Source organism: Serratia sp. NFX21, from assembly GCF_048517035.1.
Taxonomy (GTDB): Bacteria; Pseudomonadota; Gammaproteobacteria; order Enterobacterales; family Enterobacteriaceae; genus Serratia; species Serratia quinivorans.
The window spans coordinates 1,716,066-1,831,408 of the sequence record NZ_CP183196.1 but is presented as its reverse complement, the minus strand read 5'-3'; the positions used below and the strand labels follow the sequence as shown (position 1 = coordinate 1,831,408).

Below are 115,343 nucleotides of genomic sequence, written 5' to 3'. Positions count from 1 at the left end.
CAAGAGATTCAAACCACCATCGACAACCAAAAAGCGCTGCTGCTGATCCGCTTCCCGGCCCAGTTCTCGCGTGATATCGCGAGCGGCAATACGGCCCCGCTGCAACTGTTGCTTGACGGACGCAACTCCAACAGCGCGCAAATCGCCGCCAACTACGTGCAGCAGATTGTGCAGGACTATCAGAATGAGCTGATCGGTAACCGTGCCAAACCCAACAACAGCGAACTGGTAATACGCAACTGGTATAACCCGAATCTGGATTACAAGTGGTTCGTGGTGCCGTCGCTGATCGCCATGATCACCACCATTGGCGTGCTGATTGTCACCTCGTTGTCGGTGGCGCGAGAACGTGAACAGGGCACGCTGGAGCAGTTGCTGGTGTCACCGCTGACCACCTGGCAGATTTTTATCGGCAAGGCGGTACCGGCGCTGATCGTCGCCACCTTCCAGGCCAGCATCGTGTTGCTGATCGGTATCTTTATCTATCAGATCCCGTTCGCCGGTTCGCTGTTGCTGTTCTACGGCACCATGCTGATTTATGGGCTGTCTTTGGTCGGGTTCGGCCTGCTGATTTCGTCGCTGTGCGCCACTCAGCAACAGGCGTTTATCGGCGTTTTCGTGTTTATGATGCCGGCGATCCTGCTTTCCGGCTATGTCTCGCCGGTAGAAAATATGCCGGTGTGGCTGCAAAACCTCACCTGGGTGAATCCCATCCGCCACTTTACCGACATCACCAAACAGATCTACCTGAAGGACGCCAGTTTCGGCATCATCTGGCACAGCCTGTGGCCGCTGCTGGCGATCACCGCCACCACCGGCAGCGCCGCCTATGCCATGTTCCGCCGTAAAATTGCATAAAAAAAGACTCTGCGATCGAGATCGCAGAGTCTTTTTGATCTCCGGATACCCTATGAATTTCACGCTGCAGCTAGGCGACCAGCCAGCTCATCCCCAGGCGCTTACTTGAGTAAGTAACTGGGGTGAGCTGGTGCAGGTAACAACGCTGCGGCTTGAAAGACGACGGGTATTATCTGCGGTTGCCGAAAATTCGCAGTAACATCAGGAACAGGTTGATGAAATCAAGGTACAGCGTCAGCGCGCCAACGATGGCGTACTTGCGGAAACTGTCTTTGTCATCGGCGTTCAACTGTTCGCCCATCGCTTTCAGTTTTTGGGTGTCGTACGCCGTCAGGCCAACAAACACCACCACCCCGATATAGGTAATCGCCCACATCAGCGCGGAGCTTTTCAGCCAGATGTTGACCAGCGAAGCCAGCACGATACCGATCAGCGCCATAAACAGCATGCTGCCGAAACCGCTCAGGTCACGCTTGGTGGTGTAGCCGTACAGGCTCATGGCACCGAACATGCCGGCGGTCACCACGAAGGTACTGGCGATCGAGCTATAGGTATAGGCGATGAAAATGCTGGAAAGCGTCAACCCGGTCAGCGCCGAATACAACATAAACAGCGAGGTGGCGACCGTGCCACTGAGACGATTGACCATACCGGAAATCACGAACACCAGACCCAGCTGCGCGATAATCAGGCCGAAGAAGGTGATCTGGCTGGAGAAGATAAAGTTAAGGATCGCGGGCGTGTTGGCCGCGTACCAGGATACAAACGCCGTCAACAGCATGCCGCAGGTCATCCAGCCGTATACCTGCGCCATATAAGCCTGAATGCCGCTGTTGGCACGTTCGACGATTGAACCATTAGAGCGTGGATATCGGTCCATGACGGTTACCTTTTGCGTGTGGAACAAGATTTGAGTCCCATTTTGCGAGACTCGGCCTGCTATAAGCGTATCACAGAAAATATAATGGCAAAGCGGCAAAGGTATTGATTTGTTTCTGCTGTTTACACCCGTCGCCTTTCAAACTGTAGCGTTGTTACCTGCACTCACTCACCCCAGTTACTTACTCAAGTAAGCGCCTGGGAATGAGTGAGCTGGCCGCCTAGCTACAGCTTGAAATTCATAGGGTGTACAGATCACTTAATGATTTTATGCCAGCGTTCCGCCGCCTGACGATCGCTGTCGCGCGCGTCAACCCAGCGGTCGCCCTGGCCAACGGCTTCGCGTTTCCAGAACGGGGCGCGGGTTTTCAGGTAGTCCATGATGAACTCGCTGGCTTCGAATGCCATGCTGCGGTGCGCGCTGGTCACGCCAACAAACACAATCTCATCGCCAGGAAACAGCTCGCCCACGCGGTGGATCACCGTCGCGCGCTGCAATGGCCAGCGGCTGCGTGCTTCGTCCACGATTTCCGCCAGCGCTTTTTCGGTCATGCCCGGGTAGTGTTCCAGCGTCAGCGCACTGACGTTATCGCCCAGATTATGGTTACGCACCTTGCCGGTAAAGGTCACCACGGCACCGTCATCGTCGCACTGCGCCAGCCACTGGTATTCTTCGCCAACGTTGAACGGGGCTTCCCCCACGCGGATACGGGTATTTTCCACCATTAACCCCCGGTTACCGGTGGAAAGAAAGCGACTTCATCACCGGCACGCAGCGGATGTTCCGCCGCCACCAGGGACTGGTTTACCGCCGTCAGCAACTTGCCTGACTCCAGTGCCAGCGCCCAGCGATCGCCGCGTTCGCACAGCGCCTTACGCAGCGCCTCTACCGTTGGATAATCCGCCGGCATTGACAGATCGCTGGTGCCAACCAGTTCACGCACCTGGGCAAAAAACAGAATGTTAATCATAGTTCCACCTTAAAATCACCGGATTTACCGCCGCTTTTCGCCAGCAGCCGCACCGGGCCGATCACCATGTCTTTTTGTACCGCCTTGCACATGTCGTAAATGGTCAATGCGGCCACCGAAGCGGCGGTCAAGGCTTCCATTTCGACGCCGGTCTTGCCGGTCAGCCGGCAGCAGGTTTCAATCCGCACCCGGCTGTGTTCCGGCTGCGCTTCCAATTGCACTTCGACCTTGCTCAGCATCAGCGGGTGACACAGCGGGATCAGCTCCCAGGTGCGTTTCGCCGCCTGAATGCCGGCAATGCGCGCCGTGGCAAACACATCACCCTTGTGATGGCTACCCTCGATAATCATCGCCAGCGTGGTCGGCAACATTTCAACAAAGGCCTCGGCGCGCGCCTCGCGCACCGTCTCTGCCTTGGCGGAAACGTCGACCATATGGGCTTCGCCCGCGGCGTTAATGTGAGTCAGCTGCGTCATAGTTTCTATTTCTTCAAATGTGGCAGGAAGTTGCACGGGCGGTGACGCGCGTCCAACTGCTCTTCAATAATGCGTTCCCAGGCGGTGCGGCAGGCACGAGTCGAGCCAGGTATGGCAAAAATCACCGTCTGATTGGCCATTCCGGCCAGTGCACGCGACTGAATAGTGGCGGTGCCAATCTCTTCATAGGACACCATACGGAACAGTTCGCCGAACCCTTCAACTTCACGATCGAACAGCGGCAGCAGCGCTTCCGGGGTGTTGTCCCTGGCGGTAAAACCGGTGCCCCCGGTGATCAGCACGGCCTGAACCTGCTCGTCGGCGATCCACGCGGAGATACGTGCGCGGATTTGATATTTATCGTCTTTGACGATGGCGCGATCCACCACCTGATGCCCAGCCTCAAGCGCCGCTTCCTGCAGATACTGGCCCGAGGTGTCTTCCGCTTCACCGCGACTGTCCGAAACGGTCAGAATAGCGATATGCGCCGGAATGAATTCACTGCTGGCATGACTCATTGCTTGCTCCCGTGCAATTGGAAAAATTTATCCGCCGATAAACGACAAATTCTGCGTGATGCCACTGTTGCCCTGGTGCAGAAAGTGGGTCTGCTTTTTGGTCCGCAGCCCGCCCTGAATGCGATCCTTCAACTCTTCAAGCTGGCCGTCATTCACCAGCAGATCGCGCAGGTTAATGCCCTGCTCACCGAACAGGCACAGGTGCAGATTACCGATGGCGGAAACCCGCAGCCGGTTGCAGCTGGCACAGAAATCTTTTTCGTACGGCATGATTAAACCCACTTCGCCCTGGTAATCCGGGTGGCTAAACACCTGCGCCGGGCCGTCGCTGCGGCCGCGCGGTTGCAGTTGCCAACCCTGCTGTTCCAGTTGCGAACGGATCACTTCGCCAGACACGTGGTGTTTGCGGAACAAGTCGCCACCCTCACCGGTTTCCATCAGCTCGATAAAACGCAGTTGGATCGGACGGTCTTTTATCCAGTGCAGGAAAGCGCCCAGTTGCTGATGGTTAACGTCACGCATCAGCACCGCGTTGACCTTGACCTTGCTGAACCCGGCGGTAAAGGCGGCGTCGATGCCCTCCATCACCTGGCGGAATTTGTCCTGGCCGGTAATGGCGTGAAATTGACGGGGGTCCAGACTGTCGACGCTGACGTTGATCGCCGTCAGGCCGGCGTCACGCCAGGCGGCAACGTCGCGCGCCAGGCGGTAGCCATTGGTGGTCACGGCAAGCTGGCGAACGGCCGGATTTTCACGCACGGCGGCAATGATCTCGGTAAAATCGCGACGCAGCGAAGGCTCACCGCCGGTCAGGCGCACCTTTTCAGTGCCCAGCTCGGCGAAGGCGCGGCTGACACGTCGGATCTCATCGAGCGACAAGAAGGTTTTCGGGCTGCCGTTAGGGCGATAGCCATCCGGCAAACAATAGGTGCAACGAAAGTTACACACGTCGGTGATCGACAGGCGCAAGTAATAGAATTTGCGCTCATAAGCATCAATGAGTTGCGGCACCATAACACCTTCCAAAGTCGGGAGATGCGAGCGTTTCCGCTCTGCACCCTGGTGGCTGACTTCGCCACGGCCCAAGCGCCATATCGTTCACAAGAACAACGTAGGCCCAGAGGCTAGGAGTTTTGGTTTCAGTTCCAGCAGACTGAGTAGCCGGAACGAAACCGTGGTTTTCTCCAGAATTCTAGCGCTAAACAAAGGCGATAGCCAACGCCCAATTTCGCTATATAATTGTGTATACAGCGTTTTTATGCGCTTGTGAATCGGGTAAACCATGATAAACGTCCTTTACGCAGACGAATTGACCGGAATCACGCAAATCACACTCTTTTTCGCGTTTTTACGCCAAATCCGCTACTTTATGCGGGCAGTTAAGCCCCTTTGTAAGGAAATTTATGCGTAATCGTACCCTGGCCGATCTCGATCGGGTGGTGGCATTAGGTGGTGGTCATGGTCTTGGCCGCGTGATGTCTTCCCTGTCGTCTTTAGGATCCCGTTTAACCGGTATTGTCACCACCACCGATAACGGCGGTTCCACTGGCCGTATTCGCCGCTCGGAAGGCGGCATTGCCTGGGGCGATACCCGTAACTGCCTGAATCAGTTGATCACCGAACCGAGCGTGGCCTCGGCGATGTTCGAGTACCGCTTTAGCGGCAATGGCGAACTTTCGGGGCATAACCTCGGTAACCTGATGTTGAAGGCGTTGGATCATCTCAGCGTGCGCCCACTGGAAGCGATCAATCTGGTACGCAGCTTGCTGAAGGTTGACGCGGCGCTGATCCCGATGTCTGAGCAGCCGGTGGATCTGATGGCACACGACCATGAAGGCAACCACGTTTACGGTGAAGTGAACGTCGATCAACTGACTGACATGCCGCAGGAACTGATGCTGTCACCGCGCGTCAATGCGACACGCGAAGCGCTGGATGCCATCGCACAGGCCGACGTGATCCTAATTGGGCCAGGCAGCTTCCTCACCAGCCTGATGCCGCTGCTGCTGCTCGATGACCTGACTCAAGCCTTGCGCCGCAGCAGTGCCAATATGATTTATATCGGCAATCTGGGGCGCGAACTGAGCGTCGCGGCAGCCGCCTTGACGCTGAAGAACAAGCTGGAGCTGATGGAAGAGAAAATTGGCCGCCGGATGATCGACGCGCTGATTGTTGGGCCGACGGTAGATGCCAGCGAAGTACAGGATCGGGTGGTGATTAAACAACCGCTGGAAGCGACGGATATCCCTTACCGCCACGACCGTCAGTTGCTGCGCCAGGCGCTGGATCAGGCTTTGATCGAGTTGGGTGCCCGCGGTTAAGGCTTTACTGGCCGCCGCGCAACCACGGGTTATCGCTGGCGGCCTTCTCGACCATATCGATATAAAGATCTTCCACCTGCTTGCGCGCCCACGGCGTGCGGCGCAGAAACTTCAGGCTGGATTTAATGCTGGGATCGCTGCTGAAGCAGTTGATGCGAATGCGTTCAGCCAGCCCTGACCAGCCGTAGCTCTCCACCAGTTTATTTAAAAGTTGTTCCAGAGTGACGCCGTGCATCGGGTCTTTGGACTGGTGTTCGGTCATGGTCTGCGGCTCGTAGTTGTCAATTGGCCGCACACCATAATCAGCTTTGGCGGAGGCGACAAGGATTTTATGTTTGGCAGCGCCACCCCTGGCGGCGCCCCAACCGGTCACGAAATAGCGATAAACTGCTCGCGCAGCTGGTGGATCTCATCACGCAAGCCTGCCGCCAACTCGAACTCCAGATTCTGTGCGTGGGTATACATCTGCGCTTCCAGCTCGCGGATTTTTTGATCCAGGGCTTTTGGCGTGAGGTGTTGATATTGCGCGGCGTTTTCCGCCGCCTTGCCCTTCCCTCTGCCCTTGCCGCGATTACCCGGTTTACCCAGCTGCAATACATCGGAAACTTTCTTGTTCAGGCCCTGCGGCACGATGCCATTTTCTTCGTTGAACGCCTGCTGTTTGGCGCGACGACGTTCGGTCTCGCTAATCGCCCTGGCCATCGAGTCGGTAATTCTGTCACCGTAGAGGATCGCTTTACCATTGAGGTTACGCGCCGCACGGCCAATGGTCTGGATTAACGAACGTTCGGAACGCAGGAAGCCTTCTTTATCTGCGTCCAGAATCGCCACCAGCGACACCTCAGGCATGTCCAGCCCCTCACGCAACAGGTTGATACCCACCAGCACGTCAAACTCACCCAGGCGCAGGTCACGAATGATTTCGACCCTTTCCACGGTATCGATGTCCGAGTGCAGATAGCGTACCCGCTCGCCGTGCTCTTCGAGATATTCGGTCAGGTCTTCCGCCATGCGTTTGGTCAGGGTGGTGACCAGTACGCGTTCGTTGATTGCCACCCGCTTGCGAATTTCAGACAGCAGGTCATCCACCTGGGTGGTCACCGGCCTGACTTCTATTAGAGGATCCAGCAACCCGGTAGGGCGCACCACCTGATCGATAATATCGTCGCCGGACTTCTCCAGCTCATATTTGCCCGGCGTGGCAGACACGTAGATCGTCTGTGGGGCCAGCGCTTCGAACTCTTCAAAACGCATCGGGCGGTTGTCCAGCGCCGACGGCAGGCGGAAACCGTATTCCACCAGCGTCTCTTTACGCGAACGGTCGCCCTTGTACATAGCGCCGATTTGCGGAATGGTGACGTGGGATTCATCGACCACCAACAGGCCATCCGCCGGTAAATAATCAAACAGCGTCGGCGGTGGCTCGCCCTCTTTACGTCCGGACAGGTAGCGCGAATAGTTTTCAATGCCGGAGCAGTAACCCAGTTCGTTCATCATCTCCAGATCAAACTGGGTGCGCTGCGTCAGGCGCTGCTCTTCCAGCAGCTTGTTATTGGCCAACAGCACCTTGCGCCGTTCGGCCAGATCCACTTTGATCTCTTCCATCGCCTGCAGGATCCGCTCACGCGGCGTCACGTAGTGCGACTTCGGATAAATGGTAAAACGCTGGACCACCTGTTCGATCTGGCCGGTCAAAGGATCAAACAGCGAAAGCCGCTCGACCTCCTCATCAAACAGTTCAATACGCAGCGCCAGCTCGTCCGACTCCGCCGGAAAGACGTCGATCACCTCGCCACGCACGCGGAAGGTCGCGCGCTGGAAGGCCTGATCGTTACGGGCATATTGCAGCTCCGCCAAACGACGCAGGATCGAACGCTGATCGATGATCATGCCCTTGGTCAGGTGCAACATCATCTTCAGATACAGATCAGGATCGCCCAGACCGTAGATCGCCGAGACCGATGCCACCACGATCACATCGCGGCGCTCCAGCAATGCTTTGGTCGCGGAAAGACGCATCTGCTCGATGTGTTCGTTCACCGCAGCGTCTTTTTCGATAAAGGTGTCGGAGCTGGGTACGTAGGCTTCCGGCTGATAGTAGTCGTAGTAAGAGACAAAATACTCGACCGCATTCTCGGGAAAGAACTCTTTCATCTCGCCGTACAGCTGCGCCGCCAGCGTTTTGTTAGGTGCCAGCACCATGGTGGGCCGGTTCAGATCGGCTATCACATTGGCGACGGTAAATGTCTTGCCCGACCCGGTAACGCCCAGCAGCGTCTGGTGTGCCAGGCCGTCTTCCAGGCCCTCTTCCAGCTTGCTGATGGCCTGCGGCTGATCGCCGGCCGGTTTGAATTCGGAATGCAGTTTGAAAACTTTACTCATGGACTCGGCTACCCTGTGGAGATGTGCGCGCTCAGGCGGCCATAGAGCTAATGCTCAATTGATGGCCTCTAATTATGGAAAGCCCCGGCGATTTTTGCCAGTGCCCATGATACTGGATATAAAACCAGCTTCAAGCGATTCGTCGCTTTAGCGTGCGTCAAATCAGGCTGAATGCACCGTCGGGGTTACAGCCGCGTGACATTTTTATTGTCAATAACAGATTTATCCCCAAAATCCGTCACGAATTAACTTATTGATAGCACTGCGGCCAAAAATCATACATAGAGACTTCATCAATACATTGGCCGCTTGATTTTAGTTAAAATATTGATAATTAATGACTTTACAAAAAAGACGAGATTGCGGACAAAGCGAACACAACCCGCGTCCGCTCTCGCTTTAAACCGGTTTTCTCAATCTAATGCACAAGGTTATCCACAGGAATGGTGGATAACTCTCACCACCCCGCCCCGGCTGGGAGTTGCAGAAAGAGCGCTTTTTGCCGTTTCTGTCCGCCAAGATGGCTTTTTTAGTTATTTTTTCACAATAATATCGCTTTGGTTATGCCGATTAATGCTAAAAAGCCCCATTGCCAAAAACGGATTTATCTCATTGTTGCCGTCACCCGATGCATCTTGCTACAACCGACGAAATAGTTTGCACCATAAGCATTCTTCGCAGCACTGGAAGAGTGCAAAAATCGTCCGCGTTAACTTTCCCCTCTATTTTCACTTGGTCCGCCAGCCCTGTCCTGGCGCGAAAAACCGTTAACAAGGCAATAACAATCCTGTTTTTAACGGTTTTATAAAGTTGGCCCAAGGGTTGCATTACCCTTGGGTGGCAAAAGTACGATCGGGATAAATATCCGGGATGTAATGGCGGAATTATCCGCTGTCATTTAGCGGACAGACGGAAGTAAAACAACCGCTCTTTACTTGATAAAGACCAAAGAGCACGGACAATCCGACAATAACTGCGATTTTTGCCTATGTATCACTTGTTTTACCAGAATTTAAACTGCCTGGTAAAAGGCAGTCATTCGGCACTTTATTCTGGACATTAAAGCACTCGGGAAAGAAACCGCTACTGTGAAAACGGTGGCAAGGAGTGGAATACGATTCTTTGAGGAGAATGCCGGATGTTGAGTTTAAGGTCAGTGAATCAGTTTTACGGGCAAACCCATACCCTGTGGGACATCAATCTGGAATTGCCGCGCGGCCAGTGCACGGTGCTTATCGGCCGTAACGGCGTGGGCAAGACCACGCTGGTGAACTGCATCATGGGCCATTTGCCGGTGGTCAGTGGCAGCATGACCTGGCAGTTGGCGGATGAACCGCCACAAAATCTGCTGCAGCAACCGGTGGAAACCCGCACCGCGCTGGGGATCAGCTATGTTCCGCAAGGACGACAAATCTTTTCGCAGCTCAGCGTAGAGGAAAACCTGCAGGTAGCGCTGATGGCCGGCCGCGATAAAAACCGCCGCATTCCGCCTTTGATTTATAACCTGTTCCCCAACCTGCGAGAAATGCGCAGCCGCAGAGCTGGAGATTTGTGCGACGGTGAGCAGCAGCAACTGGCGATTGGTCGCGCCCTGGTGCTGGAGCCAGAGTTGCTGATCCTCGATGAGCCCACCAGCGGTGTGCAGCCCACGATCGCGGCCGATATCGGCAACGTGATCCGCAAACTTAACCGCGAACTGGGTATGACTATCCTGCTGGTGGAGCACAAGCTGCCGTTTGTCCGTCGCGTGGCGGACCGTTTTTGCCTGATGGACCAGGGCCGCAGCGTCGCAGATGGCACGCTCGAACAGTTGGACGAGGAATTGATTAATGCCTATCTGGCAGTGTGAAGCCGTGAACTGGGGGAAATACTTCACCCAGTTCAGACTGCTGACAAAGTCCGTTATTAGCAACCGTCTTGAATTTCAAGCTGCCGACCAATTTGCCGGGAGCAAATTGGAACGACTTCCAGTCGGCCCGCAGGGTGGGACACACGGACGTGTCCCATAATGGCCCCTCGGTGCGCTAGGCCCGGGTATCTCGAGTTCAAAGACAACTGTTATAAAACGTTTAAATCCAGATAATGCCCCAGCGCCTGCCGTTCGGGTTCGGGCAAGTGTGGGATCTCACCGAGCAACGGTGCCGGTAACATACGGCGCAGCGTGGCCAGATATTCCTGATGACGGCGGCCCGGTGGGCTGACGTCATTGGCGATCCAGCCGACCAATGACAACCCTGCCTGCCCAATAGCCTGTGCAGTCAGCAGCGCATGGTTAATGCAACCCAGTTTGATGCCCACCACCAAAATCACCGGCAGTTGCTCCTGCTGTACCCAGTCGGCAAAGGTATGTTGCTCAGAAAGCGGCGTAAACCAGCCTCCGGCGCCTTCGACCAGCAGCCAGTCGGCCTTCTGTTCCAGGTGGCGTAATCCGGCGGAAAGTTGGGCCAGTTCGATCGGCCGCCCTTCATCGGCGCTGACAATATGCGGCGAGGTCGGTTCGGCGAAAACGTAAGGGTTTACTTCCTGGTAACTTAGCGCAACTGAACCGTTAGCCTGTAACGCCAACGCATCACCGTTACGCAAGCCTTCGGCGGTCATCTCACTGCCGGAGGCCACCGGTTTGTAACCGGCAGTGCGGTAACCCGCCAGATTCGCCGCCTGCAACAAGGCGCTGCTGGCCACGGTTTTGCCCACTTCGGTATCGGTGCCGGTGACAAACCAACGCTTAATCACGATAAATCACTCCATAAACCAGATGATAACTGAGCGGAAACTGCCCGCGCCGGCAGGGGTAAGCCGCCTGCAAGGCCGCAAGCCGTCGGCGCGACAGCAGCCCTGCATCACGCCCCTGGTGCAAATGGGTCGCCCCGATCCCCTTGAGCGATCGCATCAGCGCCATCACATCCGGGTAATTCAGGGTTTGCCACTCCACTTCCAACTGGTGCCGATAGTCGGCGCAGGCTGCTCTAATCTGCGCCAGCGGCAGAAAATCATTCACATGGCGTTCACCGTCCACCTGCTGCCAGGCGTCACCCAGTTCGCCCAGCGATCCTTGTGCCAGCGTAGAAAACAGGATCACACCGCCGGGGCGGGTAACCCGGTATAGCTCCGCCAAGGCGCGCGGCAGGTCACTACACCATTGCACTACCAGACTGCTGAAGCAGATATCCACGGCAGCGTCGGGCAAGGGCACATTTTCGATATCCCCCAGCAGATAATGATCCGCCGCCTGCTGCTGACGGGCAAACGCCAGCATGCCGGGTGCCAGATCCAGTGCAGTAACCTGTTTGCCGAGTTCGCGCCAGCGGCGGCTGAAATGGCCGGTGCCACAGCCCGCATCCAGCAGTTGTTCACCCCGGTGATCCCGTCCCATCCCCAGCAAGCGCTCACCAACATCACGCTGCAGCACCGCCGCCGCATCATAGCTACCCGCGGCACGGCTGAAGGCCGAGGCCACCGCCTGCTTATTGATCGGTTCAAACTCTGACGTCATGCAATACCTCCAGCAGACGATCGATATCCTGCGGTTGATGCGCCGCCGTCAGGGTAATACGCAAGCGCGCGCCGCCCGGTGGCACCGTTGGCGGGCGGATAGCACTCACCCACAGGCCCTGCTCGCGCAGGTTTTGCGCCAGATCGAGCGCTCGTTGGTTATCGCCCACCAGCAAAGGTTGAATGGCGGTCACCGACTCCGTCAGGGTCAGCGACAACTGGGCCGCTCCCTGGCGGAAACGCTGAATGTTATCCTGCAGCCGGGCACGTAATTCGTCGCCCTGCCGAATGCAATGCAACGCTGCCTGCAATGCGCTGGCCTGTGCCGGTGGCATCGCGGTGCTGTAAATCAAATGGCGGGCAAACTGCAGCAAATATTCGGCGGTGGGTTCATCGCACAATACCGCCGCACCGCTGAGGCCAAAGGCTTTGCCGAAAGTGACCACCAACAGTTCGGGCCGTACGCCCTGCTGCCAGCAACTGCCGCGCCCCTGCTCGCCGTGCACACCGATACCGTGTGCGTCGTCAACCATCAGCCAGGCCCCCGCCGCGCGAGTCAAACGGTGCAGCTCCGCCAGTGGCGCACTGTCGCCGTCCATGCTGAATACCCCTTCGGTCACCGCCAACATTTGGCCGTCGCAGGGTTTGGCGAGCAAATCAGCCAGCGCCTGGGGCTGATTATGACGAAAACGACGTAACTGGGCCGGTGAGTGGGCAGCCGCCTCCAGCAAAGAAGCATGGCTGAGCCGGTCGGCTAAAATGCGATCCTCGGCCTGCATCAGAGCCGCCAGCAGCGCCTGATTGGCGGCATAGCCAGAGATAAACAGCAACGCACGCGGGTAGCCAAGCCAGTCCGCCAGTTGCTGTTCCAGCACCTGATGTGCCGTAGAAAAACCGGTAACGTGGCCAGAGCCACCGCTGCCGACCCCATACTGCTGCGCGCCCTGCTGCCAGGCGGCGATCACCTGGGCATTCTGGCTCAGGCCAAGGTAGTCATTGCCGGAGAAATTCAGGTAATGCTCGCCATTAAGCTGAATATGGCGGCCATTGCCACCCTGATTCACCTGACGGCGGCGGTAAGCGGCGCTCTGTTGCCGCTCCTCCAGCGCTTGTTCAATGCGTTGTTGCCAGCTCATTACAGTGCCGCGTTGTAAAACTCAGCGGTATCCGCCTGCATCAACTGCGCAGCCAGCGCCTGCTGTTGCTGGTTGTCGCCGTGCTCGGTTTCGGTCTGCTGCGGGTTCAGGCCCAGTTTGCGGAACAACTGCAGGTCTTTGTCTTCTTCCGGGTTTGGCGTAGTCAGCAGTTTGCAGCCATAGAAGATCGAGTTGGCACCGGCCATAAAGCACATCGCCTGAGTTTGCTCGTTCATCTGCTCACGGCCGGCGGACAGGCGCACGTAAGAAGCCGGCATCATGATGCGTGCCACCGCAATGGTGCGGATGAAATCAAACGGATCGACGTCTTCGTTATCGGCCAGCGGCGTGCCTTTAACCTTCACCAGCATGTTGATCGGCACGCTCTCCGGCGGCGTCGGCAGATTGGCCAACTGCACCAGCAACCCGGCACGGTCACGCACCGTTTCACCCAGCCCGACAATGCCGCCGGAACAGACTTTAATGCCCGCGCCGCGCACTTTACCCAGGGTATCCAGACGTTCCTGATAGCTGCGAGTGGTGATGATATTGCCGTAGAATTCCGGCGAGGTGTCCAGGTTATGGTTGTAGTAATCCAGCCCGGCATCCGCCAGCCGTTCCGCCTGCGTACCATCAAGCGTGCCCAGCGTCATGCAGGTTTCCATGCCCATCGCCTTCACCCCTTGCACCATCTGCTGCAGGTAAGGCATATCGCGCTCGTGCGGGTTTTTCCACGCCGCCCCCATGCAGAAACGGGTCGATCCATTCGCCTTGGCCTTACGCGCCGACTCCAGTACCTGCTCAACCTGCATCAACCGCTCCGACTCCAGGCCGGTTTTATAGCGCGAGCTTTGCGGGCAGTACTTGCAGTCTTCCGGGCATGCGCCGGTCTTGATTGATAACAGCGTGCTCACCTGTACCTGACGCGGGTCAAAGTGCTGACGGTGAACCGTCTGGGCTTCAAATAACAATTCGAGCAAAGGTTTATCAAACAGGGTCTGGGCAAGACCCACTGTCCAGTGAATGCGATCGGCCATCACGGCGTCTCCAAAATGAAAAAAGTGTCGTCAGTTTAGATATTGTGGATATACTGTCAACCATTACGAATATGATTTGGTTTACAAGCATGTCTATCACTGCCTCTGACCTTGAGTTCGACCAACGCCATATCTGGCACCCGTACACCTCCATGAGCCACCCGCTCCCCTGTTACCCGGTAGAAGCCGCCAGCGGCGTTGAGCTGCAACTGGCCGACGGTCGGCGACTGATTGACGGCATGTCCTCCTGGTGGGCGGCAATTCACGGCTATAACCACCCGCAGCTGAACCAGGCCGCCACGCAACAGTTGGAAAAAATGTCGCACGTGATGTTCGGCGGCATTACCCATCCTGCGGCCATTGCCCTGTGCCGCCGTCTGGTGGCAATGACACCGGAGGCGTTGCAATGCGTGTTCCTGGCGGATTCCGGCTCGGTGGCGGTAGAGGTGTCGCTGAAGATGGCGCTGCAATACTGGCAGGCTCGCGGGGAAAGGCGACAACGCATTCTGACCCTGCGCCACGGTTATCACGGCGATACCTTCGGCGCGATGTCGGTGTGCGATCCGGACAATTCGATGCACAGCCTTTATCAGGGTTATCTGGCGCCGCACCTGTTCGCTACCGCGCCGCAGTGCGGTTTCGACCAGGTCTGGGATGAAAATGATATTGCGCCGTTCGCCGCGCTGCTGGAGCAGCATGCCGGAGAAGTGGCTGCGGTGATCCTGGAGCCGGTAGTCCAGGGCGCAGGCGGCATGCGCATCTACCACCCGACCTATCTCAAGCGGGTGCGTGAGCTGTGCGATCGTCATCAGGTGCTGCTGATCGCCGACGAGATCGCCACCGGTTTCGGTCGCACCGGCAAGCTGTTTGCCTGTGAACATGCCGACGTGGTGCCGGATATTCTGTGTCTGGGCAAGGCGCTGACCGGCGGCTATATGACGCTATCCGCCACACTGACCACGCGCCACGTGGCGGAAACCATCAGCAACGGGGCCGCCGGCTGCTTTATGCACGGACCAACCTTTATGGGCAACCCGCTGGCCTGTGCGGTGGCCAACGCCAGCCTGTCGCTGTTGGCGGAAAACCACTGGCAGCAGCAGGTCGCCGCTATCGAAAGCCAGCTGAAACAGCAGTTATTGCCGCTGAAGGCGCTGCCAAAAGTGGCGGATGTGAGAGTTCTGGGGGCGATTGGCGTAGTAGAAATGCGCGAATCGGTGGATGTGGCGCAGCTACAGCGTGGCTTTGTCGAGCGCGGCGTGTGGATCCGGCCCTTCGGCAAACTGATTTATTTGATGCCGCCGTATATTATTGAACCTGAACAGCTCAGCCGGTTGACCGCCGCCGTAGCGGCCGCAGTAGAGTAATTGCTTACCAATGCTGGTCCAGATAACGGGCCAGCCACACCAGGCACCCCACCCACAGCAAAATGATCATCACCGCCGCCATCCGGCCGGTTGGATTATCGATGCGCCGTTGCGCTTTCTCACGAAACTCCACCATCAGCGGTTTGGGGATCAGCCGCACCGCCAGCATGATGCCCAGCGGCACGATCACCACATCGTCCAGATAGCCCAATACCGGAACAAAATCCGGGATTAAATCTATCGGCGACACCGCATAACCCGCCACCAGCAGGGCGACCAATTTGGCATACCAGGGCGTGCGCCGGTCGCGGGCCGCCAGCCAGAGTGCATAAATATCGCGCTTGATACCCCTGGCCCAGCGGCGCAGCCAGCCAAACCACGGCGTGCGTTTTTTGAATGAAATCATGATTAGTTTATATCGAACTGTGAATGATAATTATCGCGAATGTAGCTTCACGGTTAATTATGGTAACCCATAGATAAGGCTACTGGCGAGATACAATGCTGCTTGTATTGTTGCGGCAAAACGGTCTAGCTTAGGGTTCTGCTTTTACCGACAACAGGGAGTCAGCATGACTTTTCGTTTGTACAGCAATGAGTTGCAGGACGGCGCAAAAATGCCGGAGCGTCAGGTGTTTAACGGCATGGGTTATCACGGCGATAATCTGTCACCGCATCTGGCCTGGGATGGCGTGCCGGAAGGCACCAAGAGCTTCGTGATTTCAGTTTACGATCCCGATGCCCCGACCGGCTCCGGCTGGTGGCACTGGGTGGTCGCCAATATCCCGGCGGCAACGCGTGAACTTCCGCCGGGCGCAGGCTCCGGCAAAGGTGGCTTACCGGCTGGGGCTATCCAGACTCGCACCGACTTTGGTTCCGCCGGTTACGGCGGCGCGGCGCCACCGCAGGGTGAAAGCCACCGCTATCACTTCACCGTACATGCGCTGGACGTAGCAAGCATTGAGGTGGATGAAGGCTCCAGTGGCGCACTGGTTGGTTTTAACGTGCACTTCCATAGCCTCGGCAGCGCTACGCTGACGGTGAAGTACAGCTGATTTTTGGCAAACTAAGGGGCGAATGTATTCGCCCCTTAGTTTTATTTAGCCAGGATGCTTACCCACATCGGGCCTTTACCCACCGGGTACCTTGCCAGCGTGGTCAGCTTGCCGCTGGCCTGATCAATCTCATACACCCCGATATGACCGGACTTCTGGCCGGACGAAATCACAAAGCGGCCGCTGTGGTCAATATTGAAGCCGCGCGGCTGCTCTTCGGTCGGATGATAACCGACCACCGACAAGGTACTGCCATCTTCGGACACGCTGAAAATAGTCAGGATACTGGCGGTACGGTCACTGGTGTACAGGAAGCGGCCGTTCGGCGTGATATGAATATCCGCCGCCCAGCGGGTACCGTTGAAATCGGCCGGCATGATATCCAGCGTTTGCACCAGAGTATATTTGCCGCCGTTTTCGCTGATGGCGAACACGTCTACCGTGCCATCGAGCTCATTCACGCAGTAAGCATATTTGTCGTTATGGTGGAATGCCATATGACGCGGGCCTGCGCCGCTGGCCGTCGTCACGGCTTCCTGGGCGTGCGGCGTCAGTTCACCTTGCAGATCCAGATTAAACAGGCGGATGCGATCTTCTTTCAGACAAGGCACCAGCAACAGTTGATTGGTCGGATCGATATTGGCCGAATGCGGCGCGGTCAAACCGTCGATCTGCTGGATAGGTGCTACCACCACGCCGTCATGGCCGATAGGGCTAACGCTGGCACAGTTACCGCTGTAAGAAGCGGAAAACAGATAGCGCCCCTGCAAATCGGTAGAAATATGGGTTGGGCTACCTGGCAGCGGCGCCATACCGGCCTGTTGCAGTGTGCCGTCCGCCTCAATGCGATAGCTGACAATACCGAAAGCCGGGCGCACACCCACGTACAGATGCGTTCTGTCCGGGTGGATCGCCATCGGTTGCACCTGCCCCGGGGCCTCGACGGTCTGCAGCAACTCTAACGCACCCGCGTCGCTTAACTGCCATACGTGAATTTGTTGGCTTTCCGGGCTGGCGACATAAACGATTTGCTTCATGAATTCTCCTTGCATAGGGTAAAAGAGAAACCGGTTTCAGGTTTTTCGGTTTCCCCTAGCTTACCTCACATCCGTGACGCGTTGCAGATGAAATCTGTGCGGTTTTATCCGTTGCTTATCCGGTGTACCATCAGTTTAATTTTGTTGCTAACTATAATGAGATCCCTATGAGCTACCGCGTCATTGCCCTCGATCTGGATGGCACCTTGCTGGACAACCAAAAACGCATTTTACCGCAGTCGCTGGCAGCCCTGGCCCAGGCGCGTGCCGCCGGCGTCAAAGTAGTGGTAGTCACCGGTCGCCATCATGTGGCGATCCACCCGTTCTATCAGGCGCTGGAGATAGACACCCCGGCAATCTGCTGTAACGGCACCTATTTGTATGACTTCCAGCAGAAAAAAGTGCTGGCGGCCGATCCGCTGGAAAAAGCTCAGGCCAAGCTGGTGTTGCAGATGCTGAAACAAAGCGACATTCATGGCCTGATGTACGTGGACGACGCCATGCTGTATCAGGAGCCGAGCGGCCACGTCACCCGTTCATTGGCCTGGGCAGAAACCCTGCCGCCGGCACAGCGCCCAACGCTGTTGCAGGTCAACAGCCTGGCTCAGGCAGCCGATGAGGCGCAATCAATCTGGAAGTTCGCCACCTCGCACGCCGATATTCCTGCACTGCGCCGCTTCGCCGAAACGGTAGAAAAAGAGCTGGGGCTGGCCTGCGAATGGTCGTGGCACGATCAGGTCGATATTGCCAAAGGCGGCAACAGCAAAGGGAAACGCCTGCAGCAATGGGTGGAGTCACAGGGTTTAAGCATGAGCCAGGTGGTGGCCTTCGGGGATAACTACAACGATCTCAGCATGCTGGAAGCGGTAGGCCTGGGTGTCGCCATGGGCAACGCCGATGACGCCATCAAACAACGCGCCGATCTGGTGATTGCCGATCACCTGCAGCCGGGCATTGCCGAAGTCATCCGCACTCGAGTCCTGGGTCAGTAATGCCATTGCCCTCCCTGCCGGGAGGGCCGAATTCAACGCGCCTCGCGGCTGATCGACACGCTTTTAACCTGCGCATACAGCCACTGCCCCGGCCGGATCGCCAGTTCGTCGCGCGCCCACGGCGTAATCCGCGCCCAGAGCACGCTTTCTCCTACCGCCAGTTTCACCTCCACCTGCCCGTCAACCTCCAGGCACTCGGTCACCCTGGCCGGCAAGACGTTGCGGATACTGCTGTTGACCGGCGGCTGCAATACCAGCGAAACATCGGCCGCGTTGATGCGGATACGCAGTTGGGCACCCAGGGCGGCGTCGACGCCGCTGACCCACAAACGTTGGTCGCCCAACGCCAACGCCGTCATCGCATAACGCTGATGATGTTCAATCACGCTGACGCGCAGCACGCTGCTTTGATCCTCTCGCTGCAACCAGGGCCGCAACGCGCTGCTGGCCCACACCTCCTCCAGCCCGCCGAACGCCCTCACCTGGCCGTTATCCAGCACCATCACCTGCTCCGCCAGGCGCAGAATTTCGTCCATGCTGTGGCTGACGTAGAGAATGGGGATATTAACGTCCTGCGCCAACCGTTCCAGATAGGGCAACAGCTCGCGCTTGCGCGGCAGGTCCAGCGAGGCCAGCGGCTCGTCCATCAACAGCAACTCCGGCGCGGTCAGCAGGGCGCGACCAATCGCCACCCGCTGTTTTTCGCCACCGGACAGCGTCAACGGCAGACGATTAAGCAACGGACCGATGCCCAGCAGCTCGACAATACTGTCAAACTGCGCGCGCATCTCAGCCGCCATACCGTATTGCAGGTTGCCGCGCACCCGGTAATGCGGGAACAGACGCGCGTCCTGAAACACATAGCCAATACGACGTTTTTCCGGCGGCAGGCACAGGCCACGTTCGGTATCCACCAGCGTGCGGCCATTGAGCACGATCCGCCCCTGTTGCAGGCGCGTCAGGCCGCCGATGGCGTTGATTAGGGAGGTTTTACCGGCGCCGGACAGGCCAAAAATCGCGGTAATGCCCTGAGCAGGCAGATCGGCGCGCACATTGAGGTTCAGGTCGCCAAGGCATTGGGAAAAATCCAGCTCCAGCATTTATACGCCCATCCGTTTGCGTCCCCAGCGGGCCAGCCACTCGGAAACCATCAGTGAAACCAGTGACAGCACAATAGCAATCACGCACAGGCGTGCGGCGGCGGATTCCGCCCCCGGCGTTTCAATCAGGGTATACATTGCCGACGGGATGGTGCGCGTCTCGCCGGGAATATTGGAAACAAAGGTAATGGTGGCACCGAACTCACCCAGCGAACGGGCAAAACCCAGCACCACGCCGACGATCAATCCCGGTAACGAAAGCGGCAAGGTAATGGTGAAAAATACCCGCCATGGGTTGGCACCAAGAGTACGGGCAGCCTGCTCCAGACGGGTATCTACCGCCTCCAGCGCCAGCCGGATGGCGCGTACCATCAGCGGAAACGCCATCACTGCGGAAGCCAGCGCGGCACCGCGCCAGCTAAAGCTGAAACTGAAACCGAACCAGTCATACAGCCATTCACCGACCGCACCGCGCCGCCCCATGGAGATCAGCAATAAATAGCCCACCACCACCGGCGGCAGCACCAGCGGCAGGTGAATAATACCGTCCAGCAGCGACTTGCCGGGAAACTGACAGCGGACCAACACCCAGGCCATCAGAATGCCAAAAGGTAAGCTGAACACCACCGCCACGCAGGACACTTTCAGGCTCAGCTCAACCGCCTGCCACTCATACTCGCTCAAAATCATTTACGCGGGGAGAATCCATAATGTTTGAAAATAGCCGCCGCTTCCGGGCTCTTCAGGTAGCTGTAGAACGCGCTGACGGCCGGTGTCTGATGGCCTTTAACGATAGCCATCGGGTATTCAACCGGTTTGTGGCTGTCTTCCGGGAAAATAGCCACTACGCTGACTTTATCACTGGCCACCGCGTCTGAGCCATAAACAATGCCCAGCGGCGCTTCACCACGCTCTACCAGCGTCATGGCACTGCGTACGTTGTTGGCACGCGCCAGTTTAGGCTCCAGGGCAGCCCAGGCCCCCAGATTTTGCAGTGCTTCCTTGGCATAGATACCGGCCGGTACATGATCCGGGTCGCCCACCGACAGCCGGCCGCCATTGAGTAATTTCGTCCAGTCTGTCTGCTTATCGAGCGTGATTTTAGCCTGTTTGGCATCTTTGGCGGCGATCAGCACCAATTCGTTACCCAGTAAGGTATAGCGGGTATCTTTAACCATCTGCTGTTTGTCGATGGCATAATCCATCCACTGCTGATCGGCGGAGATGAACAAATCGGCCGGAGCGCCCTGCTCTATCTGGCGTGCCAGCGTGGAAGAGGAAGCGAATGAAGAAACGACCTGAACATCCTTGCCCTTCTGATACTGGGTCGCGATGTCCTGCAAGGCATTAGTCAACGACGCTGCCGCAAAAACGGTCACTTTTTCCGCCGCAGAAGCCTGCATAACCATACCGGACATCAATACGATACCGCCGACCCACTTGGTCCATTGCTGTTTCATTGTTTTCTCCGCAAGTTAACGTGCATTATCACTCTTCGTTATATAAAAAATAATATAACGTCACGCAGAAGCTTGTCATGCGGTTTATCGGCACGGTGGGAGATAACTTGAGAAACACCCACCGAACGATGCCGGCGGGTATATACCCGTCATCTTTCAAGCTGCAGCGTTGTTATCTGCACTTGCTCCCCCCAGTAACTTACTCGAGTAAGCGCCTGGGGATGAGCAAGCTGGTCGCCTAGCTGCAACTTGAAAGCTATAGGGTATTAATAGAGGAAAGGTGGTGCTAGGTGCGGTTCTCTTTAGAATGACCCACTTTGGAGAAGACGTTGAACACCTCACCCAAACCGTAGATCAAACCGAGGATGATGGCCATGACAATCGGCACCATCACTACGGCGAACAGCAAACTTATCAATAATTCCATCATGGTAGCCTCACTTAACTGCCATTGAGCGGTAATGAACACCGCCACGTAATCTTTACTTTAAACCAAAATACACACTAAAACGTGGTTATTTTAAAGACCGTACGAAATTTGTAACCGGCCAAACGTGCCATTTGGCGCTTTCGCCACAAATCAGCGACAATAACCCTTTTGCAGCCGACGGGACGTGTTATGCAGGCCGAAATTCTTCTTACTCTAAAACTCCAGCAAAAACTGTTCGCCGATCCGCGCCGTATCGCGCTGCTTAAGCAGGTCCGACACACCGGCTCCATCAGTCAGGGGGCTAAATTGGCAGGCATCAGCTATAAGAGCGCCTGGGATGCAATTAACGAAATGAACCAGTTGGCGGAGCAAACGGTGGTGGAGCGCGCTACCGGCGGCAAAGGTGGCGGCGGTGCTCAGGTAACCCATTATGGTGAACGGCTGATCCAGCTTTACGACCTGCTGGGGCAGATCCAGCAAAAAGCCTTCGACGTACTGCAGCAAGACAACCTGCCACTCGACAGCCTGCTGGCGGCCATCTCACGCTTTTCGCTGCAAACCAGCGCGCGCAACCAATTTTTCGGTACGGTGATCGAACGCGACCATCAGCAAGTGCAGCAACATCTGGATATTTTACTGAACGACGGCAAAACCCGCCTCAGTGCAGCCATTACCCAACAAAGCGCCGATCGACTGCAGCTCTCGCCCGGTAAGGAAGTGCTGGCGCTGATTAAAGCCCCGTGGGTAAAGCTGAACACCGATCCGGCACTGGCCGGCGCGGCGGACAACTCGCTGACAGGCGTAGTGGCCAGCATCCAGCCAGGTGCCGATCACAGCGAAGTTTTGGTCACGCTCACCGGGGGCGAAACCCTGTGCGCTACCATAACCAACGCAGAACTACAGCAGCTTAAACTGCAGCCCGGCAGTGCGGTGTATGCCTTGTTCAACGCCGATCGGGTGATTGTCGCCACGTTGTGTTAAACGCAACGTAACGTTGCATTTTTGCCGATTGACATCACCCTGCAATGCGCCTATTTCTAAACAAAATAATTGCATAAAAAGGAACAGGTGATGTCGTCGTTGCACATTTCGCAAGGTTCATTCCGCTTAAGCGATACCCGCACCCTGACGCTGGATGCGCTGGATATTCAGGCCGGCGACAGCTGGGCCTTTGTCGGCGCCAACGGCAGCGGTAAATCTGCGCTGGCTCGCGCACTGGCCAATGAGCTGGTGTTATTGAGCGGCGAGCGGCGCAGTGATTTCCGCCATGCGGTACGTATTTCTTTCGAACAGTTGCAAAAACTGGTCAGCGACGAATGGCAACGCAACAATACCGACCTGCTTAGCCCTGGCGAAGAAGATACCGGCCGCACCGTGGCGGAAATCATTCAGGAAGAGCTCAAGGACCCAGCCCGCTGCGCGCAATTGGCCGAACAGTTCGGCATCACCCCGCTGTTGTCACGTCGCTTCAAATATCTTTCTACCGGCGAAACACGCAAAACCTTGCTGTGTCGGGCGCTGATGCCGCAACCCGACCTGCTGATCCTCGATGAGCCTTTTGACGGGCTGGATGTCAATTCGCGCGCCCAATTGGCTGCGCTGCTGAGCGACCTTTCAGGGCATGGCTATACCCTGGTGCTGGTACTCAACCGTTTTGACGAGGTGCCGGACTTTATCCGTCAGGTGGGTGTATTGGCGGACTGTACTTTGGCCAGCCAGGGAACGCGGCAGCAGGTGATGGCCGACGCACTGGTCGCTCAACTGGCCCACAGTGAAAACCTGGATGGCCTGGCGCTGCCGGAAACCGAAGATCCCGCGCAAAAAACCACGCTGCCGGCAGACCAGCCGCTCATCATCCTGCGTGGTGGCGTAGTCAGTTATAACGATCAACCGATCCTCAATCATCTCGACTGGCAGGTTAACCCCGGCGAGCACTGGCAGATCGTCGGCCCGAACGGCGCCGGTAAATCCACCCTGCTCAGCCTGATCACCGGCGATCATCCTCAAGGGTACAGTAACGATCTCACCCTGTTCGGCCGCCGTCGCGGCAGCGGGGAAACCATCTGGGATATCAAACGCCATATCGGCTACGTCAGCAGCAGCCTGCACCTGGACTACCGCGTCAGTGCCAGCGTGCGTACCGTGATCCTGTCCGGTTTCTTCGATTCGATTGGCATTTATCAGGCGGTGTCCGATCGCCAGCGGCAATTGGCCGACCAATGGCTGGCACTGCTGGGGCTGGGTGGCTCAAAGGGAGAAGCGCCGTTCCATAGCCTGTCCTGGGGGCAGCAGCGGTTGGCATTGATTGCCCGCGCACTGGTCAAGCACCCGGCGCTGCTGATCCTCGACGAACCGCTACAGGGGTTGGATCCGCTCAATCGCCAGCTGGTACGCCGTTTTGTCGACGTGTTGATCGGTCAGGGCGCAACCCAGCTGTTGTTTGTTTCGCACCATGCAGAGGACGCGCCACAGAGTATTACCCACCGTCTGAGCTTTGTGCCTGACGGCGACGGCTATCGCTACCAGCACGATACGCTGAACTGAAAAATCCGGATGGGGGGCTTTGCCACTCATCCGATGACATATCCGGCAACACTTCCCCGGTAACACATCACATTTGGCCTTTTATCATAAGGGGAAAGGATTCGTTTCTGGAGACACTATGTCCGCCGCACTGATTATTATCGATCTTATCGACGATTTGATTGGCCCCAAAGGGCGTGCAAATCATTGCCGTGAACAGGTGATCGCGCAAAATCTGATTGCCAACACCAATGCCGCTGCGGCTTACGCTCGGGTACGTAAAATTCCGGTGATTTGGGTACGCGTCGGTTTTGCCGATGACTATCACGATATTCCCGCCCACTCTCCGCTGTTCAACCACCTAAAACAGGTCGGCGCGCTGCGTTTAAGCAGTGTAGGTTGCCAGTGGGAGCAGGATTTGCAGGTATTACCTGCGGATTTTCAGTTCGAAAAGAACGGAGTTTGCGCCTTTGCCGGTAACAATTTGTTAGCCTGGCTGCAGCAGCATCACTGCCATCATTTGTTGCTGGGCGGCGTCAGTACCCCGCTGGCAATCGAGAGCACCGCCAGACAGGCGCACGACGCCGGTTTTCAGGTCAGCATCTTGCAGGACTTGTGCGCCGCGCCGACTCTGGAGATGCACCAGCAGAGCCTGGATATTCTGCAGAATCTGGCGGAAATCACTCGTTCATCGGCCTGGATGAAGGGCTGAACGCACTATTTCACCCACTGCACCGACCTTTACTGTCATTTCACTGTGCTACTATCCAAAATAGTGCCCAACTCACCGATCATCAGCACACCGATAAAGCAATGATTGCCTTCGGTAATGGGCACCGTGTGCATATTTTAAAGGGACATAGTTATGTGGGGCGTACTGGCTACGGCGTTATTCTTTTTGCCATTTAACCGGCTTATTGCCTGGGTAATTTTGGCCGCATCGGCAGGAATGGGGATGTACCATGGAGTACTGACCCCGCTCAGCCTGGCGTGTTTATTAGGTATTGTCGCTCTTGCAGGATTGCGACACCATTTTCGTGCTCAGCGCAATCTGGCGGTTGCACTCGAAGTACTGGTGGTTGCAAGCTGTGTGGCATTATTCCTGCATTGGGTGCCGGGGTTCCATAACCAGTTGATGATTGACGGTGATAAAACCGGCCCGTTGAGCGCGCCGTTCACCATGTATTACAACTTCGACAAGGCGCTGGTGCCTTTCCTGCTGTTTGCCTGTTTACCTACGTTGTTTACGGCGCAAACCGGTAAAAGCGCTAACAAATCCGGTTGGATCGCGCTGATTATCAGCGTCCCGGCCTTGCTGCTGTTGGCGGTGGCGCTCGGCGGCCTGAAGATTGAATTGCATGCCCCAGCCTGGATCCTGGCGTTTATCATGGCCAACCTGTTCTTTGTCTGTATGGCCGAAGAAGCGCTGTTCCGTGGCTATCTGCAGCAACGCCTCAGCCAGTGGTTAGGGGCCTGGCCGGCATTGATTATCGCCGCACTGATCTTCGGCGCAGCGCACCTGGCCGGCGGTATGCTGATGGTGGCTTTCGCTACGCTTGCCGGGCTGATTTACGGTCTGGCGTGGATGTGGAGCGGGCGCCTGTGGGTGCCGATTCTGTTCCACTTCGGGCTTAATCTGACCCATCTGCTGCTGTTCACTTACCCGCTGTACCAACACCCCTGATCCTCAGAACCGGCAGGCAAATCCCTGCCGGTTCTGCCGCTGAAAGCGCTATCACTCGCCCCTGATTGTTACTTTTCCTGCTTTCTTTCCCCTGCCGTTCTAGCGGTATTCTTGCTTGTGTCACGCCGTGTAAACGATTCCATTTTTCGCTCTGGATCACCTTTTTACTCCAAAGGACATGCTATATTTTTGGCCATAGTTATCCATTTACATGAGTCAAATGGGCGTTATCGGTAGGTGAAAGCGATTACACACAGCCGCAGCGACCAAGAAAAAGGAACCGTCATGACGGATTTTAATCCCATCGATCATCCCCATCGCCGCTACAACCCGCTGACCGGTCAATGGGTATTGGTATCACCGCACCGCGCCAAACGTCCCTGGCAGGGCCAGCAGGAAGCCGCACAGCTTGAAACACTGCCGCAGCACGATCCGGACTGCTTCCTCTGCCCGGGGAATACCCGCGTCACCGGTGATAAGAACCCGGATTATCAAAACACCTATGTGTTCACCAATGACTTTGCCGCGCTGATGACGGACACCCCGCTAGCGCCGGAGAGTCAGGATCCCTTAATGCGTTGCCAGAGCGCACGCGGCACCAGCCGGGTGATCTGCTTCTCCCCCGATCACAGCAAAACCCTGCCGGAGCTAACGCTGCCGGCCCTGGAAAGCGTGATCGCCGCCTGGCAGGAACAGACCGCCGACCTGGGACGCCGCTATCCGTGGGTGCAGGTATTTGAAAATAAAGGCGCGGCGATGGGCTGCTCCAACCCGCATCCGCATGGCCAGGTTTGGGCCAACAGTTTCCTGCCCAATGAAGCTGAACATGAAGATCGCCTGCAGCACGAGTATTTCCAGCAGCACCAATCCTCAATGCTGCTGGACTACGTGCAGCGTGAACAGGCTGACGGCAGCCGCACGGTGGTGGAAACCGAACATTGGCTGGCGGTCGTCCCCTACTGGGCCGCCTGGCCGTTTGAGACGCTGTTACTGCCGAAAACCGCAGTGCAACGCATTACCGATCTTAGCGCCGCACAGAGCAGCGATTTGGCGCTGGCACTGAAAAAGCTGACCAGCCGTTACGACAACCTTTTCCAATGTTCCTTCCCCTACTCCATGGGCTGGCACGGCGCACCGTTCAATGATGCGGATCACCGCCACTGGCAGCTGCATGCCCATTTCTATCCACCACTGCTGCGTTCCGCCACGGTGCGTAAATTTATGGTGGGCTATGAGTTGCTGGCGGAAACCCAGCGTGATTTGACCGCAGAACAGGCCGCAGAACGTCTGCGTGCCGTTAGCGATATTCATTACCGTGAAGCCGGAGCCAAAAAATGAGTTTGAAGAACCTTACCCACGCCCTGTTTACCGAACGTTTTGGCTACGCGCCCACACTGACTATTCAAGCCCCTGGCCGGGTGAATTTGATCGGCGAACACACCGACTATAACGACGGTTTTGTGCTGCCGTGCGCCATTGACTATCAGACGGTGATCGCCTGCGCCAAACGCGACGACCGTCAGATCCGGGTGATCGCCGCCGATTACGAAGGTCAGCAGGATCAATTCTCACTGGACAGCCCGATCGTCAGCCATCCGGATCAACGTTGGTCCGATTATGTACGCGGAGTGATCAAGCACCTGCAGCAGCGTAATGCCGATTTTGGCGGCGCGGATCTGGTGATTTCCGGTAATGTGCCGCAGGGCGCCGGTCTCAGTTCTTCTGCCTCGCTGGAAGTTGCCGTTGGCCAGGCCATGCAGGCGCTATATGCCCTGCCGCTGGATGGCGTAGCACTGGCGCTCAATGGTCAGGAAGCGGAGAACCAGTTCGTCGGCTGCAACTGCGGGATTATGGATCAGTTGATTTCCGCACTCGGTGAAAAAGACCATGCGTTGCTGATCGATTGCCGCACATTGGAGACCCGGGCGGTATCGGTGCCGGAAGATGTTGCCGTGGTGATCATCAATTCCAATGTGAAGCGCGGGTTGGTGGACAGCGAATACAACACTCGTCGCGAGCAGTGTGAAGAGGCCGCACGCTTCTTCGGCGTCAAGGCGCTGCGCGACGTCAGCCCGGATCTGTTTTTCCCGATCCAGCATGAACTGGATCCGATCGTCGCCAAACGAGCGCGCCATGTGATCAGCGAAAACGATCGAACCCTGGCCGCTGCCGATGCGCTGGCCGCCGGTGATATGAAACTGATGGGTAAATTGATGGCAGAGTCACACGCCTCAATGCGCGATGACTTTGAAATTACCGTACCGCCGATTGACCGGCTGGTAGAGATCGTTAAATCGGTTATCGGCGAGCGCGGCGGTGTGCGCATGACCGGTGGCGGCTTTGGCGGCTGCATTGTGGCCTTGATGCCGCTGGCGCTGGTAGAACCGGTTCGCGCAGCCGTGGCACGCGAATATCCGTTGCAGACCAACGGGCTGAAAGAAACCTTTTACGTCTGCAAAGCGTCAGAGGGGGCCGGTACATGCTAAACGACAGCCAGACGCTGGCTCCGGACGGCCAGCCTTATCAGTTAACCCAGTTGAAAAACGCCGGCGGGATGACCGTCACGCTGATGGATTGGGGCGCTACCTGGCTTTCCGCCGTACTGCCGCTGAAATCAGGCAACACGCGTGAACTGCTGCTGGGTTGCCAAACACCAGCGGATTACCTGCAGCAGGCAGCCTACCTGGGGGCTACCGTCGGCCGCTATGCCAACCGCATCGCTAACGCCAGCCTGTTGATTGATGGCAAGCCGCATCCGCTGGTGGCCAATCAGGGGGAACACCAGTTACACGGTGGGCCGGAAGGCTTCAACACCCGCCGCTGGCGGATTGTTCAGCAGGATGAACAGCAGGTGAGTTACGCGCTGCATTCGCCAGACGGCGACCAGGGGTTTCCCGGTAACCTCGACGTGCAGGTCAACTACCGCCTCACCGCCGATAATCGCCTGGAAATCAGCTATCAGGCGCGGACCGACAGCGCCTGCCCGGTCAACCTGACCAACCACGCCTACTTCAACCTGGACGGGGCCGGCACCGATGCCCGTCACCAGCGGCTGCAACTGTTTGCCGACCGCTATCTGCCGGTCGACAGCGAGGGTATCCCCAGCGCCTCCCTAACCCCGGTAGAAGGCAGTGGCATGGACTTCCGCCAGTCGAAAACCCTGCTGCAGGATTTTTTGAGCGATCGCGACCAGCAACGGGTAAAAGGTTACGACCACGCCTATCTGCTGCACCGTACCTGCGGCGCACTGGATTGCCCGGCGGCTCACCTGTGGTCGGCCGATGGCCAGGTGCAAATGAGCGTGTTCACCAGCGCACCGGCGTTGCAACTCTACAGCGGCAATTATCTGGGCGGCACCCCGGCACGTGATGGCGGCAGCTATGCCAATTACGCCGGGGTAGCGCTGGAAAGCGAGTTTTTGCCAGACAGCCCTAACCATCCGGAATGGCCACAGCCCGACTGTTGGTTGCAGCCGGGGCAGCAATATCTCAGCGCCACCCATTATCAGTTTTATCCTATTTGACCCGCTACGCCCCTTGCCAAGCGGCAGGGGGCCGTTTGTTATAAATGCTTACCTTTTTACCCCTCCGCGCCGCAGGCCGCTGCCTTTCCTTATTCCAAAGTGCACACTAGAATCAGGCTACGGTGATAAGCACAACACCTTGTGTAAAATCACAAATTTCGGCCACCCCGGCCGGTCAATAGCTGAAGGAACACCTATGCGTCTGATTACTGCACTTCCATTACTGGCGGGTTTACTGCTGAGCACCAACCTGATGGCTGCCGAAACTGCAGCAAAAACCCCGTCACCGGCGCAGGCTGCACAGCAGAAACGCATGACCGATTGTAATCAACAGGCCTCTGGCAAAGCGCTGAAAGGCGCGGACCGCTCCACCTTTATGAGCACCTGCCTGAAATCCGAAGGCACCGCTGCGACCAAAACCTTAACCCCGCAGCAGCAGAAAATGAAAACCTGTAACGCCGACGCCAAGACCAAAAGCCTGACTGGCGACGCACGTAAAACCTTCATGAGCACTTGCCTGAAAAAATCGGCCTGATCCCCTGCTCCTACGGCACGGCTGAATTCCCTTTAGCCGTGCTGCCTTCCCATTCGGCGCCCGCCTGAACGATTCAGCTTTTCCTCGGCACAGCACTTACTTTGCGGCAAGAAATTGGCTATGGTTAAACACTATCGATTGCCGAGCCACCGGCCGCGGCAATATAATGATTTTCGTTATCATTGAAATGTCAGATTATTAAGGAGTTAAGCTATGGCTGTAACTAAGCTGGTTCTGGTGCGTCACGGCGAAAGCCAGTGGAACAACGAAAACCGCTTCACCGGTTGGTATGATGTTGATTTGTCTGAGAAAGGCCGCACCGAAGCGAAAGCTGCAGGCGAACTGTTGAAAAACGAAGGTTTCGCTTTTGACTTTGCTTACACTTCCGTACTCAAGCGTGCTATCCACACCCTGTGGAACATTCTGGACGAACTGGATCAAGCCTGGCTGCCGACTGAAAAATCCTGGAAACTGAACGAACGTCACTACGGCGCGTTGCAGGGTCTGAACAAGGCTGAAACCGCAGAAAAATACGGTGACGAGCAGGTTAAGCAATGGCGTCGCGGTTTTGCCGTAACACCACCAGAGCTGACCAAAGATGACGAGCGCTACCCAGGCCACGACCCACGTTACTCCGCGCTGACCGAGCAAGAGCTGCCGCTGACCGAAAGCCTGGCGCTGACCATCGATCGCGTGATCCCTTACTGGGATGAAGAAATCCTGCCACGTATCAAAAGCGGCGAGCGCGTTATCGTTGCGGCTCACGGCAACTCCCTGCGTGCGCTGGTGAAATACCTGGATAACCTGAGCGAAGACGAGATCCTCGAACTGAACATCCCAACCGGCGTGCCGTTGGTGTATGAGTTCGACGAGAACTTCAAGCCAATCAAACGTTACTACCTGGGCAATGCCGACGAGATCGCCGCTAAAGCGGCCGCCGTGGCAAACCAGGGTAAAGCGAAGTAATCTTCACCCGTTGATCTAAAAAGCCCCCGGTTTTTGGCCGAGGGCTTTTTTTATGGCGCAAAGTGGGGCTTTACTTGTTGCGACGTGCTTTCACTGCTTCCGCCAGTTCGCGCAGTACAGTTTCGGTGTCTGACCAGCCGATGCAGGCGTCGGTGACGCTCTTGCCGTAGACCAGCGGATCGCCGCTTTCCAGGTTCTGGTTGCCTTCCACCAGATGGCTTTCGATCATCACGCCCATAATCGCCTTTTCACCGCCGGCAATCTGTTGGCAGACGTCTGCGTTCACTTCCAGCTGCTTTTTGAACTGCTTGCTGCTGTTGGCGTGGCTAAAATCGATCATCACCTGTGCAGGCAGACCCGCTTTAACCAGGCCTTCTTTGACTTGTTTCACGTGCGCCGCGCTGTAGTTCGGCTCTTTGCCGCCGCGCAGAATGATGTGACAGTCGCCGTTACCGCTGGTGTTAACAATGGCCGAGTGGCCCCATTTGGTTACCGACAGGAAACAGTGCGGCGCGCTGGCGGCGTTGATGGCATCAATCGCCACCTTAATGGTACCGTCGGTGCCGTTTTTGAAGCCAACCGGGCAAGACAGGCCGGAAGACAGTTCGCGGTGCACCTGAGATTCCGTGGTGCGTGCGCCGATCGCGCCCCAGCTCATCAGATCTGCCAGATACTGCGGGGTGATCATGTCGAGGAATTCGCCGGCAGCTGGCAGGCCAGAATCATTGATATCCAGCAGCAGCTTACGCGCCAAACGCAGGCCGTCGTTGATCTGGAAGCTATTATCCATCTGCGGATCGTTAATCAAACCCTTCCAGCCCACGGTAGTACGCGGTTTTTCAAAATAAACGCGCATCACCACTTCCAGCTCACCGCTCAGTTCCTGACGCAGCGCCAGCAGGCGACCAGCGTACTCTTTGGCGGCTTTGGTATCGTGGATCGAGCAAGGACCGATCACCACCAGCAGGCGATCGTCGCTGCCGCGAAGGATCTGATGAATGGCATTGCGTGCCTGTGACACCGTCTCTGCTGCACGTTCAGTGGCCGGAAACTTTTCTAACAGGGCCACCGGTGGCAGGAGTTCCTTAATTTCTTTAATACGTAAATCGTCATTTAGGTAATTCATCACTTTTCCATTCGGTATCGAGAGGCGTTATTTCGCAGAGCGTAGATCTGACCAATTTAGCCTGTGAGGATAACGCTGTAAATCACCTTTGCCGCCTGCAGAATGAACGTCCTGATTAACAGTAGATTGTGCTGTTTCATCAGCAGAGCACAGTGGCTCCTTTTTGGTTATGCTAACGGCCAGGATCCGTTACTCGAGCCAAGCCATGCCCTCATTGTTATTAGTTGATGACCACCCGGTGGTTCATGTCGCACTGGAAGCGGCGCTAATCAAGTCTTCCCGCTCCTATGTTCTACAGGCGGTAGAGGATGACGTACAGGCGCTGGCTCAGTTGGCCGCAGCCGACTTTGCACTGGTGATCCTCGATATCGGCCTGCCGCAGGTAGACGGCCTGCAGCTGCTGAAAAAGATTCGCCGCCATTACCCGCAGCAGCCGATCCTGATTTATACCGCCCAGGAAGAAGAGATTTATGCCCGTATGGCCTATGCGGCCGGTGCCAACGGCTTTGTTCACAAGGGCAGCCGACTGGAACAACTGGTGCTGGCGATTGAAACCGTGCTGGGCGGGGAACTGAGCTTTCCCGCCGCCGCGATGGCAGAAGAAACCCAGCCGACAGAAGGCTCGCTGCTGACGCCAAAAGAACTGCAGATTCTCGGGCTGCTCAGTAAAGGGTTGTCCAATCTGCAAATTGCCGAGATGCTGAGCATCAGCAACAAAACCGTCAGCACCCACAAGAAGAATATTTTGCGCAAGACTGGCGCCAGTAACCTGCTGGAGCTGGTGGCGGTGTTTAAAGAGCTGACGCCATGATGCGTGGAGTCCTGTTGCTGTTAACCCTGCTGCTGAGCCTCGGCAACGTCACACAGGCAGCGCAGCCGGTAAGTTATCGGTTGGTCAGCAACCTGAATATCCCGCTCGATATGCTGATCGCCAGTGAGAAAAACCCCTGGCGCGATACCACGTTGCGTGTCGGCATCATCAGTGAAAATACCAGCCCCTATAACATCATTGTGGATGACGATTTGTACGGTTTGAACGCCGACTATCTTGGTTATGTTCAGCAGGTTACCGGCATTCACTTTCAGATCTACGGCTTTGCCGATCTGGCGCAGCTAGAGCAGGCGCTGCATGACGGGACTATCGATCTGGTGTACGGCATTCCGCAAAATGAAGCCCTGCACGGCCTGAAGATTTCGCAGCCTTATTACGTCAGTAATCTGCGTGTGCTGCGGGATCGCAGCAATGACCGCCAGGTGATGCTCAATTCCGCCAACGCGCGGGTGGCGATCAGCACCCTGACCGATATGCAGGCCGGTCAAGCGTTGCAGGCGGTGTCCTCTCACGTGCAGCGTTATGACAATAACCTGCAGGCGGTGTATGCCTTGCTCAACGGCAGCAGCGACTACTTTATTGCCGACGAAGCCAGCGCCAGTTTTATCATTGACCAGTTACAGCTCGGCCAGCTTTATCAGATTGAAAGTACCGTCAATCTCGGGAATCTGTCATTCGTATTTGCCTCCGCCAACCCGACGCTGATCGACACCCTCAACCTGGCCATCGCCGATACCCCGATGGAGTTTATGAACGCCATTCAGAGACGCTGGAGCAAGAAGATCCCCAGCTATCTCGATACCGGCAATGCCGATCTGACCCAGATGGAAAAACACTGGGTGGCGACCCATCCCACCGTTTATTACGCTGCCATCGAGAATAATTTTCCGTTCGCCTACCGGGGTTCCGGCGGGCAGGCACGTGGATACGCAATCGACATTCTGAATATCATCGCGCAGAACACCGGGCTACGCTTTATGCCGCTCTGGGCGCGCAACCCCGAGCAGGCCGACCAATTGGTGCAATCCGGTCAGGCCAGCTTCCGCACCGCCCTGCCTTTGGCACGCGGCGTTAAAGCCCGCTACAGCGCCAGCATGCCGATCCACCGTTCGCTGTGGGGGGTTTATGTCGGTCAGCAGGCCAACGGCATTTCCACCTGGAGCGATTTGGCCGGTAAACGCATCGGCGTGCTGCAGGGCGACCTGGCACAGAGTCTGGTGCCGGCCAACGAAGAGTTGATCCGTTTTACCGACGGCAAGGCCATGTATGACGCCCTGGCCAACGGCCAGCTGGATGCGCTGGTGGATAATGTGATCTCGGCAAACTTTGTCGCCCTGTCACGTTATTCCGGCGCGATAAAACTGGCGTTCGCGGCCAATAACATCGCCTACCCGGTAGCATTCGGCGTGCGGCAGGATCAGCCGCTGCTGCTGGCTATCCTCGATAAAAATCTGATGCAGATCCCGTCCGAAACGCTGCAATCGCTGCGCGATGAATGGATTGTCGATCGCAGCAACCTGATTGATGCCGTAAATGAAAACCGCATGCAGCCGCAAACCACCTGGCTGCTGGCGCTGTTGGCGGCAGCGATCCTGCTGCTGCTGGGGCTGACCCTGCGGCGCTTCATCCTGCAGCGTAGGGAAAAACGTGAGCGTGAGGTCATCGAGCAGGCTCGTCAGCATGCCGAAGCCGAGAACCGGATGAAGAGCAAGTTTCTGGCCACCGTCAGCCATGAACTGCGTACGCCAATGCACGCCATTCTTGGCCTGCTGGAACTGGAGCTTAAACGCCAGCCGACGCCGGAGGGCTTACCGGTGATTTACAGTTCGGCGTCGTCTTTGCTTAACCTGCTCAATGATTTGCAAGATCACGCGCGCCTGGAAACCGGTTCGTTGACGCTGGTCGCCCGGAGCGTGGCGCTGCAACCCTGGATAGCCCACATCAACGCCCTGTATCAACCGCTGATCGGCGAACGCCCGGTGACGCTAAACGTCAGTGCGGCCGACAACCTGCCCGCCGCTGTTCTCATTGATGGTGAGCGTTTACTTCAGGTGGCTAACAATCTGATAAACAATGCAATTAAGTTCACGCCACACGGCACTATTCAGGTGAATATCGGTTGGCATGAGCAGGTTCCACCGCAGGGGGAACTGTGGCTGACGGTGGCCGACAGCGGCTGTGGTATCGCCGCCGATGAGATAGATAAACTGTTCCAGCCGTTCTATCGCGCACGCGGTGCACAGCGCGTATCCGTTCAGGGAACCGGGTTGGGGCTGTCTATCTGTAAAGAGATTATCGAACAAATGGGCGGTCGAATTGCGTTGCAATCGCAACCCGGCCTCGGCACTCAGGTGACACTGTCCGTGCCGGTAAGCCAGGTCGCTGTCGATCCCACGACTCAGCAGGCCGACACACCACTCATTCTGCCGCCGCCAACCCTGCGCGTAGCCCTGATCGACGATCACCCCACCAACCTGCTGTTGATGGAGCGGCAACTGCGCCACTTCGGCCTGCAGCCGACGTTATTCGAGCAGGGCCATAAGCTGTTGAAGGCCCACCGTCGGCAGCCGTTCGACCTGCTGTTTATCGATTACAATATGCCGCGTCCGGACGGCCTGACGCTGGCGAGGCTGATACGCCGCGACGAGCAACGCCATCAGCGCCCGGCCTGCCAGATCATTCTCTGCTCGGCCGACGTGCAGGAATTTACCCGCATCCCGCCAGGCCTGGTGGCGATAGATCGCTTTTTAACCAAGCCAATTGCTCTGGCCGCAATAGCCCAGACGCTACCGCAGCAACCCCAGGCGCTGGAGCGGCAGTTAGTCCTTACTGACCTGCAGCAAACCCTGGTCGATATGGCCGGTAATGAGCGACCGATGATCCTGCGTTTGGCAACAACGCTGCAGGCGACGCTGCGGCAGGACCGGCAACGGCTTGAGCAGGCGGCACAGAATCAGGACTGGCCAACCCTGGCGCAAGCCGCGCATCGCATCAAGGGCAGCCTGCTGATGTTGCAACTGCCTGCAGCGGCCAACCTGTGCCAACAACTGGCGGACAGCGGTCGTGAAGGAACATTCATTCAGGCCGCCTATACTGAATTGAGTACGTTAGTGGAACAGATCCTGATAGAACTGGATAATCTGGTCAGCACTGACGAGTCGTATTTTGCTATGGATAAGGAAGAATAATGTCGGACGCCCCACACGTACACCAGCCAAAAGACAGTAATAGTAAACGCCTACTGACCGCTTTTTTAGTCACCGCGGTCTTTATGGTCGCCGAAGTGGCCGGCGGGTTAATTTCAGGTTCACTGGCGCTTCTGGCGGATGCCGGCCATATGCTCACCGACGCCGCCGCGCTGCTGGTGGCCTTGATGGCCGTCCACTTCTCACAGCGTAAGCCCAATGCGCGCCACACCTTCGGTTATCTGCGTCTGACCACCCTGGCGGCCTTCCTCAACGCCGCCGCGCTGTTGGTGATCGTGGTATTCATCCTGTGGGAGGCGATACGGCGTTTCTTCGAGCCACAGCCGGTGATGGGTACGCCAATGCTGATTATCGCCATAGCGGGGCTGCTGGCCAACCTGTTCGCCTTCTGGCTACTGCACCGGGGCAGCGAAGAGAAGAATATCAATGTGCGCGCTGCCGCATTGCATGTGCTGGGGGATTTACTGGGGTCGGTGGGCGCCATCGCCGCCGCCATTGTGATCCTGACCACTGGCTGGACGCCGATTGACCCGATATTGTCAGTGCTGGTGTCTTGTCTGGTGATACGCAGCGCCTGGCGACTGCTGAAAGAGAGTTTCCATGAACTGTTGGAAGGCACGCCGCAGGAGGTGGACATCAACAAGTTGCAAAAGGACCTGTGTTTGAATATTCCGGAAGTGCGCAATATTCATCACGTCCATGTGTGGCAGATTGGTGAACAAAAGTTGATGACGCTGCATGCGCAGGTGATACCGCCGCACGACCATGATGGCCTGCTGCGCCGTATTCAGGCCTATCTGCTGGAGCACTATCGGATTGGTCACGTAACCATTCAGATGGAATATCAGCACTGTGATACACCCGACTGTGGGATTAACCGGGCCCCCGAGCCGAGTGACCACTCACATTCACATGTGGGACATCATCACTAGAATCAACTGGGGCGCCTTATTCGGCGCCCCAGCGTTATTATGGTGCAGAAGATAATGGCCGCGATTGATTGTTGCCGGCGCTTTTGATCCACAGCCAGGAGCCGTTCAGCGCAATCAACGTCAGGATCACGTATTCCAGCGCCATGGCATAGACGCCCTGGTAGGCGAATATCGCCACGCTGATCACGTCAATCACTATCCACAACAGCCAGTTTTCCACGTACTTGCGCGTCATCAGGATCATCGCCACGATCGACAACACCATCATGGTCGAATCCCAGAATGGGAAGGCATCCGGCTGCAGCTGCGGCATTTGCACGCTCAAACCAAGTCCCTGCATCACCGTCACCGCTGCCTGCGTCAACCAGGCAAACACGCGGTCAATATTGAACGTCATCAAGGCTATGCCGATAACGCACACCGCCGTCCAGCTCAGCGCCTTCGGCAGTGACAGCCAACGTATCTTCAGCTCGGCCTGGTTATCCTGAGTCTGACGGCTCCAGGCGTACCAGCCGTAGATATTGGCGACAAAAAAGAACAGCTGCAGCAGCAGGCTGGCGTAAAGCTGGATTTGAAAGAAAATCACCGCAAACAGCGTGACGTTAATCAGGCCGAACAGGTAATTGATAATTTTCTCTTTGCTGGCATACCAAATGCACAGCAGGCCAAACAGGGTGCCGATAGCCTCAATCCATGACAGATCGTAGCCCCCCGCTCCCAGCGGGATATGCACCAGGATATTGCTGGTACTGAAAAAGCTCATTTTATCTTCCTTATTAAATGGTTAAGCGTTCCCTTTAACTTGCACCCTTAACTCAGCGGCGAAATCCAACATCCGGTTCAGCGGGATCAGCGCCTTCTGACGCAGCGCGGCATCGACATGGATCTCATGCAGTACACCGCCGTGCTCCAGCCCATCGGCGATAGCCTTCAGGCCATTCATCGCCATCCACGGGCAGTGTGCGCAGCTGCGACAGGTGGCACCTTCCCCGGCGGTTGGCGCTTCGAACAACTCTTTGTCCGGGCAGGCCTGTTGCATCTTATAAAAAATACCGCGATCGGTGGCAACAATCAGCTGCGAATTAGGCAGGTTTTTCGCCGCCTGAATCAATTGGCTGGTTGAGCCTACCGCATCGGCCAGGCTGACCACCGCCTGTGGTGACTCCGGATGCACCAGTATCGCCGCGTTCGGGTACAAGGCCTTCATCCGCATCAGGGCCTGGGTTTTAAACTCGTCATGGACGATACAGGCACCCTGCCAGCACAGCATATCTGCACCGGTTTGCTTTTGCACATAGCTACCCAGGTGGCGATCCGGCGCCCAGATGATTTTCTCACCCAGGCTGTCGAGATGTTCAATCAGTTCAACAGCGATACTGGAGGTAACCACCCAGTCCGCCCGCGCTTTTACCGCCGCTGAGGTATTAGCGTAGACCACCACGGTTCTGTCCGGGTGGCTGTCGCAAAAGGCATTGAATTCTTCTTCCGGGCAACCGAGATCCAGCGAGCACTCCGCGTTCAGCGTCGGCATCAGCACCCGTTTTTCGGGGCTGAGGATCTTGGCGGTTTCCCCCATAAAACGCACCCCGGCAACCAGCAGGGTCGAAGCCGGATGATTGCTGCCAAAGCGCGCCATCTCCAGCGAGTCCGCCACGCAGCCACCGGTTTCTTCCGCCAGCGCCTGGATCTCCGGATCGGTATAGTAATGGGCTACCATCACCGCATTACGCTGCTTGAGCAGGATTTTAATCTTCTCGCGGTAAAACGCCTTCTGCGCGTCGTCCAGCGGTACCGGCTTGGGCGGGAACGGGTACACCGCCGCATTAACATCAAACATTTCACTCATCGCTGCAATCTCTGTGCTAGGCTGGGTGTCTGCTGCCCGGGTATCACCCCATCGCAACCCCCTTCGTTTTATATACTAAACAAAATACCTTTATTTGTGCGAAAAGTCCGCTGATATTTTATATTTGCGCGGAAGGTGTTTAATTCATTAAAAATTTGAAAGGATAAAATGCAAAGAAAGAGAGGGTTCCAGGTACAACCAGGTACTAAAAGAGATAAACGGATAAAACGGATTGAAGATGCTGGGGGCAAACCGGGGATACCGTGCGGGATTGATTCGGCCTTTGGCCTCACCCTTCGGGCAACGCTGCGCGTTGTCGTATCGCTGCGCGATGCTCGAACCTGAACGCAGGGTCTCACCCACACGGTTCGTGCGTTATGCGATGCTCAAGTTTTGGGAAAAGTGCTGAGGTACTCTGTGAAATGGTGGGCCGTGCGGGATTCGAACCTGCGACCAATTGATTAAAAGTCAACTGCTCTACCAACTGAGCTAACGGCCCACTGAGGGGATACTGCTGAACCGCGTAAGCAGGAGAGGAACTCGCTGCAATAATGGTGGGCCGTGCGGGATTCGAACCTGCGACCAATTGATTAAAAGTCAACTGCTCTACCAACTGAGCTAACGGCCCACTGACGTGGTTTACTGCTGAACAACCAATACAAAACCGAAGCTCGTATTGCGGAAAAACCATTCTGAAATGGTGGGCCGTGCGGGATTCGAACCTGCGACCAATTGATTAAAAGTCAACTGCTCTACCAACTGAGCTAACGGCCCACAGCAGTGGTGGGTGATGACGGGCTCGAACCGCCGACCCCCTCCGTGTAAAGGAGATGCTCTACCAACTGAGCTAATCACCCACTAGTGTGGTTACTGCTACTACTTCAGAAATTGGTGGGTCGTGCGGGATTCGAACCTGCGACCAATTGATTAAAAGTCAACTGCTCTACCAACTGAGCTAACGACCCAATTTCCTTGCTGCTTTAACATCTTGCAAGATGTCTTGGCAACGGCGGCATATATTACTAATTTATCTTGGCAGCGCAACCTAAATTTATAAACAACAGGTTCAACTGCTTGTTCTTCACACGAATGAGCCCAGAAATCGGTCAAATCGACTAACTTCTGGGCTCATTTTTTTACTGACTAACCTGCTACTCGACTTTTCGCCTGTTTGGCCGCAGCACTGGTTGGGTATTGTTTAATCACCTGCTGGAACACGGCTTTGGCTTTATCGGCCTGCCCTTTTTCCTGCATGATGATACCTACCTTGTACATTGCGTCCGGTGCCTTAGGTGATTTTGCGTAATTCTTCACCACCACCGCATAATAGTAAGCCGCATCATCTTTCTTACCCTTGTTGTAGAACAACTGGCCGAGCCAATAGTTGGCGTTGGGCTGGTAAGTTGATTTTGGGTACTGTTTTACGAAGGACTGAAAAGCGGAAATAGCCTGGTCATACTGCTTTTTTTCCAGCGCCAATGAAACAGCGGCGTTGTAGTCGCTGTTTTCATCACCCGTACTGGCCGGCGCTGCGGCTGTAGCGCCCGCAGAGGCGCTCTCAGCGCCGTCAGTGGACGCAGCCGCTGCTGCCCCACCTGCGGCACCCGCTGCAGCAGCGGAGCTCTGAGCGCCGCCCTGGCTGATGCTATCCATCTGTTGATAGATCTGCTTTTGGCGTTCAACAACCTGATTCAGTTGATATTGGTTTTCCTGGATTTGCCCGCGGAGAGAGTCAATATCGCGCTGGTTGTCAGAGAGTTGTTGCTGGAGTTGGTTTAAAAGCTGGCCCTGAGCATTGCTGATGCGCTCAAGTGAGGTGACACGGTCTTCGACCGAGCCGGAGCCGACATTACTGATTGGCGCTTGGGCAGTAGCGGCCCATGGGACCGCTACGCCAACCAGTAACGACAGACTCAACAAGTGACGTCTGAAGTTACTGTTCATGCGATTCTCTTAGTAAACCAGAACTGCACGACGGTTTTTAGCATAAGCCGCTTCGTCGTGGCCCAGTACTGCTGGTTTTTCTTTACCGTAAGAAACGATAGAGATCTGGTCAGCAGAAACGCCTTTACCTTGCAGGTACATTTTGACTGAGTTAGAACGACGCTCACCCAGGGCAATGTTGTATTCCGGCGTACCGCGTTCATCCGCGTGGCCTTCAACGGTCACTTTGTAAGACGGGTTGTTACGCAGGAATGCAGCGTGCGCGTCCAGCATCTGAGCGAACTCAGAGCTCACGTCATACTTGTCCAGGCCGAAGTAAACAATGTTGTTCTTCTGCAGTTCTTGCATCTGCAGACGAGCTTGTTCTTCAGAAGACAGGTTGCTGCTGCCATTTTCTGTACCAGTGCCAGCGCCAGCGCCCATACCAGATTGGTCGTTGTTTGCGCTTTTGTTAGAACTACAAGCCGCTACAGCCAGAACTGGCAGTGCCAGCAGAAGCCCTTTCAGCACTTTGTTCAGTTGCATTTCTTTAATCCTTTTATAGTTTGCCATACATATTTACACATGCATCACAGATACGGCGACCAGGCAGGGAATTTGACCTGTCCATCAGTTGCCGGAAGACGCGCTTTAAAACGCCCATCAGTCGATACCAGTTGCAGCACGGAGCCCATACCTTGCGTGGAGCTATAGATCACCATGGTGCCATTTGGCGCAATACTAGGCGTTTCGTCCAGGAAGGTGCCGGTCAAAACTTGAACTGCACCCGATCCGAGATCTTGTTTGGCGATATGCTGAGCACCACTGTTAGAGCTCACCATCACCAGGAATTTACCATCAGAGCTGACTTCAGAATCCTGATTCTGAGAGCCTTCCCATGTCAGACGCTGTGACGCACCGCCACTGGCACTGACTTTATAAATCTGTGGTCTGCCGCCCTGGTCGGAGGTATAGGCCAGAGACTGCCCATCCGGGAACCAGGTCGGTTCGGTATTGTTGCTGCGCCCGTCGGTGATTTGGGTGATCTGGCCAGAGCCAAGATTCATCACGTACAGGTTCAGGCTACCGCTTTTAGACAGCGCAAACGCCAGGCGGCTGCCGTCCGGTGAGAACGCCGGCGCACCGTTGTGACGCGGGAACGAAGCGATCTGACGGATAGCACCGTTAGCCAGGGTCTGCACAACCAGCGCAGAACGGCCGCTTTCAAAGGTTACGTACGCCAGTTTGCTGCCGTCCGGCGACCAGGCCGGGGACATCAGCGGTTCTGGTGAACGATGTACCGTAAACTGGTTGTAGCCGTCGTAATCCGCTACGCGCAGCTCATACGGGAATTTCCCGCCGTTGGTCTGCACTACGTATGCGATACGGGTACGGAATGCGCCCTTGATACCGGTCAGCTTCTCAAACACTTCGTCACTGGCAGTGTGAGCAGAATAACGCAACCATTGTTTGGTCACTTTATACTGGTTCTGCGCCAGAACGGTGCCTGGTGAGCCCGAAGTGTCCACCAGTTGATAAGAGATCAGGTAGCCGCCGTCTGCACCAGGTTGCACCTGGCCGACCACGACCGCGTCAATGCCCAATGCAGTCCAGGCCGCCGGCGTCACTTCAGACGCGGTGGTAGGTTGCTGCGGCATACGCGCCACGTCAATTGGGTTGAATTTGCCGCTGTTGCGCAGGTCTGCGCCGACAATTTTGCCAATATCTTCCGGAGGCGTGCCTGGGCCCGCCCATTTAAACGGCACCACGCCAATCGGACGAGCGGAGTCGACCCCTTGGGTGATTTCAATGCGAACTTCCGCGTGAAGAACGGATGCCCACAGTATTAAAAAACCTAGCGCTACTCGAAATGCCTGCTTCATCTCATCTCCCTTATCCAGGCGGAATGCCTGCGATAAATTAGCAGAATTTTAACAAACCAACTCAAACAAAACTACATAATCCCTGTTGGTTACCTTAGTACATCCCTGCGATATGTCTCAGCTAAAACAACCATTATTGTGGCTTAAACGTAAGGGGAGCATTCTTAAACACCTCATACACTGCCTGACTTGGCGGTTTCGGTATTCTCGCCTGCTTCGCAGCAGCTATTGCCGCCTGGCACAGTGCCGGATCGCCCCCTTCGGATTTAACATCAATCAACAGGCCATCCGGTGCCAGTTTGATTCGCAGGTCGCACTTACGCCCTTTATACAAATCTGCATCATAGAACTTGCTTTGAATCGCCGAAGTGATCTGTCCCAGATAACCGTTGATCTCGGCCCCACTGGCACCCGCAGTCTTGGCATTGCCCTGACCGGCCGGTTTACCGTCACCCTTCTGCTTGCCGCCGCCTTTCGGCGCGTTTTTACCGTCCGCCAGGCCACCAAACAAATCATCAACTTCCGAAGACTGCTCAGCTGCGGCTGCAGCCGCTTTCTTCTTGGCATCTGCGGCTTTCTTGGCTGCGGCCTTTTCAGCAGCAGCAGCAGCAGCTTTTTTCTCCGCCTCTGCGGCCGCTTTCTTCTCGGCATCAGCAGCCGCTTTTTTCTCAGCCTTCTCAGCTTCTGCGGCAGCCTTCTTCTCGGCGTCGGCAGCGGCTTTTTTCTCTGCAGCTTCAGCAGCAGCGGCTTTCTTCGCTTCTTCCGCCTGTTTCTTGGCGGTAGCCGCGGCGGCAGCTTCTTTCTTGGCTTCAGACTCGGCTTTCTTCTGCGCGTCTGCCTGTGCTTTAGCGACTTTATCCGCTTCGGCCTTGGCCTTGGCGGCAGCGGCTTCCGCTACTTTCTGTTGTTCTTTGGCTTTCGCCGCGGCGTTCTCGGCCACTTTTTGCTGTTCAGCTGCCTGCTTTTGTTGCTCCGCCGCTTGCTTTTGCTGCTCTGCGGCCTGCTTCTGCTGTTCAGCCTGTTCTTTCGCGTCCTGAGCCGCTTTTTCCTGCGCGGTCAAACGCTCTTTCTCCAGCTCTTTCAGGCGCTGTTGTTCCGCCGCCTGCTTCTGCTGAAGTTCTTCGGCCTGTTGCTCCGCTTTTTTCTGGCGCTGCTTTTCAGCACGCTGCGCGTCGTTACTCTGCTGTTGCTGGCGGTTGTACTGCTCTACCACTGCCCCGGGATCGACCATCACTGCACCGACGACCGAACCGTCGCCGCCACCGCCGGCACTCATTTCGACGTTTTCTTGCAGCGAGCCCCAAATCAGCAGGGCAATCAATACAAAGTGCAGAACGACCGAAACAATAACGGCGCGGTTCAGCTTATCGTTTTGCTCAGTTGCCTTTACCAAAATAGATTCCCAAAAACTGGTGTTGCTTATACGGGGTTCCTGCACCGCAGCGCAGGAACCGGGTTGCCACTGACCTTAGGGTCAAATTGGCTGGGTCATCAGCCCCACGGAAGTGACGCCCGCCTGATGGAGAATATTCAATGCCTTGATAATCTCATCGTACGGAACTTCCTTCGCCCCACCGATCAAAAAGACCGTCTTGGGGTTGGCCGCCAAACGCGACTTGGCTTCGGCTGCAACCTGCTCCGGCGGCAACAGTTCCATGCGGTCGTGATCCACCACCATGGTGTATTGGCCCACGCCGGAAACCTCGAGGATCACCGGTGGATTATCACTGCTGGAAACCGCTTTGGAATCGGTGGCGTCCGGCAGATCAACCTCAACGCTCTGGGTGATGATCGGTGCAGTTGCCATAAAGATCAGCAACAGCACCAGCAACACGTCGAGCAACGGAACGATGTTAATTTCGGACTTCAGCTCGCGCCGATTACGTCCACGAACTCTCGCCATGCTACCTCCTACTTATTTGCTGTCGCTGGAGAAGGCCTGACGATGCAGAATAGCGGTGAACTCTTCCATAAAGTTGTCGTAATTCTGCTCAAGCTTGTTGACGCGCTGGTTGAGGCGGTTATAGGCCATAACGGCCGGGATAGCGGCGAACAGACCGATGGCGGTTGCGATCAGTGCTTCGGCGATACCCGGTGCTACCATTTGCAGCGTGGCCTGTTTCACCGCACCCAGTGCGATAAAGGCGTGCATAATCCCCCACACGGTGCCGAACAGGCCGATATACGGACTGATCGAACCCACGGTGCCGAGGAAAGGAATGTGGTTTTCCAGCGTTTCCAGTTCGCGGTTCATCGAGATACGCATGGCACGTGACGCACCTTCGATCACCGATTCCGGCGCATGGTTATTAGCGCGGTGCAAACGAGCGAACTCTTTGAAACCAGAGTGGAAAATTTGCTCTGAGCCGGTCAGGCTATCGCGACGTGCCTGGCTTTCCTGATACAAACGGGAAAGCTCAATACCGGACCAGAATTTGTCTTCAAAGGCTTCGGCGTCACGCGTGGCCGCATTAAGGATGCGGGTACGCTGGATGATGATCGCCCAGGAGGCCACTGAGAAGCATATCAAAATCAACATGATAAGCTTAACCAGCAGGCTGGCCTTCAAGAATAAATCTAGGATGTTCATCTCATTCACTGCTTAAACTCCGCGACAATAGACTTAGGAAGCGCTATCGGCTTCATTTGGTGTGGATCAATACATGCAATCAACACGTCGGCCTGACTCAAAAGAGTTCCGTCAGAATTGACAATGCGTTGAGCAAACGTAAGAGAAGCCCCGCGCATTGAGGTGATTTCACTCTGGACTTCCAGCTGGTCGTCAAGACGAGCAGGAAGCAGATAATCAACCGTCATGCGCCGGACAGCGAAGGCGACATTTTCACTGAGCAGCTGCTGTTGATGAAAGTTATGATGACGCAGCATCTCGGTGCGCGCTCTTTCAAAAAAAGCCACATAGCGGGCGTGATAGACCACACCACTGGCATCGGTATCTTCGTAGTAAACGCGAACCGGCCATCGAAACAACGTATTACTCACTCTACTTCCCAGCAATGCAATTTAACGGTGCTACTATACGCAAGACGGATCGGGTTGGGAATGGGTTACAAGATGGGAACGAAAATAATTATGGGCCGCGATGGCCCATAACTTGGGGGTATAGCGGAGATTATAAAGAAACGTAAAGTAATCCTGCGGCCAGGATCACAATTGCCGGAAGTGGCGCAAAAAAAGCTCGCCACAGGGTGCGTTGCGGTCGGAACCCGACCCCATGAACCACCCCGGCACAGACTGCCCAAATAAGCAGCAGTCCTTCCCAAATCTCCAGCGAGCTGGTCTTCGCCGCAAAGCGGGTCGGATCCCAGAAAATACAGCCCGCCAAAATCAACGCCAGCACCAGTGAAAGGGCCCGGACCGGGCCCTTGTCGGTGATAGCGTACAGCTTGTCAGTCAGTGACAAACTCATCACTTATCGTCTTGCTGTGCTTTTGAATCTTCGTGGTGCTCAAGCGCCAGCGCCGTGATGATGCCGAAGGCACAGGCAAGAAGCGTTCCGAGAATCCAGGCAAAATACCACATGGTTTAGCTCCCTATCCTTAATACAGCGAATGCTTGTTGTTCTCGATGAAGTTCTTGTCGAGACGGCCGAACATTTTGTAGTACGACCAGCTGGTGTACGCCAGAACGATAGGCACGAAGATCGCCGCGACAACGGTCATCACTTGCAGCGTCAACAGGCTGGAGGTGGCGTCCCACATGGTCAGGCTGATGTTAGGCACGGTGCTTGACGGCATCACGAACGGGAACATGGTCACCCCGGCGGTCAGGATCACACAGGCAATGGTCAGCGACGAGGTCACGAACGCCAGCGCGTCTTTCGACAAGCGCGAGAACAGCACCGTGAACAGCGGCAGCACCACGCCCAGTGCAGGCAGTGCCCACAGCAGCGGATACTTGTTGAAGTTGATCAACCAGGCACCGGCCTGATGAGCCACTTCTTTACGCATCGGGTTAGACTCCGCCATGGTGTTCAGCGTCGAGGTAATCACATAACCGTCGATGCCTTTCACCAGCCAGATACCGCCCAACAGGAAGAACACCGCCATCACCAGCGTGGAGATCTGCGCCGCAGCGCGAGCACGCAGGTGAATTTCACCGCTGGTACGCATCTGCAGGTAAGTTGCCCCCTGAGTCACCAGCATGGTCAAGCTGACCACGCCCGCCAACAGACCAAACGGATTGAGCAGTTGGAAGAAGTTGCCGGTGTAGAACAGGCGCATGTATTCATCCATGTGGAACGGCACGCCCTGCAACAGGTTGCCGAACGCCACGCCGAATACCACCGCAGGCACGAAGCTGCCGATAAAGATGCCCCAGTCCCACATGTTGCGCCAGCGGCTGCTCTCCAGCTTCGAGCGGTAGTCAAAACCGACCGGGCGGAAGAACAAGGCTGACAGCACCAGGATCATGGCAACATAGAAACCGGAGAACGCCGCCGCATAGACCATCGGCCAGGCGGCGAACAGTGCGCCACCGGCAGTGATCAGCCACACCTGGTTACCGTCCCAGTGTGGTGCGATGGAGTTGATCATCACCCGGCGCTCGGTATCGGTTTTACCGATAATGCGCACCAGGATGCCGACCCCCATGTCGAAACCGTCGGTGACAGCGAAACCGATCAGCAGTACGCCAATCAGGACCCACCAGATAAATCGCAGTACTTCATAATCAAACATACGTGGACTCCTGTTTAGCGCGCTTCCTGCACGGCGGCAGTCGGTTGTTCAAAGTGGTAGCGGCCAGTTTTCAGGCTGCTTGGACCCAGACGTGCAAATTTGAACATCAGGTACATTTCAGCCACCAGGAACAGGGTGTACAAGCCGCAAATCAGCCCCATCGAGAACAGAATGTCGCCTGCAGTCAGTGAAGAGTTGGCGACCGCAGTCGGCAGCACCTCACCAATCGCCCAAGGCTGACGACCGTATTCAGCCACAAACCAGCCGGCTTCGATCGCGATCCACGGCAGCGGCAGGCCATACAGCGCCGCACGGTGCAGCCATTTTCTCTGACCGACACGGTTGCGGATCACGCTCCAGAACGACAGACCGATGATCAACAGCATCAGCACGCCACAGGCCACCATGATACGGAAGGCGAAGTACAGCGGTGCTACGCGTGGAATCGAGTCTTTGGTTGCCTGTTGGATCTGCGTTTCCGTCGCGTCGGTGACGTTCTGGGTATAACGCTTCAACAGTAAGCCGTAGCCCAGGTCCTGCTTGGCTTTATTGAACTCGGTGCGTACCGCCGGGTCAGTATTGCCGCCGCGCAGCTCTTCCAGCAGCCCATAGGCTTTCATCCCGTTGCGAATGCGCACTTCATGCTGCGCCATCAGATCTTTCAGGCCGGTGACCTGGGTATCTGTTGAGCGGGTAGCAATAAGGCCAAGCGCGTAAGGGATTTGGATCGAGTAGGAGTTTTCCATTTTATCCTGATTCGGAATACCGAACAGGGTAAAGGAAGCCGGTGCCGGTTGCGTGTCCCACTCGGCTTCGATGGCGGCCAGTTTGGTTTTCTGCACGTCGCCCATTTCGTAGCCGGATTCATCACCCAGAACGATAACGGACAGCACGGCAGCCATACCGAAGCTGGCGGCAATAGCGAAGGAGCGTTTGGCAAAGGCGAGGTCACGGCCTTTCAACAGATAGTAAGAGCTGATACCCAGAACGAACATCGCGCCACAGGTGTAGCCGGCGGCCACGGTATGCACGAACTTCACCTGCGCAACCGGGTTGAGCACCAGTTCGGAGAAGCTGAGCATCTCCATACGCATGGTTTCGAAGTTGAAATCCGAGGCGATCGGGTTTTGCATCCAACCGTTGGCGACCAGGATCCACAGCGCAGAGAAGTTTGAGCCCAGTGCCACCAGCCAGGTAACGGCCATGTGCTGCACCTTGCCCAGACGATCCCAGCCGAAGAAGAACAGGCCGACCAGCGTCGATTCAAGGAAGAACGCCATCAGACCTTCGATGGCCAGCGGGGCCCCGAAAATATCACCGACGTAGTGGGAGAAATATGACCAGTTAGTCCCGAACTGGAACTCCATGGTCAAACCGGTGGCCACACCCAGGGCAAAGTTAATTGCAAATAACTTGCCCCAGAATTTGGTCATATCTTTATAGATTTGCTTGCCTGACAGTACATATACCGTTTCCATAATTGCCAGCAAGAACGCCATACCCAGCGTTAATGGGACAAATAAGAAGTGGTACATCGCCGTTAAAGCAAACTGTAAGCGCGACAGTTCGACAATATCAAACATCTTGACTCCTTGCTCCTCGCAGGAAGACTCCGACATGCGGTTATCGATATGACTTCGGGTGAAGCTACCGGTAACGCCCCGCAGTGAATGCCCTTAAACACAACAAAAATTTGATCCAGCCTCTCCGCTTTCAACCATGCATTCGACGCGGGCCTGACTACTGGCCAGTGCACAAAACACACCACTGAAAACCGACAACGGGTAACAAATGCAACAAGATCAACCATCCATATTCAGCATGGATGATACTCGCCCAATCCCACACAATAAATAGGTTTTTACGTGATATGGGTTAGACTTTGGGTTACAGGTCAAATTTTCCCCCAAAGAGGTATTCAGGCGTAATTTGATCTGAAACAATTTAAGCCTATCCGGATTTTATTTCCAGATTCAGCTCACAATTTCTCATAATTATCTTGTGGTTATGTTACACAATGGTTTCGTAGTCTATGTAGGTACTTTTTGTGTTAAATAGATGTGATATTTAATGGCTGACTGTATTTAAATGAAGTCTTGAGTGTGAATGATGTTAACGTTTATTAACCTACCAATAGGACAAGCTTAGCTTATTTTTTTACTCTGATAATTATAGGCAATAAAAAGAATTATTATCGATAAAGCAGCGCTTAAATACGCCTGCCCCAGCCCCTTTCCCGCTTAATTGACGCCGCTAATCCCCACCACGACCACATTGATGCCCGGCCAGCCCTCCGACAGGCAAAAAAAAACAGGGCCAGACGCTTGGTCTGACCCTGCTTGAACACGGACTACCGCAGGTAAATTAGCGGTTCAGAACCGCTTTGACTGCCTCGCCGATGTCAGCCAGGCTGCGCACGGTTTTAACCCCTGCCGCTTCCAGCGCCGCAAACTTCTCGTCTGCAGTCCCTTTGCCGCCGGCAATGATGGCGCCGGCATGGCCCATACGTTTGCCTTTAGGCGCGGTAACACCCGCGATATAGCCAACCACTGGCTTGGTCACGTGCTCTTTGATATAGGCTGCCGCTTCTTCTTCAGCGCTACCGCCGATCTCACCGATCATGACGATCGCTTCAGTCTGCGGATCTTCCTGGAAAAGTTTCAGGATATCGATGAAGTTAGAGCCAGGGATCGGATCACCGCCGATACCCACACAGGTAGACTGGCCCAGACCGGTATCGGTAGTTTGTTTTACCGCTTCGTAGGTCAGGGTGCCAGAGCGGGAAACGATACCCACTTTACCCGGCAGGTGGATGTGGCCAGGCATGATGCCGATTTTGCACTCGCCCGGGGTGATAACACCTGGGCAGTTCGGGCCAATCATGCGCACGCCGGCTTCATCCAGCTTCACTTTCACGGTCAGCATATCCAGCGTCGGGATGCCTTCGGTGATGGTGATGATCAGTTTGATGCCTGCATCGATTGCTTCCAGAATGGAGTCTTTGCAGAACGGAGCCGGTACATAGATTACGGACGCGGTAGCGCCGGTCGCTTCTACGGCTTCACGCACGGTGTTGAACACCGGCAGGCCCAGGTGCTCGGTACCGCCTTTGCCCGGCGTTACGCCACCGACCATTTTGGTTCCGTAAGCGATAGCTTGCTCGGAGTGGAAAGTCCCCTGGCTACCGGTGAAGCCCTGGCAAATTACTTTGGTGTTTTTATCGATTAAAATGGACATTATTTGCTCCCCACTGCCGCAACAACTTGCTGAGCCGCATCAGTCAGGCTGGTCGCAGCAATGATATTCAGACCGCTGTCCGCCAGTTTCTTGGCGCCCAGCTCGGCGTTATTCCCTTCCAGACGCACCACCACCGGGACGTTAACGCCCACTTCGGCTACTGCGCCAATGATACCGTCAGCGATCAGATCGCAACGCACGATACCACCAAAAATGTTAACCAGAACCGCTTTCACCTTGTCATCAGACAGGATGATTTTGAAGGCTTCGGTCACGCGCTCTTTGGTGGCGCCGCCGCCCACATCGAGGAAGTTGGCCGGTTCGCCGCCGTGCAGTTTAACGATGTCCATGGTACCCATCGCCAGGCCTGCGCCGTTCACCATGCAACCGATGTTGCCATCGAGAGCAACATAGTTCAGCTCCCACTGTGCCGCACGGGATTCACGCTCATCTTCCTGAGAAAGGTCGCGCATTTCACGCAGCTCAGGCTGGCGGAACAGGGCGTTGCCGTCAGCGCCCAGTTTGCCGTCCAGACAGATCAGATCGCCCTGCTTGGTCACCACCAGCGGGTTGATCTCAACCATGGCCAGGTCACGTTCCAGGAACAAGGTCGCCAGACCCATGAAGATTTTGGCGAACTGGCCGACTTGCTTACCGGTCAGACCCAGTTTGAAAGCCAGTTCACGGCCCTGGTAAGGCTGTGGGCCTGCCAGTGGATCGATGGTCATTTTGTGGATCAGTTCCGGAGTTTCTTCCGCAACTTTCTCGATTTCAACGCCACCCTCGGTGGATGCCATGAACACCACGCGACGGCTGGCACGGTCAACAACCGCACCCAGATACAGTTCTTTATCGATGTCGGTCGCCGCTTCTACCAGGATCTGGTGAACCGGTTGGCCCAGTGCGTCAGTCTGGTAGGTCACCAGACGCTTGCCCAGCCAGGCTTCAGCGAAAGCACGGATGTCTTCCTTGCTGTTAACCACTTTAACGCCGCCAGCTTTACCGCGACCGCCAGCATGAACCTGACATTTAACCACCCACGGGCCGGAGCCGATTTTGGATGCGGCTTCTTCCGCTTCACGCGGTGTGGTACAGGCATAACCGGTTGGTGCCGGCATACCATACCGAGCAAACAGCTGTTTTGCCTGATATTCGTGTAAATTCATGATGTTCTATCCATTCAGTTCTGAAGGTTTTAGCCGAGCCATTTTGGCGGAAAACCGCATGACTTTAGTCGGCCACATAGCACAGAGTGTGGGCGCGGCGTACCGCGCCCATCAGGGTTATACGTCCAGCAGCAGACGAGCCGGATCTTCCAGCATCTCTTTAACCGTCACCAGGTAACCCACGGATTCTTTACCGTCGATCAGGCGATGGTCATAAGACAGTGCCAGATACATCATCGGCAGGATCACAACCTGGCCTTTGACCGCCATTGGGCGATCTTTAATGGCGTGCATGCCCAGGATGGCGCTCTGCGGTGGGTTGATGATCGGGGTAGACATCAGTGAACCGAATACGCCGCCGTTGGTAATGGTGAAGTTACCGCCGGTCAGCTCTTCCACAGTCAATTTGCCATCACGTCCCTTGACTGCCAGCTCTTTGATTTTCTTCTCGATGTCCGCCATGCTCATGCTGTCTACATCGCGCAGCACCGGGGTCACCAGGCCACGAGGAGTAGATACCGCAATGCTGATATCGAAATAGTTGTGGTACACCACGTCGGTGCCGTCGATAGAAGCGTTCACTTCCGGGAAGCGTTTCAGCGCTTCAACCACCGCCTTGATGTAGAAGGACATGAAGCCCAGACGTACACCGTGGCGTTTTTCGAAGGCTTCACCGTACTGCTTGCGCATGTCCATGATCGGCTGCATGTTGATTTCGTTGAAGGTCGTCAGCATCGCAGTGCTGTTCTTCGCTTCCAACAGGCGCTCGGCCACGCGCTTGCGCAGACGGGTCATAGGAACACGCTTCTCGCTGCGGCCGCTCAGAGCAGGCTGCGGAGCGGCTTCAACGGCGGCCGGCTTGTCGGCTTTCTTGCCGTTGGCTAGGTGCGCTTCCACGTCTTCGCGGGTGATTCGTCCACCCACGCCGCTGCCTTTGATGGCAGCTGCATCGAGGTCATGTTCGGCAATCAGGCGGCGGATAGCCGGGCTGAGTGCGTCGTTGCTCTCTTCTTCCAGGCTGGCGGTTGCGCGCTGGGCTGGAGTGGCTTCTTTAGCCTGGCTTTTTTCTTCGGTCGGCTTGCCAGAGCTGTCGCCCGGACGAATACGGCCAAGGATCTGGCGAGAAAGCACGGTTGCGCCCTCTTCTTCCACGATCGCATCCAGAATGCCTGCTTCGCTGGCCGGAACTTCCAGCACCACTTTGTCAGTTTCGATTTCAACCAGAACTTCGTCACGCTGGACGCTGTCACCTGGTTTCTTGTGCCAGGTGGCGACGGTCGCATCGGCAACCGATTCAGGAAGGTCAGGAACCAGAATATCTACGCTACTCATTTAGCTTTCCCTTAATCTTTAACAATATTCAGCGCGTCATTAACCAGAGCCTGTTGCTGCTTCTGGTGTACGGACATATAACCCACTGCCGGAGAGGCAGAGGCTGGACGTCCGGCGTAACGTAAAGAAGCCCCGAACGGCACCACTTCACGGAAGTTGTGTTGGCTGCAGTACCAGGCACCCTGGTTCAGCGGCTCTTCCTGACACCAGACGAAATCATGCACGTGAGCATACTTCTCCAGCACCGCCTGAAGGGCCTGATGCGGGAACGGGTACAGTTGCTCGATACGTACGATGGCCACGTCTTTCTGGTCGTTCTTGCGACGCTGTTCCAGCAGATCGTAATAGACCTTACCGGAGCACAGCACCACGCGTTTGACCGCCTTCGGATCCAGATCGTCAATTTCGCCAATCGCCGGCAGGAAGGTGCCGTTAGCCAGCTCATCCAGAGACGAAGTCGCCAGCGGGTGACGCAGCAGAGATTTCGGTGACATCACCACCAACGGACGGCGCATACCGCGCAGCGCCTGACGACGCAGCATGTGGTAAACCTGTGCCGGGGTAGACGGGATGCACACCTGCATATTCTGCTCGGCACACAGCTGCAGGTAACGTTCCAGACGCGCAGAGGAGTGCTCTGGACCCTGGCCTTCGTAACCGTGCGGCAGCAGCATCACCAGGCCACACATACGGCCCCATTTCTGCTCGCCGGAGCTGATGAACTGGTCGATCACCACCTGAGCGCCGTTGGCGAAGTCACCGAACTGCGCTTCCCAGATGGTCAGGGTGCGAGGTTCTGCGGTGGCATAGCCATATTCGAACGCCAGAACGGCTTCTTCAGACAGTACGGAGTCCCAAACTTTGAACTCGCCCTGCCCGCTGTGGACATTGGCCAGTGGCACGTAGACCGAACCGTTTTTCTGGTTGTGCACTACCGCATGACGGTGGAAGAAGGTACCGCGACCGGCATCTTCACCGGAAAGGCGGATTGGAATGCCTTCATCGACCAAAGTGGCATAAGCCAGCGTTTCCGCCGCGCCCCAGTCGAACGCCTTATTGCCTGCAGCCATCTCTGCGCGGTCACCGTAGATTTTCGCTACGCGTGACTGCATTTCAATAGCTTCCGGCGCGGTGCTGATGCGACGGGCCAGTTCCTGCAGGCGCTTCATTTCAACCTTGCTTGGGTACTCTTCGTCCCACTCGTGGTTGAGGTACGGCGACCAGGTAAAGGAGTGCAGGTTCATCGGACGCCATTCTTCAACCACGCAATCGCCGCGGTCGAGTGCATCACGGTACAGGTTGACCATTTCCGTGGCATCTTCCAGGCTGGCGACTTTTTGTTCGGTCAGCACGTCAGCATAAATCTTGCGCGGCGTTGGGTGTTTCTTGATCTTCTGGTACATCACCGGCTGGGTTGCACTTGGCTCATCGGCCTCGTTATGCCCGTGGCGACGGTAGCAGACCAGATCGATCATCACGTCACGTTTGAAGGTGTTACGGAAATCCAACGCCAGACGGGTAACAAAGGCCACCGCTTCTGGATCGTCAGCATTAACGTGGAAGATCGGCGACTGCACCATCTTGGCGATGTCAGTACAGTATTCGGTAGAACGCGCATCCAGCGGGTTGGAAGTGGTGAAACCAACCTGGTTGTTGATCACGATACGTACCGTGCCGCCCACTTCGTAACCGCGAGCCTGCGACATGTTCAGCGTTTCCTGAACCACGCCCTGGCCGGTAATGGCGGCGTCACCGTGGATGGTGATTGGCAGTACCATGTTGCTGCGCGCTTCGTCCAGACGGTCACGACGGGCACGTACAGAACCCATAACTACCGGGCTGACGATCTCCAGGTGCGACGGGTTAAACGCCAGCGCCAGGTGAACCATGCCGCCTTCGGTTTCTACGTCGGAGGAGAAGCCCTGGTGATATTTCACGTCACCGGTGCCGAGGTGTTCTTTATGCTTGCCGGCAAACTCGTCGAACAGGTCGGCAGGTTTTTTACCCAGCACGTTGATCAACACGTTCAGACGGCCGCGGTGGGCCATGCCCAACACCACTTCGCGCGTGCCGTTCTTACCGGCGTGGCGCACCATCTCTTTAAGCATTGGCACCAGCGCATCGCCACCTTCCAGCGAGAAGCGTTTTGCTCCTGGGAATTTGGCGCCGAGGTAGCGTTCCAGACCTTCCGCTGCGGTCAGCTCGTTCAGGAAACGGCGCTTCTCGTCATGGGTAAAGCTGGCGTGCCCCACTACCGATTCAATACGCTGTTGGATCCAGCGTTTCTCTTCGGTATTGGTGATGTGCATGTATTCCGCACCGATCGAACCGCAGTAGGTCTGCTTCAGCGCAGCGTACAGGTCGCCCAGCTTCATGGTTTCTTTGCCGATGGCGAAAGAACCCACGTTGAAGGTTTCCTGGAAGTCGGCTTCGGTCAGGTTGTGGTAGGCGGGTTCAAGGTCAGGAACTTGCTCACGCTGCCACAGACCGAGCGGATCGAGGTTGGCATGCTGATGTCCGCGGAAACGGAAGGCGTTAATCAGCTGCAGTACCTTGACCTGTTTGGCGTCGGTGTCTGGATCGTTGATGGTGGTGTTGTAACGCGCGGAGTCTTTCGCCAGGCGGCGGAAGTAGTCACGCGTTTGAGAGTGAAGCTGATCGGGTTTTACACCCGCGGTTGGTAGCTGTTGAAAAATGGAACGCCAGCTATCTTCAACGGAGCCCGGATCGGTTAAGAAGTCTTCATAGAGCTGTTCTATGTAAGACTGGTTCGCGCCCGCCAGATAGGAGGAATCCAGCCAGGCCTTCATTGCGCCGTTCTGCATCATGATCCCTTAAGCTTTGAAGCTTTAGTTTTCGCCGTGGTTAACATAATTACCGTGATGGATACGGTTTGCCGTAGAAACGGTTCACTCGACGTACTTTTAGCCAAAAGAAAGGCTCGGTACGTTCTGCTATGGACCTTGCGGTCCCTTACAAGGAACCTCTAAAAACCGGCGGGCGAACCAGGCTGCTTAGCGCCGCAGCCGCGGGTCAGTTTTTAGAGGCTCCCTCCTTTGTGATGTGCGCCGGAAACTGCCCGGCGCAGCATCTCATTCCATTTATGCGCCGCGTTGCAGCAGCATAGACTTGATATGACCGATTGCACGGGTCGGATTCAAGCCCTTAGGGCATACACTGACACAATTCATAATGCTATGGCAGCGGAAAACACTGAAAGCGTCGTCCAGATCGTCTAAACGTTCTTCCGTTTCCGTGTCACGGCTGTCAATCAGGAAGCGGTACGCCGCCAACAGGCCAGCCGGGCCGATAAACTTGTCAGGATTCCACCAGAATGACGGGCAAGAGGTCGAACAACAAGCGCATAAAATGCACTCGTACAGACCATCGAGCTTGGCACGCTCTTCCGGCGATTGCAGGTGCTCACGCGCCGGCGGGTTCTTGCCGTCGTTCTGCAGGAAGGGCTTGATCTTTTCATACTGGGTGTAGAACTGACCCATATCGACCACCAGATCGCGCACTACCGGCAAGCCTGGCAACGGACGGATCACAATCTTTTTATTGCCTTTGGTCAGCGACGACACCGGAGTGATACAGGCCAGGCCGTTTTTACCGTTCATGTTGATCCCATCGGAACCACAAACGCCTTCACGGCATGAACGACGGAACGACAGGCTTGGATCTTTTTCTTTCAGCTGGATCAACGCATCCAGCAACATCATGTCGCGACCTTCTTCCGCTTCCAGGCTGTAGTCCTGCATGTGCGGAGCATCGTCAACATCCGGATTGTAGCGATAAATTGAAAATTCGAGTTTCATCAATCGATCTCCGCAATTAGTAAGAACGCACTTTCGGCGGGAATGCCGGGCGCAGCTTCGGTTGCATGTTCACTTCACGACGCGTCATGCTTTCCGATTGCGGCTGATACAGCGAGTGACACAGCCAGTTGGCATCATCACGTTCCGGGAAGTCGAAGCGGCTATGCGCGCCACGGCTCTCGGTACGGAAGTTGGCCGACACGGCGGTGGAAAACGCGGTCTCCATCAGGTTATCCAACTCCAGGCATTCGATGCGCTGGGTGTTGAATTCGCTGGAGGTATCGTCCAGACGTGCGTTCTTCAGACGTTCACGGATCTCTTTCAGTTCTTCCAGCCCTTTCGCCATCGCATCACCTTCACGGAATACCGAGAAGTTGTGTTGCATACAGGCTTGCAGCGCCTTGCGGATTTCAACCGGATCTTCACCTGAACGGGTGTTGTTCCAGCGGTTCAGACGATCCAGCGACGCTTCTACATCGGATTCGCTCGCTTCACGGCTGGCGCCCTGCTCGAGGATAGATTCCTGCAGATGCATGCCGGCGGCACGACCGAACACCACCAGATCCAGCAGCGAGTTGCCGCCCAGACGGTTGGCGCCGTGCACCGATACGCAGGCAATTTCACCCACGGCGAACAGCCCCGGGATCACTACGTCTTCGCCTTTCTCATTCACGGTCAACGCCTGGCCGGTCACTTTGGTCGGAATACCGCCCATCATATAGTGGCAGGTTGGGATAACCGGGATAGGCTCTTTCACTGGGTCGACGTGCGCGAAGGTGCGCGACAGTTCCAGAATGCCCGGCAGGCGGGATTCCAGCACTTCTTTACCCAGGTGATCCAGCTTCAGCTTAACGTGCGGGCCCCACGGACCGTCACAGCCACGGCCTTCGCGGATTTCAATCATGATCGAACGGGCTACCACATCACGGCCCGCCAGGTCTTTGGCGTTCGGCGCATAGCGCTCCATGAAACGCTCACCGTGTTTGTTCAGCAGATAACCGCCTTCACCACGACAACCTTCGGTCACCAGAACCCCGGCACCGGCGATGCCGGTCGGGTGGAACTGCCACATTTCCATGTCCTGCACCGGCACGCCGGCACGCAGCGCCATGCCGACACCGTCACCGGTGTTGATATGGGCGTTGGTGGTGGACTGGTAAATACGGCCTGCACCGCCGGTCGCCAGCACGGTGGCTTTGGCTTTGAAGTAAACCACTTCACCGGTTTCAATGCAGATAGCCGTGGTGCCGACCACCGCGCCATCCTGGTTTTTCACCAGATCCAGCGCATACCACTCGGAGAAGATAGTGGTGTGATTTTTCAGGTTCTGTTGATACAGGGTGTGCAGCAGGGCGTGACCGGTACGGTCAGCCGCCGCAGCGGTACGTGCTGCCTGCTCGCCACCGAAATTCAGTGACTGGCCGCCGAATGGGCGCTGATAGATGCGGCCATCGTCGGTACGGGAGAACGGCAGCCCCATATGCTCCAGCTCCAGAACTGCTTCCGGGCCGGTTTTACACATATACTCAATGGCGTCCTGGTCACCGATATAATCGGAACCTTTCACCGTGTCATACATATGCCATTCCCAGTTATCTTCGTGGTTGTTACCCAGGGCTACGGTAATGCCGCCCTGTGCAGACACGGTATGGGAACGGGTCGGGAATACTTTGGACAGCAGGGCACAAGAAGAACCCGCTTGAGAAATTTGCAGTGCCGCGCGCATACCTGCGCCGCCTGCACCGATAACTACAGCATCAAACTCTCTGACCGGCAGTTTCATCTTACGCACCCCACACTACGATTGTTCCGTACAGTAAATAGACCAGCAACACGACAACGATCGCCAGTTGCAACACCAGACGTACCGCTACCGGCTTGACGTAATCCGTCAGCACCTGCCACAACCCGATCCAGGCATGAGCCAGAATCGACAGCAGCGTCAGCAGCGTGAACACTTTCGTAATAGAAGTGGCGAAGAAGCCGCGCCAGATTTCGTAGGTGAGATCCGGAGCCGTGACAAAGAAGCCCAGGATATACAGAACATACAGGGTGATGACGATAGCGGAAGCACGCAGTAACAACCAATCGTGTACGCCGTTGCGTCCTAATGCAGAAACATTGTTTACCATACGAGGACTCCAGCCAGAACTGACAGCACGACGGTCAGACCGATTGCCACTTGGGCAGAACGGGTACCGGCGGCTAAACTCTCTTCGATATAGCCAAAATCCATTAACAAATGGCGAATGCCACCGCAAATGTGATAGGCCAGCGCAGTGAGGATGCCCCAGAATATGAATTTGACAACGAAGCTATTCATGATGGCAGCAGCCTGCATGAAACCCTCTTGGGAAGAGAGTGACAGGCCCAGCAGCCAGAGGAGGATACCCACGGCAACGAAGGTAATTACGCCAGAGACTCGGTGTAAGATGGACGCTATCGCAGTTACGGGAAACTGAATCGTTTGCAGATCCAGGTTGACAGGTCTTTGTTTTTTCACGTTTTTGCCCACACAGCTCTTATTATTTTCCTTCCTCCGGCCTGGGCGGGGATCAGACAGCGTTAAGAGCCAAAACCCTCACACGTCACGCGCTCAAACAACAACATCCTCTGTGCTTAAACGGCGCGTAGTTATAACGCTGGGTGCTCCTACTTCAGGGTATCCCGGAGACCTGGCGGCAGTATAGGAGGATCACATTCTGATTACAATTCCCATACAATCCCTTTGGTAACATTTCCCCCGAACAGTGATTTAGATCACGGATTTCACAATTAGCATAAAATTAATTATCTGATTTGACAAGAGATCAACAATTCCATTACATATAGGGGCACAAACGGCCCTATGATGCGCAATAGGTCAGCAGATACACTTCCCCCGATGTTCAGGATATGCAACAGTGTATTTGAAAGAACCTATCCCAATGGCGGTTTTTGCCGGTCACGTTTGCAGCCCATCACCGCAGACTAGAACAAATAAGGCATATAAAACAGTTTATTGGGATAGGTTCAACCACCCCCGAACACGTCGTAGGTAAGATTAACAGAACATAACGAATTCCGATGAATCGTTAACAACTGGTCACCCACCTCGTTCGCCTGGTTAGCACTCTGTACCCTACCCGCGCATTTGCGCAGTCGCTCACAGAGTTAGCGTCCGCTCCATTTTTTGCGGGCAACCTGAGGAGAATTAAGGTATTTCAGTTGTTAGAGGTTTTTAAAATAAGGCGCAAAGGAGACTGTAAATGACTGATAAGAAAGCGACGCTAACCATTAACGATGGTGAAGCTCCAATCGAACTGGGCGTATTAACCCCGACACTGGGCCCCGATGTCCTTGATGTCCGCGCCCTGGGCTCCAAAGGTTATTTCACGTTTGATCCCGGCTTTACCTCTACCGCTTCCTGCGAATCCAAAATCACTTTTATCGACGGTGACAAAGGCGTATTGCTGCACCGCGGCTTCCCGATCGAACAGCTGGCGAAAGAGTCTTCCTATCTGGAAGTGTGCTACATCCTGCTGTACGGCGAAACGCCGACCGCAGAAGAGTTCGAGACCTTCAAAACCACCGTAACCCGTCACACCATGATCCACGATCAGATCACCCATCTGTTCCGTGGCTTCCGTCGTGACTCACACCCAATGGCGGTGCTGTGCGGCGTGACCGGCGCCCTGGCTGCGTTCTACCACGATGCACTGGACGTCAACAACGAGCGTCACCGCGAGATCACCGCGTTCCGCCTGCTGTCCAAAATGCCTACCGTGGCGGCCATGTGTTACAAATATTCACTGGGTCAGCCGTTCGTTTATCCACGCAACGATCTGTCCTATGCCGGTAACTTCCTGCATATGATGTTCGCCACCCCGTGCGAAGAATACGTGGTGAACCCGGTGCTGGAACGCGCAATGGATCGCATCCTGATCCTGCACGCCGATCACGAGCAAAATGCTTCCACTTCTACCGTACGTACCGCAGGTTCTTCAGGCGCTAACCCGTTTGCCTGTATCGCTGCCGGTATCGCTTCACTGTGGGGGCCGGCACACGGCGGCGCCAACGAAGCCGCACTGAAGATGCTGGAAGAGATCAAAACCGTTGAGCACATTCCTGAGTTCATCAAGCGTGCCAAGGACAAGAACGACTCGTTCCGTCTGATGGGCTTCGGCCACCGCGTGTACAAGAACTACGACCCACGCGCCACCGTGATGCGCGAAACCTGTCACGAAGTGCTGAAAGAACTGAACAAGAAGGACGACAACCTGTTGCAAGTGGCGATGGAGCTGGAACACATCGCGCTGAACGACCCGTACTTCATCGAGAAGAAACTGTACCCGAACGTCGACTTCTATTCAGGCATTATCCTGAAGGCGATGGGGATCCCTTCTTCCATGTTCACCGTTATCTTTGCCATCGCCCGTACCATTGGCTGGATTGCACACTGGAACGAAATGCATGACGAAGGCATCAAGATTGCCCGTCCGCGTCAGTTGTACACCGGCTATGCCGAGCGTGACTTCAAGTCCCAAGTGAAAAACAAATAACGCCGCTTTACCCTACGTATTGCAGCAAGACGCCGCCCCCCAGGACGGCGTTTTTTTTGCCCTCTCCCTGGGGAGAGGGTCGGGGTGAGGGGAAACATTGAATAACCTATTTCTGGCAACCTGGGCACCAATAAAAGGGCCTTGAAGACAGCGTCGTGCGTTCGATCATCGCACCACAACGCTCGCAAGGTTCACCACTGCGGTGGAACACCTTAAAGCTGAACAACGCGCCATGATGGCGGTTCTCATCCACCTGCCCACGCGTCTGATAAGACAAGCGCGGTACCGCCAACAACGCCTCCACCAAGCGCTGCAAGGTTTCCGGCGCCAGATCCTGTGGCTTATGCTGGGGGGCCAGCTCTGCCTGCCAGAGGATCTCGGCCCGCAGGTAGTTGCCCAACCCGGCGAGAAACGCCTGATCGAGCAACATGCCGCCCAGTTGCCTGCGGCGAAACGCCGGTGACAGCAGCCGTTGCTCCACCGCGACCACCGTTAACGTCATATCCAGCACGTCGGGGCCGATACGTTGCAAGAACGGATGCTGCTCAATTTCCTCGCGCGGCCCGACGGTAATCTCCGAGGCGCTGTACAGCAAAATCGCCCGATCTGCCGTTTCCAGCCGCACGCGCAGATCCCGTTTGGTTTCCGGCGTCTCCCCTGCTTTAACCACTTTCCACACGCCATACAACTGGTTATGGCTATATAGCGTCAGACCATTGGAAAAATGGGTCAGCAGTGCCTTACCCCGTGGTTCAATAGCGATAATACGCTCGCCGATTAACCGGTCGCGGTAATGTTTAAGCTGGGGAAAGGCAAAACCGACTTCGGTCAGCGGCTGGTCGATCACCGCCGCCGCCAGTGCATCCGCCGCCCGGCGAATTTCCGGTCCTTCCGGCATATGAAAACTCCTGAATGGACCCCGGTGCAGCAGGCCGCACCGGGGAATAACTGCGATTAATGCGTCGCGCCACCGACTACTTTCAGGTCGTGTTCAACCTGTAACGCAATAGAAATGGCCAGTTCCAGGGCGAACAATACCGTGGTCGCCGCCATACTCGGTGCGCCAGGGTGTGCGGCAGCCTGTTCAGGCAGATAAGGAATATGAATAAACCCGCCCTTGATTGCCTGCTGGCTGTTTAAACGGTGCAACAGACCGTACATCACATGGTTGCAGACGTAGGTACCGGCCGTTTGCGATACCGAGGCGGGAATACCCGCTTCGCGCATCGAGTCGACCATCGCCTTGATCGGCAGCGTGCTGAAATAGGCCTCCGGGCCGCTTTTAACGATAGGTTCGTCGATCGGTTGCTGCCCCTGATTATCGGGGATACGGGCATCATCGACGTTGATCGCCACCCGTTCGATGGTGATATCGGTACGTCCTCCGGCCTGGCCGATCGCCAACACCATCACCGGCTGCACTTCATCAATCGCCGCATTCAGGGCTTCCAGCGACGCGCCAAAAACACAAGGCAGTTGGCGCGCAATAATGCGCGCACCGGCCAGTTCCATATCATTAAGTTGCTTTACCACTTCCCACGAAGGATTAACGCGTTCGCCGCCAAAGGGCTCAAAGCCCGTGATCAATACCTTTTGCATGCGTTCTCCTTACAGGAACATCAGGAAATAAAGCAGGAATACGTTGACCAACAGCAGCAGCACCCCGGTCGGGATCTGCGCCTTGATCACCGCATTCTTGTCCGGCAATTCCAGCAACGCCGCCGGTACAATATTAAAGTTAGCAGCCATTGGCGTCATCAGCGTGCCGCAATAGCCGGAAAACATGCCGATGGCCGCCATTACCGCCGGATTACCGCCGTGCTGCAACACCAGGATCGGGATACCGATACCGGCGGTGACGATAGGGAAAGCCGCAAAGGCGTTGCCCATAATCATGGTCAACAACGCCATGCCGATGGCATAAACCGCCACCGCGATAAAGCGGTTATCGACCGCCAGATACTCCTGGGTCAGATGAGAAATGGCCGTACCGACACCGGCAGTGGTAAACAGCAGGCCCAGCGTGGCGAGGATTTGCGGCAAAATAAACGCCCAGCCGATAGAGTCCAGCAGCCGACGCGCTTCCTGGACCGGCTGTAGCGCTTTTTCGTGGGTCATTTTCACCGCGATAACCAGGCCAAGCAAACAGCCGACGGTCATCGAGAACAGGGTAATCAGGGTGGCGTGGTTACCGCTGCCGAAGACCGCGGTTTGCAGCGCCGGAATATTATTGAACAACAGCACGCCAACCACCGTTACCACCGGGATCGCCAGCGCCGGAATAAACAGCCGGTTGCCCAGGCGTTTGGCGCTCTCTTCACGCTGCTGTGGGGTACGTTGGTGATAGCTGCCCAGACGTACGCCGCCGAAACCGGCGATCAACGCCATGATCACCACCACCACACCGACGATGATATGCAGCATGCGTTTCTCATTGCTACCCTCACCCAGCACGTCGCCCAACAGGCTATAGGTCCAGTCACCGACCAGGAAAATCAGGCCGTACAGCGCCCAGAACAGACCCGTGGTGACGCGGCGCGGGTTGGCGCGATCGCGGAAAGACATCACCGCCACGATCAACAGCACCACGCCCGCCAGCCAGTAGAGATATTGTTGTTGGAAAGTCATTGGGCATCTCCTTTGGCCTGCAGCGCCGCCTGGTTGAGCTGCGAAAGTTCGGCACTGAGCTGTTTATCCATCCGGTAAAGCCGGAATGCATGGATCAGGAAGGCAAAGATGGCGGTAGGAATGCCCCACAAGGCGATATGCAGCGGTTCGGTCTGGATGCCGCCGGATTCCAGCATAAAGTTGTGCATGAAGATGATCGCGCCGAAGGCGACAAAAATATCTTCGCCAAAGAACAACCCAACGTTATCCGTGGCGGCAGACATCGCCCGCAGGCGGTGGCGCGTACGCTCCGGCAGCTCGCCGTAACGGTTTTCCGCTGCCCCTTCGGCCATCGGTGCCAACAGTGGGCGCACCATTTGCGGATGCCCCCCCAGGCTGGTCAGCCCCATGGCAGCGGTAATTTCCCGCACGAACAGATAGACGATCAGCAAGCGGCCGGCGGTGGCACTTTTGATCTTGGCGATCCACGCCTGCGCACGCTCTTTTAGCCCGTGACGTTCCAGCAGACCTATTACTGCCAATGGCAGCAGCAGGATCAGCGGCAGGTTACGGGTATTGAGGAAGCCTTCACCCAATTTTTCCAGGATCGTATCCAGCGGCATCAGCGCTGCCAGCCCGGTGATAATGCCGGCGGCAATCACCACCAGCACAGGGTTAAAGCGTAAAACAAATCCAACCACGATGGCGGCGATGCCAATCAGTGGCCATAAGTTAACGGCCTGTTCCATAGTATTCCCTCGGTAATTTCTAATAGTTTTTGTTGTGTTGTGTGTTGTGTATGTACTGCCTTATTGAGCGCTGACGCTGATGCCTTCCACGGCAAAACGTTCGCGCAGCGTGCGCGCATATTCCAGCGCATGTTCACCGTCGCCGTGCAGGCAGACGGTTTCGGCCTGAACGGCGGCCCAGGTGCCGCTCAGGGTACGAACCCGATGATGACGCACCATTTCCAGCGTTTGCGCCAGTGCCAGTTCGTCGCTGGTAATCAGCGCCCCCGGCTGACCACGCGGTACCAATGTGCCGTCGGCCTGGTAGCCGCGATCGGCGAACACTTCCTGCCGCGTTACCAATCCTTGCTCTTCACCGGCGCGGATCAGCTCACTGCCCGCCAGCCCCACCAGCCGCAGCGTCGGATCAACCGCTTTAACTGCCCTGGCAATAGCCTGCGCCAGTTCCGGCTCCACAGCCGCCTGGTTGTACAGCATGCCGTGCGGCTTGACGTGGACCATCACCCCGCCTTCGGCACGGGCGATCGCGGCCAATGCACCCAGTTGATATACCACCTGGGCATAGACCGTTTCCGCTGGTAGCTGCATACGGGTACGGCCAAAGTTCTCGCGATCGGGAAAACTCGGGTGCGCACCAATAGCTACGCCGTACTGCAGTGCCCAACGCACCGATTGCCGCATAGTTTGCGCATCCCCGGCGTGGAAACCGCAGGCAATATTGGCCGAGCTGACCAGTTGCAGCAGCGCCTGATCGTTGGCGCAGCCCTCGCCGAGATCGGCATTTAAATCAACGATCATCTAACCCCCAGGCAATCTGTTGGATAAAGTGCTCCTGCTCGACCCTGGCGCGTTGCGCCTCGGCCAAAGTACAGGGAACAAAGTGGATGGCCTCGCCCAGACGGATCTGCGCCAAATGGTAGAGATCGGCCTCGATCACGCAGGCAATACGCGGGTAACCGCCGGTCGTCTGTGCATCGGCCATCAGCACAATCGGCTGACCGTTATGCGGTACCTGCACCACCCCCGGTAACAGGCCGTGCGATAACATTTCGCGGTCAGTGGTGCGGTTTAACGCATGGCTGCCGTGCAGGCGATAACCCATGCGGTTACTCTGCGGGCTCAGTTGCCAGGCGGTGCGCCAGAAAGCCTCTTTCGCCTCTTCGCTGAATTCATCATATTCCGGCCCCGGTAACGCACGGATGCGGTTGTTGAACAGCGGTTGCTTCACACCAAAACTCTGCTTTGGCAATGAATGACTTTGCCCCAGCGGCAGGCTGTCGCCATCCCGCAGATTACGCCCTTCCAGCCCACCAAAAGCGGCTTTGTTATCGGTGCTGCGCGAGCCGAGCATTTCCGCTACCGCGATGCCGCCACTGATCGCCAGATAGGTGCGCATGCCGCGTTTTGGCGTTTTCAGTATCAGCTGTTGGCCGGCATTCACCGGATAGCGCCAGCCGGTCCACAGCGGTTTGCCATCGAGTTGCGCATCGCAGCCGGCACCGGTCAGAGCGATCCAACCTGACTGAGTAAATTCGGCGCTAAATTGCCCGAGAGTGATTTCCAGCCCGGCGGCGTTGGCAGCATTGCCCACCAGCAGGTTGGCGATCCTCAGGGCAGGTTCGTCAAGCGCCCCACTCTGACTAACGCCCAGACGACGGAAACCGTTACGGCCCAGATCCTGCACCGTAGTGTAAATGCCCGCACGCAGGATCTTCAGCATACGCCCTCCTTCTGCGGCACAAACCGTACGCTATCACCGGGGCGCAGCAAGGTTGGCGGCATTTCATAGGGATTAAACAGCGCCAAAGGAGTACGGCCAATCAACTGCCAGCCACCGGGGGTGACCAGCGGATAAATCCCGGTCTGGCTGCCGCCGATGCCAACGGAGCCTGCCGCCACCGACAAGCGCGGTTCAGCGCGGCGCGGCGTCGCCAACTTTTCCGGCATGCCGCCCATGTAAGAAAAACCGGGCTGAAAACCGAGGAAATAGACTACGTAGGCCGCCGAGGAGTGGCATTCCACAACCTGCTGCGGCGTCATGCCGGTGTGGCGTGCCACTTCATCCAGGTCGGGGCCGTCCTGACCCCCATAGATCACCGGAATATCCACCTGGCGCGATTCCGGCACCAGGATTTCCTTGCTGTCCCAGCCCTGTTGCAACAGCGTCAGCATTTGTTCTGCGTCGGCCTGCGGCGTATGCAGCAGCAACGTAAGATTGTTCATGCCCGGTATCACTTCACGCACATCGGGATGATGATTCAGTTTTTCGGCCAGCGCCCAGATCCGCTGCTGGCTCGGCAGCGTCACCGGTGGCGACAGCTCAAGCACTACCGCTCTTTCACCTAATAGGTAACATCGTGCTCGTTGCACCCTTTTCTCCTTATTATTATCGCGATGAAAACACAACAGTTATGCGCGACGACGCTCTGGCTGTCAATAGAACAACCTTTGAGAAAATAAGGGATTAGGCTATTAAAAGGATTCAGCCACGGTAAAAACCGGGCTGGATCCTGGGGGATAATCAGGCGGGATTGGGGATGTCAATAAAGGTCACGTCAAAGCCATGCTGTTGGGTCAGCCATTCACCGAGCGCCTTAACGCCACCGCGCTCAGTGGCATGGTGCCCGGCGGCAAAGAAGTGAATACCCATTTCGCGCGCGCTGTGAATGGTTTGCTCAGAAACTTCACCGCTGATAAAGGCATCAACGCCAAAGCGTGCGGCGCTGTCAATAAAGCCCTGACCGCCGCCGGTACACCAGGCTACACGGCGGATATGCGCCGGTGCGTTATCGCCGCAGTGCAACACCGCACGGCCCAGACGGCTCTCGATGCGCTGTTGCAGTTCAATACCGGTCAATGGCTGCTCGAATTCGCCGTGAGGCACCAGCGGCTCCACTTCGCCAATCACCCGGATCCCGAGCAAATGAGCCAACTGCGCGTTGTTACCCAGCACCGGATGCGCGTCCAGCGGCAGATGATAAGCGTACAGGTTGATATCATTACTCAGCAGCGTTTTCAGCCGGTTGCGCTTCATGCCACGCACCGAAGGCGCTTCGTTTTTCCAGAAATAGCCGTGATGCACCACAATGGCGTCCGCCTGATGTGCCACTGCCGCATCCAGCAGCGCCTGACAGGCGGTCACGCCGGTGACGATACGCTGCACGTGCGCTCGCCCTTCCACCTGCAGGCCATTCGGCCCGTAATCCTGAAACGCGGCGGTGTTCAGTTCTGTGTTGATCAACTGTTCCAGATCGAGGTTACGCATAGAGTTCTCTCTTTAATTCAAAATGTCTGCCGGTCGCCCTGTTCCATCAGGATATATTTTACGCCCAGGCTGTTACCCTGTTCCAACTGCTGTTTGATGGTCGCGCGCACGTCTTCGCCCTGCTTCAGGCTGGGCTTGATATGGCTGATCACCACCGGGAAATCTTTCAGCGAGCCTTCGCCGCCGCTGTACTGAGTCAGATTCTTCAACTCTTTTTGCAGCCACGCCGGTGTCAGGTGGCCATACAGGTTTTTATCTTCCACCTCATTGGGATAGGAGGTTTCGATAATCATCCCTTTCAACTTTTTCTGCTCAATCAACGGCCCCAGCGCACGCCAGGCGCTATCGAGATTGCGCGACTGCTCAAGTGCGTCCGCTCCGGTATCACCAAAATAGGCGAAAGAGCCGCTGCGATCGGACACCAGCAACATCGAAGAAGGGTAGCGGTCATGACTGAGCGGATACATCACGCCACTCAAACCTGTCATGCCCAGAGTCACGCGCTGCTGTGGCCGTACCGTTTGTAATCGGTAAGTCCCCAGTCGCGAACCGTTGCCGGAATCAGTGAAGTTAGGCCAGGCCTTCCAGTTAAAATAATGATTACGCAGGGTCAAAATGGTATCGACCTGGGCATAGATATTCTTTTTACTGTCTTCCGGCGAACCGATAATCAGCCCGGCCACGTGGTCCAGATGACCATGGCTGATAAAGTAAGCGCCGATTAACTGGCGGAAGATATAGCCCTGCGGGGTATAAGGCGCAGCCAGTTCAGGGGTGACCTGCGGGAAACTGCCCTTTTCCAGCCCCTTGGCGATGCCCGGTAGCAGTGAGCCGGCATCCAGCGCCAGATACTGCGTCTGATTGTCGCTGCGGATCAGGTAGGAGGTCAGATTGCCGCCCCCCACGCCGCCGTCCACGCCCAGCGCCACCACGTCAAAGCCGGCCTGCGCCAGGGCGCAATAGCCGCTCAGGCACAGGGCCAGCACCTTTTTCATCATTATTTCGCTCCTTGCTGTTGCCTTAATATTCCCCGCGCTTCGCCGCTTCAAAGGCCGCCAGCGTCTCCAGCCGCGCCTGTTTGTGGTCGACGATCGGCAGCGGATAATCCAGCACGCGCTGCTGTTGTTCTGCCCAGCGATGGGGTTGATGGATAGCATTGTCCGGTACATCCGCCAGCTCGGGCAACCATTTACGGATAAAAGTGCCTTGCGGATCAAAACGTTCGCCCTGAGTGGTCGGATTAAAAATGCGGAAGTACGGCGCAGCGTCGGTGCCGGTTGAGGCCGCCCACTGCCAGCCGCCATTATTGGCCGCCAGATCGCCATCCAATAACTGTGACATGAAATAGCTTTCACCGGCACGCCAGTCGATCAACAAGTCTTTCACCAGAAAGCTGGCGCTGATCATGCGTAATCGGTTGTGCATCCAGCCGGTGGTATTCAATTGGCGCATGGCTGCATCGACAATCGGATAACCGGTCACGCCCTGCTGCCAGGCCTGCAACAGTTCTTGGTTATCCTGCCAGCGTACCCTATCCGTCCATTCGATAAAGGGACGGTGCTTGCATAACGCGGGATAGGCCACCATCAAATGCCGATAAAACTCGCGCCAGATCAGCTCATTGAGCCAGCCGAAGGCACCGCTGTCATGATTCTCCAGCAGTTGCGGACATTCAGCTCGCAGGCGGTTAAAACATTGGCGCGGCGACAACACGCCAATTGCCAGATAAGGCGACAGGCTGCTGGTCCCGGCAATGGCGGGCAAATCCCGCTGCTCGAGGTAATCCTGCACCTGCTCACGGCAAAAGCTGCGTAGCCGCTGTAGCGCCGCTTCTTCCCCGGCGGGGAAATCCTCGTTCGGCTCTGCCGGCGGATAATCAAATGCCTCTGGGATAGCGGTTACCGGTAATGCGCCGCCTGCCCGTGGTTTTGGCGCAGGCAAGGATTGAATGTCGGATTCAGTCAGACGCTGGATAAAGGCTTTACGAAATGGCGTGTAGATTTTGTACATTTCGCCGCTACCGGTCTGCACACTACCCGGCGGTAACAGCAGGCTGTCATCAAAACTCTGGCAAATCGCCTGCCCGGACAAACGCTGTTCCAGCCGTTGGTCGCGCTGGCGCTCATTGATTTCATACTGGCGATTGTAAAACAGCCTATCCACCCGCTGCTGCGCGCAATACGCCGTCAGCCAGTCAACCGCGGCGGAAAAATCATCACACTGGTGATAGCCAAGCGGAATGCCGCGTTCGGCAAGAGCCTGCTGCACCTGCAGCAGGTTGGCATGGATAAATGCAGCCTGACGGGGGGCCATTTCGTGCTGTCGCCATTGTTGCGGGGTGGCGATAAACACCGCCAGCACGCGGGCGTCGGGATCGCTGCAAGCGGCATGCAACGCTTTGTTGTCGGTAATACGCAGATCGTTACGCAACCAGACCAGATGCGTGGTCATAAAACTCCTTGTCAATTAATGGCCATAACGCAGGCGCAACGCCTCGGGATAGGGCTCGAAATAACGCTGATCGGCCAGATAGCGATCGGGGTATTCGGCCATGTAATGTTTGAGCAGAGTAATCGGCGCCAGCAGCGGCTGCACGCCCTGCCGATAGCGGTCGATCAACTGCGCCAGTTCCTGACGCTGCGCGGAACTCAGGTGACTGCGAAAATAACCCTGTACGTGCATCAGCACGTTGGTATGGTTGCGGCGCGTCGCCTTGTGCGCCAACAGTCTCATCAGACGGCTGCGGTATTCAATGGCGAACGCCTCCAGCGACTCCCATTTATCCACATCAGCCACAAAGCGCCCCAGTTCGCGGTATTCCGGCTGTGAGTGCGCCAGCAGCGACAGCTTATAACGGCTGTGGAAGGCGATCAGCCCACCACGAGTCAGCCCCTTGCGCCACAGCATGTTCAACTCATACAAGGCATAAACGCGTTCGGCAAAGTTTTCCCGCAGCGTTGCGTCATTCAGGCGTCCGTCTTCTTCCACCGGCAGCCAGGGCATTTGGCGCTGCAGTTCGGCGGTGAACAACCCGACGCCGCTTTTACGCGCGCCTGCACCGCCCTCATCATACAGCCGCACCCGTTCCATGCCGCAGCTTGGCGAATTAGCGCAGACAATGTAGCCGCACAGATGCTGCAAAGCAGCAATACGCTGGGTGGAAAACTGCTGCATCTGGTCGGTCACATCGATGCTGTCGTCATTGCTGTAACGCAGCGCGACATGATGTTGTTTTTTGATCAACCGCAGCGCCGGGCGCGGGGTCGACAGGCCGATCGCCATTTCCGGGCAAATCGCCTCAAACCGCACATAGGGCGCCAGTTGTTCCACCGCGAAGGCCAGCCGTTTATGGCCGCCGTCAAAACGCACCTTTTCACCCAGCAGGCAGGCGCTGATCCCGACCGGAATTTTGTCACTCATCATGGGCTCCCGCAGCGTTGGATGATGTTAAAAGTGTAGAGGAATTTCCCTCTCAGGACGAACCTTACCAACACAATGACCGAACCGCGCCCATAAAAAAACCCCCGCTGCGAAGCGAGGGTTTCAGGGGACAACGGCGGCAATCAGTAAAAATCGCAGGCCGCCAGTTCCGCCTGCTGCAGCCAGACCGGTTTATCGCTGGTTTTTGACCAGACGCGGTGCAAATAGCTGTAAAAACGAGCACGGTCACTGCGGAAAAGCATTACCGGTAAAGCCAACACACCTGCCAGGATCACTGCGCTGCGACGCAGGAGAATCCGATGCAATGAATAAGCTGGGTAGATAGACATGCGAACCTCCTTAAAAACGCCCGGCCGTTGATTTGTCTTGCAAACAGCACTGGCGTAAACCATTAAAACGGGATGATTTGGTAACTGGACAAAATTTTAGCGCAATTGATGAAAGTTTACTACTCATCCGACCACTAAACTGGTCAAAAAATCGCAATTAAATGCGTCATCACGTAATTTTGTTACACACAAGTTAATAATTAACTAACCATTGGTTACATTGTGGTTATTTACACCCTGTTTACGCAAACCTTCATCTTCACGCCCCCAAACAGGAGTCCAACTGCGCTACGCACCCCAAAATCGAGGCTAAAAAGCCATTTTCTGCTGTAATTTCAGCCATTTTTATACTTTTTTTACACCGGCCAGCGCTATTTTTTCATCTTCTTTCTACCGCCCTCCCTACACTCGCTCTATCAAAAACTACACCTCTGGAGGTGTCCTGTGAGTATCAGCGTTATTGGTGGTGCGCTGTTGGTCCTGCTGCTGTTGGGCTATCTGGTTTATGCCCTGTTCAATGCGGAGGATTTCTGATGGCAGCTTCAGCCTTTTTATTGATTGCCAGCTTTATGCTGGTGCTTTTGCTGCTGGCCCGGCCGTTAGGCAGTTTCCTGGCGCGCCTGATCGAAGGTGAACCTTTACCCGCGCTGCGTCGGGTGGAGGCCGCCGTCTGGCGTTGCTGTGGCAATACCACCGCTGAAATGAACTGGTGGCAGTACGCGCTGGCAATCTTGTGGTTCAACCTGCTCGGCCTGGCGCTGCTGTTTGCGCTGCTGATGACGCAAGGCTCGTTGCCGCTAAACCCGCAGGGTTTCCCCGGCCTGTCATGGGATCTGGCGTTCAATACTGCCGTCAGCTTTGTCACCAACACCAACTGGCAGGCCTACAGCGGTGAAAGCACCCTCAGCTACCTCAGCCAGATGGCCGGGCTGGCAGTGCAGAACTTCCTGTCTGCCGCTACCGGTATCGCCGTGGCCTTTGCGTTGATTCGCGCCTTCACCCGCCGTTCCAGCGCCACCATTGGTAATGCCTGGCTCGACATGTTCCGTATAACGCTGTACGTGTTGCTGCCGATCTCGCTGCTGATCGCGCTGTTCTTCGTCAGCCAGGGCACGTTGCAAAACTTCCTGCCTTACCTGCATATCAGCACGCTGGAAGGCGCGCAGCAGACGCTGCCAATGGGGCCGGTTGCCTCTCAGGAAGCGATCAAGATGCTCGGCACCAACGGCGGCGGCTTCTTCGGCGTCAACTCGGCTCATCCGTTCGAAAACCCGACCGTACTGACCAACTTTGTGCAGATGTTGGCGATCTTCCTGATCCCTTGTGCGCTGTGCTTTTCCTTCGGCCAGGTGGCCGGTGAGAACCGTCAGGGCCATGCGCTGATCTGGGCGATGTCACTGATCTTCGTGGTGGCCGTCGTAGTGGTGATGTACGCCGAGCTGGCGGGTAACCCGCATCTGAGCGAATTGGGCAGTGCCAGCAACATCAATATGGAAGGCAAGGAATCGCGCTTTGGCATTCTCGCCACCAGCATGTTCTCGGTGGTCACCACCGCAGCGTCCTGTGGGGCCGTCAATGCCATGCATGACTCCTTCACCGCGCTGGGCGGCATGGTGCCCATGTGGCTGATGCAGATTGGTGAAGTGGTGTTCGGCGGCGTAGGTTCCGGCCTGTACGGCATGCTGCTGTTCGTGCTGCTGACGGTGTTTATCGCCGGGTTGATGATTGGGCGTACCCCGGAATATCTGGGCAAAAAAATCGACGTCTATGACATGAAAATGACCGCGCTGGCGATCCTGGTCACGCCGACCCTGGTGTTGCTGGGCAGCGCACTGGCCATCTCTACCGACGTAGGCCGCGCCGGCATTCTTAACCCGGGTGCGCACGGTTTCAGCGAAGTGCTGTATGCCCTGTCCTCCGCCGCCAATAACAACGGCAGCGCCTTTGGTGGGCTGAGCGTCAACACGCCGTTCTACAACCTGCTGTTGGCCTTTGCCATGTTCGTCGGCCGCTTCGGGGTGATCCTGCCGGTGCTGGCAATTGCCGGTTCGCTGTGCGCCAAGAAACGCCAGCCTGCGGGTAACGGGACCTTGCCAACCTACGGGCCGTTGTTTATCGGCCTGCTGGTCGGCACCGTGCTGCTGGTGGGCGCATTAACCTTCGTGCCTGCGCTGGCGCTGGGACCGGTGGCTGAGCATTTGCAACTTTGGCTGACCAAATAATCGACGTCATAGAGAGAGAATAAAAGATGACTCGCAAACAACGCGCGCTGTTTGAACCGGCACTGGTCCGTACCGCGCTGATCGATGCGCTGAAAAAGCTGGATCCGCGTACCCAGTGGCGTAACCCGGTGATGTTCGTGGTGTATATCGGCAGCATTCTGACCACGGCCATCTGGCTGGCGATCCTCGCCAAACAGACCGACGGCAGCGCCGCCTTTACCGGCAGCATTGCCATGTGGCTGTGGTTCACCGTGCTGTTCGCCAACTTTGCCGAAGCGCTGGCCGAAGGGCGCAGCAAAGCTCAGGCGGAAAGCCTGAGAGGCACCAAGAAAACCAGTTGGGCGAAGAAACTGGCCGGACCGCGCCGTGAGGGTGCCACCGAGAAAGTCTCCGCCGAGAGCCTGCGCAAGGGTGACGTGGTGCTGGTCGAGGCCGGTGACACCATTCCCTGCGACGGCGAAGTGCTGGAAGGCGGTGCATCGGTGGATGAAAGCGCCATTACCGGTGAGTCCGCACCGGTGATCCGTGAGTCCGGCGGCGACTTCTCATCGGTCACCGGCGGTACCCGCGTGCTGTCCGACTGGCTGGTAGTCCAGTGTAGCGTCAACCCGGGCGAAACCTTCCTTGATCGGATGATTGCCATGGTTGAAGGCGCCAAACGCCGCAAAACCCCGAACGAGGTGGCGCTGACCATTTTGTTGGTCGCCCTGACCCTGGTGTTCGTGCTGGCGACCGCCACGCTGTTCCCGTTCTCGCAATACAGCGTCGACGCCGCCAACGGCGGTTCGGTGGTCAGTATCACCGTATTGGTGGCCTTGCTGGTCTGTCTGATCCCGACCACCATCGGTGGTCTGCTGTCCGCCATCGGCGTGGCCGGGATGAGCCGGATGCTGGGCGCCAACGTCATTGCCACCAGTGGCCGTGCGGTGGAAGCCGCCGGTGACGTGGATGTACTGCTGCTGGATAAGACCGGCACCATCACGCTGGGTAACCGTCAGGCATCCGAATTTCTGCCGGCACCGGGAGTGAAAGAACAGGAACTGGCCGACGCCGCGCAGCTGTCTTCACTGGCGGATGAAACGCCGGAAGGCCGCAGCATTGTCGTACTGGCCAAACAGCGCTTTAACCTGCGCGAACGTGACCTGCAGGCGCTGAACGCTACCTTCGTGCCCTTCTCCGCCCAGACGCGCATGAGCGGCGTCAACGTGCAGGATCGCATGATCCGTAAAGGCGCAGTGGATGCCATTCGCCGTCACGTGGAATCCAATCAGGGCCACTTCCCGCAGGCGGTAGACGACCTGGTGGCCAGCGTGGCACGCACCGGCGGTACGCCGCTGGTGGTGGCAGAAGGGCCACGGGTGCTGGGGGTGGTGGCGCTGAAGGATATCGTCAAAGGCGGTATCAAAGAACGCTTTGTCGAACTGCGCAAAATGGGCATCAAAACGGTGATGATCACCGGTGATAACCCACTGACCGCTGCCGCCATTGCCGCCGAAGCCGGGGTGGATGACTTCCTGTCGGAAGCGACGCCGGAAGCCAAGCTGGCGTTGATCCGCCAATACCAGGCTGAAGGCCGTCTGGTGGCGATGACCGGCGACGGCACCAACGACGCCCCGGCGCTGGCACAGGCCGACGTGGCGGTGGCGATGAACTCGGGTACCCAGGCCGCCAAAGAGGCGGGCAACATGGTCGATCTGGACTCCAACCCGACCAAGCTGATTGAAGTGGTGCATATCGGTAAACAGATGCTGATGACGCGCGGTTCGCTGACCACGTTCAGTATTGCCAACGACGTGGCCAAGTATTTCGCCATCATCCCGGCGGCGTTCGCGGCAACCTATCCGCAGTTGAACGCGCTGAACGTGATGCATCTGCACTCCCCCGCTTCCGCCATTATGTCGGCGGTTATTTTCAACGCCCTGGTGATCGTGTTCCTGATCCCGCTGGCGCTGAAAGGGGTGAGTTACAAGCCAATGAGCGCCGCTGCGCTGCTGCGTCGTAACCTTTGGCTTTATGGCGTGGGCGGTCTGCTGGTGCCCTTTGTCGGTATCAAGCTGATCGACCTGCTCCTGGTCGCGCTGCATATCGCCGGTTAATCATTAAGAGGAAATGAAAATGTCTTATTTACGACCTTCACTAGTGATGTTGATCCTGCTGACGTTGATTACCGGTATCGCCTACCCGCTGCTGACCACCGGGCTGTCGCAGCTGTTGTTCTCCGGCGCGGCCAACGGCTCGCTGCTGTACCAGGGCGACAAAGTGGTAGGTTCGGCATTAATCGGCCAAAACTTTACCAAACCCGAGTATTTCTGGGGCCGCCCTTCTGCCACCGCTGATTCGGCCTATAATGCCATGGCGTCTGCCGGTAGCAATCTGGCCGCCACCAACCCGGCGCTGGATAAAGCCATAGCCGAGCGTGCGGCACAGCTGCGCCAGGCTAATCCGGCGATGAAAGGGCCGATCCCGGTCGATCTGCTGACCGCGTCCGGTAGCGGTCTGGATCCGCAGATCTCTCTTGCGGCGGCACAGTATCAACTGGCGCGGGTGGCTGCGGCGCGCCAACTGGCACCGGAGCAAATCACCAAACTGATTGATGAAAGCACCGATCAGGCCACCCCCAACTTTATGGGTGAGTCGGTGGTGAACGTGCTGAAATTGAATCTGGCACTCGACGCATTGAAATAATGCCCCGCGTGTTAAAGGATAAGTAACGGGTCCGGCGTGCCGGACCCGCTTTACGTTGCTGCAAAAAGGAACTCCGATGGTGGAAGAGGAACAACAGCGCCCCGACCCTGACAGCCTGCTGGCGCTGGCCAATGAAAAGCCCCGTGGCCGCCTGAAGGTGTTCTTCGGCGCTTGCGCCGGGGTAGGCAAAACCTACGCTATGCTGCAGGAAGCCCAGCGGCTGCGTGCCCAGGGGCTGAACGTGCTGGTCGGCGTAGTGGAAACCCATGGCCGCAGCGAAACCGCCGCGCTGCTGGGCGGGCTGGATTTGCTGGCGCAAAAGCGCATTCAGTATCGCGGCAGAATGGTGCAGGAGTTTGATCTCGACGCTGCACTGGCTCGTCACCCGGCATTGATCCTGATGGACGAGCTGGCGCACAGCAACGCCCATGGCTCGCGCCATCCGAAACGCTGGCAGGATGTCGAAGAGCTGCTGGATGCCGGTATCGACGTGCTGACCACCGTCAACGTACAACATCTGGAAAGCCTGAACGACGTGGTCGGCGGCGTGACCGGGGTGCGGGTACGTGAAACCGTGCCCGATCACGTGTTCGACGAAGCCACCGAGGTGGTGCTGGTTGACCTGCCGCCGGACGATCTGCGCCAGCGTCTGAATGAAGGCAAGGTGTATATCCCCGGTCAGGCCGAACGTGCCATCGAGCACTTTTTCCGTAAGGGCAATCTGATTGCCCTGCGCGAACTGGCATTGCGCCGCACCGCCGATCGGGTCGATGACCAGATGCGCGCCTTCCGCGACACTCAGGGGCGTGAACGCGTGTGGCATACCCGCGACAGTATCCTGTTGTGCGTCGGCCATAACAGCGGCAGCGAAAAACTGGTGCGTATCGCCGCCCGCCTGGCGGCCCGGCTGGGCTGCCACTGGCACGCAGTCTATGTCGAAACGCCCAAATTGCACCGTTTACCGGAGAGTCAGCGCCGGGCAATTTTGCGAGCGCTGCGGCTGGCACAGGAGTTGGGGGCCGAAACCGCCACCCTGTCCGAACCTGATGAAGAACGCGCGGTGCTGCGTTACGCCCGTGAGCACAACCTGGGCAAAATCATTATCGGTCGTCGCAGCGAACAGCGCTGGAAACTACGCGGCAGCTTTGCCGATCGCCTCGGCAAGTTGGGTCCGGACCTCGATCTGGTGATTGTCGCGCTGGAAAACGACAGCCCCCCGCAGCCAGGCAAAGAACACGACAGCCGCAACTTTGGCGAGAAATGGCGTATGCAACTGCGTGGCTGTGCCGTCGCCGTCGCACTCTGCGCCCTGATCACTCTGCTGTCCCAGTGGCTGCTGCCGGGCTTCGATCAGGCCAATCTGGTGATGGTCTACCTGCTTGGCGTGGCCATTGTCGCGCTGTTCTTCGGCCGCTGGCCGTCGGTGCTGGCGGCGGTGATCAACGTCGCCAGTTTTGACCTGTTTTTCGTCCAGCCGGAATGGTCGTTTGCCGTCAGCGATATGCAATATCTGCTGACCTTCGGCGTGATGCTGACGGTCGGCATCACTATCGGTAACCTGACCGCCGGCGTACGTTATCAGGCGCGGGTGGCGCGCTACCGCGAACAGCGGGCTCGTCATCTGTATGAGATCTCCCGCGGGCTGAGCCAGGCGCTGACCACCGAAGACATCGCCAAAACCAGCCGCCACTTCCTCTCCAGCAGTTTCCAGGCCAAAACCGTGCTGCTGCTGCCACAGGAAGACGGCAAGCTGCAGCAAATGGTCGGGGAAACCGGCGGACTGCTGTCGGTAGATGAGGCTATTGCACGTTGGAGTTTCGACAAGGGCATGCCGGCCGGAGCTGGTACCGACACCCTGCCCGGCGTTCCCTATCAACTGTTGCCGTTAGCCACGTCGAAACAAACCTTTGGCCTGTTGGCCATCGAGCCCAGCAACCTGCGTCAGCTGATGGTGCCGGAACAACAGCGGTTGCTACAGACTTTTGCGGTATTGATTGCCAGCGCGCTGGAACGCCTGCATTTGGCGCGCAGCGCCGAGGAAGCCAAGTTGGACGCCGAACGCGAACAACTGCGCAACTCGCTGCTGGCGGCGCTGTCCCACGATTTACGCACTCCGCTGACGGTGCTGTTCGGTCAGGCAGAAATTTTGACGCTCGATCTGGCGGCGGAAGGCTCCAACCATGCGACCCAGGCCAGTCAGATCCGCCAGCAGGTGCTGAGCACCACCCGGCTGGTGAACAACCTGCTGGATATGGCGCGCATTCAATCCGGGGGTTTTAATCTGCGTAAAGAGTGGCAATCGCTGGAAGAGATCGTCGGCGCATCGCTGCATATGCTGGAGCCGCTGATGACTCAGCATCAAATCAAGGTTGAGCTACCGGCGGAGCTGGTATTGGTTAATTGCGACGGCAGCCTGCTGGAGCGCGTGTTCACTAACCTGTTGGAAAATGCCAATAAATATGCCGGCTACGATGCTACTATCGGTATTCGTGCCCATACTCTGCCAGAGTGGCTGGAAGTCGAAGTCTGGGACGATGGGCCGGGCATTCCCGAAGGGAAAATGCAGCTTATTTTCGATAAGTTTTCTCGCGGCAATAAAGAGTCGGCGATCCCCGGCGTGGGTTTGGGGTTAGCAATTTGCCGTGCCATTATTGAAGTGCACGGTGGCCGTATCTGGGCCGAAAACGGTGCCAACGGCGGTGCCAGTTTCCGCTTTGTGCTACCGCTGGAGAAACCGCCAGAAATAGACAGCGAAGCCTTTGATCTTTAATCAAGTCCCGGGAGTCTTGTGAGCAACACGCCAACCAATATTCTGATTGTTGAAGATGAAAAAGAGATCCGGCGTTTCGTCCGTACCGCCCTGGAAAGTGAAGGCCTGCGGGTGTTTGAAAGCGAAACGCTGCAACGCGGGCTGATTGAAGCCGGCACGCGTAAACCGGATCTGATTATTCTCGATTTGGGGTTGCCGGACGGCGACGGGCTTAACTATATCCGCGATTTACGCCAATGGAGCGCCATTCCGGTCATCGTGTTGTCGGCACGCAACGCTGAGGAAGACAAAATCGCCGCGCTGGACGCCGGGGCGGATGACTATCTCAGCAAGCCATTTGGTATTGGCGAATTGCTGGCGCGCGTGCGGGTCGCGTTGCGACGTCATTCCGGTAGCCTGCAGGAAAGCCCGTTGGTCAGCTTCTCAGAAATCACCGTAGATCTGATTAATCGCCGGGTGTTGCGCCAGGGGGAAGATTTGCATCTGACGCCAATAGAGTTTCGACTGCTGGCCGAGTTGCTGGCCAACTCCGGCAAGGTGTTGACCCAGCGGCAGCTTCTTAGCCACGTGTGGGGTCCGAACTACGTCGAACACAGCCATTATCTGCGAATTTATATGGGCCATCTGCGGCAGAAACTGGAGGCCGACCCGGCCCGGCCAAAACACTTGCTGACCGAAACCGGCGTCGGTTACCGCTTTATGCCTTGAAGTTAATGGGCGCAGCATGCGGCGCCCCTACTGTTGTGGGCCTTTCTTCAACCCTATCATAAATTCCTTGAACGCTTCGCGCAGCGGTGCAAATACCGGATGCTTGCGGTTTTCGATCATCACTTCGGAAAACAGTTTCAGGCCAACGGCAAAGGCCGCACTGTTGTTCTCGCCAAAGTTCAGGTCTTCACGCGCTTTGATGCGCTCAACGATTCCAAGAATGTCGTCGTGGTTTTCTACTTCAAAACTCAGTGGTGCTTTCTCTACGGGCTCGCCTTTGCGATCGCTCAGGGCTTCAACGGTGATGCGGAAACGGTGGCCTGGCATTATTCATTCTCCTGTGCCGTCGGGGTAATGTTCATTTCGCTTTCAATCGCCGCCACGGCGGTCAGCAACGCAGCATTGATGCGTTCTACCTGCTGCGCGGAAAGATCGGCACGCATCACGTTGCCGCGTAGCAAACTGCGCAGGCGGTTCATGGCATCAGAGATGCCCTCTGCCAGATTGCCGTGATGATGATGACCGCGATCGGCACCGGCCAAACGGGCCAGGATCACGTCGACAACGGCCTGGTGCTTTTGTAATTCATTCTGGCCCAGTTCAGTGATCTGATAACTTTTGCGGCCGTTGCTGCTGGTGATTGGCTCGAGGAAATCCTGTTCTTCCAACAGCGTCAGCGTCGGGTAAATCACACCCGGGCTTGGCACGTACAGACCGGAAGAAGCCTCATCAATGGCCTTGATCAGTTCATAACCGTGGCTCGGTTTGCGTGCCACCAGCGCCAACAGCACCAGTCGCAGGTCCCCATGTTCAAACATACGGTGACGGCCACCACGACCGCCGCGTCCGCCCCGGCCATGCTCTTCGCCGTGATCGCCGCCAAAGTGATGACGTCCGCCGCGGCGGCGATGATGATGACAGTGCCCTTCTTCGTGCTCAGGATGACCGCCGTGACGACGGTGTGAATCTAAACGGTGAAACATAGCTATACCTCTCAATAGATAGTTAGTGACGAGGTGGTTTAGATATATCTAAACGACTTCGATATAGCTAATCTAGATCGATATATCTAAATGCGCAAGCGCTGTTCGTAAAATAGATATATCTAAATTGCAGGCATAAAAAAAGCGCTGTAAAAACAGCGCTTTCATCGGGAGTGGGGAAAACTTACTTGGCGGAAGCCAGCACTGCGCTGACGATTTCGACCGCTTCGTGCTCGATCTTTTCGCGATGTTCGGCCCCCAGGAAGCTCTCACAATAAATCTTGTAAGCCTCTTCGGTACCGGAAGGACGCGCTGCGAACCAGCCATTGTCAGTCATCACTTTCAGGCCGCCAATGGATGCGCCGTTGCCCGGTGCTGCGGTCAGACGTGCGGTGATCGGATCACCCGCCAGAGTATCGGCCTTGACCATTTCCGGTGACAGCTTGGACAACGCGGCTTTCTGCGCTGAGGTTGCCGGCGCCTGAATGCGGTTGTAGCTCGGTGCGCCAAAGCGTTTGGCCAGATCTTCGTAGTGATTTTGTGGGTTTTCACCGGTGACTGCGGTGATTTCCGCCGCCAACAGACACATAATCATGCCGTCTTTATCGGTAGACCAAGGTTTGCCGTTGAAACGCAGGAAGGATGCCCCAGCGCTCTCTTCACCGCCAAAGCCCAGGCTGCCATCGTACAAGCCATCGACAAACCATTTGAAGCCCACTGGCACTTCCACCAGTTTACGGCCCAGAGAGGCGACCACGCGGTCAATCATTGCACTGGAAACCAGCGTTTTGCCCACCGCCACATCGGCGCCCCACTGTGGACGATGCTGGAACAGGTAGTTGATGGACACCGCCAGATAATGGTTCGGGTTCATCAGGCCCTTCGGCGTAACAATGCCGTGGCGGTCGTAATCCGGGTCGTTGGCGAACGCCAGATCGAACTTGTCACGCAGCGCCAGCAAACCACCCATCGCCGGCACTGACGAACAGTCCATGCGGATCACGCCGTCGTGGTCCAGGTGCATAAAGCGGAAGGTCTGATCGATAGAGTCGTTCACCAGCGTCAGATCCAGCTTGTAATGCTCGGCAATACGCTGCCAGTAGGCAATGCCGGAACCGCCAAGCGGATCGACGCCCAACTTCAGGCCGGCACGCTGGATAGCAGGCATATCGACAATATCCACCAACCCTTCGACGTACGGCTGCACCAGATCTTGTGCGTGCACGCGGCCGCTGTTCCAGGCCTTGTCCAATGACTGACGCTGAACGCCTTGCAGCTGCAAAGACAGCAGTTCATTGGCGCGCTTTTCAATCACCGAGGTCAGATTGGTGTCGGCCGGGCCGCCGTTGGTCGGGTTATATTTGATGCCACCGTCTTCCGGGGGATTGTGAGACGGGGTAATAACGATGCCGTCGGCCAATGCCCCACCGTTGCGGTTATGGCACAAAATGGCATGGGATACCGCAGGGGTTGGCGTGAAGCCGTTATTTTCCTGCACGACAACATCGACGCCATTGGCGGTCAACACTTCCAGTACAGAAATAAAGGCAGGCTCGGACAGCGCATGAGTGTCTTTGCCCACGTAGCATGGGCCGGTCACCCCTTGCTGATGGCGGACTTCCGCAATCGCCTGCGCAATAGCGAGAATATGGTTTTCATTAAAGCTATGACGCAGAGCGCTGCCGCGATGGCCCGAAGTACCGAACTTCACCGCGTGTGCCGCATTGCCCGCTTCAGGTTGCAGTACATAGTACTGCGACGTCAGCTGGGCTACGTTGATCAAATCGCTTTGCTGAGCCGGTTGCCCGGCACGTGGATTATTCGCCATCGACATATCTCCCTATCCCTGTCCTGCGGCCTGGCAATATGTCGCTCACGGCCACCATGACGGGCTGTTCGCTAAATTAGATAGTGCCGCAAACTTTTTCTGTCAGTTCCGCTGGGAACTGCATAGCCTGCATGATGTGTTCCACCATGCTGCGTTTACGACCGGTATTGGTATTGGTGATCACCCAGTAAGGGGTGCCCGGAACGTGCTTTGGTTTGGTGTGCGTTCCGTTTGCCAGCAGGGTTTGCTGATCGCCGGCAAAATAGGTGCGGGTACGGCCATGTAACGCCTCGGTCGCCGTGGCAAAACCGGCCGCGTCGAGGGTATACAGGGTGGAAAGTACCAGCATAAAACGGTTCACCGCTTTGTTCTGCTCGGCATATTCATCCGACAACAGCAGCTCACGCACGGCACGTACGCGATCGCGCGGGCGCGACGCGGCAACAATTTTATCCTGTTCAGCGCTCTGGGCACTGGCTGCCGGCACCGCACGTAACGGCTGACCTGCGGTAAATTTCAACATGCGGCGCAAAATATCGGACGCGCTCTCACCAATATGTTGCGTGTGGCTGGCAATATAACGGTAGAGCTCTTCGTCGACTTCAATAGTTTTCATCTTTATCCAGTACTGTTTTTTTCTACTTAGAACCTGAAGCCAGATCCTGCATTCAAGCCATGGGATTATAAGGTTAAAAGCGCAGATGCGAACATCACAATGTGCCTCAATACGGCAAAAGCAGACAATTACCTAAAGCCTGCCTGGCATCGGCTCTGCCAACCCATCACCTTACCATGAAAAATCCGCGTTATACCCTATGGATTTCAAGTCGCAGCTAGGCGACCAACTCGCTCATCCCCAGGCGCTTACTCAAGTAAGTAACTGGGGTGAGCTAGTGCAGGTAACAACGCTGCGGCTTGAAAGGCGACGGGTATTTTCATCGTGTGTTTTAATCATGATACCCTAATCTGAATCTCACTCAGTATGAACTTCGCCATGAAATTACATTATCAACTGCTGGCCTGCGAGTCCGATGCTCTGCCGGTTGTCCTGATCCACGGGCTGTTTGGCAATCTGGACAATCTGGGCGTGCTGGCGCGCGACCTGAACCAACAGCACAGCGTGATTAAAGTCGATCTGCGCAACCACGGCCTGTCGCCACGTTCCGAGGTGATGACCTACCCGGAAATGGCGCGTGATCTGCTGACGCTGCTGGATGATTTGCAGTTGGACAAGGTCATTGTGATTGGACACTCGATGGGCGGCAAAGCGGCGATGGCGCTGACGGCAATCGCACCTGAGCGAGTGGAAAAACTGATCGTTATTGACGTGGCACCGGTGGATTATCAAACCCGTCGCCACGACGAGATTTTTGTCGCCTTACAAGCCGTAAGTGCGGCCGGTATCACCCAACGCCAGCAGGCGGCAGAACTGATGCGCGACTACCTGAAGGAAGAAGGGGTGATCCAGTTCCTGCTGAAATCCTTCCACCAGGGCGAATGGCGCTTTAACCTGCCGGTGCTGATCGAACAATACGAAAACATCACCGGCTGGCAGGAGGTTCCCGCCTGGCCACATCCCACATTATTCATTCGTGGTGGTTTGTCGCCCTACGTGCAGGACAGCTACCGCGCAGATATTGCCCGCCAGTTCCCGCAGGCTCGCGCGCACGTAGTCGCCGGCACCGGGCACTGGGTTCATGCGGAAAAACCGGAGGCGGTGCTGCGCGCAATTCACCGTTTTCTCGGCGAAGCCTGAGTCGACCAGACCTTTGGCCTGATGCGTACAGCCGCCTAAAACAATCATCTGGTGAAAAAACGCGCTAAAGATAACGGCTTAGCACGTTTTCGGCTCAGTTAAGCATTGTCGTTGCTCCACCTGCTGGGGTAATATGGCGCGCTATAATTTTGCCGCCGTGTCGAGCGTGTTGATTAACGCCTGGCTGGGGGTGAATTTGGGTTAGGGTTTATTGGCCCGAAGTGTGTTAACCGAACCATCCAGAAGCGTCTACGCGCTTTTAGATGCAAACTCCCTTGCAGTACCGCTACCTATGGCAAAAGAACAAACGGATCGCACGACGCTGGATCTGTTCGCAGATGAACGCCGTCCGGGGCGCCCGAAAACCAACCCGCTATCCCGAGATGAACAGCTTAGAATCAATAAGCGTAATCAGCTTCGACGCGATAAAGTCCGTGGCTTACGGCGTGTGGAACTGAAGATCAACGCGGATGCGGTGGACGCTCTGAACAAACTGGCGGAACAGCGGAACATCAGCCGCAGCGAGCTTATTGAGCAAATGCTGTTGGCACAACTGGCGGACGACCAGCCAGAACATTGATCATTGCAGCCGCACATGCGGCGCGGCGTTAAGGATGACGCCCGATCAACATCATTTTATTCCACCCGGTATCGCATAAACGTGATAAAACCCCGGGGTAAATTTCTGGCATGATACGCAATTACCGGTGAGGGCTCCCCTTGCCATGGCATCATTTTAATCGGTGTTATCGTGGTCAGCGCTAACATCGTGTAATGCAATTTATTGAATTTAAAGGTTATACGCGATATGGCTAATGTAGGCATTTTCTTTGGCAGCGACACTGGCAATACCGAAAACATTGCCAAGATGATCCAGAAAATTCTTAAGCAACAGTTCGGTGACGATGTGTGCGAAATTCACGACATCGCCAAAAGCAGCAAAGAAGACCTGGAAGGCTTCGACATTCTGTTGCTCGGTATTCCAACCTGGTACTACGGCGAAGCCCAGTGTGACTGGGATGACTTCTTCCCAACGCTGGAGGACATCGACTTCAACGGCAAGCTGGTAGCCCTGTTTGGCTGCGGCGATCAGGAAGACTACGCAGAATATTTCTGTGATGCGATGGGCACCATCCGCGACATCATTGAACCGCGTGGCGCTGCCATAGTCGGCCACTGGCCAACCAAAGGCTATCATTTCGAAGCCTCGAAAGGTTTGGCAAGCGACAGCCACTTCATTGGCCTGGCGATTGACGAAGACCGTCAACCTGAACTGACCAATGAGCGTGTTGAAGGTTGGGTAAAACAAATCGTCGAAGAGCTGAGCCTGGCCGAGATCGTCGGCTAACGCCAAAGGTTGAACAAAAGCCCTGCAAAGTGCATAGTGTTGCCGGCAGGGCCATCATTGGCAGTACTGATTACTGCAATCGAAGATACATATTTGTAACTTCCCACATCGTCAAGGTAGACTGAGTTATCGGTTTATCCCGCCCATCAAGACGTTGCGTGTGTAACATGCAATAGTGCAATTATATCTTTGTTAACAACCGGCGGTTTCTATTTAGGTCAACCGGTTCTATAATGAGACGCAATTAACTCTTTGTGCCGACCGATGCCACAGGCGAGAACGCCTCAACTTGATTAGCATAGTAACAGGACTGAATCCGCATGACTGACAACAACACCGCATTGAAGAAGGCCGGCTTAAAAGTCACGCTTCCGCGACTCAAAATCCTGGAAGTACTGCAAAATCCGGAATGCCATCACGTCAGTGCGGAAGATCTGTACAAAAAACTGATAGATATGGGCGAAGAAATTGGCCTGGCTACGGTTTACCGCGTACTGAACCAATTTGATGATGCCGGCATTGTGACCCGTCACAATTTCGAAGGCGGCAAGTCCGTATTCGAACTGACCCAGCAGCATCACCACGATCACCTGATTTGCCTGGACTGCGGCAAAGTGATCGAATTCAGCGATGAATCTATCGAAGTTCGTCAGCGTGATATCGCCAAGCAGCACGGCATCAAGCTCAGCAACCACAGCCTGTACCTGTATGGCCACTGTGAAGCCGGTGACTGCCGCGAAGACGAAACTCTGCACGATAAAAAATAATGCCCTCAACCGGCATTGAGAACCGCCTTCATGGCGGTTTTTTTATGCCCATAGCCCGGTGACGAACAGATAAAAAAAATCCCCGGACAGGTCCGGGGAAAGTTCACAGCTTGAAATACAACAATTGCAGCGGCACTTCTCTCTCGCTTCCCACTTACACTCACTTCACCGTCAACTCACCCGCCGACACGCGGATGGGCAAACCTCTTCACAGCTCATACTCAAGAAACAACAGCCGATCAAAAAATAACGACCAGGCCTGATCGAACACACCCCGGACACGGAATCCCTTGTTCAGATAGATTTGGCTGGCCTCACTGCTTTGCCATACGCACAGCACGATATTTTTCGCCTGTTGCCGATCTGCCTGCTGCTTTATCAGGGCAAACATCTGATTAAAATGCCCTTGCCCGCGGAATTGGCTCTCAATTGCCAGACTGCAGATAAAATAATCGTCAGCAGCGCACTGGCTTTGCACAAAGCGATCGTATGCCTCATCAAGCGGCCTCATTTCATCGCGATAAAGGTAGTCCGCTTCTATGCCATACAGTTCGCTAACGGTGGCCGCGTTGAAAAAGCCGACAAACTCTCCACGCCGGTCGTAAGCCACCGTGATCAACCCCAGATAAGGCTCAATATTTTGCGCCTGCTGTAACGACACCAGATCCAGCCCGGCCCGGTTGCCAACAGAACAGTACTCCAGGTAACTGGTGGTGAAGATTAGCTTCGCCATGCGGGTTTTATCGGCTTCACTGGCCTGTCGTCCTGGTAGAAAATGCAATGCCCCGCCCGGCTCCGGTAACGACACATCTCTCCCCCCAGCGGTTGGACACCAGTAATTCCCCGCCATAATCTGCCGTCGGTTATCAGCGATCAGGTATTCCCCAAATAGCTGGTTTACCCGATCAAGCGTGCGGTCATGGGAAAGCACGGAATAATAGTGGTAATGGTCAATATCGGAACGGATCTGCGCTGGATAGGCCATACGCGGCACTTCATCGACGGTAAATATTTCCGCATAACGAGCCAGATCCAGCGGCTGTTCGAGCTGCCAATCCAGCTGTTCCAGGCGGCTGACGCATTGTTGGTAGCTAAACTGTTCCTCCTGCGACAGCGGTAGCCGCTCATTGGTGATCACATCCTCCAACAGGCGCATACCACGGATACCACAGGTGACTGCCTGTGGGTGCGCATCATAATGGACGCCATAATCCTCACAGAAGCGGTCGTGACTGAGGAAGGACCGACCTATGTGGCGACTCCACATCTGATAAAAGGGATCGAACAATTTCCGCTCATAAACCGAATTCTTGTCCGGCACTTCACCGCTTTGCGCCGCATAGATCTGATCCAACCCCGCCAACATCCGGCACAGCGAGATATCTCCTTTGCGGCTGATAATCATGCCGGTTTCATCGAGAAACAGATTCAACCAGCTAACATGGCTGACTTCCCCTGCGGGCAGAAACTGAAGATAATCCGGTAATTCTGGCTTGGTCAAAAACAGCGTCGCCGATCGATGAGGAAGGGTATCGATATCCATGTACAACCCCCCCATCTCGATCAAAATCAGAAAACGGAAGTAGTCGGAAAGCGTGGCGTAATAGCGCTTATCGTGCAGTTGATGGATAAAGCCCAGGTTGTCGCCGACCCTTTTTTGCGCCAGTTCGCTCAACGAATGCACCTGCAGACGATGATTGCCGGCGTCGTATTCTCCCAGGTAGCCGCCTTTTATCACCGGTACGGGGATGAAATACGCATCCCTTGCCAGTTGCTGCGCGTCCCAAACCCATAACATGCCGACCCAGTCATTCGTCTCGGCGCTAGCCACCACCTGCTGTGCGTCGCCCCACTGGGAGATAACCTCTCTGGCATCGTCAGGGATAGCCCCCCCCAACCAGATACGGTGCAGCCGTTTTTCACTCGCAGCCAGCGGACGAGTGGGCACGCAGAACAACGAAGAACAGCGGCCGGCATTGAATAAATGCCCGTGCGCTGCCCGCCACTCGCGCAGTTGAGCGACACCGCGCTGAAAACTTTCCAGCCGTGCCGGTGAAGTCTGGCGCTGATATTTAACGAACTCAAACTTCAGCTCGCTGATCCGCGCTTCGTATTCGGCCCGGAACAGATCATCCTGCAGAACACCCAGATGCCCGTCGTTAAGCTTCATCGGCCAGCATCCTTATCGATGGCATCGATGCACAACGGCTGTAACCCTGCGGATTTTTGCTTTGCCATGACCAGGCATCACACACCATTTTTTCCAGACTGCGTTTAGCTTGCCAACCCAACTTTTCTGCCGCCAACGATGGGTCGGACCAACACTCGGCAATATCTCCCGCACGCCGGGGATTAAATTGGTAGGCGATTTTGAAGCCACAGGCGCGTTCAAACGCCCGAATAATCTCCAGCACCGAGTAGCCTTTGCCGGTGCCCAGGTTATAGACGTTAAAACCTGGTTGCAGGTTATCCAGCGCTTTCAAATGCCCTTCGGCCAAATCCATAACGTGAATGTAATCACGTACCCCGGTACCATCGCTGGTAGGGTAGTCGTTGCCATACACCGGCAACACCGCGAGTTTGCCAATAGCCACCTGCGCCAGATAAGCCAGAAGATTATTGGGAATGCCGGCGGGATCCTCACCAATCAAGCCGGACTCGTGCGCCCCGGCCGGATTAAAATAACGCAGCGCGGTGATCGCCATCTGCGGGGCCGTGGAAGCGAACTCCGCCAGGATCTGCTCGACAATCAGCTTTGAAGTTCCGTAAGGATTGGTGGTCTGCCCAACACGGCAATTCTCCGTCAGCGGGGTATATTCCGCCGGTCCATAAACGGTGGCCGAAGAGCTGAAAATAAATTGCTTAACGCCGGCATGGCGCATTCTGTCCAGTACGATCAATGAGCCGGAAATATTATTTTGATAATATTTCAGCGGTTCTTCGGTAGATTCCCTGATCGATTTCAACCCCGCAAGATGAATAACCGCATGAATATCATGCTGACGAAATATATGATCCAACAAATGGTGTTGCTGGATATCCCCATGATAAAAATTCACTTTTTTACCGGTTAATCGCTCGACCCGAAACAAAGACTCTGACGAACTGTTGGACAGGTTGTCCAGTACGACAACTTCCTCCCCCCTTTCCAACAGTGCCAATACCGTATGCGAGCCGATATAACCGGCGCCGCCCGTCACCAATATAGCCATCATATTTCCTTGTTTATGCTTAAAAATAAACGATTCACTCAGAAACCACCTAAACTTCCCGGGTTTTAAAACCGACAGGTAAAGCAATACAAAGCAGTAATATGGCTAACAGATAAACGGAGGAATGCGGCCCGTATTCGGTCAGGATCCCTTGTAATATTCCGGCCAGGATCACACCGGTAGAAATACTGTTGGTGAATAAAGTGGTGGCCATGCCCGCCCGTTCCGGCATCAAGTCCTGGAAATACAGCATGCCGACGGTGGCAATAATGCCGATAAATATCGCGTTGAACAGCTGCCAGACCAGCAACCCGGCGGCCGAGGTAAACCACAGCATCCCGGCATAAAACAGTATGCCGGCCACCATCGCCCCCGCCATCATCAGGCGCTTGCCCACCCGGTTTACGTAGCGCCCTACCAGGATCATGATGGGGATTTCGATCGCGGCGGCGACGCCCATCATCCAGCCGGTCAGACTTTGTGGCAAACCCAACTCGGCAGTGATATACAACGGCACATCAATCAGATACATGGCGCTGCAGGTCCACATCAATACCGAGGCGAAAAACAACCGGCTAACGTCTTTATCGAAGACCGTTTTTTGCGGTATGCCGATTTCATTACCCACAGGCGGGCGAACGACCTCGGGCAATATCCACCAGGCCAGCAGCGTGACCAGCAGGAATATGCCGGCAGCAAACATAAACATGGCCGTAAAGCCATAATTCACCACCAGCATAAAAGCCAATGGCGGGCCAAATACCCAGGCCAGCGAAAGTTGGGCGCGCATAATGGCGCTAAACATAGCGACGTTTTGCGATGACCGCTCCCCGTATTCACGCGCCAGGGCAAATAATTGCGGTATCGCCGTATTGGCAATGGCGGTTAGCAGCACGCCCGCGGTAATTAACGTCAGATAATTGCGATTAAAAGCAAATAACAGACAGTTTCCCGCCGCCAATAAATAACAGATTAAAATCAAATGGCGCCGGTCACGCTGGCGATCTGATTTTTTTGCCAGCAAAAAACTGACAATAATACCGACCCCGGCGTTTACTGCATAAAAAAAACCGACCCATAATGACGTCACCCGCACCTCGGTGGTGAGGAACAGGCTCAGGGTCGGTATTTGCAGCGCCCCGGCAATGCCGGAAAAAAAAGCAACGACCATAAAGGTCAGCCGTATCGAATTCATCGCTGATTACCGCCGGTCGCTGCTGTTAACGATCAATAACGGCCCACCTGCGAACAGACGGGCCGTGGTTTATGATTTACACTTTCTCGGCGCGGCTATAACGCTTGCCGTCCGGACTGACCGCACGGACCAGCACCTCGCCGCTGACCCCAGGTTTAGCCTTGGCATCGTAGCGCTGCCATTGCTTACCGCCGTCGGTGGAATACTCAATGCCCAGACCCGGCAACGAGATATTGGCCTCCAGCTTGCCCCCCATCACGCGGGCGCCTGGTACCGGCAACCGATAGCTCACGCCGCCCTTGTCCAGTTTCGCCAACTCGCGCTGGCCAAGAATATTGGCAAAGCGCAGCCAGTCGCGGTCCAGTTTCCCGCTATCGATAAAGTGGGTTTCGCCGCCTTTATATTCACGCCCCGCCTGATAATCCTGCTCCCAACTCGCCCGGTGCCATGCACGCTCGGCCACCGACAGTGAACGCGGGAAGATCATGTATTCCATTTGATCGTCGGTACGCTGAGTTTCACTCCACATTTGGGCAGAAATGCCGTAAGCACCCGGCCACGGCTTGTCACTCTTGGCGGTAAAGTGATTGCCATCGCGGTCAACCGAGGTTTCGGCGTTCTGCGGCAGGTTGTTCGGGGCAAAGCTGAACATTTTCTGCTCGTCACTGAAACGGGTGCCCCAGTAGTAACCGCGCTCGTCCGGGTTCACCTCATACGGGAAATCCATGTAGACGTAATCCGGGTTGGAGAGGATCACTTCGTAGCCTTTGTTCGCCCAGTCATTGGCGCTATCAAAACCGCCCCAATACAGCGTATCCCAGAAGTTCACCCCAACGCGTTGAGTGGCGAAGGCCTTGGCGTTTTTCGCATCTTTCAGGCCGTCCTGCCAGGCCTGCATTCTGTCGATGCCATGCGCTTTCACCAGTTGACTGACTTCCACGCCAAAGTAGCTTGGCAGATGTTCCATATCGGCGACTTTGCCGTCTTTGATCATCTTTTGGCACACCTGGGATTTCGCCCAAGGCTTATCTTCTTTGCTCTGATCGATGAGGCCTTTGCCTGCTTCTGGCTTGGTAAGGTCGGTATAGCCTGCCCCCAGGCGAATGTTTTTCGCTTCGTCGCCGCCAAAGTGCCAGGTGCGCAGCGGCTGCCCGGCCTCTTTATGCATCTGGGCAATTTCACCAATCACCTTATCGACAAAGCGCTTGGACGAATCCAGGCAAGGGTTAAGGTAACTTTGACGGTTAAAATACTGCACCGAGGTGGTATTGGAAGTATCAGTCGGATCCACCAGGCGGAACTCATTGGCCTGCTGCTCTTTACCGGCGGCATGCAGCTTTTTATAGCGGGCCTCCATCGAGACCACGGCGGCACGAGCATGTGCCGGCATATCGATTTCCGGGATCACTTCAATCTGGCGCGCCTGGGCGTATTTAATGATCTCGATGTAATCCTGACGCGAGAAGAACCCGCCATACACCTCTGGCCCCTGTCCGTACTGTGGCAGCAGGCAGGTAGTTTCGCTCAGGTCATGACAACGCTGCCCCCCGACTTCGGTCAGTTCTGGCAAGCCTGGGATGGCAATACGCCAGCCTTCGTCGTCGCTAAGATGGAAGTGGAATTTATTGAGCTTATAAGCCGCCATCTGATCGAGTAAACGCAGTACCGCATCTTTCTGATGGAAGTTACGTGCTACATCAAGGAAGATTCCGCGGTACTGGAAGCGTGGTGCATCCCTGGCCTCCAGAGTGGCGATTTTAGCGCTGCCGTCGGTCGGAACCAGCGACAGAATAGACTGCAGGCCATAGAACACCCCGGCCTGATCGAAGCCGATAACTCGCGCTTCCTTATTGCCAATTTTCAGCTCATAGGCTCCCGGCACGGCCAGTTCACCTTTAAATTTACCCGGCTGAATATCGGTTTTGATCGGGTAGCCCGCCGCGTTATGGGTTATGCCCAACAGTGCAAAACGTTGAATGGCTGCGTCCGCTGCCGGTTTGGCCAGCGCACTCAACTCCAGCGCCACGCCGTTGTTCAGACTCACATCTTGTGGATGTACTTTCACTTGCAACGGCGTCGGCACGATCTGGCCGCGCAGCGAAGCTGCAGGCAAGGTTTTCAACTCGGCGTTTTTGGTAAAGCGGGAGGCCGGAGTCATCAGGATATTGTTGTCATCCTTGATGCGCTTCCATTGGTCGCCACTAAAGGGGGTCACAAACTGGCTGAGATCTTCGGTATCGGTATTGACCAGAATTTTTGGCTTGGCATCGCCAGAGGTGGCGTACCAACGTGGTACGAAGTCGGTTTTAAACAGTTGCCAATATTCGGCAATAATCGGGATCTCAACCGTTTGACCGGCCGGGAAGCCGGTAAATTTATCGGTAGGTTCCAGTTTGTACAAGTCACCGGTCAAATGAGCTATTTTGAACTGATCGTTATCCACCCGCATGGTCTGACGGGCGCTGTGGAAGTAAATCGCCCAGTCGTGACCTTTGATCTCCTGATGATCGTTGGTCAGGCTGATCAACACCTTGTTGCAGGCCGCCCAGTCGGCACCCAGCTTACCGCAATCCAGGCCGCTGTCGGCGGCCCGGTTATCGACCATTTTCAAATTCAATTTTAACTGGCTCAGTTGATCCACCAGCGGCTGATTGGCCAGCGCATTCCCCGCGCTGCCAAATAATCCAACGGTTGCCGTTAATGCGGCAAGCGTACTCAATTTGAATTTGTTCATTTTTAACATCATCCTTAATTATTGTTATCGTGGATCTCTTGCCAAATTTTGCCGCACTGGGCGTCATAAGCCTGACCGTTACCACTGTGAACCGCCTGAATGCAGTTCTGATAATCCATCACCCGCACCGTTTCTTTTTCGGCAAACTGCTGGTGTTGCTTCTCTTGTTTCAGCACGTTCAGCACCGCCTGGCACGACTGCAGTTTTTCCGGTGAGCCTTCTGCGGTATTAATGCAGGCGCTGTAGGCCTGTTTCAGCTTGGCATCTTCCGGTGGTGCGGTTGGCTGTGCGCAGGCGCTCAACGTGACGACCGCGGCTAACATCAGCATGATTTTTTTCATCGTTATATTCCCGTTAAGTGTCAAAAACGCTGTCCCCGGCGCTGCCGCCGGGGAACGCATCAGAAAATGGTAAATGGCGCGATAACCATGAATTTGACGTCTTTCTCATCCTGGAAGATGTTGCCGTAACCGCCACCCCAGCTTGGGATGTTGGTGTGGTTGTCATACTGGGTGTAGTGCAGTTTCAGCAAGGTGCCTTTGGCGCGACCTTCCTGAATGGTGTACAACGCGTCCAGGCTCCAGGCGCTCTCTTTCAGGCGCTGGCTCTGGTCATACATTGGGTTGGTGCTTGGCTTGGCGTCCCAGGCATAAACATAAGAACCGCCCACCGCCATGCCCGGCAGGTTCCAGTTGCTCAGGTCGTACATTACCCCGGCGTAAACCGCTTTTTCGCCGTTGGCGTTAAAGTCGGAACGGTTATCCCACCAGACGTCGAGACGACCGTTGGAGGAGGCGTAAGTTGGGGTCATACGTTGCAGGAAGTAACCCTGGTTGCCCTCGGCCTTGACCATGGTTCCTTCCAGACGCCAGTTGAACTGACCGGTGGTGTAACCGAAGGTCAGCGCCTGCAGCCAGGCCAGGCCGTCGTAAATGCTGTTCGGGTCGTTCTTGTCGCTGATACGGTCTTCGGTACCATAGAACTGGTAGCTGGTGGTCAGCGGGTTGCCCACCAGATCGAATTTGTAAGATGCCTTGGTGAAGTACTGATTCACATAACCTTCGGCCTGACCAAAAGCGGCCTCCAACACCAGGTCGTTTTTAAAATCGTACTTGGCACCCAGTGAGTGCAAATAAGAAACGCCGGTGGTTTTATCGTTCTGGCGGAAATCATCCATTTCGATATGCCATGGCGCTTTGTATTTATCTGTCCACATGTAGGAGAAACTCAAAGCACCGGCATCGCCGTAGTCAAAGTTTGCTCCCGCTTCAGCGCCGCGGTAGGTGCCCGGCATAAAACTCCAGTGTGGGGCAATCAGCGTTTGCCCGCTTGGCTGGATATAACCGGCGCGTGCCCAGACGGGGCCATACTTGAATTTACCGGCGGCTTTGTACAGGCTGATGCCGCCTTTGTCGCCGGAGTAGTCTTCATCATAGGTACGGTTTTTGGAGGAGAACGCGATTTCATTCGGGTGACCGCTGGCGCTGGATTCGGCCAGCTCAATGGCGGTAAAGGCTCCCACATCCAAACCGAACATGTCCCAGGCATAGCCCGAGGCGAAATCCAGGCTCAGGTTGGCGGTCGAGTGTGACAGGTTGGTAGTGTATTTATTGTAATCGTCACTGGTCGGGTTGAGATCTTTACGGTCACGTTCACGCTGCCAGTAATACACACCGCCGGTCATCGTGGAATCATCGATAAATCCTGCGGCTTTCGCCTCAGGGGCCATGGCAAACCCTGTTCCCAACAGCGCACCCGCGACTGCGAGCGCCAGCGTTTTACGCTGAGCACCGTGCGTACCCATAATGAAATTCCTCTTTGACTTAACTTTAAAAGTTGCAGTCGCCCGTGTTCACCACTGCCCTGCACGACCGCTAATAAAAAACCCAATCGGGTAAAAAATATTGCTGACGGGTTAAAATCCCACAGCACTTATTGCTACAGACAGACTATTTTTCGCGACGCGAATTATCAAATGAATTATGAGAGAGATTTGTCAAAGTATGACAAAGAGCACATATCGATGAGATTATGTTACGTGGCTATGCAAAGAGGCTGTCGAATAAAAAATTCAATAAAATCAGAATAAAAATTAATATCAGGTCAATCAGAGACGATTAATGGTTTCAGCCTATGCAAAAAGGTCAGCCAAAAGAAAAAACATGAGAGCGCTCTCTAAATGACATTAATTCGCATCACGAATATATAAGGCAATGTTATATGACTAATGATTTTTATCAAGAAATTGCTGATACAACCCTTCGATAAAAAATTAAAAATAGATTGAGGAATTAAACGCATTAACGGGGAGAAAAACCGGGCTGGCGGACAAAAAAAAGCGCAACCGAAGTTGCGCTTTATCGCATTAGATTTTGATCAGCACTCAGGCGCCAATTTTAGCCCAGGTATCGCGCAGGCCCACGGTACGGTTAAACACCAGATGCTCGGCCGAAGAGTGACGGTTGTCAGCACAGAAATAACCTTCACGTTCGAACTGGTAGGCTTTTTCCGGCTGTGCGGCCGCCAGACTTGGCTCAACAAAGCCGTGCTTGATAACCAGTGACTCCGGGTTAATGGTGGTGAGGAAGTCCTCTGCCGCCGCCGGGTTTGGCACGCTGAACAGACGGTCATACACGCGAATTTCCGCCGGCAACGCATGCTCGGCAGACACCCAGTGGATCACGCCTTTCACCTTGCGGCCATCGGCAGGATCCTTGCTCAAGGTATCAGGATCGTAGCTGCAGAAAATAGTGGTGATCTCACCTTCAGCGTCTTTCTCAATGCGTTCCGCCTTGATCACGTATGCATTGCGCAGGCGAACTTCTTTACCCAGCACCAGCCGCTTGTACTGCTTGTTGGCTTCTTCACGGAAGTCGGCGCGATCGATATAAATATCACGGCTGAATGGCACTTCACGGCTGCCCATTTCCGGCTTGCTCGGGTGGTTAGGCATGGTCACCATTTCCACGCCGGTGGTCAGGTTTTCAATGACTACCTTCACCGGATCCAGCACGGCCATCGCACGTGGTGCGTTCTCGTTCAGCTCTTCACGAATACAGGCCTCAAGCGCCATCATTTCGACGTTGTTATCCTGCTTGGTCACACCGATACGCTGGCAGAATTCGCGGATTGACGCAGCGGTATAACCACGGCGACGCAGGCCGGAAACGGTCGGCATACGCGGGTCATCCCAGCCCTCAACGATTTTCTCGGTCACCAACAGGTTCAGCTTGCGCTTCGACATGATGGCGTACTCAAGATTCAGACGCGAGAACTCGTACTGACGCGGATGACAAGGGATGGTGATGTTATCCAGCACCCAGTCATACAGACGGCGGTTGTCCTGGAACTCCAGCGTACACAGCGAATGGGTGATCCCTTCCAGCGCATCGGAAATGCAGTGGGTGAAATCGTACATCGGGTAGATGCACCATTTATTGCCGGTCTGGTGGTGTTCTGCAAATTTGATACGGTACAACACCGGATCGCGCATCACGATAAACGAGGAAGCCATGTCAATCTTGGCACGCAGGCAGGCGGTCCCTTCGGCGAATTCACCGTTACGCATTTTTTCAAACAGCGCCAGGTTCTCTTCCACGCGGCGGCCACGGTACGGACTGTCTTTACCCGGCGCAGTCAGGCTGCCGCGATATTCACGGATTTGCTCAGGCGACAGTTCGTCGACGTAAGCCAGGCCCTTGTTGATCAGCTCCACCGCATAGTTGTGCAGTTGATCGAAGTAATCCGAGGAGTAACGAACGTTGCCGCTCCACTCAAAGCCCAGCCACTCGACGTCATGTTTGATTGACTCAACGAACTCGATGTCTTCTTTCACCGGGTTGGTGTCATCAAAACGCAGGTTGCATTGGCCCTGGTAATCACGAGCGATACCGAAATTCAGGCAGATGGATTTCGCATGGCCGATATGCAGATAGCCATTTGGCTCCGGCGGGAAACGGGTATGGACTGACTTGTGTTTCCCGGACGCCAGATCTTCATCAACGATCTGACGGATAAAATTGGTTGGGCGGGCTTCAGCCTCACTCATTTCACTATTCCTCAATGCAAAGCGCTACTCATAACCGCCTATGTTCCAACAAGCCACGCCCGGAAACAACCGTTTGTTTCACGAAAAATGCGGAGCATTGCACCACAACAGGTCAAGGCACCCTGACCGGACAACCGCTGCCCATAAAAAAGCGGGAAGAGATTGCTCTCTTCCCGCCAAAGGTAGGGTGCGTTCCGTCATGACTCGTTAAACACCCCGGGTACTACTCAGGTAAAACGGTTTATTTCTGGATCTCGAACAGTTTGGTCTGGCCGGCTACTACAGAACCGGTCGCCAGCGCCGTCAGACCGGCGTAATCGTCAGAGTTGCTGACCACTACCGGGCTTATCATCGAGCGGGCATTGGCGTTCAGGAACTCCAGATCCAACTCAAGGATTGGCTGGCCGGCTTTCACCTCAGCACCCTCTTCAACCAGACGTTTGAAGCCCTGACCGTTCAATGCCACGGTGTCGATCCCCATGTGCACCACAATCTCCGCGCCCTTGTCGGTTTCCAGACAGAAAGCGTGGTTGGTGTTGAAGATTTTCACGATGGTGCCATCTGCCGGTGCTACTACGGTTTTGTCGGTCGGGCGAATCGCCAGGCCGTCGCCTACCGCTTTGCTGGCAAAGGCTTCGTCAGGCACCTGATCCAGGGCCACGACTTCACCGGTCACCGGGGCCACCAGCGACTCGAAGGCCACCTTCGGCGTATTAGGCACTGCCTGCGATTTAACCGCAGCCACGCCTGGAGCCGGTGCCACTTCTGCCGCAGGCACCGGGCCGGCAGCAATCACCGCACGCATGCCGTCAGCAATGGCTTCGGCTTTAGAACCCACGATAACCTGAACGGTTTGCTTGTTCAGTTTCACCACGCCTGATGCACCCAGGCGTTTACAGCTGGCATCCAGCACTTTAGAAGAGTCTTTAACGGACAGGCGTAAACGGGTGATACAGGCATCAATGCCGGTCAGGTTGTCAGAACCGCCGATGGCACCAATATAGCTGCGGGACAGTGCGCGCAGGCCTTCATCGGTATTGCTGTTGGCTTCAGGTGCGACGACATCGTCAGACGCATCTTCACGGCCCGGGGTTTTCAGGTTGAATGCACGGATAATGACGGAGAACAGGACGAAGTACACCGCGAAGGCGACCAGACCCATCAACACCAGCATCCAGACGTTCTTGCTCGCAGCCGGCAGGTTGTACATCAGCACATAGTCGATGGCACCTGCAGAGAAGGAGAACCCGGCGTGAATACCCAGCAAGGTGGCTACAAACAGGCTGATACCGGTCAAAATGGCGTGGACCAGATACAGCAGCGGAGCCAGGAACATGAACAGGAATTCAAGCGGCTCGGTCACACCGGTCAGGAAGGCGGTCAGCGCAACGGACAGCAGCATACCGCCAACCATTGGGCGACGTTCTTTCGGCGCAGCGAAGTACATGGCCAATGCCGCACCCGGCAAACCGAACATCATGATCGGGAAGAAGCCTGACATGAACATCCCGGCAGTACCGTCACCCGCGTAGAAGCGGTTGATGTCGCCATGGAAGATGGTACCGGCAGCGTTGGTAAACTCACCAATCTGGAACCAGGCAATGGTGTTCAGAACCTGATGCAGACCGGTTGGGATCAGCAGACGGTTAACGAAGCCGAAAATACCGGAACCGATAGCGCCCATCGAAACAATCCATTCACCGCCTGCGTGGATCGCATTTTGTACCGGTGGCCAGATATAACCAAAGATGGCAGCAAGGATTAAACAGAAAAAGCCGGTAGCGATTGGGACGAAACGCTTGCCGCCGAAGAAGGAGAGGAACTCGGGCAGTTTGATGCCGGACCAGCGGTTATAGACCGCACCGCCCACCAGGCCGGTAATGATACCCGCCAGCACACCCATATTGATCGCCGGGTTAATGGTGACCATTGCCTTGGTCAGGATGAAGTAACCCACCGCGCCCGCCAATGCGGCTGAACCGGCATTGTCTTTCGACCAGGTTGCCGCCACACCGATAGCAAAGATTAACGCCAGGTTATCGAAGATTGATCCACCGGCCTGTGCGATGAATGAAATATTCAGTAAATCAGGCTGGCCGAAGCGTAGCAAAAGCGCCGCAACGGGCAGTACTGCGATTGGCAGTTGTAACGACCTGCCCAATCTTTGGAAAAAGCCGAGTATGTTCACCTTAATATTCCCCCTAATGCCCTTTAATGAGCTTTATCATATTTTACGCAAGCGCCATCACACACTGCGATTAACTCTGGACGAACGACAACACGTGGAGTGTAAAAAAATTATTTCGTATCGCAAATTAAAACCTCCTTTTTTGTGATTTACATCACCAAAAAGCAGTCTTAAGCTGCCACATTGCTAGCCATCACACAAAACTTATTTTATCATTAAAAAAATCATTGGACCTGAGACATCACGTGAGAATCATAAAGCTGGGTTAGGCTTAAGACTCTCGTTCAGGCTCGAACCAGTATAGCTTTAGTTTACTTACCCCAAGAGGTGTTAGATGAGACTTATCCCACTGAAAGATACTGCACAAGTCGGCAAATGGGCCGCCCGCCATATCGTCCAGCGCATCAACGCATTCAAGCCTACTGCGGAGCGTCCGTTTGTGCTCGGCCTGCCAACCGGCGGTACCCCGCTGGAAGCCTACAAACATCTGATTGCGATGCACAAAGCAGGTGAAGTAAGCTTTAAGCATGTGGTGACTTTCAACATGGACGAATACGTTGGCCTGCCGCAGGAACACCCGGAAAGCTATCATACCTTCATGTACCGTAATTTCTTTGATCACGTTGATATCCCAAGTGAAAATATCAACCTGCTGAATGGTAATGCGCCGGACGTTGACGCTGAGTGCCGCCAGTACGAAGCGAAAATCAAATCCTACGGCAAGATCAACCTGTTCATGGGTGGCGTTGGCATCGACGGTCATATCGCGTTTAACGAACCGGCTTCATCGCTGGCATCTCGTACTCGCATCAAAACCCTGACTGAAGATACCCGCATCGCCAACTCCCGCTTCTTCGGCGGTGATGTCAGCCTGGTGCCTAAATTTGCCCTGACCGTGGGCGTGGGCACGCTGCTCGATGCAGAAGAAGTGATGATTCTGGTGACCGGCCATGCCAAGGCACAGGCACTGGAAGCCGCAGTGGAAGGCAATATCAACCACATGTGGACCATCAGTTGCCTGCAGTTGCATGCCAAGGCCGTTGTGGTGTGCGACGAGCCATCCACCATGGAGCTGAAAGTCAAAACCGTTAAATATTTCCGCGAGTTAGAAGCGGAAAGCGTTAAGAGTCTTTAATTCTTGCAGGGGGCTACGATGTTCGCTTTAACCCACGGCCGTATTTATACCGGCCACGACGTACTTGACGACCACGCAGTTATTATCGCTGATGGGCTGATTGAACGAGTCTGCCCGCTGGCTGAACTGCCGGCTGGCATTGAAACGCGCGATCTGGGTGGCGCTATCCTGGCCCCCGGTTTGATCGACGTGCAGCTTAACGGCTGTGGCGGCGTGCAATTTAACGACTCGCTGGAGGCCATTTCGGAACAGACGCTGGAGATCATGCAGCGTGCCAACGAAAAATCCGGCTGTACCAGTTATCTGCCGACGCTGATCACCAGCAGCGACGAATTTATGAAGCACAGCATCGAAGTGATGCGCGCTTATCTGAAGAAACATCCCAATCAGGCGCTTGGTCTGCATCTGGAAGGGCCGTACCTTAGCCCACTGAAGAAAGGCACCCATAATCCGGCGTTTATCCGCAAACCGACCAGCGAGATGATCGACTATCTGTGCGCCAATGCCGATGTGATCACCAAGGTCACGCTGGCGCCGGAAATGGTGGAGCCGCACTTTATCAAGCAATTGACCGAAGCAGGCATCGTGGTGTCCGCCGGTCACTCGAACGCCACCTACGATCAGGCCCGTATCGGTTTTGCCGCCGGTATCACCTTCGCCACTCACCTGTATAACGCCATGCCGTATATCACCGGGCGTGAACCAGGGCTGATGGGCGCGATTTTCGACACGCCGGAGGTCTATACCGGGATTATCGCCGACGGCCACCACGTAGCCTGGGCGAGTATCCGTAACGCCAAACGCATGAAAGGTGATAAATTGGTGCTGGTCACCGACGCCACCGCGCCGGCAGGTGCCGATATCGACCAATTTATTTTTGCCGGTAAAACAATATACTATCGTGATGGGCTGTGCGTGGACGAAAACGGCACCCTGAGCGGCTCAGCGCTGACCATGATTGACGCGTTAAAAAACAGCGTTGAGCATGTCGGTATTGCATTGGACGAAGCACTGCGCATGGCAACGCTGTATCCGGCGCGCGCTATCGGCGTGGACCACCGTTTAGGCACTATCGAGCCCGGTAAAGTGGCGAACCTGACGGCCTTTACCCGTGATTTTAAAATCACCAAAACGCTCGTTAACGGTAACGAGGTTTAATTTAATGAACAGCGAGTAAAATTATTGATGAGTACTGGCGGACAGGCACAGATAGGGAACGTTGACTTAGTCAAGCAACTCAACGGCGCAGCGGTTTACCGCCTGATCGACCAACAGGGTCCGATTTCGCGCATTCAAATAGCCGAACTGAGCCAGCTAGCGCCCGCCAGCGTCACTAAAATTACTCGCCAGCTGTTGGAGCGCGGGCTGATCAAAGAAGTCGATCAGCAAGCCTCCACCGGCGGCCGCCGCGCCATTTCCATTGTCTCCGAAACCCGGCATTTCCACACCGTGGCCGTGCGCCTCGGTCGTCACGACGCTACCATCACCCTGTACGATATGAGCGGCAAGTCGCTCGGTGAAGAACACTACCCGTTGCCGGAACGCACCCAGGAGACACTGGAAAACGCGCTGTTTATCGCCATTGCCCAGTTTATCGAAAACTACCAGCGCAAGCTGCGTGAGCTGATCGCCATCGCGGTGATCCTGCCAGGCCTGGTTGACCCGGCACTGGGCGTAGTGCGTTATATGCCGCATATCAGCGTCAACAACTGGGCGCTGGTCGACAACCTGCAGCAACGTTTTAACGTCACCAGCTTTGTTGGCCACGACATCCGCAGCCTGGCGTTGGCAGAGCATTACTTTGGCGCCACCCGCGACTGCGAAGACTCTATTCTGGTGCGCCTGCACCGTGGCACCGGTGCCGGTATTATCGTCAACGGCCAGATTTTCCTGGGCAACAACGGCAACGTCGGTGAAATCGGCCATATTCAAATTGACCCATTGGGCGAACGCTGCCACTGCGGCAACTTCGGCTGTCTGGAAACCGTCGCCGCCAACGCCGCGATTGAACACCGTGTACGCCAGTTGCTGACCCAGGGCTACCCCAGCAAGCTAACCCTCGACGACTGTAGCATCTCCGCCATCTGCAAGGCCGCCAACCGCGATGACCTGCTGGCCAGCGAAGTGATCGAGCACGTCGGCCGCTACCTCGGCAAAGCCGTGGCGATCGCCATCAACCTGTTCAATCCACAGAAAGTAGTGATCGCCGGTGAAATTACCGAGGCGGAAAAAGTGCTGCTGCCGGCGATCCAAAGCTGCATCAATACTCAGGTGTTGAAGGACTTCCGCAAAAATCTGCCGGTGGTCACCTCCGAACTCAATCATCGCTCGGCGATCGGCGCTTTCGCCCTGGCCAAACGAGCGATGCTCAACGGCGTGCTATTGCAGCGATTGCTGGAAAGCTGATCCGCCGCTTCAGGCAGGTGTGCTATCTTCGCGTTTTGCCTGCCGCAAATCATGAGAAACAGCAACAATGACAATCAAAAACGTTATATGTGATATCGACGGCGTGCTGCTGCATGACAACACGCCGGTACCCGGCGCCGATCTTTTCCTCGCTCGCATTCAGGAACAGGGTATGCCGCTGGTAGTGCTGACCAACTATCCGTCGCAGACCGCGCAGGATCTGGCGAACCGCTTCGCCGCCGCCGGACTGGAAGTGCCGGAAAGCGCGTTTTATACCTCCGCGATGGCCACCGCCGATTTCCTGCGCCGCCAGGAAGGCAAAAAAGCCTATGTGGTCGGTGAAGGTGCGCTGATTCATGAACTGTATAAAGCCGGTTTCACTATTACCGACATCAACCCGGACTTCGTTATCGTCGGCGAAACCCGCTCCTACAACTGGGACATGATGCACAAGGCCGCCTACTTCGTGAATAACGGCGCGCGCTTTATTGCTACCAACCCGGATACCCACGGCCATGGCTTTGTTCCGGCCTGCGGTGCGCTGTGCGCCCCAATCGAGAAAATCACCGGCCGCAAACCATTTTACGTTGGCAAACCAAGCCCGTGGATTATCCGCGCCGCGCTGAACAAAATGCAGGGGCATTCGGAAGAAACGGTGATCGTCGGTGATAACCTGCGCACCGATATTCTGGCAGGCTTCCAGGCGGGTCTGGAAACCGTCTTGGTGCTGTCCGGCGTCTCGACGCTGAACGATGTCGAAACCATGCCGTTCCGCCCGAGTTATATCTTCCCGTCCGTCGCCGATATCAATATTTTCTAATCCCTGCGGTGGCCATTACGGCCACCCTTTAATTTGACTAGCTTGAATTAAATTTATTATTGCCCACCAAAGGTTTCACCCCGGCCTCGTTAAAAAGTCGCACTATATATTTACGCCCCGTCAAGAATAAACATTGACGGTCAGTGGAAATAATCTTACCTACAATAACGAGGTTACCATGAGCACCAATAATATTATCAATGCACAAGCAGCAGATGACGCCGCTATCATGCCGGATATGACCAATAAAAAAATCATGATGGGTTTTTGGCACAACTGGGCCGCCGGTGCCAGTGACGGTTATCAGCAAGGCCAGTTTGCCAATATGAATCTGACCGACATTCCGGCCGAATATAACGTGGTCGCCGTGGCCTTTATGAAAGGCGAAGGCATCCCAACCTTCAAGCCTTACAACCTGTCTGATGCCGAGTTCCGCCGTCAGGTTGGCGTGCTCAATAGCCAGGGCCGCGCAGTGCTGATTTCACTGGGTGGCGCAGACGCGCATATCGAATTGAAAACCGGCGACGAAGACAAGCTGGCCAATGAGATTATCCGCCTGGTGGAAACTTATGGCTTCGATGGGTTGGATATCGATCTGGAACAGGCCGCTATTGGCGCAGCCAATAATAAAACCGTGTTGCCGGTTGCGCTGAAAAAAGTAAAATCGCACTATGCGGCCGAAGGTAAAAACTTTATTGTCAGCATGGCGCCAGAATTCCCTTATTTACGCACCAACGGCACTTACCTGGATTATATTACCGCGCTCGAAGGCTATTACGATTTTATCGCGCCGCAATATTATAATCAGGGCGGTGACGGCATCTGGGTTGATGAAGCCAACGGCGGTAAAGGCGCCTGGATCACCCAGAATAACGACGCCATGAAAGAAGACTTCCTGTATTACCTGACCGAAAGCCTGGTTACCGGCACCCGTGGCTACAGCAAAATCCCGGCGTCCAAATTCGTTATCGGTCTGCCAACCAACAATGACGCTGCCGCCACCGGTTATGTGGTCGACAAGATGGCGGTCTATAACGCCTTCGCACGTCTTGACGCCAAAGGTTTGTCGATCAAGGGCCTGATGACCTGGTCGGTAAACTGGGACAATGGCCGGAGCAAGGCCGGCGTGGCATATAACTGGGAGTTCAAAACACGTTACGCAGCCCTGATCCAGGGAGGGGTCATTCCGCAACCGGGAAAGCCTGATGCACCAACGGCGTTGAATGCCACCGCAATCGCCGCAACGTCTTTGACGTTGAACTGGACGGCTTCCAGCAGCGTCAATCCGGTTAGCCAATATACGGTTTACCGTAACGGTAGCGCTATCGGCCAGACCGGCGGCCTGTCGCTGCAAGACAGCGGCCTGACTCCGGCAACGCAATACAGCTACTTCGTTACCGCCACCGATAACCAGGGCAGTACCTCACTGCCGAGCAGTGCGCTGGCGGTGAAAACCGCAGACGGCGGCACACCGCCAGATCCTACCCCAGGCGAGTGGCAGAACAACCACAGCTATAAGGCCGGCGATGTAGTGACCTATAAAGGCAAGAAGTACACCTGTCTTCAGGCCCACACCTCTAACGCAGGCTGGACGCCGGATGCGGCCTTCACCCTGTGGCAGTTGACCGCCTGATAAGCGGCAATGAGTTGCCGGAAAAACTGTCCGGCAACTCATCTATTCAGTAAAAAATTGCACATTCGTTAATTTAAACCTCCATTAACTGAACATCCGCTAATATTCACCCTATCCCAAACAACTATTTTTCGGCGTAGCGCTAAAACGCTTGCATCCCCTGCCGCTTTTGACGCATTTTCATAAACACAACGCAGCAAAACCGCGCCATCGCTGATGAGCCAACCATGCTGCCTATAACAACCAAAACAACATCACAGTCTAAAAAAGTCGTTAGGAGAGTCGGTATATGTGTTCTATTTTCGGTGTGCTCGATCTGAAGTCCGATCCCGTTGAACTGCGTAAGAAAGCGCTGGAGCTGTCCCGTCTGATGCGCCATCGCGGCCCGGACTGGTCCGGCGTTTACGCCAGCGATAAAGCCATTCTGGTGCATGAGCGCCTGTCGATTGTCGACGTCAACAATGGCGCCCAACCGCTGTACAACGCTGCGCACACCCACGTTCTGGCGGTTAACGGTGAAATTTACAACCACCAGGCGCTGCGCCAGCAACTTAGCGATCGCTATGAGTTCCAGACCGGTTCCGACTGTGAGGTGATCCTGGCGCTGTATCAGGAAAAAGGCACCGACTTCCTCGACGACCTGCAAGGGATGTTCGCCTTTGCCCTGTACGACTCAGAGAAAGACGCCTACCTGATTGGCCGCGACCATTTGGGCATTATCCCGCTGTACATGGGGCATGATGAATTCGGCAACCTGTACGTGGCTTCTGAAATGAAAGCGCTGGTGCCGGTTTGCCGTACCATCAAAGAATTCCCGGCGGGCAGCTACCTGTGGAGCCAGGACGGTGAGATCCGCGAATATTACCAGCGTGACTGGTTCGATTACGACGCGGTTAAAGACAACGTCACCGACGCCAACGCCCTGCGCAACGCACTGGAAGATTCAGTGAAAAGCCACCTGATGTCCGACGTGCCATATGGCGTGCTGCTGTCTGGCGGTCTGGACTCTTCGGTGATCTCCGCCATTACCAAAAAGTACGCTGCACGCCGTGTAGAAGATCAAGAACGCAGCGAAGCCTGGTGGCCACAACTGCACTCCTTCGCCGTCGGCCTGGAAGGTTCACCGGATCTGCGCGCCGCGCAGGAAGTGGCTAACCACCTGGGCACCGTACACCACGAAATTCATTTCACCGTGCAGGAAGGCCTGGACGCCATTCGCGACGTGATTTATCACATCGAAACCTATGACGTTACCACCATTCGCGCCTCGACCCCGATGTACCTGATGTCGCGCAAAATCAAGGCGATGGGCATCAAGATGGTGCTGTCTGGTGAAGGTGCGGACGAAGTGTTCGGCGGTTACCTGTACTTCCATAAGGCACCGGATGCCCGTGAGTTCCACGACGAAACCGTGCGTAAACTGCTGGCGTTGCATATGTTTGACTGTGCGCGCGCCAATAAGGCGATGTCCGCCTGGGGTGTGGAAGCCCGCGTGCCGTTCCTGGATAAAAAATTCCTCGACGTGGCGATGCGCATCAACCCGAAAGACAAAATGTGCGGCAATGGCAAAATGGAAAAACATATCCTGCGTGAATGTTTTGAGTCCTATCTGCCGGCCAGCGTGGCCTGGCGCCAGAAAGAGCAGTTCTCCGACGGCGTTGGCTACAGCTGGATCGACACCTTGAAAGAAGTCGCTGCCAAGCAGATCAGCGATCAACAGCTCGAAACCGCACGTTTCCGCTTCCCATACAACACGCCGAGCTCCAAGGAAGGCTACCTGTATCGCGAAATCTTTGAAGAGCTGTTCCCACTGCCAAGCGCGGCCGAGTGCGTGCCTGGCGGCCCGTCAGTGGCCTGCTCCTCAGCGAAAGCCATCGAATGGGATGAGTCGTTCAAAAAGATGGACGATCCTTCTGGTCGTGCAGTCGGCGTTCACCAGTCCGCCTATAAATAATCGCCGGATGTTTTATTCCCTGGGCGGACCTTCGGGTCCGCCTTTTTGTTGATGTTTTCAACCATTAATTGTCTGAATTGATGATTTTATCGCCATACTGTTCACAACCCAGACAAACAACACATCCGGTCGCTTTTTCGGGAAAAAACTTGTTGACGCAAAACGGCCATATACGCATAATGCGCCCCGCAACGCCGATGAAGGTTGCGCGAAAAAAGATGGCTACGTAGCTCAGCTGGTTAGAGCACATCACTCATAATGATGGGGTCACAGGTTCAAATCCCGTCGTAGCCACCATCTTTTTTTTGCGGGAGTGGCGAAATTGGTAGACGCACTAGATTTAGGTTCTAGCGCCGCAAGGTGTGCGAGTTCAAGTCTCGCCTCCCGCACCATTTCTTATCATCGGGTTGCAGGCATCAGATGGGGTATCGCCAAGCGGTAAGGCACTGGTTTTTGATACCAGCATTCCCTGGTTCGAATCCAGGTACCCCAGCCATTTTTTAAATGGTTGGATGCAGTAAGAAGAAGTTGAAAATTTGTTGATGGGGTATCGCCAAGCGGTAAGGCACTGGTTTTTGATACCAGCATTCCCTGGTTCGAATCCAGGTACCCCAGCCATCAACATCATTGACTTTTAAAGTAAAATATCAAAAAATGGCTACGTAGCTCAGCTGGTTAGAGCACATCACTCATAATGATGGGGTCACAGGTTCAAATCCCGTCGTAGCCACCATATTTTACTGTTTTACAATTGGGGTGTCGCCAAGCGGTAAGGCTCTGGTTTCTGATACCAGCATACCCAGGTTCGAATCCTGGCACCCCAGCCACATTTAGAAAAGCCCGCTTCGGCGGGCTTTTTGCTGTCTGTCATTCGGCAAATGACCGGGCCCAGCAAGCTGAACCCGTTCAGGTTATAAACCCAGCGCGTACTTCAACGCATTTTCCTTTAGCTTGCCCGCCCGTTGTGCCGCCATCAACGCAAGATTGCGTGCCACGCTTAACGGTGCCAAATTATTGCTAAAGGCGGTGTAAAACAGATCCATGCCGCTTTGCATCAGCAAATTATCGGTACGGCGACGACGCTGATAGCGCATCAGCACCGCTTCACTGCTCCAGTCCTCACCCTGTTCCCGCGCCTCACTCAACACCGCCAGCAAGGCGTCCACATCGCGATACCCCAGATTCACGCCCTGCCCGGCTAACGGATTAATGGTGTGCGCCGCGTCACCGAGCAACGCCAGCCCCGGTAACACATAGCGCTGTGCGTGGCGACGCGCCAGCGGGAAAGATCCGGCGGCATGCACTTTCACCGTTCCCAAACGTGCAGGAAACGCCTCAGCGATTTCGCGCTCAAGCTGCGCCGGCGGCATCGCCTGCAACTGACGAATACGCTGCGGGCTGTCGTACCACACCAGCGAGGCCCATTGATCATACAGCGGCAGGAAAGCGCGTGGGCCCGAAGGGAAAAATTGCTGCCAGGTTACATCCTGCTGCGGCGCACCGGTCTCAACGGTGATCAGCATGCAGGACTGACGGTACTGCCAGCCGCTGGTGCCGATAGCCGCCAAATTGCGCACCTGCGAGTTGGCACCATCAGCCCCGACCACCAGACGCGCCTGAAGCGTCTCAGAAGAGTCCAGTGTCACTTGCCAATGGTCATCGCCCCGTTGCAGCGAACGCAGCCTGGCGGGGCAATAGAGCGTCAGATTGTCGCACTGCTCGAGTTGCTGCCACAGCGCCAGTTGCAAAATGCGGTTTTCCACCATAAAGCCCAGCTCCGGCAGGCCGAGTGAAGCGGCGTCAAACGCCACCCGTGCCGACGCCCACTCCCAGGTTTCCAAACGGCGGTACGGTGCGGTGCGCATCGCTTGCACCGCCGGCCAGGCACCGAGCTGTTTGAGCAACCCTACCGAGGTGCAGCCAATCGCGGAAATACGCAAGTCCGGCGGGCTTTGCGCATCAAACGCTTGCGGCGCCTGATGTTCCAGCAATGCCACCGACCAACCGGCCTGCGCCAGCCCCAGCGCGGCGGCCGCGCCAACCATGCCACCGCCTACCACCACCGCGTCATACCGTTTTTGAGAAGTGTTCATATTGTTGGCTATTTTTTCTTGGTTAATTATCGCCATCCCCACCGGCATGGCGTTTGGCATCAGTGTAACGGATTTTTAATTTGGCTTCAGGTCGCATGCCGTTTTCCCCGCGCTGGTCACAACGGCGTCAAATGTTTACAATAGCGCCCTGCATGTCGCGTATCGCAACTTTCGCTCCGCACTGAGTAATGGCAAGTCAATGACCAAAAAACTACATATCAAAACCTGGGGCTGCCAGATGAATGAATATGATTCATCAAAAATGGCGGACTTACTGGGAAGCACGCACGGTTATCAATGGACCGACAACGCTGAAGAAGCGGACGTGCTGCTGCTCAATACCTGCTCGATCCGCGAGAAAGCGCAGGAAAAAGTTTTCGCCATGTTGGGCCGCTGGAGGCTGCTGAAAGAAAAGAACCCGGCGCTGATTATCGGCGTGGGGGGCTGCGTGGCCTCGCAGGAAGGTGAACACATCCGTAGCCGTGCGCCCTGTGTCGACGTGGTGTTTGGGCCGCAAACCCTGCACCGCCTGCCGGAAATGCTCAATCACGTGCAGGGCACCCGCAGCCCAATCGTCGATATCAGCTTCCCGGAGATCGAAAAGTTCGACCGCTTGCCGGAACCCCGTGCAGAAGGCCCGACCGCCTTTGTCTCCATCATGGAAGGCTGCAACAAATACTGTACCTTCTGCGTGGTGCCTTATACCCGCGGAGAAGAAGTCAGCCGCCCAAGCGACGACGTACTGTTTGAAGTCGCCCAACTGGCGGCGCAGGGCGTGCGTGAAGTCAACCTGCTCGGCCAGAACGTCAATGCCTACCGCGGGGCAACCTACGACGGCGGCATCTGCTCCTTTGCCGAACTGTTGCGCCTGGTGGCAGCCATTGACGGTATCGACCGCATCCGCTACACCACCAGCCATCCGATTGAATTCACCGACGATATTATTGCGGTATACGAAGACACGCCGGAGTTGGTCAGCTTCCTACATCTGCCGGTACAGAGCGGTTCAGACCGCATACTGACCATGATGAAGCGCGCGCACACCGCACTGGAATACAAAGCGATCATTCGCAAACTGCGCAAGGCGCGGCCGGACATTCAGCTCAGCTCTGATTTTATTATCGGCTTCCCAGGGGAAACCCAGGCCGACTTCGAACAGACCATGAACCTGATTGCCGAGATCAACTTCGACACCAGCTTCAGCTTTATCTACTCGTCACGCCCCGGCACGCCGGCGGCCGATATGGTGGACGACGTCAGCGAAGACGAAAAGAAACAGCGCCTGTATATCCTGCAGGATCGCATCAACCAGCAGGTGCTGCAGTTCAGCCGCCGGATGCTCGGTACCGTTCAGCGCATTCTGGTGGAAGGCACCTCACGTAAAAGCGTGATGGAGCTGGCGGGGCGTACCGCCTGCAACCGCATGGTAAACTTTGAAGGCACGCCGGATATGATTGGCCAGTTCGTGGATGTGGAAATCACCGAAGTCCTGACCAACTCACTGCGTGGCGCAGTGGTGCGTACCGAACAGCAGATGGATCTGCGCGTACATGAATCCCCGCAGTCGGTGATCGCCCGTACCCGCAAAGAGAATGCGCTGGGTGTCGGCATTTACCAGCCCTGATGCTGTTTTAGCCTGGCGCTAACCGTGGCGGCCGCGCTTCCCGCCGCCACGATAACGATGATCCTTATTATTTCTCTGTCGGGCCACGCGCCCGGCAATTTTCTTTTTTTTATTTTTTTGATTGAAGAGGCGACATAGCATGCAACTCCCACACTGCCCGAAGTGCAATTCCGAATACACTTATCAGGACAACAATCTGTTTATCTGTCCTGAGTGCGCCCATGAGTGGAGCGATAGCGCCCCGGCGGAAGACAACGATGCGCTGATTGTCAAAGATGCCAACGGCAACCTGCTGGCCGACGGCGACGCCGTAACCGTGGTAAAAGATCTGAAGGTCAAAGGCAGCTCTTCGATGCTGAAAATTGGCACCAAGGTGAAGAACATTCGTCTGGTGGAAGGCGACCACAACATCGACTGCAAAATTGATGGCTTTGGCCAAATGAAACTGAAGTCCGAGTTCGTGAAAAAGAACTGATCCCAGCTTCCATTCTCAAGTCATTACGCGGCTGTTTTGGCCGCGTTTTTCCTCCCCCTACCCTTGAAATTCAGCGCCGACGCACAGATAGATCATGGGTAAACTTGCGCCCATGCGTCGCACCATGAATAATTCAGGGTAGAGAACCTCAGGGTTTGCCCTGAATGCGCGTACCGAAAATCAACCAGGCCCGATATGAGCCTTGAGGAATAGTTTGAACGTCGCAACACAAGAAATTTTGTTAGAGCCGGCAGACAATCAGCGATTGCTCAGCCTGTGCGGCCCGTTTGATGACAATATCAAACAACTCGAACGCCGGTTGGGCATTGAAATCAACCGCCGTGATAACCGTTTCAAGCTGGTTGGCAAAAACCTGTGCGTGGTTGCCGCCGCCGATATCCTGCGCCACCTGTATGTGGACACCTCGCCCATCCGCGGCGTGATCCCGGATATCGACCCGGAACAGATCCATCTGGCCATCAAAGAAAGCCGGGTGTTGGAACAGGTTGCCGACAGCGTGCCGGATTACGGCAAAGCGGTCACCATCAAAACCAAACGCGGTATGGTGAAACCGCGCACGCCGAACCAGGCGCAGTACATCGCCAATATTCTCGACCATGATATTACCTTCGGTATTGGCCCGGCCGGTACCGGCAAAACCTATCTGGCGGTTGCCGCTGCGGTAGACGCGCTGGAACGTCAGGAAATTCGTCGCATCATGCTGACCCGCCCTGCGGTCGAGGCCGGTGAGAAACTGGGCTTCCTGCCGGGAGATCTGAGCCAAAAGGTCGATCCTTATCTGCGCCCGCTGTACGACGCCCTGTTTGAAATGCTGGGCTTTGAGCGCGTGGAGAAACTGATTGAACGTAACGTGATTGAAGTGGCACCCCTGGCCTATATGCGCGGTCGTACCCTGAACGATGCGTTTATCATTCTTGATGAGAGCCAGAACACCACCATCGAACAGATGAAAATGTTCCTGACGCGCATCGGCTTCAATTCAAAGGCAGTGATTACCGGTGACGTGACGCAGATAGACCTGCCGCGCAACCAAAAATCCGGCCTGCGCCATGCCGTGGAAGTGCTGTCGGACGTCGAAGAGCTGAGCTTCAACTTCTTCCATAGTGAAGACGTGGTACGTCATCCGGTGGTGGCCCGCGTGGTCATCGCCTATGAAGCCTGGGAAGCCGCCGAACAAAAGCGCAAAGACGCCATTGCCGAACAACGTAAACGCGAGGCGACCCTCGCCTCCGAGCAGGAGACACCATGAGTCAGGTGATTTTGGATCTGCAGCTGGCCTGTGCAGATAACAGTGGCCTGCCGGACGAAGCCACCTTCCAGCGCTGGCTGGAAGGCGTGCTGCCGCAGTTTCAGGAAGAAGCGGAGGTCACCATTCGCCTGGTGGATGAAGCCGAAAGCAATGAACTGAACCTGACCTATCGTGGCATGGACAAACCGACCAACGTGTTGTCATTCCCGTTCGAAGTTCCCCCGGGTATCGAGCTGCCGCTGCTTGGCGATCTGATCATCTGCCGTCAGGTGGTTGAACGGGAAGCCGCTGAGCAAGACAAGGCGCTGGAGGCCCACTGGGCGCATATGGTTGTCCATGGCAGCCTTCATCTGCTAGGGTATGACCACATCGAAGACGATGAAGCCGAAGAAATGGAGTCTTTGGAAACCGAAATCATGCACGGACTGGGTTACCCGGACCCGTACCTGGCGGAAAAAGACCCCCTCTGACGTCAGCTGATTTCCCCGCAGCCCCTGTATGGGGCTGTCGCTGACTCCCCTAACTCTGACATGAGTGATATTAACTAAAACGCCATGAGCGACGACCATTCACAAAGCAATGACAGCCCCAGTCCCAAGAAGGGGTTCTTTACTCTTATCCTTAACCAGCTGTTCCACGGCGAACCAAAAAACCGTGGCGATCTGGTAGAGCTGATCCGTGATTCCGAGCAAAACGACCTGATCGATCCCGATACCCGAGACATGCTGGAAGGCGTGATGGATATCGCCGAGCAGCGCGTGCGCGACATCATGATCCCGCGCTCCCAGATGGTGACGCTCAAGCGTAACCAAACGCTGGAAGAGTGCCTGGACGTGATTATCGAATCCGCCCACTCGCGCTTCCCGGTGATCAGCGAAGATAAAGATCACATCGAAGGCATTCTGATGGCCAAGGATCTGCTGCCGTTTATGCGCGCAGAATCCGAGGAATTCAGCATCGACAAGGTGCTGCGCACCGCAGTGGTGGTGCCGGAAAGCAAGCGGGTCGACCGGATGCTGAAGGAGTTTCGCTCCCAGCGTTATCACATGGCGATTGTCATTGACGAATTCGGCGGCGTGTCTGGCCTGGTCACTATCGAAGACATTCTGGAACTGATTGTCGGCGAAATTGAAGACGAGTATGACGACGAGGACGACCTGGACATCCGCCAGCTCAGCCGTCATATGTATACCGTGCGCGCACTGGCGCCGATTGAAGACTTCAACGAAGCCTTCGGCACCCACTTCAGCGACGACGAGGTCGACACCATCGGTGGCCTGGTCATGCAAGCCTTCGGCCACCTGCCTGCACGTGGGGAAACCATTGAAATCGAAGGTTACCTATTTAAAGTTGCGATGGCCGACAGTCGACGTATCATCCAGGTTCATGTAAAAATTCCGGACGATTCTCCGCAACCGAAACTGGAAGAATAAATCGAACATGGCTAAAGCCTCTTACCTTGATCGCCAGTGGGTTCGCGCCCTACTGGCGCTGTTGACTGGTGCCAGTGGCACGCTGGCGTTTTCCCCTTACGATATCTGGCCGGCGGCCATTGTCTCCCTGATTGGCCTGCTGGCCGTTACCCTGAACCGCACCACCAAACAGTCCGCCCTGCTCGGCTTCTGCTGGGGCTTTGGCTTGTTTGGTAGCGGGATCAACTGGGTTTACGTCAGTATCGCCGACTTCGGTGGCATGCCGTTTTCCGTCAATATCTTCCTGGTGGCGCTGCTCGCCGCCTATCTGTCTCTGTATACCGGGCTGTTCGCCGGCTTGCTGGCACGTCTTTGGCCAACCACCAGTTGGTATCGCCTGGCCATTGC

The 115,343-nt window shown here is 55.7% G+C and carries 106 protein-coding genes, 11 tRNA genes, 1 other RNA gene and 1 riboswitch (2 of these 119 cut by a window edge); of the genes, 47 read left to right on the top strand and 71 right to left on the bottom strand.

The features are described 5' to 3' along the window. Nucleotides 1-858, top strand: the 3' portion of a protein-coding gene (locus ACNT1W_RS08675) for an ABC transporter permease (RefSeq protein ID WP_012005760.1). 249 nt of this gene lie to the left of the window's left edge; only the last 858 of its 1,107 coding nucleotides appear in the window; the start codon falls outside the window, past its left edge; its stop codon occupies nt 856-858. Nucleotides 859-1,027: 169 nt separating this feature from the next. Here ACNT1W_RS08675 and ACNT1W_RS08670 read toward each other — a convergent pair whose 3' ends face one another. The 6 genes from ACNT1W_RS08670 to moaA form a co-directional block, all read right to left on the bottom strand. Next, nucleotides 1,028-1,738, bottom strand: a complete 711-nt coding sequence (locus ACNT1W_RS08670) for a Bax inhibitor-1 family protein (RefSeq protein WP_012005759.1) — start codon at nt 1,736-1,738, stop codon at nt 1,028-1,030. A gap of 254 nt (nt 1,739-1,992) precedes the next feature. Beyond that, nucleotides 1,993-2,460 (bottom strand): molybdopterin synthase catalytic subunit MoaE, encoded by a 468-nt coding sequence (gene moaE, locus ACNT1W_RS08665; RefSeq protein ID WP_172491172.1) that lies wholly within the window; start codon nt 2,458-2,460, stop codon nt 1,993-1,995. A gap of 2 nt (nt 2,461-2,462) precedes the next feature. After that, nucleotides 2,463-2,708: a molybdopterin synthase sulfur carrier subunit gene (gene moaD / locus ACNT1W_RS08660; protein ID WP_261130700.1), complete on the bottom strand. Its 246-nt coding sequence runs from the start codon at nt 2,706-2,708 to the stop codon at nt 2,463-2,465. Next, nucleotides 2,705-3,184, bottom strand: coding sequence for a cyclic pyranopterin monophosphate synthase MoaC (gene moaC, locus ACNT1W_RS08655; protein WP_012005756.1), 480 nt, complete (start codon nt 3,182-3,184; stop codon nt 2,705-2,707). Before moaC ends, moaD begins: the two co-directional genes overlap by 4 nt. A 5-nt stretch (nt 3,185-3,189) precedes the next feature. Then, nucleotides 3,190-3,702 carry a molybdenum cofactor biosynthesis protein B gene (gene moaB, locus ACNT1W_RS08650; protein ID WP_419246639.1) on the bottom strand — a complete coding sequence of 171 codons (513 nt, stop codon included), beginning with the start codon at nt 3,700-3,702 and terminating at the stop codon, nt 3,190-3,192. Nucleotides 3,703-3,729: 27 nt separating this feature from the next. Beyond that, nucleotides 3,730-4,713 carry a GTP 3',8-cyclase MoaA gene (moaA, locus tag ACNT1W_RS08645; RefSeq protein ID WP_012005754.1) on the bottom strand — a complete coding sequence of 328 codons (984 nt, stop codon included), beginning with the start codon at nt 4,711-4,713 and terminating at the stop codon, nt 3,730-3,732. Continuing rightward, a riboswitch (molybdenum cofactor riboswitch) is annotated at nt 4,703-4,845 on the bottom strand. Its footprint overlaps the gene before it by 11 nt. A gap of 260 nt (nt 4,846-5,105) precedes the next feature. Here moaA and yvcK point away from each other — a divergent pair. Further along, complete coding sequence (gene yvcK, locus ACNT1W_RS08640) at nt 5,106-6,023, top strand: uridine diphosphate-N-acetylglucosamine-binding protein YvcK (protein WP_012005753.1); 918 nt, start codon at nt 5,106-5,108, stop codon at nt 6,021-6,023. Between the two features lie 4 nt (nt 6,024-6,027). Here the strand turns inward: yvcK and ACNT1W_RS08635 are convergent, their stop codons facing one another. Continuing rightward, on the bottom strand, nt 6,028-6,285 hold the full coding sequence (locus ACNT1W_RS08635; RefSeq protein ID WP_012005752.1) for a VF530 family DNA-binding protein: 258 nt from the start codon (nt 6,283-6,285) through the stop codon (nt 6,028-6,030). A 107-nt stretch (nt 6,286-6,392) separates the two neighbouring features. Then, nucleotides 6,393-8,405, bottom strand: a complete 2,013-nt coding sequence (uvrB, locus tag ACNT1W_RS08630) for an excinuclease ABC subunit UvrB (protein WP_017891976.1) — start codon at nt 8,403-8,405, stop codon at nt 6,393-6,395. Between the two features lie 1,138 nt (nt 8,406-9,543). On the opposite strand from uvrB, the gene ACNT1W_RS08625 reads away from it, so the two are divergent. Further along, nucleotides 9,544-10,254, top strand: coding sequence for an ATP-binding cassette domain-containing protein (locus ACNT1W_RS08625; protein ID WP_012005750.1), 711 nt, complete (start codon nt 9,544-9,546; stop codon nt 10,252-10,254). A 209-nt stretch (nt 10,255-10,463) separates the two neighbouring features. On the opposite strand, the gene bioD is transcribed toward ACNT1W_RS08625, so the two are convergent. From bioD to bioB, 4 genes are read right to left on the bottom strand one after another with little or no spacing between them, the layout of a single operon-like run. Next, complete coding sequence (gene bioD / locus ACNT1W_RS08620; RefSeq protein WP_419246638.1) at nt 10,464-11,138, bottom strand: dethiobiotin synthase; 675 nt, start codon at nt 11,136-11,138, stop codon at nt 10,464-10,466. Further along, nucleotides 11,131-11,898 (bottom strand): malonyl-ACP O-methyltransferase BioC, encoded by a 768-nt coding sequence (gene bioC / locus ACNT1W_RS08615; protein WP_419246637.1) that lies wholly within the window; start codon nt 11,896-11,898, stop codon nt 11,131-11,133. Before bioC ends, bioD begins: the two co-directional genes overlap by 8 nt. Then, on the bottom strand, nt 11,882-13,033 hold the full coding sequence (bioF, locus tag ACNT1W_RS08610; RefSeq protein WP_419246636.1) for an 8-amino-7-oxononanoate synthase: 1,152 nt from the start codon (nt 13,031-13,033) through the stop codon (nt 11,882-11,884). The genes bioC and bioF overlap by 17 nt, the downstream gene beginning before the upstream one ends. Continuing rightward, nucleotides 13,033-14,070 carry a biotin synthase BioB gene (bioB, locus tag ACNT1W_RS08605; protein ID WP_012005745.1) on the bottom strand — a complete coding sequence of 346 codons (1,038 nt, stop codon included), beginning with the start codon at nt 14,068-14,070 and terminating at the stop codon, nt 13,033-13,035. The genes bioF and bioB overlap by 1 nt, the downstream gene beginning before the upstream one ends. Nucleotides 14,071-14,159: 89 nt before the next feature. Here bioB and bioA point away from each other — a divergent pair, with 89 nt between their 5' ends. After that, entirely contained in the window at nt 14,160-15,434 is a 1,275-nt protein-coding gene (bioA, locus tag ACNT1W_RS08600) for an adenosylmethionine--8-amino-7-oxononanoate transaminase (protein WP_041418888.1), read from the top strand. A 4-nt stretch (nt 15,435-15,438) separates the two neighbouring features. Here bioA and ACNT1W_RS08595 read toward each other — a convergent pair whose 3' ends face one another. Next, nucleotides 15,439-15,840: a YkvA family protein gene (locus ACNT1W_RS08595; protein WP_012005743.1), complete on the bottom strand. Its 402-nt coding sequence runs from the start codon at nt 15,838-15,840 to the stop codon at nt 15,439-15,441. Between the two features lie 166 nt (nt 15,841-16,006). Here ACNT1W_RS08595 and ACNT1W_RS08590 point away from each other — a divergent pair, with 166 nt between their 5' ends. Beyond that, nucleotides 16,007-16,489: a kinase inhibitor gene (locus ACNT1W_RS08590; protein WP_012005742.1), complete on the top strand. Its 483-nt coding sequence runs from the start codon at nt 16,007-16,009 to the stop codon at nt 16,487-16,489. A 41-nt stretch (nt 16,490-16,530) separates the two neighbouring features. Here the strand turns inward: ACNT1W_RS08590 and pgl are convergent, their stop codons facing one another. Beyond that, entirely contained in the window at nt 16,531-17,526 is a 996-nt protein-coding gene (gene pgl, locus ACNT1W_RS08585; protein ID WP_112364330.1) for a 6-phosphogluconolactonase, read from the bottom strand. Between the two features lie 167 nt (nt 17,527-17,693). On the opposite strand from pgl, the gene ACNT1W_RS08580 reads away from it, so the two are divergent. Continuing rightward, on the top strand, nt 17,694-18,518 hold the full coding sequence (locus ACNT1W_RS08580; protein ID WP_115183040.1) for a pyridoxal phosphatase: 825 nt from the start codon (nt 17,694-17,696) through the stop codon (nt 18,516-18,518). 32 nt (nt 18,519-18,550) lie between these two features. Here the strand turns inward: ACNT1W_RS08580 and modC are convergent, their stop codons facing one another. The 4 genes from modC to ACNT1W_RS08560 form a co-directional block, all read right to left on the bottom strand. Next, nucleotides 18,551-19,618 (bottom strand): molybdenum ABC transporter ATP-binding protein ModC, encoded by a 1,068-nt coding sequence (gene modC / locus ACNT1W_RS08575; protein WP_259187802.1) that lies wholly within the window; start codon nt 19,616-19,618, stop codon nt 18,551-18,553. Continuing rightward, entirely contained in the window at nt 19,619-20,308 is a 690-nt protein-coding gene (modB, locus tag ACNT1W_RS08570; RefSeq protein WP_012005738.1) for a molybdate ABC transporter permease subunit, read from the bottom strand. Continuing rightward, entirely contained in the window at nt 20,305-21,078 is a 774-nt protein-coding gene (gene modA / locus ACNT1W_RS08565) for a molybdate ABC transporter substrate-binding protein (RefSeq protein ID WP_017891963.1), read from the bottom strand. The genes modB and modA overlap by 4 nt, the downstream gene beginning before the upstream one ends. A 286-nt stretch (nt 21,079-21,364) precedes the next feature. Further along, nucleotides 21,365-21,508: an AcrZ family multidrug efflux pump-associated protein gene (locus tag ACNT1W_RS08560; RefSeq protein ID WP_012005736.1), complete on the bottom strand. Its 144-nt coding sequence runs from the start codon at nt 21,506-21,508 to the stop codon at nt 21,365-21,367. Between the two features lie 189 nt (nt 21,509-21,697). On the opposite strand from ACNT1W_RS08560, the gene modE reads away from it, so the two are divergent. The 9 genes from modE (at nt 21,698) to gpmA (ending at nt 30,739) form a co-directional block, all read left to right on the top strand. Further along, on the top strand, nt 21,698-22,489 hold the full coding sequence (modE, locus tag ACNT1W_RS08555; protein ID WP_218215621.1) for a molybdenum-dependent transcriptional regulator: 792 nt from the start codon (nt 21,698-21,700) through the stop codon (nt 22,487-22,489). A 90-nt stretch (nt 22,490-22,579) separates the two neighbouring features. After that, nucleotides 22,580-24,052 carry a molybdate ABC transporter ATP-binding protein ModF gene (modF, locus tag ACNT1W_RS08550; RefSeq protein WP_012005729.1) on the top strand — a complete coding sequence of 491 codons (1,473 nt, stop codon included), beginning with the start codon at nt 22,580-22,582 and terminating at the stop codon, nt 24,050-24,052. A 118-nt stretch (nt 24,053-24,170) separates the two neighbouring features. After that, the gene (locus ACNT1W_RS08545; protein WP_261422508.1) at nt 24,171-24,743 is read left to right on the top strand and encodes a cysteine hydrolase family protein; all 573 of its coding nucleotides are present in this window, start codon (nt 24,171-24,173) and stop codon (nt 24,741-24,743) included. A gap of 153 nt (nt 24,744-24,896) precedes the next feature. Continuing rightward, nucleotides 24,897-25,715, top strand: a complete 819-nt coding sequence (locus ACNT1W_RS08540; protein ID WP_419246635.1) for a lysostaphin resistance A-like protein — start codon at nt 24,897-24,899, stop codon at nt 25,713-25,715. A gap of 285 nt (nt 25,716-26,000) precedes the next feature. Further along, nucleotides 26,001-27,053: a galactose-1-phosphate uridylyltransferase gene (gene galT / locus ACNT1W_RS08535; RefSeq protein ID WP_261130791.1), complete on the top strand. Its 1,053-nt coding sequence runs from the start codon at nt 26,001-26,003 to the stop codon at nt 27,051-27,053. After that, nucleotides 27,050-28,201, top strand: coding sequence for a galactokinase (gene galK / locus ACNT1W_RS08530; RefSeq protein ID WP_261408346.1), 1,152 nt, complete (start codon nt 27,050-27,052; stop codon nt 28,199-28,201). Before galT ends, galK begins: the two co-directional genes overlap by 4 nt. Beyond that, nucleotides 28,195-29,238 carry a galactose-1-epimerase gene (galM, locus tag ACNT1W_RS08525; protein ID WP_419246634.1) on the top strand — a complete coding sequence of 348 codons (1,044 nt, stop codon included), beginning with the start codon at nt 28,195-28,197 and terminating at the stop codon, nt 29,236-29,238. The genes galK and galM overlap by 7 nt, the downstream gene beginning before the upstream one ends. 196 nt (nt 29,239-29,434) lie before the next feature. Further along, nucleotides 29,435-29,773 carry a PsiF family protein gene (locus tag ACNT1W_RS08520; protein WP_012005723.1) on the top strand — a complete coding sequence of 113 codons (339 nt, stop codon included), beginning with the start codon at nt 29,435-29,437 and terminating at the stop codon, nt 29,771-29,773. A 213-nt stretch (nt 29,774-29,986) separates the two neighbouring features. Next, nucleotides 29,987-30,739 (top strand): 2,3-diphosphoglycerate-dependent phosphoglycerate mutase, encoded by a 753-nt coding sequence (gene gpmA, locus ACNT1W_RS08515; protein WP_012005722.1) that lies wholly within the window; start codon nt 29,987-29,989, stop codon nt 30,737-30,739. A 70-nt stretch (nt 30,740-30,809) separates the two neighbouring features. On the opposite strand, the gene aroG is transcribed toward gpmA, so the two are convergent. Next, the gene (gene aroG, locus ACNT1W_RS08510; protein ID WP_329906677.1) at nt 30,810-31,865 is read right to left on the bottom strand and encodes a 3-deoxy-7-phosphoheptulonate synthase AroG; all 1,056 of its coding nucleotides are present in this window, start codon (nt 31,863-31,865) and stop codon (nt 30,810-30,812) included. Between the two features lie 205 nt (nt 31,866-32,070). Between aroG and ACNT1W_RS08505 the strand changes: the two genes are divergently transcribed. The 3 genes from ACNT1W_RS08505 to zitB are packed head-to-tail and all read left to right on the top strand — an operon-like array spanning nt 32,071 to nt 36,835. Next, nucleotides 32,071-32,676, top strand: coding sequence for a response regulator (locus tag ACNT1W_RS08505; protein WP_261130793.1), 606 nt, complete (start codon nt 32,071-32,073; stop codon nt 32,674-32,676). Continuing rightward, nucleotides 32,673-35,885 carry an ATP-binding protein gene (locus tag ACNT1W_RS08500; protein WP_419246633.1) on the top strand — a complete coding sequence of 1,071 codons (3,213 nt, stop codon included), beginning with the start codon at nt 32,673-32,675 and terminating at the stop codon, nt 35,883-35,885. The genes ACNT1W_RS08505 and ACNT1W_RS08500 overlap by 4 nt, the downstream gene beginning before the upstream one ends. After that, nucleotides 35,885-36,835 carry a CDF family zinc transporter ZitB gene (gene zitB / locus ACNT1W_RS08495; protein ID WP_012005718.1) on the top strand — a complete coding sequence of 317 codons (951 nt, stop codon included), beginning with the start codon at nt 35,885-35,887 and terminating at the stop codon, nt 36,833-36,835. Before ACNT1W_RS08500 ends, zitB begins: the two co-directional genes overlap by 1 nt. Nucleotides 36,836-36,872: 37 nt before the next feature. Here the strand turns inward: zitB and pnuC are convergent, their stop codons facing one another. From pnuC to sdhC, 27 genes are all read right to left on the bottom strand, one after another. Further along, nucleotides 36,873-37,598 carry a nicotinamide riboside transporter PnuC gene (pnuC, locus tag ACNT1W_RS08490; protein WP_419246632.1) on the bottom strand — a complete coding sequence of 242 codons (726 nt, stop codon included), beginning with the start codon at nt 37,596-37,598 and terminating at the stop codon, nt 36,873-36,875. Between the two features lie 21 nt (nt 37,599-37,619). Further along, entirely contained in the window at nt 37,620-38,681 is a 1,062-nt protein-coding gene (gene nadA, locus ACNT1W_RS08485) for a quinolinate synthase NadA (RefSeq protein ID WP_261098956.1), read from the bottom strand. Between the two features lie 254 nt (nt 38,682-38,935). Continuing rightward, nucleotides 38,936-39,060, bottom strand: a non-coding RNA gene (locus tag ACNT1W_RS08480) — RtT sRNA. Nucleotides 39,061-39,104: 44 nt separating this feature from the next. Then, a tRNA-Lys gene (locus tag ACNT1W_RS08475) sits at nt 39,105-39,180 on the bottom strand. Between the two features lie 53 nt (nt 39,181-39,233). Then, nucleotides 39,234-39,309, bottom strand: a tRNA-Lys gene (locus ACNT1W_RS08470). Nucleotides 39,310-39,379: 70 nt separating this feature from the next. Beyond that, nucleotides 39,380-39,455 (bottom strand) — tRNA-Lys (locus tag ACNT1W_RS08465). 7 nt (nt 39,456-39,462) lie between these two features. After that, a tRNA-Val gene (locus ACNT1W_RS08460) sits at nt 39,463-39,538 on the bottom strand. Nucleotides 39,539-39,570: 32 nt separating this feature from the next. Then, nucleotides 39,571-39,646: transfer RNA gene (locus ACNT1W_RS08455), tRNA-Lys, on the bottom strand. A gap of 178 nt (nt 39,647-39,824) precedes the next feature. After that, the gene (gene cpoB, locus ACNT1W_RS08450) at nt 39,825-40,625 is read right to left on the bottom strand and encodes a cell division protein CpoB (protein WP_012005715.1); all 801 of its coding nucleotides are present in this window, start codon (nt 40,623-40,625) and stop codon (nt 39,825-39,827) included. Between the two features lie 9 nt (nt 40,626-40,634). Beyond that, nucleotides 40,635-41,150: a peptidoglycan-associated lipoprotein Pal gene (gene pal, locus ACNT1W_RS08445; protein WP_012005714.1), complete on the bottom strand. Its 516-nt coding sequence runs from the start codon at nt 41,148-41,150 to the stop codon at nt 40,635-40,637. Between the two features lie 44 nt (nt 41,151-41,194). Continuing rightward, nucleotides 41,195-42,487, bottom strand: coding sequence for a Tol-Pal system beta propeller repeat protein TolB (tolB, locus tag ACNT1W_RS08440; protein WP_012005713.1), 1,293 nt, complete (start codon nt 42,485-42,487; stop codon nt 41,195-41,197). A gap of 133 nt (nt 42,488-42,620) precedes the next feature. Beyond that, nucleotides 42,621-43,880 carry a cell envelope integrity protein TolA gene (tolA, locus tag ACNT1W_RS08435; protein ID WP_419246631.1) on the bottom strand — a complete coding sequence of 420 codons (1,260 nt, stop codon included), beginning with the start codon at nt 43,878-43,880 and terminating at the stop codon, nt 42,621-42,623. A gap of 81 nt (nt 43,881-43,961) precedes the next feature. Then, nucleotides 43,962-44,390 (bottom strand): colicin uptake protein TolR, encoded by a 429-nt coding sequence (gene tolR, locus ACNT1W_RS08430; RefSeq protein ID WP_012005711.1) that lies wholly within the window; start codon nt 44,388-44,390, stop codon nt 43,962-43,964. Nucleotides 44,391-44,402: 12 nt separating this feature from the next. After that, nucleotides 44,403-45,086, bottom strand: coding sequence for a Tol-Pal system protein TolQ (gene tolQ / locus ACNT1W_RS08425; RefSeq protein ID WP_006324117.1), 684 nt, complete (start codon nt 45,084-45,086; stop codon nt 44,403-44,405). Further along, complete coding sequence (gene ybgC, locus ACNT1W_RS08420; RefSeq protein WP_012005710.1) at nt 45,083-45,487, bottom strand: tol-pal system-associated acyl-CoA thioesterase; 405 nt, start codon at nt 45,485-45,487, stop codon at nt 45,083-45,085. Before ybgC ends, tolQ begins: the two co-directional genes overlap by 4 nt. A gap of 130 nt (nt 45,488-45,617) precedes the next feature. Continuing rightward, nucleotides 45,618-45,914 carry a cyd operon protein YbgE gene (ybgE, locus tag ACNT1W_RS08415; RefSeq protein WP_012005709.1) on the bottom strand — a complete coding sequence of 99 codons (297 nt, stop codon included), beginning with the start codon at nt 45,912-45,914 and terminating at the stop codon, nt 45,618-45,620. Further along, nucleotides 45,914-46,027, bottom strand: coding sequence for a cytochrome bd-I oxidase subunit CydX (cydX, locus tag ACNT1W_RS08410; protein WP_012005708.1), 114 nt, complete (start codon nt 46,025-46,027; stop codon nt 45,914-45,916). Before cydX ends, ybgE begins: the two co-directional genes overlap by 1 nt. A 17-nt stretch (nt 46,028-46,044) precedes the next feature. Further along, a complete protein-coding gene (cydB, locus tag ACNT1W_RS08405) occupies nt 46,045-47,184 on the bottom strand; it encodes a cytochrome d ubiquinol oxidase subunit II (protein ID WP_012005707.1) in 1,140 nt (379 codons plus the stop codon). A gap of 14 nt (nt 47,185-47,198) precedes the next feature. Further along, a complete protein-coding gene (gene cydA / locus ACNT1W_RS08400; RefSeq protein WP_012005706.1) occupies nt 47,199-48,767 on the bottom strand; it encodes a cytochrome ubiquinol oxidase subunit I in 1,569 nt (522 codons plus the stop codon). A gap of 781 nt (nt 48,768-49,548) precedes the next feature. Next, complete coding sequence (gene sucD / locus ACNT1W_RS08395) at nt 49,549-50,421, bottom strand: succinate--CoA ligase subunit alpha (RefSeq protein WP_012005705.1); 873 nt, start codon at nt 50,419-50,421, stop codon at nt 49,549-49,551. Further along, nucleotides 50,421-51,587: an ADP-forming succinate--CoA ligase subunit beta gene (gene sucC / locus ACNT1W_RS08390; RefSeq protein WP_012005704.1), complete on the bottom strand. Its 1,167-nt coding sequence runs from the start codon at nt 51,585-51,587 to the stop codon at nt 50,421-50,423. Before sucC ends, sucD begins: the two co-directional genes overlap by 1 nt. Nucleotides 51,588-51,704: 117 nt before the next feature. Continuing rightward, a complete protein-coding gene (gene odhB, locus ACNT1W_RS08385; RefSeq protein WP_012005703.1) occupies nt 51,705-52,919 on the bottom strand; it encodes a 2-oxoglutarate dehydrogenase complex dihydrolipoyllysine-residue succinyltransferase in 1,215 nt (404 codons plus the stop codon). A gap of 11 nt (nt 52,920-52,930) precedes the next feature. Then, nucleotides 52,931-55,744: a 2-oxoglutarate dehydrogenase E1 component gene (gene sucA, locus ACNT1W_RS08380; RefSeq protein ID WP_012005702.1), complete on the bottom strand. Its 2,814-nt coding sequence runs from the start codon at nt 55,742-55,744 to the stop codon at nt 52,931-52,933. Nucleotides 55,745-56,020: 276 nt separating this feature from the next. Continuing rightward, nucleotides 56,021-56,737, bottom strand: coding sequence for a succinate dehydrogenase iron-sulfur subunit (locus ACNT1W_RS08375; RefSeq protein WP_012005701.1), 717 nt, complete (start codon nt 56,735-56,737; stop codon nt 56,021-56,023). 16 nt (nt 56,738-56,753) lie between these two features. Beyond that, nucleotides 56,754-58,520, bottom strand: a complete 1,767-nt coding sequence (gene sdhA / locus ACNT1W_RS08370) for a succinate dehydrogenase flavoprotein subunit (RefSeq protein WP_012005700.1) — start codon at nt 58,518-58,520, stop codon at nt 56,754-56,756. Between the two features lies 1 nt (nt 58,521). Beyond that, nucleotides 58,522-58,869 carry a succinate dehydrogenase membrane anchor subunit gene (gene sdhD / locus ACNT1W_RS08365; protein WP_012005699.1) on the bottom strand — a complete coding sequence of 116 codons (348 nt, stop codon included), beginning with the start codon at nt 58,867-58,869 and terminating at the stop codon, nt 58,522-58,524. Then, nucleotides 58,863-59,252, bottom strand: coding sequence for a succinate dehydrogenase cytochrome b556 subunit (gene sdhC, locus ACNT1W_RS08360; protein WP_004949747.1), 390 nt, complete (start codon nt 59,250-59,252; stop codon nt 58,863-58,865). The genes sdhD and sdhC overlap by 7 nt, the downstream gene beginning before the upstream one ends. Nucleotides 59,253-59,985: 733 nt before the next feature. Here sdhC and ACNT1W_RS08355 point away from each other — a divergent pair. Beyond that, nucleotides 59,986-61,278, top strand: a complete 1,293-nt coding sequence (locus ACNT1W_RS08355; protein WP_012005698.1) for a citrate synthase — start codon at nt 59,986-59,988, stop codon at nt 61,276-61,278. A 106-nt stretch (nt 61,279-61,384) separates the two neighbouring features. On the opposite strand, the gene nei is transcribed toward ACNT1W_RS08355, so the two are convergent. The 12 genes from nei to ACNT1W_RS08295 form a co-directional block, all read right to left on the bottom strand. Then, nucleotides 61,385-62,176: an endonuclease VIII gene (gene nei, locus ACNT1W_RS08350; protein ID WP_419246630.1), complete on the bottom strand. Its 792-nt coding sequence runs from the start codon at nt 62,174-62,176 to the stop codon at nt 61,385-61,387. A gap of 56 nt (nt 62,177-62,232) precedes the next feature. Then, nucleotides 62,233-62,877 (bottom strand): pyroglutamyl-peptidase I, encoded by a 645-nt coding sequence (pcp, locus tag ACNT1W_RS08345; RefSeq protein WP_419246629.1) that lies wholly within the window; start codon nt 62,875-62,877, stop codon nt 62,233-62,235. A gap of 9 nt (nt 62,878-62,886) precedes the next feature. Next, complete coding sequence (locus ACNT1W_RS08340; RefSeq protein ID WP_012005695.1) at nt 62,887-63,906, bottom strand: DUF979 domain-containing protein; 1,020 nt, start codon at nt 63,904-63,906, stop codon at nt 62,887-62,889. Further along, nucleotides 63,903-64,634, bottom strand: a complete 732-nt coding sequence (locus ACNT1W_RS08335) for a DUF969 domain-containing protein (protein ID WP_012005694.1) — start codon at nt 64,632-64,634, stop codon at nt 63,903-63,905. The genes ACNT1W_RS08340 and ACNT1W_RS08335 overlap by 4 nt, the downstream gene beginning before the upstream one ends. A gap of 60 nt (nt 64,635-64,694) precedes the next feature. Beyond that, complete coding sequence (pxpA, locus tag ACNT1W_RS08330) at nt 64,695-65,432, bottom strand: 5-oxoprolinase subunit PxpA (RefSeq protein WP_012005693.1); 738 nt, start codon at nt 65,430-65,432, stop codon at nt 64,695-64,697. Next, nucleotides 65,422-66,354 (bottom strand): 5-oxoprolinase subunit PxpC, encoded by a 933-nt coding sequence (pxpC, locus tag ACNT1W_RS08325; RefSeq protein ID WP_012005692.1) that lies wholly within the window; start codon nt 66,352-66,354, stop codon nt 65,422-65,424. The genes pxpA and pxpC overlap by 11 nt, the downstream gene beginning before the upstream one ends. Continuing rightward, complete coding sequence (pxpB, locus tag ACNT1W_RS08320) at nt 66,348-67,004, bottom strand: 5-oxoprolinase subunit PxpB (protein WP_012005691.1); 657 nt, start codon at nt 67,002-67,004, stop codon at nt 66,348-66,350. The genes pxpC and pxpB overlap by 7 nt, the downstream gene beginning before the upstream one ends. 151 nt (nt 67,005-67,155) lie before the next feature. After that, on the bottom strand, nt 67,156-67,899 hold the full coding sequence (locus tag ACNT1W_RS08315; protein WP_012005690.1) for a type 2 GTP cyclohydrolase I: 744 nt from the start codon (nt 67,897-67,899) through the stop codon (nt 67,156-67,158). Nucleotides 67,900-67,916: 17 nt separating this feature from the next. Then, nucleotides 67,917-68,897 (bottom strand): MBL fold metallo-hydrolase, encoded by a 981-nt coding sequence (locus ACNT1W_RS08310; RefSeq protein ID WP_012005689.1) that lies wholly within the window; start codon nt 68,895-68,897, stop codon nt 67,917-67,919. Nucleotides 68,898-68,919: 22 nt separating this feature from the next. Beyond that, nucleotides 68,920-70,350 carry a deoxyribodipyrimidine photo-lyase gene (gene phrB, locus ACNT1W_RS08305; RefSeq protein WP_419246628.1) on the bottom strand — a complete coding sequence of 477 codons (1,431 nt, stop codon included), beginning with the start codon at nt 70,348-70,350 and terminating at the stop codon, nt 68,920-68,922. A 15-nt stretch (nt 70,351-70,365) separates the two neighbouring features. After that, nucleotides 70,366-71,319, bottom strand: coding sequence for a YbgA family protein (locus ACNT1W_RS08300; protein ID WP_419246627.1), 954 nt, complete (start codon nt 71,317-71,319; stop codon nt 70,366-70,368). Between the two features lie 143 nt (nt 71,320-71,462). After that, entirely contained in the window at nt 71,463-71,669 is a 207-nt protein-coding gene (locus ACNT1W_RS08295; RefSeq protein WP_012005686.1) for a YbfA family protein, read from the bottom strand. 444 nt (nt 71,670-72,113) lie between these two features. On the opposite strand from ACNT1W_RS08295, the gene ACNT1W_RS08290 reads away from it, so the two are divergent. The 6 genes from ACNT1W_RS08290 (at nt 72,114) to kdpE (ending at nt 80,054) form a co-directional block, all read left to right on the top strand. After that, the gene (locus ACNT1W_RS08290) at nt 72,114-72,203 is read left to right on the top strand and encodes a K(+)-transporting ATPase subunit F (protein ID WP_004949718.1); all 90 of its coding nucleotides are present in this window, start codon (nt 72,114-72,116) and stop codon (nt 72,201-72,203) included. Then, nucleotides 72,203-73,891 (top strand): potassium-transporting ATPase subunit KdpA, encoded by a 1,689-nt coding sequence (gene kdpA / locus ACNT1W_RS08285; protein WP_419246626.1) that lies wholly within the window; start codon nt 72,203-72,205, stop codon nt 73,889-73,891. The genes ACNT1W_RS08290 and kdpA overlap by 1 nt, the downstream gene beginning before the upstream one ends. A 26-nt stretch (nt 73,892-73,917) precedes the next feature. Further along, on the top strand, nt 73,918-75,987 hold the full coding sequence (gene kdpB / locus ACNT1W_RS08280; protein ID WP_012005684.1) for a potassium-transporting ATPase subunit KdpB: 2,070 nt from the start codon (nt 73,918-73,920) through the stop codon (nt 75,985-75,987). A gap of 19 nt (nt 75,988-76,006) precedes the next feature. Next, nucleotides 76,007-76,576: a potassium-transporting ATPase subunit KdpC gene (kdpC, locus tag ACNT1W_RS08275; protein ID WP_012005683.1), complete on the top strand. Its 570-nt coding sequence runs from the start codon at nt 76,007-76,009 to the stop codon at nt 76,574-76,576. Between the two features lie 76 nt (nt 76,577-76,652). Then, the gene (gene kdpD, locus ACNT1W_RS08270) at nt 76,653-79,346 is read left to right on the top strand and encodes a two-component system sensor histidine kinase KdpD (protein WP_419246625.1); all 2,694 of its coding nucleotides are present in this window, start codon (nt 76,653-76,655) and stop codon (nt 79,344-79,346) included. 18 nt (nt 79,347-79,364) lie between these two features. Beyond that, entirely contained in the window at nt 79,365-80,054 is a 690-nt protein-coding gene (kdpE, locus tag ACNT1W_RS08265; protein WP_012005681.1) for a two-component system response regulator KdpE, read from the top strand. A 27-nt stretch (nt 80,055-80,081) separates the two neighbouring features. Here kdpE and ACNT1W_RS08260 read toward each other — a convergent pair whose 3' ends face one another. From ACNT1W_RS08260 to seqA, 4 genes are all read right to left on the bottom strand, one after another. After that, nucleotides 80,082-80,381, bottom strand: a complete 300-nt coding sequence (locus tag ACNT1W_RS08260; RefSeq protein WP_012005680.1) for a DUF3861 domain-containing protein — start codon at nt 80,379-80,381, stop codon at nt 80,082-80,084. Next, the gene (locus ACNT1W_RS08255) at nt 80,381-81,037 is read right to left on the bottom strand and encodes a PadR family transcriptional regulator (protein ID WP_012005679.1); all 657 of its coding nucleotides are present in this window, start codon (nt 81,035-81,037) and stop codon (nt 80,381-80,383) included. Before ACNT1W_RS08255 ends, ACNT1W_RS08260 begins: the two co-directional genes overlap by 1 nt. A gap of 184 nt (nt 81,038-81,221) precedes the next feature. Beyond that, a complete protein-coding gene (gene pgm / locus ACNT1W_RS08250; RefSeq protein WP_259190725.1) occupies nt 81,222-82,865 on the bottom strand; it encodes a phosphoglucomutase (alpha-D-glucose-1,6-bisphosphate-dependent) in 1,644 nt (547 codons plus the stop codon). A gap of 76 nt (nt 82,866-82,941) precedes the next feature. After that, nucleotides 82,942-83,481 (bottom strand): replication initiation negative regulator SeqA, encoded by a 540-nt coding sequence (gene seqA, locus ACNT1W_RS08245; RefSeq protein ID WP_012005677.1) that lies wholly within the window; start codon nt 83,479-83,481, stop codon nt 82,942-82,944. 366 nt (nt 83,482-83,847) lie between these two features. Between seqA and ybfF the strand changes: the two genes are divergently transcribed. From ybfF to fur, 4 genes are all read left to right on the top strand, one after another. Next, nucleotides 83,848-84,621, top strand: a complete 774-nt coding sequence (gene ybfF, locus ACNT1W_RS08240) for an esterase (RefSeq protein WP_112364355.1) — start codon at nt 83,848-83,850, stop codon at nt 84,619-84,621. A gap of 292 nt (nt 84,622-84,913) precedes the next feature. Next, on the top strand, nt 84,914-85,201 hold the full coding sequence (gene ybfE, locus ACNT1W_RS08235) for a LexA regulated protein (RefSeq protein ID WP_012005675.1): 288 nt from the start codon (nt 84,914-84,916) through the stop codon (nt 85,199-85,201). Between the two features lie 228 nt (nt 85,202-85,429). Then, nucleotides 85,430-85,969 carry a flavodoxin FldA gene (fldA, locus tag ACNT1W_RS08230; RefSeq protein ID WP_012005674.1) on the top strand — a complete coding sequence of 180 codons (540 nt, stop codon included), beginning with the start codon at nt 85,430-85,432 and terminating at the stop codon, nt 85,967-85,969. Between the two features lie 320 nt (nt 85,970-86,289). Then, nucleotides 86,290-86,736 (top strand): ferric iron uptake transcriptional regulator, encoded by a 447-nt coding sequence (gene fur / locus ACNT1W_RS08225; protein WP_012005673.1) that lies wholly within the window; start codon nt 86,290-86,292, stop codon nt 86,734-86,736. Between the two features lie 208 nt (nt 86,737-86,944). Here the strand turns inward: fur and ACNT1W_RS08220 are convergent, their stop codons facing one another. The 8 genes from ACNT1W_RS08220 to nagE all read right to left on the bottom strand — a co-directional run bounded on the left by ACNT1W_RS08220 (nt 86,945) and on the right by nagE (nt 100,113). Next, on the bottom strand, nt 86,945-88,906 hold the full coding sequence (locus tag ACNT1W_RS08220; RefSeq protein ID WP_419246624.1) for a TcdB toxin N-terminal helical domain-containing protein: 1,962 nt from the start codon (nt 88,904-88,906) through the stop codon (nt 86,945-86,947). After that, a complete protein-coding gene (galE, locus tag ACNT1W_RS08215; protein ID WP_419246623.1) occupies nt 88,896-89,948 on the bottom strand; it encodes a UDP-glucose 4-epimerase GalE in 1,053 nt (350 codons plus the stop codon). The genes ACNT1W_RS08220 and galE overlap by 11 nt, the downstream gene beginning before the upstream one ends. Nucleotides 89,949-89,997: 49 nt before the next feature. Then, on the bottom strand, nt 89,998-91,143 hold the full coding sequence (locus ACNT1W_RS08210; RefSeq protein ID WP_419246622.1) for an MFS transporter: 1,146 nt from the start codon (nt 91,141-91,143) through the stop codon (nt 89,998-90,000). Between the two features lie 76 nt (nt 91,144-91,219). Further along, nucleotides 91,220-93,877 (bottom strand): beta-N-acetylhexosaminidase, encoded by a 2,658-nt coding sequence (locus ACNT1W_RS08205; protein ID WP_419246621.1) that lies wholly within the window; start codon nt 93,875-93,877, stop codon nt 91,220-91,222. A gap of 14 nt (nt 93,878-93,891) precedes the next feature. After that, entirely contained in the window at nt 93,892-94,218 is a 327-nt protein-coding gene (gene chiQ, locus ACNT1W_RS08200) for a ChiQ/YbfN family lipoprotein (RefSeq protein WP_012005668.1), read from the bottom strand. Between the two features lie 59 nt (nt 94,219-94,277). Continuing rightward, nucleotides 94,278-95,681: a chitoporin ChiP gene (gene chiP, locus ACNT1W_RS08195; protein ID WP_012005667.1), complete on the bottom strand. Its 1,404-nt coding sequence runs from the start codon at nt 95,679-95,681 to the stop codon at nt 94,278-94,280. 579 nt (nt 95,682-96,260) lie between these two features. Then, complete coding sequence (gene glnS, locus ACNT1W_RS08190) at nt 96,261-97,925, bottom strand: glutamine--tRNA ligase (protein WP_419246620.1); 1,665 nt, start codon at nt 97,923-97,925, stop codon at nt 96,261-96,263. A 241-nt stretch (nt 97,926-98,166) separates the two neighbouring features. Continuing rightward, entirely contained in the window at nt 98,167-100,113 is a 1,947-nt protein-coding gene (gene nagE / locus ACNT1W_RS08185; protein WP_375189246.1) for a PTS N-acetyl glucosamine transporter subunit IIABC, read from the bottom strand. A 334-nt stretch (nt 100,114-100,447) separates the two neighbouring features. On the opposite strand from nagE, the gene nagB reads away from it, so the two are divergent. From nagB to ACNT1W_RS08125, 12 genes are all read left to right on the top strand, one after another. Beyond that, the gene (nagB, locus tag ACNT1W_RS08180; protein WP_012005664.1) at nt 100,448-101,248 is read left to right on the top strand and encodes a glucosamine-6-phosphate deaminase; all 801 of its coding nucleotides are present in this window, start codon (nt 100,448-100,450) and stop codon (nt 101,246-101,248) included. A gap of 18 nt (nt 101,249-101,266) precedes the next feature. Next, a complete protein-coding gene (nagA, locus tag ACNT1W_RS08175) occupies nt 101,267-102,406 on the top strand; it encodes an N-acetylglucosamine-6-phosphate deacetylase (protein WP_012005663.1) in 1,140 nt (379 codons plus the stop codon). A gap of 27 nt (nt 102,407-102,433) precedes the next feature. Continuing rightward, nucleotides 102,434-103,654, top strand: coding sequence for a DNA-binding transcriptional regulator NagC (gene nagC / locus ACNT1W_RS08170; protein ID WP_419246619.1), 1,221 nt, complete (start codon nt 102,434-102,436; stop codon nt 103,652-103,654). Between the two features lie 67 nt (nt 103,655-103,721). After that, nucleotides 103,722-104,474 (top strand): HAD-IIA family hydrolase, encoded by a 753-nt coding sequence (locus tag ACNT1W_RS08165; protein ID WP_012005661.1) that lies wholly within the window; start codon nt 103,722-103,724, stop codon nt 104,472-104,474. Nucleotides 104,475-104,652: 178 nt separating this feature from the next. Continuing rightward, nucleotides 104,653-106,107 (top strand): carbohydrate-binding protein, encoded by a 1,455-nt coding sequence (locus ACNT1W_RS08160; RefSeq protein WP_261434877.1) that lies wholly within the window; start codon nt 104,653-104,655, stop codon nt 106,105-106,107. A gap of 289 nt (nt 106,108-106,396) precedes the next feature. Then, nucleotides 106,397-108,061, top strand: coding sequence for an asparagine synthase B (gene asnB, locus ACNT1W_RS08155; RefSeq protein WP_012005659.1), 1,665 nt, complete (start codon nt 106,397-106,399; stop codon nt 108,059-108,061). Between the two features lie 220 nt (nt 108,062-108,281). Further along, nucleotides 108,282-108,358: transfer RNA gene (locus ACNT1W_RS08150), tRNA-Met, on the top strand. Between the two features lie 10 nt (nt 108,359-108,368). Continuing rightward, nucleotides 108,369-108,453: transfer RNA gene (locus ACNT1W_RS08145), tRNA-Leu, on the top strand. Nucleotides 108,454-108,482: 29 nt separating this feature from the next. Then, a tRNA-Gln gene (locus ACNT1W_RS08140) sits at nt 108,483-108,557 on the top strand. A 47-nt stretch (nt 108,558-108,604) separates the two neighbouring features. After that, nucleotides 108,605-108,679, top strand: a tRNA-Gln gene (locus ACNT1W_RS08135). Nucleotides 108,680-108,717: 38 nt separating this feature from the next. Further along, a tRNA-Met gene (locus ACNT1W_RS08130) sits at nt 108,718-108,794 on the top strand. 19 nt (nt 108,795-108,813) lie between these two features. Further along, nucleotides 108,814-108,888 (top strand) — tRNA-Gln (locus tag ACNT1W_RS08125). Between the two features lie 84 nt (nt 108,889-108,972). Here ACNT1W_RS08125 and ubiF read toward each other — a convergent pair. Continuing rightward, nucleotides 108,973-110,154 carry a 3-demethoxyubiquinol 3-hydroxylase gene (gene ubiF, locus ACNT1W_RS08120; protein ID WP_218215567.1) on the bottom strand — a complete coding sequence of 394 codons (1,182 nt, stop codon included), beginning with the start codon at nt 110,152-110,154 and terminating at the stop codon, nt 108,973-108,975. Nucleotides 110,155-110,353: 199 nt separating this feature from the next. Between ubiF and miaB the strand changes: the two genes are divergently transcribed. The 6 genes from miaB to lnt all read left to right on the top strand — a co-directional run. Further along, nucleotides 110,354-111,778 carry a tRNA (N6-isopentenyl adenosine(37)-C2)-methylthiotransferase MiaB gene (gene miaB / locus ACNT1W_RS08115; protein ID WP_017891922.1) on the top strand — a complete coding sequence of 475 codons (1,425 nt, stop codon included), beginning with the start codon at nt 110,354-110,356 and terminating at the stop codon, nt 111,776-111,778. A gap of 139 nt (nt 111,779-111,917) precedes the next feature. Further along, the gene (locus tag ACNT1W_RS08110; protein WP_085115587.1) at nt 111,918-112,253 is read left to right on the top strand and encodes a zinc ribbon domain-containing protein YjdM; all 336 of its coding nucleotides are present in this window, start codon (nt 111,918-111,920) and stop codon (nt 112,251-112,253) included. Between the two features lie 214 nt (nt 112,254-112,467). Then, nucleotides 112,468-113,523: a PhoH family protein gene (locus tag ACNT1W_RS08105; protein WP_012005655.1), complete on the top strand. Its 1,056-nt coding sequence runs from the start codon at nt 112,468-112,470 to the stop codon at nt 113,521-113,523. Beyond that, complete coding sequence (ybeY, locus tag ACNT1W_RS08100) at nt 113,520-113,993, top strand: rRNA maturation RNase YbeY (protein ID WP_419246618.1); 474 nt, start codon at nt 113,520-113,522, stop codon at nt 113,991-113,993. Before ACNT1W_RS08105 ends, ybeY begins: the two co-directional genes overlap by 4 nt. 84 nt (nt 113,994-114,077) lie before the next feature. Next, a complete protein-coding gene (gene corC / locus ACNT1W_RS08095) occupies nt 114,078-114,956 on the top strand; it encodes a CNNM family magnesium/cobalt transport protein CorC (RefSeq protein WP_012005653.1) in 879 nt (292 codons plus the stop codon). Between the two features lie 7 nt (nt 114,957-114,963). Beyond that, nucleotides 114,964-115,343 carry the beginning of an apolipoprotein N-acyltransferase gene (lnt, locus tag ACNT1W_RS08090; protein WP_419246617.1) on the top strand. Its footprint extends 1,150 nt past the window's final position, so 380 of the gene's 1,530 nt are visible here — the first part of the coding sequence; it begins with the start codon at nt 114,964-114,966; its stop codon lies beyond the right edge, outside the window.

Excerpts from the sequence above, each read along its gene's own strand:
- nagC (WP_419246619.1), top strand. The coding sequence starts at position 102,434 with ATGAGTACTGGCGGACAGGCACAGATAGGGAACGTTGACTTAGTCAAG.
- cydA (WP_012005706.1), bottom strand. The coding sequence starts at position 48,767 with ATGTTTGATATTGTCGAACTGTCGCGCTTACAGTTTGCTTTAACGGCG.
- fur (WP_012005673.1), top strand. The coding sequence starts at position 86,290 with ATGACTGACAACAACACCGCATTGAAGAAGGCCGGCTTAAAAGTCACG.
- pxpA (WP_012005693.1), bottom strand. The coding sequence starts at position 65,432 with ATGATCGTTGATTTAAATGCCGATCTCGGCGAGGGCTGCGCCAACGAT.
- ACNT1W_RS08590 (WP_012005742.1), top strand. The coding sequence starts at position 16,007 with ATGACTTTTCGTTTGTACAGCAATGAGTTGCAGGACGGCGCAAAAATG.
- bioF (WP_419246636.1), bottom strand. The coding sequence starts at position 13,033 with ATGAGCTGGCAACAACGCATTGAACAAGCGCTGGAGGAGCGGCAACAG.
- ACNT1W_RS08110 (WP_085115587.1), top strand. The coding sequence starts at position 111,918 with ATGCAACTCCCACACTGCCCGAAGTGCAATTCCGAATACACTTATCAG.
- bioA (WP_041418888.1), top strand. The coding sequence starts at position 14,160 with ATGTCTATCACTGCCTCTGACCTTGAGTTCGACCAACGCCATATCTGG.
- ACNT1W_RS08335 (WP_012005694.1), bottom strand. The coding sequence starts at position 64,634 with ATGGAACAGGCCGTTAACTTATGGCCACTGATTGGCATCGCCGCCATC.
- ACNT1W_RS08595 (WP_012005743.1), bottom strand. The coding sequence starts at position 15,840 with ATGATTTCATTCAAAAAACGCACGCCGTGGTTTGGCTGGCTGCGCCGC.
- modE (WP_218215621.1), top strand. The coding sequence starts at position 21,698 with ATGCAGGCCGAAATTCTTCTTACTCTAAAACTCCAGCAAAAACTGTTC.
- glnS (WP_419246620.1), bottom strand. The coding sequence starts at position 97,925 with ATGAGTGAGGCTGAAGCCCGCCCAACCAATTTTATCCGTCAGATCGTT.
- miaB (WP_017891922.1), top strand. The coding sequence starts at position 110,354 with ATGACCAAAAAACTACATATCAAAACCTGGGGCTGCCAGATGAATGAA.
- modC (WP_259187802.1), bottom strand. The coding sequence starts at position 19,618 with ATGCTGGAGCTGGATTTTTCCCAATGCCTTGGCGACCTGAACCTCAAT.
- pgl (WP_112364330.1), bottom strand. The coding sequence starts at position 17,526 with ATGAAGCAAATCGTTTATGTCGCCAGCCCGGAAAGCCAACAAATTCAC.
- aroG (WP_329906677.1), bottom strand. The coding sequence starts at position 31,865 with ATGAATTACCTAAATGACGATTTACGTATTAAAGAAATTAAGGAACTC.
- ACNT1W_RS08310 (WP_012005689.1), bottom strand. The coding sequence starts at position 68,897 with ATGATGAAAAAGGTGCTGGCCCTGTGCCTGAGCGGCTATTGCGCCCTG.
- ACNT1W_RS08500 (WP_419246633.1), top strand. The coding sequence starts at position 32,673 with ATGATGCGTGGAGTCCTGTTGCTGTTAACCCTGCTGCTGAGCCTCGGC.
- sucA (WP_012005702.1), bottom strand. The coding sequence starts at position 55,744 with ATGCAGAACGGCGCAATGAAGGCCTGGCTGGATTCCTCCTATCTGGCG.
- ACNT1W_RS08160 (WP_261434877.1), top strand. The coding sequence starts at position 104,653 with ATGAGCACCAATAATATTATCAATGCACAAGCAGCAGATGACGCCGCT.
- ACNT1W_RS08520 (WP_012005723.1), top strand. The coding sequence starts at position 29,435 with ATGCGTCTGATTACTGCACTTCCATTACTGGCGGGTTTACTGCTGAGC.
- tolB (WP_012005713.1), bottom strand. The coding sequence starts at position 42,487 with ATGAAGCAGGCATTTCGAGTAGCGCTAGGTTTTTTAATACTGTGGGCA.
- ACNT1W_RS08165 (WP_012005661.1), top strand. The coding sequence starts at position 103,722 with ATGACAATCAAAAACGTTATATGTGATATCGACGGCGTGCTGCTGCAT.
- cydX (WP_012005708.1), bottom strand. The coding sequence starts at position 46,027 with ATGTGGTATTTTGCCTGGATTCTCGGAACGCTTCTTGCCTGTGCCTTC.
- tolR (WP_012005711.1), bottom strand. The coding sequence starts at position 44,390 with ATGGCGAGAGTTCGTGGACGTAATCGGCGCGAGCTGAAGTCCGAAATT.
- ACNT1W_RS08625 (WP_012005750.1), top strand. The coding sequence starts at position 9,544 with ATGTTGAGTTTAAGGTCAGTGAATCAGTTTTACGGGCAAACCCATACC.
- pnuC (WP_419246632.1), bottom strand. The coding sequence starts at position 37,598 with ATGAGCTTTTTCAGTACCAGCAATATCCTGGTGCATATCCCGCTGGGA.
- nadA (WP_261098956.1), bottom strand. The coding sequence starts at position 38,681 with ATGAGTGAAATGTTTGATGTTAATGCGGCGGTGTACCCGTTCCCGCCC.
- seqA (WP_012005677.1), bottom strand. The coding sequence starts at position 83,481 with ATGAAAACTATTGAAGTCGACGAAGAGCTCTACCGTTATATTGCCAGC.
- uvrB (WP_017891976.1), bottom strand. The coding sequence starts at position 8,405 with ATGAGTAAAGTTTTCAAACTGCATTCCGAATTCAAACCGGCCGGCGAT.
- kdpB (WP_012005684.1), top strand. The coding sequence starts at position 73,918 with ATGACTCGCAAACAACGCGCGCTGTTTGAACCGGCACTGGTCCGTACC.
- kdpC (WP_012005683.1), top strand. The coding sequence starts at position 76,007 with ATGTCTTATTTACGACCTTCACTAGTGATGTTGATCCTGCTGACGTTG.
- yvcK (WP_012005753.1), top strand. The coding sequence starts at position 5,106 with ATGCGTAATCGTACCCTGGCCGATCTCGATCGGGTGGTGGCATTAGGT.
- modB (WP_012005738.1), bottom strand. The coding sequence starts at position 20,308 with ATGATTTTGAGCGAGTATGAGTGGCAGGCGGTTGAGCTGAGCCTGAAA.
- galT (WP_261130791.1), top strand. The coding sequence starts at position 26,001 with ATGACGGATTTTAATCCCATCGATCATCCCCATCGCCGCTACAACCCG.
- bioB (WP_012005745.1), bottom strand. The coding sequence starts at position 14,070 with ATGGCCGATCGCATTCACTGGACAGTGGGTCTTGCCCAGACCCTGTTT.
- ACNT1W_RS08210 (WP_419246622.1), bottom strand. The coding sequence starts at position 91,143 with ATGAATTCGATACGGCTGACCTTTATGGTCGTTGCTTTTTTTTCCGGC.
- ACNT1W_RS08340 (WP_012005695.1), bottom strand. The coding sequence starts at position 63,906 with ATGACTTTCCAACAACAATATCTCTACTGGCTGGCGGGCGTGGTGCTG.
- corC (WP_012005653.1), top strand. The coding sequence starts at position 114,078 with ATGAGCGACGACCATTCACAAAGCAATGACAGCCCCAGTCCCAAGAAG.
- ACNT1W_RS08580 (WP_115183040.1), top strand. The coding sequence starts at position 17,694 with ATGAGCTACCGCGTCATTGCCCTCGATCTGGATGGCACCTTGCTGGAC.
- ybfE (WP_012005675.1), top strand. The coding sequence starts at position 84,914 with ATGGCAAAAGAACAAACGGATCGCACGACGCTGGATCTGTTCGCAGAT.
- pal (WP_012005714.1), bottom strand. The coding sequence starts at position 41,150 with ATGCAACTGAACAAAGTGCTGAAAGGGCTTCTGCTGGCACTGCCAGTT.
- cpoB (WP_012005715.1), bottom strand. The coding sequence starts at position 40,625 with ATGAACAGTAACTTCAGACGTCACTTGTTGAGTCTGTCGTTACTGGTT.
- gpmA (WP_012005722.1), top strand. The coding sequence starts at position 29,987 with ATGGCTGTAACTAAGCTGGTTCTGGTGCGTCACGGCGAAAGCCAGTGG.
- nei (WP_419246630.1), bottom strand. The coding sequence starts at position 62,176 with ATGCCGGAAGGACCGGAAATTCGCCGGGCGGCGGATGCACTGGCGGCG.
- kdpD (WP_419246625.1), top strand. The coding sequence starts at position 76,653 with ATGGTGGAAGAGGAACAACAGCGCCCCGACCCTGACAGCCTGCTGGCG.
- sucD (WP_012005705.1), bottom strand. The coding sequence starts at position 50,421 with ATGTCCATTTTAATCGATAAAAACACCAAAGTAATTTGCCAGGGCTTC.
- ACNT1W_RS08255 (WP_012005679.1), bottom strand. The coding sequence starts at position 81,037 with ATGTTTCACCGTTTAGATTCACACCGTCGTCACGGCGGTCATCCTGAG.
- moaC (WP_012005756.1), bottom strand. The coding sequence starts at position 3,184 with ATGACGCAGCTGACTCACATTAACGCCGCGGGCGAAGCCCATATGGTC.
- galE (WP_419246623.1), bottom strand. The coding sequence starts at position 89,948 with ATGGCTATATTGGTGACGGGCGGCGCCGGTTATATCGGCTCGCATACG.
- ACNT1W_RS08670 (WP_012005759.1), bottom strand. The coding sequence starts at position 1,738 with ATGGACCGATATCCACGCTCTAATGGTTCAATCGTCGAACGTGCCAAC.
- galM (WP_419246634.1), top strand. The coding sequence starts at position 28,195 with ATGCTAAACGACAGCCAGACGCTGGCTCCGGACGGCCAGCCTTATCAG.
- chiP (WP_012005667.1), bottom strand. The coding sequence starts at position 95,681 with ATGGGTACGCACGGTGCTCAGCGTAAAACGCTGGCGCTCGCAGTCGCG.
- ybfF (WP_112364355.1), top strand. The coding sequence starts at position 83,848 with ATGAACTTCGCCATGAAATTACATTATCAACTGCTGGCCTGCGAGTCC.
- nagB (WP_012005664.1), top strand. The coding sequence starts at position 100,448 with ATGAGACTTATCCCACTGAAAGATACTGCACAAGTCGGCAAATGGGCC.
- ACNT1W_RS08205 (WP_419246621.1), bottom strand. The coding sequence starts at position 93,877 with ATGAACAAATTCAAATTGAGTACGCTTGCCGCATTAACGGCAACCGTT.
- pgm (WP_259190725.1), bottom strand. The coding sequence starts at position 82,865 with ATGGCGAATAATCCACGTGCCGGGCAACCGGCTCAGCAAAGCGATTTG.
- ACNT1W_RS08540 (WP_419246635.1), top strand. The coding sequence starts at position 24,897 with ATGTGGGGCGTACTGGCTACGGCGTTATTCTTTTTGCCATTTAACCGG.
- fldA (WP_012005674.1), top strand. The coding sequence starts at position 85,430 with ATGGCTAATGTAGGCATTTTCTTTGGCAGCGACACTGGCAATACCGAA.
- moaD (WP_261130700.1), bottom strand. The coding sequence starts at position 2,708 with ATGATTAACATTCTGTTTTTTGCCCAGGTGCGTGAACTGGTTGGCACC.
- ACNT1W_RS08355 (WP_012005698.1), top strand. The coding sequence starts at position 59,986 with ATGACTGATAAGAAAGCGACGCTAACCATTAACGATGGTGAAGCTCCA.
- ACNT1W_RS08545 (WP_261422508.1), top strand. The coding sequence starts at position 24,171 with ATGTCCGCCGCACTGATTATTATCGATCTTATCGACGATTTGATTGGC.
- ACNT1W_RS08505 (WP_261130793.1), top strand. The coding sequence starts at position 32,071 with ATGCCCTCATTGTTATTAGTTGATGACCACCCGGTGGTTCATGTCGCA.
- ACNT1W_RS08560 (WP_012005736.1), bottom strand. The coding sequence starts at position 21,508 with ATGATGGAATTATTGATAAGTTTGCTGTTCGCCGTAGTGATGGTGCCG.
- nagA (WP_012005663.1), top strand. The coding sequence starts at position 101,267 with ATGTTCGCTTTAACCCACGGCCGTATTTATACCGGCCACGACGTACTT.
- odhB (WP_012005703.1), bottom strand. The coding sequence starts at position 52,919 with ATGAGTAGCGTAGATATTCTGGTTCCTGACCTTCCTGAATCGGTTGCC.
- phrB (WP_419246628.1), bottom strand. The coding sequence starts at position 70,350 with ATGACCACGCATCTGGTCTGGTTGCGTAACGATCTGCGTATTACCGAC.
- modF (WP_012005729.1), top strand. The coding sequence starts at position 22,580 with ATGTCGTCGTTGCACATTTCGCAAGGTTCATTCCGCTTAAGCGATACC.
- kdpA (WP_419246626.1), top strand. The coding sequence starts at position 72,203 with ATGGCAGCTTCAGCCTTTTTATTGATTGCCAGCTTTATGCTGGTGCTT.
- ACNT1W_RS08635 (WP_012005752.1), bottom strand. The coding sequence starts at position 6,285 with ATGACCGAACACCAGTCCAAAGACCCGATGCACGGCGTCACTCTGGAA.
- cydB (WP_012005707.1), bottom strand. The coding sequence starts at position 47,184 with ATGTTTGATTATGAAGTACTGCGATTTATCTGGTGGGTCCTGATTGGC.
- modA (WP_017891963.1), bottom strand. The coding sequence starts at position 21,078 with ATGAAACAGCAATGGACCAAGTGGGTCGGCGGTATCGTATTGATGTCC.
- ybeY (WP_419246618.1), top strand. The coding sequence starts at position 113,520 with ATGAGTCAGGTGATTTTGGATCTGCAGCTGGCCTGTGCAGATAACAGT.
- sdhA (WP_012005700.1), bottom strand. The coding sequence starts at position 58,520 with ATGAAACTGCCGGTCAGAGAGTTTGATGCTGTAGTTATCGGTGCAGGC.
- ybgE (WP_012005709.1), bottom strand. The coding sequence starts at position 45,914 with ATGAGTTTGTCACTGACTGACAAGCTGTACGCTATCACCGACAAGGGC.
- chiQ (WP_012005668.1), bottom strand. The coding sequence starts at position 94,218 with ATGAAAAAAATCATGCTGATGTTAGCCGCGGTCGTCACGTTGAGCGCC.
- ACNT1W_RS08295 (WP_012005686.1), bottom strand. The coding sequence starts at position 71,669 with ATGTCTATCTACCCAGCTTATTCATTGCATCGGATTCTCCTGCGTCGC.
- ACNT1W_RS08300 (WP_419246627.1), bottom strand. The coding sequence starts at position 71,319 with ATGAGTGACAAAATTCCGGTCGGGATCAGCGCCTGCCTGCTGGGTGAA.
- zitB (WP_012005718.1), top strand. The coding sequence starts at position 35,885 with ATGTCGGACGCCCCACACGTACACCAGCCAAAAGACAGTAATAGTAAA.
- bioC (WP_419246637.1), bottom strand. The coding sequence starts at position 11,898 with ATGACGTCAGAGTTTGAACCGATCAATAAGCAGGCGGTGGCCTCGGCC.
- ACNT1W_RS08375 (WP_012005701.1), bottom strand. The coding sequence starts at position 56,737 with ATGAAACTCGAATTTTCAATTTATCGCTACAATCCGGATGTTGACGAT.
- asnB (WP_012005659.1), top strand. The coding sequence starts at position 106,397 with ATGTGTTCTATTTTCGGTGTGCTCGATCTGAAGTCCGATCCCGTTGAA.
- ubiF (WP_218215567.1), bottom strand. The coding sequence starts at position 110,154 with ATGAACACTTCTCAAAAACGGTATGACGCGGTGGTGGTAGGCGGTGGC.
- pxpC (WP_012005692.1), bottom strand. The coding sequence starts at position 66,354 with ATGCTGAAGATCCTGCGTGCGGGCATTTACACTACGGTGCAGGATCTG.
- galK (WP_261408346.1), top strand. The coding sequence starts at position 27,050 with ATGAGTTTGAAGAACCTTACCCACGCCCTGTTTACCGAACGTTTTGGC.
- pcp (WP_419246629.1), bottom strand. The coding sequence starts at position 62,877 with ATGCAAAAGGTATTGATCACGGGCTTTGAGCCCTTTGGCGGCGAACGC.
- moaB (WP_419246639.1), bottom strand. The coding sequence starts at position 3,702 with ATGAGTCATGCCAGCAGTGAATTCATTCCGGCGCATATCGCTATTCTG.
- ACNT1W_RS08220 (WP_419246624.1), bottom strand. The coding sequence starts at position 88,906 with ATGAAGCTTAACGACGGGCATCTGGGTGTTCTGCAGGATGATCTGTTC.
- sdhD (WP_012005699.1), bottom strand. The coding sequence starts at position 58,869 with ATGGTAAACAATGTTTCTGCATTAGGACGCAACGGCGTACACGATTGG.
- ACNT1W_RS08315 (WP_012005690.1), bottom strand. The coding sequence starts at position 67,899 with ATGCGTAACCTCGATCTGGAACAGTTGATCAACACAGAACTGAACACC.
- sucC (WP_012005704.1), bottom strand. The coding sequence starts at position 51,587 with ATGAATTTACACGAATATCAGGCAAAACAGCTGTTTGCTCGGTATGGT.
- ACNT1W_RS08260 (WP_012005680.1), bottom strand. The coding sequence starts at position 80,381 with ATGCCAGGCCACCGTTTCCGCATCACCGTTGAAGCCCTGAGCGATCGC.